The 115,343-nt window shown below is 50.4% G+C and carries 95 protein-coding genes and 10 pseudogenes; 34 read left to right on the forward strand and 71 right to left on the reverse strand.

The genetic code is table 11. The annotated features are described in order from the left end of the window. Positions 1-197: 197 nt before the first annotated feature. From KGP21_RS24035 to KGP21_RS24090, 12 genes and pseudogenes are all read right to left on the reverse strand, one after another. Complete coding sequence (locus KGP21_RS24035; RefSeq protein ID WP_223499792.1) at positions 198-614, reverse strand: hypothetical protein; 417 nt, start codon at positions 612-614, stop codon at positions 198-200. Between the two features lie 530 nt (positions 615-1,144). Beyond that, a pseudogene (locus KGP21_RS24040) lies at positions 1,145-1,986 on the reverse strand (ISKra4 family transposase); the annotation flags it as partial. 179 nt (positions 1,987-2,165) lie between these two features. Further along, positions 2,166-2,756, reverse strand: a complete 591-nt coding sequence (locus tag KGP21_RS24045) for a plasmid pRiA4b ORF-3 family protein (protein WP_223498389.1) — start codon at positions 2,754-2,756, stop codon at positions 2,166-2,168. A 96-nt stretch (positions 2,757-2,852) separates the two neighbouring features. Continuing rightward, positions 2,853-3,548 carry an IS6 family transposase gene (locus KGP21_RS24050; protein WP_223498400.1) on the reverse strand — a complete coding sequence of 232 codons (696 nt, stop codon included), beginning with the start codon at positions 3,546-3,548 and terminating at the stop codon, positions 2,853-2,855. 62 nt (positions 3,549-3,610) lie between these two features. Then, positions 3,611-3,796, reverse strand: a pseudogene (locus tag KGP21_RS24055) (hypothetical protein); the annotation flags it as partial. 28 nt (positions 3,797-3,824) lie between these two features. Further along, entirely contained in the window at positions 3,825-4,760 is a 936-nt protein-coding gene (locus KGP21_RS24060) for an Rpn family recombination-promoting nuclease/putative transposase (protein ID WP_223498417.1), read from the reverse strand. Then, complete coding sequence (locus KGP21_RS24065) at positions 4,757-5,122, reverse strand: helix-turn-helix domain-containing protein (RefSeq protein ID WP_371822070.1); 366 nt, start codon at positions 5,120-5,122, stop codon at positions 4,757-4,759. The genes KGP21_RS24060 and KGP21_RS24065 overlap by 4 nt, the downstream gene beginning before the upstream one ends. Positions 5,123-5,162: 40 nt before the next feature. Next, positions 5,163-5,858: an IS6 family transposase gene (locus KGP21_RS24070; protein ID WP_223498418.1), complete on the reverse strand. Its 696-nt coding sequence runs from the start codon at positions 5,856-5,858 to the stop codon at positions 5,163-5,165. A gap of 119 nt (positions 5,859-5,977) precedes the next feature. Then, complete coding sequence (locus KGP21_RS24075) at positions 5,978-6,247, reverse strand: PAAR domain-containing protein (protein ID WP_223498419.1); 270 nt, start codon at positions 6,245-6,247, stop codon at positions 5,978-5,980. Then, positions 6,244-7,398, reverse strand: coding sequence for a type VI immunity family protein (locus tag KGP21_RS24080; RefSeq protein ID WP_223498420.1), 1,155 nt, complete (start codon positions 7,396-7,398; stop codon positions 6,244-6,246). Before KGP21_RS24080 ends, KGP21_RS24075 begins: the two co-directional genes overlap by 4 nt. A 16-nt stretch (positions 7,399-7,414) precedes the next feature. Beyond that, positions 7,415-8,752 (reverse strand): VRR-NUC domain-containing protein, encoded by a 1,338-nt coding sequence (locus KGP21_RS24085; RefSeq protein WP_223498421.1) that lies wholly within the window; start codon positions 8,750-8,752, stop codon positions 7,415-7,417. Positions 8,753-8,756: 4 nt separating this feature from the next. After that, positions 8,757-10,922 (reverse strand): type VI secretion system Vgr family protein, encoded by a 2,166-nt coding sequence (locus KGP21_RS24090; RefSeq protein WP_223498422.1) that lies wholly within the window; start codon positions 10,920-10,922, stop codon positions 8,757-8,759. Between the two features lie 419 nt (positions 10,923-11,341). On the opposite strand from KGP21_RS24090, the pseudogene KGP21_RS24095 reads away from it, so the two are divergent. Further along, positions 11,342-11,931, forward strand: a pseudogene (locus tag KGP21_RS24095) (plasmid pRiA4b ORF-3 family protein). 179 nt (positions 11,932-12,110) lie between these two features. Next, a pseudogene (locus KGP21_RS24100) lies at positions 12,111-12,686 on the forward strand (ISKra4 family transposase); the annotation flags it as partial. A 54-nt stretch (positions 12,687-12,740) separates the two neighbouring features. Here the strand turns inward: KGP21_RS24100 and KGP21_RS24105 are convergent. The 11 genes from KGP21_RS24105 to KGP21_RS24155 form a co-directional block, all read right to left on the reverse strand. After that, a protein-coding gene (locus tag KGP21_RS24105) for an IS6 family transposase (protein ID WP_223498423.1) occupies positions 12,741-13,435 on the reverse strand; the annotation gives its coding sequence in 2 pieces (ribosomal slippage) (positions 12,741-12,790 and positions 12,790-13,435; 696 coding nt in all). Positions 13,436-13,525: 90 nt separating this feature from the next. Then, a complete protein-coding gene (locus KGP21_RS24110) occupies positions 13,526-13,801 on the reverse strand; it encodes a hypothetical protein (protein ID WP_223498424.1) in 276 nt (91 codons plus the stop codon). 75 nt (positions 13,802-13,876) lie between these two features. Continuing rightward, positions 13,877-14,830 (reverse strand): fimbrial protein, encoded by a 954-nt coding sequence (locus KGP21_RS24115; RefSeq protein ID WP_223498425.1) that lies wholly within the window; start codon positions 14,828-14,830, stop codon positions 13,877-13,879. Between the two features lie 158 nt (positions 14,831-14,988). After that, entirely contained in the window at positions 14,989-15,537 is a 549-nt protein-coding gene (locus tag KGP21_RS24120) for a fimbrial protein (RefSeq protein WP_223498426.1), read from the reverse strand. 9 nt (positions 15,538-15,546) lie between these two features. Further along, positions 15,547-16,035 (reverse strand): fimbrial protein, encoded by a 489-nt coding sequence (locus KGP21_RS24125; protein ID WP_223498427.1) that lies wholly within the window; start codon positions 16,033-16,035, stop codon positions 15,547-15,549. Positions 16,036-16,046: 11 nt separating this feature from the next. Continuing rightward, on the reverse strand, positions 16,047-16,595 hold the full coding sequence (locus KGP21_RS24130; RefSeq protein WP_223498428.1) for a fimbrial protein: 549 nt from the start codon (positions 16,593-16,595) through the stop codon (positions 16,047-16,049). Further along, a complete protein-coding gene (locus KGP21_RS24135; protein WP_223498429.1) occupies positions 16,588-17,208 on the reverse strand; it encodes a fimbrial protein in 621 nt (206 codons plus the stop codon). Before KGP21_RS24135 ends, KGP21_RS24130 begins: the two co-directional genes overlap by 8 nt. Positions 17,209-17,248: 40 nt before the next feature. Beyond that, positions 17,249-18,013 (reverse strand): fimbria/pilus periplasmic chaperone, encoded by a 765-nt coding sequence (locus KGP21_RS24140; protein ID WP_223498430.1) that lies wholly within the window; start codon positions 18,011-18,013, stop codon positions 17,249-17,251. A 58-nt stretch (positions 18,014-18,071) separates the two neighbouring features. Further along, positions 18,072-20,612: an outer membrane usher protein gene (locus tag KGP21_RS24145; protein WP_371822071.1), complete on the reverse strand. Its 2,541-nt coding sequence runs from the start codon at positions 20,610-20,612 to the stop codon at positions 18,072-18,074. 10 nt (positions 20,613-20,622) lie between these two features. Next, entirely contained in the window at positions 20,623-21,174 is a 552-nt protein-coding gene (locus KGP21_RS24150) for a fimbrial protein (RefSeq protein WP_223498431.1), read from the reverse strand. 69 nt (positions 21,175-21,243) lie between these two features. After that, positions 21,244-21,798, reverse strand: coding sequence for a fimbrial protein (locus KGP21_RS24155; protein ID WP_223498432.1), 555 nt, complete (start codon positions 21,796-21,798; stop codon positions 21,244-21,246). 413 nt (positions 21,799-22,211) lie between these two features. On the opposite strand from KGP21_RS24155, the pseudogene KGP21_RS24160 reads away from it, so the two are divergent. The 6 genes and pseudogenes from KGP21_RS24160 to KGP21_RS24185 all read left to right on the forward strand — a co-directional run. After that, positions 22,212-22,852 (forward strand): annotated as a pseudogene (locus tag KGP21_RS24160) (transposase); the annotation flags it as partial. Then, positions 22,851-23,102, forward strand: a pseudogene (locus KGP21_RS24165) (transposase); the annotation flags it as partial. The pseudogenes KGP21_RS24160 and KGP21_RS24165, both read left to right, overlap by 2 nt. Before the next feature lie 4 nt (positions 23,103-23,106). Then, positions 23,107-23,295, forward strand: a pseudogene (locus KGP21_RS24170) (IS3 family transposase); the annotation flags it as partial. A 76-nt stretch (positions 23,296-23,371) separates the two neighbouring features. Beyond that, positions 23,372-23,565: pseudogene (locus KGP21_RS24175) on the forward strand (hypothetical protein); the annotation flags it as partial. Positions 23,566-23,737: 172 nt separating this feature from the next. Then, positions 23,738-24,679: a hypothetical protein gene (locus KGP21_RS24180; protein WP_223498433.1), complete on the forward strand. Its 942-nt coding sequence runs from the start codon at positions 23,738-23,740 to the stop codon at positions 24,677-24,679. Between the two features lie 208 nt (positions 24,680-24,887). After that, a pseudogene (locus tag KGP21_RS24185) lies at positions 24,888-25,055 on the forward strand (IS3 family transposase); the annotation flags it as partial. A gap of 257 nt (positions 25,056-25,312) precedes the next feature. On the opposite strand, the gene KGP21_RS24190 reads toward KGP21_RS24185, so the two are convergent. The 3 genes from KGP21_RS24190 to KGP21_RS24200 all read right to left on the reverse strand — a co-directional run bounded on the left by KGP21_RS24190 (position 25,313) and on the right by KGP21_RS24200 (position 28,360). Continuing rightward, positions 25,313-25,486 carry a hypothetical protein gene (locus KGP21_RS24190; RefSeq protein WP_223536374.1) on the reverse strand — a complete coding sequence of 58 codons (174 nt, stop codon included), beginning with the start codon at positions 25,484-25,486 and terminating at the stop codon, positions 25,313-25,315. A 754-nt stretch (positions 25,487-26,240) separates the two neighbouring features. After that, complete coding sequence (locus tag KGP21_RS24195) at positions 26,241-26,450, reverse strand: DUF1471 domain-containing protein (protein WP_223498435.1); 210 nt, start codon at positions 26,448-26,450, stop codon at positions 26,241-26,243. A gap of 410 nt (positions 26,451-26,860) precedes the next feature. Continuing rightward, positions 26,861-28,360 (reverse strand): SmvA family efflux MFS transporter, encoded by a 1,500-nt coding sequence (locus tag KGP21_RS24200; RefSeq protein ID WP_223498436.1) that lies wholly within the window; start codon positions 28,358-28,360, stop codon positions 26,861-26,863. A gap of 131 nt (positions 28,361-28,491) precedes the next feature. Here KGP21_RS24200 and KGP21_RS24205 point away from each other — a divergent pair, with 131 nt between their 5' ends. Further along, positions 28,492-29,100, forward strand: a complete 609-nt coding sequence (locus tag KGP21_RS24205) for a TetR family transcriptional regulator (RefSeq protein WP_223498437.1) — start codon at positions 28,492-28,494, stop codon at positions 29,098-29,100. Positions 29,101-29,279: 179 nt separating this feature from the next. On the opposite strand, the gene KGP21_RS24210 is transcribed toward KGP21_RS24205, so the two are convergent. The 10 genes from KGP21_RS24210 to KGP21_RS24250 all read right to left on the reverse strand — a co-directional run bounded on the left by KGP21_RS24210 (position 29,280) and on the right by KGP21_RS24250 (position 39,075). Beyond that, the gene (locus KGP21_RS24210; protein ID WP_223174986.1) at positions 29,280-30,209 is read right to left on the reverse strand and encodes a carbapenem-hydrolyzing class A beta-lactamase SFC-2; all 930 of its coding nucleotides are present in this window, start codon (positions 30,207-30,209) and stop codon (positions 29,280-29,282) included. 2,173 nt (positions 30,210-32,382) lie between these two features. Next, complete coding sequence (locus KGP21_RS24215; RefSeq protein ID WP_024531319.1) at positions 32,383-33,276, reverse strand: alpha/beta hydrolase; 894 nt, start codon at positions 33,274-33,276, stop codon at positions 32,383-32,385. 517 nt (positions 33,277-33,793) lie between these two features. Further along, positions 33,794-33,925 (reverse strand): hypothetical protein, encoded by a 132-nt coding sequence (locus tag KGP21_RS29655; protein ID WP_256444949.1) that lies wholly within the window; start codon positions 33,923-33,925, stop codon positions 33,794-33,796. A gap of 246 nt (positions 33,926-34,171) precedes the next feature. Then, a complete protein-coding gene (locus tag KGP21_RS24220) occupies positions 34,172-34,480 on the reverse strand; it encodes a hypothetical protein (RefSeq protein ID WP_152529993.1) in 309 nt (102 codons plus the stop codon). Positions 34,481-34,900: 420 nt separating this feature from the next. Next, positions 34,901-35,497 (reverse strand): cytochrome b/b6 domain-containing protein, encoded by a 597-nt coding sequence (locus KGP21_RS24225; protein ID WP_223498438.1) that lies wholly within the window; start codon positions 35,495-35,497, stop codon positions 34,901-34,903. A 553-nt stretch (positions 35,498-36,050) separates the two neighbouring features. Then, a complete protein-coding gene (locus KGP21_RS24230; protein ID WP_223498439.1) occupies positions 36,051-36,596 on the reverse strand; it encodes an inovirus-type Gp2 protein in 546 nt (181 codons plus the stop codon). Positions 36,597-36,740: 144 nt separating this feature from the next. After that, complete coding sequence (locus tag KGP21_RS24235) at positions 36,741-37,319, reverse strand: inovirus-type Gp2 protein (RefSeq protein WP_223498440.1); 579 nt, start codon at positions 37,317-37,319, stop codon at positions 36,741-36,743. 169 nt (positions 37,320-37,488) lie between these two features. After that, on the reverse strand, positions 37,489-38,085 hold the full coding sequence (locus KGP21_RS24240) for a hypothetical protein (RefSeq protein WP_223498441.1): 597 nt from the start codon (positions 38,083-38,085) through the stop codon (positions 37,489-37,491). Between the two features lie 98 nt (positions 38,086-38,183). Then, a complete protein-coding gene (locus KGP21_RS24245; protein WP_223498442.1) occupies positions 38,184-38,390 on the reverse strand; it encodes an AlpA family transcriptional regulator in 207 nt (68 codons plus the stop codon). Positions 38,391-38,496: 106 nt separating this feature from the next. Continuing rightward, entirely contained in the window at positions 38,497-39,075 is a 579-nt protein-coding gene (locus KGP21_RS24250) for an inovirus-type Gp2 protein (protein ID WP_223498443.1), read from the reverse strand. 565 nt (positions 39,076-39,640) lie between these two features. Between KGP21_RS24250 and KGP21_RS24255 the strand changes: the two genes are divergently transcribed. From KGP21_RS24255 to KGP21_RS29600, 15 genes are all read left to right on the forward strand, one after another. Then, positions 39,641-40,597: a transcriptional regulator gene (locus KGP21_RS24255; RefSeq protein ID WP_223498444.1), complete on the forward strand. Its 957-nt coding sequence runs from the start codon at positions 39,641-39,643 to the stop codon at positions 40,595-40,597. A 108-nt stretch (positions 40,598-40,705) separates the two neighbouring features. Next, positions 40,706-41,581 carry a GTPase family protein gene (locus KGP21_RS24260; protein ID WP_223498445.1) on the forward strand — a complete coding sequence of 292 codons (876 nt, stop codon included), beginning with the start codon at positions 40,706-40,708 and terminating at the stop codon, positions 41,579-41,581. 202 nt (positions 41,582-41,783) lie between these two features. Continuing rightward, positions 41,784-42,488 (forward strand): transcriptional regulator, encoded by a 705-nt coding sequence (locus KGP21_RS24265; RefSeq protein ID WP_223498446.1) that lies wholly within the window; start codon positions 41,784-41,786, stop codon positions 42,486-42,488. Beyond that, positions 42,488-43,057 carry a hypothetical protein gene (locus KGP21_RS24270; protein WP_223499718.1) on the forward strand — a complete coding sequence of 190 codons (570 nt, stop codon included), beginning with the start codon at positions 42,488-42,490 and terminating at the stop codon, positions 43,055-43,057. Before KGP21_RS24265 ends, KGP21_RS24270 begins: the two co-directional genes overlap by 1 nt. Before the next feature lie 38 nt (positions 43,058-43,095). Then, positions 43,096-43,548: a YfjS/YafY family lipoprotein gene (locus tag KGP21_RS24275; protein WP_223498447.1), complete on the forward strand. Its 453-nt coding sequence runs from the start codon at positions 43,096-43,098 to the stop codon at positions 43,546-43,548. Beyond that, the gene (locus KGP21_RS24280; RefSeq protein WP_223498448.1) at positions 43,545-43,997 is read left to right on the forward strand and encodes an IrmA family protein; all 453 of its coding nucleotides are present in this window, start codon (positions 43,545-43,547) and stop codon (positions 43,995-43,997) included. Before KGP21_RS24275 ends, KGP21_RS24280 begins: the two co-directional genes overlap by 4 nt. Positions 43,998-44,142: 145 nt before the next feature. Then, complete coding sequence (locus KGP21_RS24285; protein WP_223498449.1) at positions 44,143-44,577, forward strand: antirestriction protein; 435 nt, start codon at positions 44,143-44,145, stop codon at positions 44,575-44,577. A gap of 17 nt (positions 44,578-44,594) precedes the next feature. Next, positions 44,595-45,083, forward strand: a complete 489-nt coding sequence (gene radC / locus KGP21_RS24290) for a DNA repair protein RadC (RefSeq protein WP_223498450.1) — start codon at positions 44,595-44,597, stop codon at positions 45,081-45,083. Further along, positions 45,077-45,397 carry a DUF5983 family protein gene (locus KGP21_RS24295; RefSeq protein ID WP_223498451.1) on the forward strand — a complete coding sequence of 107 codons (321 nt, stop codon included), beginning with the start codon at positions 45,077-45,079 and terminating at the stop codon, positions 45,395-45,397. The genes radC and KGP21_RS24295 overlap by 7 nt, the downstream gene beginning before the upstream one ends. 63 nt (positions 45,398-45,460) lie before the next feature. Further along, positions 45,461-45,943 (forward strand): hypothetical protein, encoded by a 483-nt coding sequence (locus tag KGP21_RS24300; protein WP_223498452.1) that lies wholly within the window; start codon positions 45,461-45,463, stop codon positions 45,941-45,943. Positions 45,944-45,955: 12 nt separating this feature from the next. Next, positions 45,956-46,291, forward strand: coding sequence for a TA system toxin CbtA family protein (locus tag KGP21_RS24305; RefSeq protein WP_223498453.1), 336 nt, complete (start codon positions 45,956-45,958; stop codon positions 46,289-46,291). A gap of 77 nt (positions 46,292-46,368) precedes the next feature. Then, the gene (locus KGP21_RS24310; protein ID WP_223498454.1) at positions 46,369-46,746 is read left to right on the forward strand and encodes a type IV toxin-antitoxin system YeeU family antitoxin; all 378 of its coding nucleotides are present in this window, start codon (positions 46,369-46,371) and stop codon (positions 46,744-46,746) included. A 78-nt stretch (positions 46,747-46,824) separates the two neighbouring features. Then, complete coding sequence (locus KGP21_RS24315) at positions 46,825-47,682, forward strand: DUF4942 domain-containing protein (RefSeq protein ID WP_223498455.1); 858 nt, start codon at positions 46,825-46,827, stop codon at positions 47,680-47,682. A gap of 116 nt (positions 47,683-47,798) precedes the next feature. After that, on the forward strand, positions 47,799-48,080 hold the full coding sequence (locus tag KGP21_RS24320) for a CopG family ribbon-helix-helix protein (protein ID WP_223498456.1): 282 nt from the start codon (positions 47,799-47,801) through the stop codon (positions 48,078-48,080). Positions 48,081-48,219: 139 nt separating this feature from the next. Continuing rightward, positions 48,220-48,354 (forward strand): type II toxin-antitoxin system RelE/ParE family toxin, encoded by a 135-nt coding sequence (locus KGP21_RS29600; RefSeq protein ID WP_245398320.1) that lies wholly within the window; start codon positions 48,220-48,222, stop codon positions 48,352-48,354. 291 nt (positions 48,355-48,645) lie between these two features. Here KGP21_RS29600 and KGP21_RS24330 read toward each other — a convergent pair whose 3' ends face one another. From KGP21_RS24330 to KGP21_RS24345, 4 genes are all read right to left on the reverse strand, one after another. Beyond that, a complete protein-coding gene (locus KGP21_RS24330) occupies positions 48,646-49,758 on the reverse strand; it encodes a M20 family metallopeptidase (RefSeq protein ID WP_223500374.1) in 1,113 nt (370 codons plus the stop codon). Between the two features lie 96 nt (positions 49,759-49,854). Further along, complete coding sequence (locus KGP21_RS24335) at positions 49,855-50,316, reverse strand: YjiG family protein (protein ID WP_115159346.1); 462 nt, start codon at positions 50,314-50,316, stop codon at positions 49,855-49,857. Positions 50,317-50,332: 16 nt separating this feature from the next. Further along, positions 50,333-51,067 carry a nucleoside recognition domain-containing protein gene (locus KGP21_RS24340; protein WP_155621780.1) on the reverse strand — a complete coding sequence of 245 codons (735 nt, stop codon included), beginning with the start codon at positions 51,065-51,067 and terminating at the stop codon, positions 50,333-50,335. 531 nt (positions 51,068-51,598) lie between these two features. Continuing rightward, positions 51,599-52,402, reverse strand: a complete 804-nt coding sequence (locus tag KGP21_RS24345; protein ID WP_223500375.1) for a histidine phosphatase family protein — start codon at positions 52,400-52,402, stop codon at positions 51,599-51,601. A gap of 420 nt (positions 52,403-52,822) precedes the next feature. On the opposite strand from KGP21_RS24345, the gene KGP21_RS24350 reads away from it, so the two are divergent. Next, on the forward strand, positions 52,823-54,214 hold the full coding sequence (locus tag KGP21_RS24350; protein ID WP_223536376.1) for a Xaa-Pro peptidase family protein: 1,392 nt from the start codon (positions 52,823-52,825) through the stop codon (positions 54,212-54,214). A 44-nt stretch (positions 54,215-54,258) separates the two neighbouring features. Here KGP21_RS24350 and KGP21_RS24355 read toward each other — a convergent pair whose 3' ends face one another. The 5 genes and pseudogenes from KGP21_RS24355 to KGP21_RS24375 all read right to left on the reverse strand — a co-directional run. Beyond that, positions 54,259-54,918, reverse strand: coding sequence for a 4'-phosphopantetheinyl transferase superfamily protein (locus KGP21_RS24355; RefSeq protein WP_223536378.1), 660 nt, complete (start codon positions 54,916-54,918; stop codon positions 54,259-54,261). Positions 54,919-54,987: 69 nt separating this feature from the next. Then, positions 54,988-74,349 (reverse strand): non-ribosomal peptide synthetase, encoded by a 19,362-nt coding sequence (locus tag KGP21_RS24360; protein ID WP_223536381.1) that lies wholly within the window; start codon positions 74,347-74,349, stop codon positions 54,988-54,990. A 169-nt stretch (positions 74,350-74,518) separates the two neighbouring features. Further along, positions 74,519-76,465 (reverse strand): macrolide ABC transporter ATP-binding protein/permease MacB, encoded by a 1,947-nt coding sequence (gene macB, locus KGP21_RS24365; protein WP_223500382.1) that lies wholly within the window; start codon positions 76,463-76,465, stop codon positions 74,519-74,521. Further along, positions 76,465-77,574 carry a macrolide transporter subunit MacA gene (gene macA, locus KGP21_RS24370; protein WP_223500384.1) on the reverse strand — a complete coding sequence of 370 codons (1,110 nt, stop codon included), beginning with the start codon at positions 77,572-77,574 and terminating at the stop codon, positions 76,465-76,467. Before macA ends, macB begins: the two co-directional genes overlap by 1 nt. Before the next feature lie 888 nt (positions 77,575-78,462). Then, a pseudogene (locus tag KGP21_RS24375) lies at positions 78,463-78,820 on the reverse strand (transposase); the annotation flags it as partial. 308 nt (positions 78,821-79,128) lie between these two features. Here KGP21_RS24375 and KGP21_RS24380 point away from each other — a divergent pair. Then, on the forward strand, positions 79,129-80,076 hold the full coding sequence (locus KGP21_RS24380; protein WP_021806789.1) for a LysR family transcriptional regulator: 948 nt from the start codon (positions 79,129-79,131) through the stop codon (positions 80,074-80,076). Positions 80,077-80,278: 202 nt separating this feature from the next. On the opposite strand, the gene KGP21_RS24385 is transcribed toward KGP21_RS24380, so the two are convergent. The 8 genes from KGP21_RS24385 to KGP21_RS24420 form a co-directional block, all read right to left on the reverse strand. Continuing rightward, positions 80,279-80,974 carry a LuxR C-terminal-related transcriptional regulator gene (locus KGP21_RS24385; RefSeq protein ID WP_037376175.1) on the reverse strand — a complete coding sequence of 232 codons (696 nt, stop codon included), beginning with the start codon at positions 80,972-80,974 and terminating at the stop codon, positions 80,279-80,281. Positions 80,975-81,132: 158 nt separating this feature from the next. Next, on the reverse strand, positions 81,133-82,311 hold the full coding sequence (locus KGP21_RS24390; protein ID WP_223500385.1) for a hypothetical protein: 1,179 nt from the start codon (positions 82,309-82,311) through the stop codon (positions 81,133-81,135). A 196-nt stretch (positions 82,312-82,507) separates the two neighbouring features. Beyond that, complete coding sequence (locus KGP21_RS24395; protein WP_223536383.1) at positions 82,508-83,029, reverse strand: hypothetical protein; 522 nt, start codon at positions 83,027-83,029, stop codon at positions 82,508-82,510. Between the two features lie 45 nt (positions 83,030-83,074). Next, entirely contained in the window at positions 83,075-83,737 is a 663-nt protein-coding gene (locus KGP21_RS24400; protein ID WP_223501559.1) for a fimbrial chaperone, read from the reverse strand. A gap of 28 nt (positions 83,738-83,765) precedes the next feature. Continuing rightward, positions 83,766-86,243: a PefC/AfrB family outer membrane usher protein gene (pefC, locus tag KGP21_RS24405; protein ID WP_021806794.1), complete on the reverse strand. Its 2,478-nt coding sequence runs from the start codon at positions 86,241-86,243 to the stop codon at positions 83,766-83,768. Between the two features lie 69 nt (positions 86,244-86,312). Beyond that, the gene (locus KGP21_RS24410; protein WP_037376178.1) at positions 86,313-86,834 is read right to left on the reverse strand and encodes a hypothetical protein; all 522 of its coding nucleotides are present in this window, start codon (positions 86,832-86,834) and stop codon (positions 86,313-86,315) included. Positions 86,835-87,252: 418 nt separating this feature from the next. After that, a complete protein-coding gene (locus KGP21_RS24415) occupies positions 87,253-87,558 on the reverse strand; it encodes a PapB/FocB family fimbrial expression transcriptional regulator (protein ID WP_051363739.1) in 306 nt (101 codons plus the stop codon). A 110-nt stretch (positions 87,559-87,668) separates the two neighbouring features. Next, positions 87,669-88,349 carry a hypothetical protein gene (locus KGP21_RS24420; RefSeq protein WP_152525728.1) on the reverse strand — a complete coding sequence of 227 codons (681 nt, stop codon included), beginning with the start codon at positions 88,347-88,349 and terminating at the stop codon, positions 87,669-87,671. 1,339 nt (positions 88,350-89,688) lie between these two features. Here KGP21_RS24420 and KGP21_RS24425 point away from each other — a divergent pair. Continuing rightward, entirely contained in the window at positions 89,689-90,354 is a 666-nt protein-coding gene (locus KGP21_RS24425) for a DUF3313 domain-containing protein (RefSeq protein ID WP_223536386.1), read from the forward strand. A 139-nt stretch (positions 90,355-90,493) separates the two neighbouring features. Further along, positions 90,494-90,781 carry a PapB/FocB family fimbrial expression transcriptional regulator gene (locus KGP21_RS24430; protein WP_051363740.1) on the forward strand — a complete coding sequence of 96 codons (288 nt, stop codon included), beginning with the start codon at positions 90,494-90,496 and terminating at the stop codon, positions 90,779-90,781. A gap of 440 nt (positions 90,782-91,221) precedes the next feature. Here KGP21_RS24430 and KGP21_RS24435 read toward each other — a convergent pair whose 3' ends face one another. From KGP21_RS24435 to KGP21_RS24470, 8 genes are all read right to left on the reverse strand, one after another. Then, positions 91,222-92,049: an adhesin gene (locus tag KGP21_RS24435; protein ID WP_223500388.1), complete on the reverse strand. Its 828-nt coding sequence runs from the start codon at positions 92,047-92,049 to the stop codon at positions 91,222-91,224. A gap of 79 nt (positions 92,050-92,128) precedes the next feature. Then, a complete protein-coding gene (locus tag KGP21_RS24440; RefSeq protein ID WP_094983130.1) occupies positions 92,129-92,659 on the reverse strand; it encodes a fimbrial protein in 531 nt (176 codons plus the stop codon). A 14-nt stretch (positions 92,660-92,673) separates the two neighbouring features. Then, positions 92,674-93,162: a fimbrial protein gene (locus KGP21_RS24445; protein ID WP_021806797.1), complete on the reverse strand. Its 489-nt coding sequence runs from the start codon at positions 93,160-93,162 to the stop codon at positions 92,674-92,676. 13 nt (positions 93,163-93,175) lie between these two features. Next, positions 93,176-93,712: a fimbrial protein gene (locus KGP21_RS24450; RefSeq protein WP_223500389.1), complete on the reverse strand. Its 537-nt coding sequence runs from the start codon at positions 93,710-93,712 to the stop codon at positions 93,176-93,178. 64 nt (positions 93,713-93,776) lie between these two features. Further along, entirely contained in the window at positions 93,777-94,526 is a 750-nt protein-coding gene (locus tag KGP21_RS24455; RefSeq protein WP_021179566.1) for a fimbria/pilus periplasmic chaperone, read from the reverse strand. Positions 94,527-94,534: 8 nt separating this feature from the next. Then, positions 94,535-97,111, reverse strand: a complete 2,577-nt coding sequence (locus KGP21_RS24460) for an outer membrane usher protein (RefSeq protein ID WP_371822647.1) — start codon at positions 97,109-97,111, stop codon at positions 94,535-94,537. Positions 97,112-97,233: 122 nt separating this feature from the next. Beyond that, positions 97,234-97,770 (reverse strand): fimbrial protein, encoded by a 537-nt coding sequence (locus KGP21_RS24465; RefSeq protein WP_223500390.1) that lies wholly within the window; start codon positions 97,768-97,770, stop codon positions 97,234-97,236. Positions 97,771-97,839: 69 nt separating this feature from the next. Continuing rightward, the gene (locus KGP21_RS24470) at positions 97,840-98,379 is read right to left on the reverse strand and encodes a fimbrial protein (RefSeq protein ID WP_021179563.1); all 540 of its coding nucleotides are present in this window, start codon (positions 98,377-98,379) and stop codon (positions 97,840-97,842) included. Between the two features lie 762 nt (positions 98,380-99,141). Here KGP21_RS24470 and KGP21_RS24475 point away from each other — a divergent pair. Further along, positions 99,142-99,462, forward strand: a complete 321-nt coding sequence (locus KGP21_RS24475) for a FaeA/PapI family transcriptional regulator (RefSeq protein ID WP_024529112.1) — start codon at positions 99,142-99,144, stop codon at positions 99,460-99,462. A gap of 115 nt (positions 99,463-99,577) precedes the next feature. Then, on the forward strand, positions 99,578-100,357 hold the full coding sequence (locus KGP21_RS24480) for a helix-turn-helix transcriptional regulator (RefSeq protein ID WP_021806799.1): 780 nt from the start codon (positions 99,578-99,580) through the stop codon (positions 100,355-100,357). Between the two features lie 32 nt (positions 100,358-100,389). Here KGP21_RS24480 and KGP21_RS24485 read toward each other — a convergent pair whose 3' ends face one another. The 9 genes from KGP21_RS24485 to KGP21_RS24525 all read right to left on the reverse strand — a co-directional run bounded on the left by KGP21_RS24485 (position 100,390) and on the right by KGP21_RS24525 (position 109,240). Next, positions 100,390-100,962, reverse strand: coding sequence for a type 1 glutamine amidotransferase family protein (locus KGP21_RS24485; RefSeq protein ID WP_098929790.1), 573 nt, complete (start codon positions 100,960-100,962; stop codon positions 100,390-100,392). 130 nt (positions 100,963-101,092) lie between these two features. Then, positions 101,093-101,518, reverse strand: coding sequence for an RbsD/FucU domain-containing protein (locus KGP21_RS24490; RefSeq protein ID WP_021806801.1), 426 nt, complete (start codon positions 101,516-101,518; stop codon positions 101,093-101,095). A 91-nt stretch (positions 101,519-101,609) separates the two neighbouring features. Next, on the reverse strand, positions 101,610-102,374 hold the full coding sequence (locus KGP21_RS24495) for an SDR family NAD(P)-dependent oxidoreductase (RefSeq protein WP_021806802.1): 765 nt from the start codon (positions 102,372-102,374) through the stop codon (positions 101,610-101,612). Positions 102,375-102,409: 35 nt separating this feature from the next. After that, entirely contained in the window at positions 102,410-103,717 is a 1,308-nt protein-coding gene (locus KGP21_RS24500) for an MFS transporter (protein WP_209529861.1), read from the reverse strand. A 123-nt stretch (positions 103,718-103,840) separates the two neighbouring features. Beyond that, the gene (locus KGP21_RS24505) at positions 103,841-104,887 is read right to left on the reverse strand and encodes a LacI family DNA-binding transcriptional regulator (protein ID WP_179248398.1); all 1,047 of its coding nucleotides are present in this window, start codon (positions 104,885-104,887) and stop codon (positions 103,841-103,843) included. 367 nt (positions 104,888-105,254) lie between these two features. After that, positions 105,255-105,509 carry a type II toxin-antitoxin system Phd/YefM family antitoxin gene (locus KGP21_RS24510; RefSeq protein ID WP_223500391.1) on the reverse strand — a complete coding sequence of 85 codons (255 nt, stop codon included), beginning with the start codon at positions 105,507-105,509 and terminating at the stop codon, positions 105,255-105,257. Continuing rightward, a complete protein-coding gene (locus KGP21_RS24515; RefSeq protein ID WP_223500393.1) occupies positions 105,502-106,278 on the reverse strand; it encodes a DUF3142 domain-containing protein in 777 nt (258 codons plus the stop codon). The genes KGP21_RS24510 and KGP21_RS24515 overlap by 8 nt, the downstream gene beginning before the upstream one ends. Then, positions 106,248-108,422, reverse strand: coding sequence for a hypothetical protein (locus KGP21_RS24520; protein WP_223500394.1), 2,175 nt, complete (start codon positions 108,420-108,422; stop codon positions 106,248-106,250). Before KGP21_RS24520 ends, KGP21_RS24515 begins: the two co-directional genes overlap by 31 nt. Before the next feature lie 218 nt (positions 108,423-108,640). Continuing rightward, positions 108,641-109,240, reverse strand: coding sequence for a LuxR C-terminal-related transcriptional regulator (locus KGP21_RS24525; protein ID WP_021806826.1), 600 nt, complete (start codon positions 109,238-109,240; stop codon positions 108,641-108,643). Between the two features lie 778 nt (positions 109,241-110,018). On the opposite strand from KGP21_RS24525, the gene KGP21_RS24530 reads away from it, so the two are divergent. After that, the gene (locus KGP21_RS24530) at positions 110,019-110,834 is read left to right on the forward strand and encodes a winged helix-turn-helix domain-containing protein (protein WP_021806827.1); all 816 of its coding nucleotides are present in this window, start codon (positions 110,019-110,021) and stop codon (positions 110,832-110,834) included. 4 nt (positions 110,835-110,838) lie between these two features. Beyond that, complete coding sequence (locus tag KGP21_RS24535; protein WP_037376198.1) at positions 110,839-111,315, forward strand: hypothetical protein; 477 nt, start codon at positions 110,839-110,841, stop codon at positions 111,313-111,315. An 18-nt stretch (positions 111,316-111,333) separates the two neighbouring features. On the opposite strand, the gene KGP21_RS24540 is transcribed toward KGP21_RS24535, so the two are convergent. After that, a complete protein-coding gene (locus tag KGP21_RS24540) occupies positions 111,334-112,230 on the reverse strand; it encodes a LysR family transcriptional regulator (protein ID WP_021806828.1) in 897 nt (298 codons plus the stop codon). Positions 112,231-112,502: 272 nt separating this feature from the next. Here KGP21_RS24540 and KGP21_RS24545 point away from each other — a divergent pair, with 272 nt between their 5' ends. After that, complete coding sequence (locus KGP21_RS24545) at positions 112,503-113,819, forward strand: M20 family metallo-hydrolase (protein WP_021806829.1); 1,317 nt, start codon at positions 112,503-112,505, stop codon at positions 113,817-113,819. After that, positions 113,816-115,267: a M20 family metallopeptidase gene (locus KGP21_RS24550; RefSeq protein ID WP_223500395.1), complete on the forward strand. Its 1,452-nt coding sequence runs from the start codon at positions 113,816-113,818 to the stop codon at positions 115,265-115,267. The genes KGP21_RS24545 and KGP21_RS24550 overlap by 4 nt, the downstream gene beginning before the upstream one ends. The last annotated feature ends 76 nt before the right edge of the window (positions 115,268-115,343 follow it).

Raw genomic sequence — 115,343 nt, forward strand, 5'->3', positions numbered from 1 at the left:
CTTCCAGTAGTGATAAGCCATCGCTGTTTATTCTTTTAGAATAAAAAACAATGTAGCTAAGACAAATTAAAGCCAACGCTGACATTTCATTTTTGAATATTTTTGCAATAGATTTGTTATCTATTTATATTCTCAATAAGGCATGTCATACATTTTCTGTCATGGTAATACCTTACCCGATTTACAGCTCACAGGTATTAACGGCCCTCATCCGACTGACTTTCTGGGGGAAGCCTGACATGTTCTGCTGCAGCCTCATGTATCCGCTTAAGCGCCACTGAGCGATCCGGACGAGTGAGGCCGGCGCGTGCATCAATGGAATAACCTGATGTATCGATATCAAATTGTTCAACCCCAATTTTTTTGAGGTACATGACCAATGTGTCCAGCTTTTTGAACACCCTGACCGGGCGAGCCTGTGACGCCAGGGTCTGCTCACTCAGACCGTACTTAACCTTTAATATCCAGCCGCCATCAGTCCCAACCACGTTTAAGGCACTGACGCTGCCGCTTTCAACCAGAAGGCGCAGCGCTGCATTTTTGAGAATTTTTTGTGTCATAACACCACGCTGTCTGTTTTTCTGCTTGGGTATCAGGGGCATGGCCATCGTCATGGCAGTAACACGCACATCACACGGATTCGTGTGGAAACCTAAAAATGGACGAACATGCACAGAGACCAACAGGTTACCGAATTTGAGCCTCTAAATAACACGTTTGAAATACAACACCATGGAAGTTCGCCCCTGTATATTTAACGCCCAATGAGTCTGTGATGCTTGCGAACGGCTTTGGACTGACATTGGCACTTATCTTGAAACGCATCATACATTGATCGGTTTAACAGATCAATCAGTCTTGATTGATTGATTTAATCTATAGGTTAAACAAATTGAAAATACACTATCGATCGTTTAATGCTATTGTATTTTTAAGAAACAACAGGTTCAGAAAAAAAATAACCAATTGAAAAATGGTGTTTTTTATTGAGCATGGCAACCTCGCGGCTGCAAATTGGATCAGCGGGAGCATTTGAACAGTGATAGCGTCAAAACCATAAATTCCGACGCGAAATCGACACATGCTTTGTCTTATACGCGTTATTGCGTCGTATTGCTTATATGTCATTAACGCAACAAAATTACTGCAGTTCCCTCAGGTTATCCGCGCCATCGGATAAAAAAATATCTGCTGGTTGGCCTGCATTCCCTGGGCGGAGAGGTGTGCCATTAGTCTGCGTTCCGGATGGCAGTCGTCATTCTGGACAAAACCAAAGCGGCGCGTGTCTGTCGGAGACCCGACTGAAAAGGATTTGCCGGCAATAATTTCAAAATTTCGCTTTTTGTCGTCCCGATCCCGAACATAACCCCCATCAATACCTACCACAAGCGGTTTACCTGGTCTGGGCAGGTTCCCCCAGTCGCGGGGGCAACCGGAAAGAAAGCCAGAATTCGCTTCTGCCTCTGCATCAAGGCGCTGCGCCACCTGACATAAGTTATTCCTCACCGTTGAGGCATTTAGGCTGTCTCCCACTGGCAGAATATCTTTCAGCAGACGGGTCGTCATTTCATACGAGATCATTGAGGCCCTGCGGGTTTCTATATATTTCAGGGCAGGATGAGTGTGATCGCCCGCCCAGTCACTGAGAAGGCTGACGGTCTTTGTTGTACTTTTTTCGCAGCGGCATCTGTACACCCGGAGCCCCGATACGGGAATAATGCCAAACAGTGTCCGGTACTGTATTTTCTGCCGGCCTTTGATTCTGCGCGCTGCAAGGCAGTGAGGACACTGGATATGCTGGTGAGTGTATTCGTCCGCCTGCTGCTGAACCATTGACTGCTGGACGGTATTCAGCAAGCTCTTCGACTCTGAAAGCGATAATCCGATATCATTTCGGGCATCTCCTGACTTCTGTAATGTCATCAGTTCTTCCGTTCGGCTCACGCCTGACTCATCGGTTATAACTATCTGGAGCGTCAATTTCATCGTTGCCTCCTGCGGTGGTGGGATTATCTCCTGGTTACTGGTTTTTCATCTGGTTGCGAAGTTTATAATATATTGAAATGCCGAGGCTTACGTGGTCGCAGGCGATCCTGAGTCTGACACCTCTGGTCCTGAGCGCGCCAATTTCCTGAATTAGAGAAGGACACCTTTATAGATATCCGTCAGCGGCGGCGATCCAACCAGATCACTTCAGGTTCCAGTGCTGGCGCCGCCAGGTCGAGTTTGCTCAATTGCCTGTTGATTTTATTGCGATTGAACCGAACAGCATCCAGGTCGTCAACAAAGATCCGGATTTCTCCGACCGTTGTTGCATCATCCGCATTAACGATGGCCTCCAGAAAAGCCAGCGTCTTATCCGCTTCATCCGCAGCCGTTGCTCCGGGCATGCCATGGCCGCTCATACAAAATGGTGTTTTCAGCGTTGAGTCTTCATGAATGGCCTCAACCCGAACGTCATGAAGCCAGTGCTCAAAGAAGTTGTATTCGTAGGTAAAGCGATCGCCGATATCAAAACTAAAATCATCAATCACGGTCTGGAACGGGTTATCCGGAAAGCCAATGCCACCGTCGTAAGAGATACCGTAATCTTTGCCGTAAATATGAAACTGATGGAGGTAATCATCACCCCAGCCCTGCACGATCTGGAAAATGGAGTGAAGTGCGGCCAGCGACGTATCAACAGCGATTCTTAGCCGACGCCAGACCATGGGACTTACGCCACGAACAGTAATTTTGATGACGTAGATCTTCATAGCCAGATAGCAGGTATTGTTATGAAATAATGTTGGATATTCTGGTTCTGTCGCATTAACGGGCACAGGCCAGCCAAAGTGGGTGTTGCCGATTATTTAGGCAGCCAACAGATAAAATTGTTCCGCAGGTGACAATACCTCACTTTCCGGATGCTGATATTGTCCTTTGCGTATCATGTGGATCAATTCGATGCCCGCCAAAAGCCCCTGTGCCCGTCGAAACGATTTGAATCCCAGCATCGGTCTTATCCGGCGTTTGATATTGCGGTGATCTTGCTCAACCAGATTGTTTAGGTACTTACTTTGCCTCACTGTAATCGTTTCCTCATCGGGTTTGTCGGCGTTGAGCGTGGCCAAAGCCGCTGTGTTGGCCCCACTTTTATCGATAGTGACCCCCTCGGGTTCGCCGTGATGACGTATGGCCTTGCGGAAGAAGCGCAATGCGGCGGCGGCATCACGTTTGGCAGTGAGCAGAAAGTCGATTGTCTGGCCTGATGTGTCAACAGCCCGGTACAGATACTTCCACTGCCCGTTCATTTTGATGTAAGTTTCATCCATTCGCCATCGACGACCCACCGAACGTTTATGCCGGCGGAATGCCTTGTCCAACAACGGCACCAGACGGATAACCCAGCGATGCAGTGTGGCATGGTCAACAGCAATGCCGCGTTCAGCCATCATTTCCTCGAGATTGCGCAAGCTAAGGGCATAAGCCAGATACCAACGAACACATTGCGCGATGATATCGATGGGATAATGCAAGCGTTTAAAGGCATTCCTGATCAGAGACATTAATAGGCAACATTACAAAAAAAACAGCATATTACCTGACGCCGCCTTAACGCGACAGAGCCCCTGGGGAAGCGTTTTTGCTTTTGGGCGGTGGCCAGCCAGCGGATCAGAAACAGGTTTTCGGCATAGGGCGTGCCGGCGATGCCGTCCTGGCGCGCCAGCCCCAACGCCACCAAGGCGCAGAACGCCAGATGGCTGAGCGCTGAGGTAGTGTTCTCTGTGGTAACGGATTCGGTTTTATCTAACAATGGCTACCCTGCCCGTTGACGCAAAGGATTAGTGGCGGATCTGCGCCAGGTCGTCAGCGGTCAGCCCGGTCATTTTCATGACGGTGTTGTGGTCGAGGCCGTTCTGCAACATGGTGCGGGCAATTTTGAGTGCCTCTTCCTGCCTGCCCTTCTCAATGCCCTTCTCTATACCGCGTTGTTCACCAAGCTGGATACCCTTCTCGATGCCTTTTTGTTCAAGCTGTTGTGCAATAGTCATGAGTTCATCCTCGTTTTGCGGAACCCGCAGTGCCAGTTCACGTATGAAAGCTTCGGCATCCGACGATTCACCGGCCTGGATAATATAGTGTACCAGTGAAATTACCTGTGGCGAAGAGAGATAGCCGGCCAGCAGTATGGTGGCCAGTTTATCCGTCAGTTCCGCCAGGTCACGCTGGCGAATATGTTTCTGCAGCAGGGTCAACGCGGCCATACTGCGGTGACCCATGATTTCCTCGTCGGGGATGACCGTTACATCAACAAGCGGGAAATCGCCGGTATACAGTTTCTCCGCCAGCGCCGGATCATCAAATTCCTGCAGCCAGTTGGTCGAATAAGGATATGGGCTGCGTTTGCCGGTATAGAAAAGTACCGGAATGACCAACGGCAGCGTTTTATGGCCGGCGTCGAGGTGGCGTTGCATGGCGGCGACGGCATATCGGATGAGGCGAAACGCCATGTGCTTATCAGGACTCGATTGGTGTTCGATAAGTACCATCACGTAACCGTCAGCGCCGGCGGTGGTTTTCAGGCTGTAGAGCACGTCGCTGAAATACTGGCGCAGATCATCTTCGACAAAGGAGCCTGACTCCAGTTTCAGCGTGCTGAGGTCGCAGATGGCCCGCAGCTCTGTCGGCAGATGGATGTCCATAAAGTCGCGGGCAATCTCGGGCTGCGTCAGGAATTGCCGGAATGTCGCATCATGGGGTGTGGGATTTTTTTTCATGGGGTTATCGTAGCACGTTCGGTCACCGGTTCACTATGGCTGAGCAGAGGCTTCACTCGCTCACCGGGCAGGATGGCGCCAGGATGTTGCAGTCGCCAGGCTTTTAATATCCGGTAGACGCTGGCCTTGCCAATGCCCAATTGCTCGGCAACTGCTTCGCGGGTTAATCCGGCCATCGTTAATTCAATGACCTGCTGCGTTTTCGCCTGGGCCGTCGGTTTTCTTCCTTTATATGCACCCTTGGCTTTTGCCCGGGCAATGCCTTCCCGCTGGCGTTCCTGGCGCAGGCGTGTCTCGAACTCGGCAAAGACGCCCAACATATCCAGGAAAGCTTTGCCGGAGGCGGAAGGGTTCTGTCGCATTAACGGGCACAGGCCAGCCAAAGTGGGTGTTGCCGATTATTTAGGCAGCCAACAGATAAAATTGTTCCGCAGGTGACAATACCTCACTTTCCGGATGCTGATATTGTCCTTTGCGTATCATGTGGATCAATTCGATGCCCGCCAAAAGCCCCTGTGCCCGTCGAAACGATTTGAATCCCAGCATCGGTCTTATCCGGCGTTTGATATTGCGGTGATCTTGCTCAACCAGATTGTTTAGGTACTTACTTTGCCTCACTGTAATCGTTTCCTCATCGGGTTTGTCGGCGTTGAGCGTGGCCAAAGCCGCTGTGTTGGCCCCACTTTTATCGATAGTGACCCCCTCGGGTTCGCCGTGATGACGTATGGCCTTGCGGAAGAAGCGCAATGCGGCGGCGGCATCACGTTTGGCAGTGAGCAGAAAGTCGATTGTCTGGCCTGATGTGTCAACAGCCCGGTACAGATACTTCCACTGCCCGTTCATTTTGATGTAAGTTTCATCCATTCGCCATCGACGACCCACCGAACGTTTATGCCGGCGGAATGCCTTGTCCAACAGCGGCACCAGACGGATAACCCAGCAATGCAGTGTGGCATGGTCAACAGCAATGCCGCGTTCAGCCATCATTTCCTCGAGATTGCGCAAGCTAAGGGCATAAGCCAGATACCAACGCACACATTGCGCGATGATATCGATGGGATAATGCAAGCGTTTAAAGGCATTTCTGATCAGAGACATTAATAGGCAACATTACAAAAAAACAGCATATTACCTGACGCCGCCTTAACGCGACAGAGCCCAAAAAGCAGGCTTAGCGTAGGATATTTAATGAGATGGTCACTCCCTCCTTCCCGGTACTATGCTGATGCCACCAACTTGCAGCCACCAGGGCAACCACAGGTCACTTTGTGTCCTTCAAGGGCAATCTCCACACCTGCAATATTGGCCAGCGAGCTGCCTTCACTGATCACGCCTGGTGCCTTACAAACCGGGCAGAAAACCGGGTCGCCCTTGCGGGCGAGCGCCTGAGTTTGATTGGCCAAGGGGGAGCCACTGAGCACTTTACCCCCGGTGGTAGTGGTATCCCCCACCAGGATAACCTTTTTCCCCTGTACGACCGTTCTCATGCCCGTGGAGCCTGGACATTACCATCATCTTCCGCTTCACTGGCCAGATCCCACCAAATGACCTCTCCCGCTTTTCCGGCCGGGGCCATTTCGCCTTGCTTAATAATGCGCATGGTGTGAGGGAATGAGGGAGTCGTCCAGTTGCCGGTCACCAGCGCCGGAGTGCCCGATTCTAATGGCGACAGTGATAATGGCCCCTGGTCATAACGGGAATACCAGGCAAGAGTCGATTGTTCATCGAATTGATTGACCCCGTAAGAATGCAGGGAGTGCCCTTCCTGTGGCTGGACACGTATCGGGCGGATCAACTGGTTGACGGCCAGATATTGCGGTGATAATCCTGCCGTCAACGGGGTCAAGTCCGGGTATTGTCCGGCGCGGATTAACAGCCCGCCGGGATAATGTTCAACGCCGATCTCTGGGTCATGGGAGAGCACCTGACGTACCCAGTCCTCACCGCCTAACCGCTTGATATAACGATTATCTAAAATGGTGATCCAGTTAACGCCACGACTGCTATCCGTGTACTGCATGGCGTCGGCAAAGACGTTTGCATTCACCTGTAGTGGGGGATAGCGTTTAGCCAGTTCATATTCAAGAGGACAGTAGTCATCAAAATCAAATGGCATGCTCAGACAATACCCACAGTCCCCGCTATCGGGTTCCAGTTGTTGGCACAGGTAAGTCAGCCAGTCATTAAAACGCGCCATACCCTGTGTTTCTTTAAGGTAAAACCAGGGCAAGACCAAACTCAGATAAGAGTTTTCGTTATCATCGTCATCACCCGAATCCAGATACCCCATAAGGCAGTTGGGGGCTTCAGACATATTTTTCGCATCGCTAATTTCCCAGCCACCGTAGTCATGAATGCCTTTATTGCGGATGCTGTCTTCCACCTTAGCGATATTTTCAGGACTGTATTTTTTCATTCCTTTAAAGGAATGCGTGTGAAAGCGTAAATGTGTACCGAATTCTGCACGGAAGCGGCTAAAACAGGCCAGTATCTTCTCCCGTTTTTCCAGGGTGTAACCCTGTTTAAAAAACAGGGTGATCGACAGACCCAACCGGCTAACAACAACATCGTTATTGTCGGTAAAGGTAAATTCAGGCACCCGCTGTTCCAGTAATGCCGTGTATTCAGTGTGTTGCATTGTGACTCCTGATAAATTATTGCGCGACGACCAAGGTACCGCCGCCCACCGCCGCCAGTGCGGCGAACAGCCCGGCAGCTGCGGCTCCCCCTGCGGCGACAGCCGCAGCGACAATCGCAACCAACGCCACCACGGCGGCGGCCACGGCGAGCGTCACGATAATGACAGCCCCAGTCACTGCGGCTTGGATAACCAGTTGTACCGTGCCATTGCCAATATCGGACAATATCTGTACCCATTCGATCTGTTTTAAATACTCCAGGGTTATCTCCGACCCTAACAGCACGGTTCGCCATAAGTCCTGGCACTGCGCAACGCTCCAGGTGATGATTTCACCGGTTTGCTTGCTCATCCAGGAGAACACATAGTGGGTTTGCTGAGTGAGGGGGTCGAGCACTTGCTGGCAGAACCAATCCCCTTTCTCGGAGACCCAGGCACCAAACTGGTGAAACATCTGACGAGTGCTCTTGCTGACATATTCCCAGCCCTCTTCTGCCAGGCTGGAAACCTCATTACCTAACATCACCCAGTCTTCCACCGACGGCATAAAATCCCAGGGGGACGTGCTCAATAACGGCAGATTTTTATGTAATGGCTGCGGAAGGGTTCCCGGCACCCCTTCAGGTGGTGGAACAGGGACAGGACGCGGCTGATCTCCCTGGTACGGCGGCAGTAAGGCATATTTTTCTGCACTGGGGCTGAAAGCGGCATTGTATTGTTTGTCGTACTGCTTTTGTTTCTCAGTACGGTTATCCTCAATACGCAGAACACCAAAACGGGCGTTTGTCGCTATCGCAATATAATCTCTCCGCTGATCTTTGGATAAGGTATCGCCTGGAAACTTCACCTCGATCAACATCTTCAAGTTATCGGCATGGAACTTATCATCAAAATAGGTGGCTTCGCGTCCAGGCCAACGCTTGTCGGTTTTTTTAACCAGAATGATGTCCGGGCGGCGTATTCGCTTTACATTACGTTTTATCCAATCTTCGCGTGAAGGCCGAGCAAACGGGTTGCGGGATTGTGGCAGATCGTCTTTATATTTCTCTATTGATTTTTTACTGGTAGCCAGCATGGGCAGAGGGACGGGTTTCGCCATCGCAAAGACGACCTCGGCTTTATAGGGCCAGCGATATTCCTCTTTTTCCTCTTCCTTCTGGATAAGACCGCTCATAATCAACTGGTTTAAAAAACGCACCAAACCGGCTTTGGTGACAATACGTAGTGGCAGGCGCATGGCAATTTCGGCTTTCTGTGCCAGGTAACAGGGGTCTTCATCGCCAGGAAATCTCCCGAGTTCCATCGTGCAGGTAATCGAGGTCACTGTCGGACAAATATTGCCTGGATTGCTCATCTTCTTACTCCTTGAATTCCATGACACGTTCTACCGGTGCATTGTCGCTGGCCTGGTAATAGGTTTCTTTCGCCGGTTTTTGGGTTTCCGGTAGGCCGAGTTCCAGATTGTCTTCTTTTTCGGAACGCACCATCAGAGTTCTGCCCAGTGCATCGGTTTTGCCTGAAACCACCTGACCGTTGGCCCCCTTGATGGTGTAGGGCGTATTAATCAGTGGCGCTCCCGTGCGTTCATGCAGCAACGTATAACGGGCAGAGTAATTAAACAGCGGAGTGGTGGGCATGACACCGGAAGCGTGTTCGGCCAGCGTAATACTCAGCCCTTCAATGCGGATATGGCCCATGGGATCAATCACAATGCGGCCCCCGGCATTGCCGATCTCAATCTGGCCGCTGGCAGAGTGGATCGAGATATGTTTGCCAACCTTCAGGGAGTCATTGTCTGCAATGTCAAGAAAGCGGCTTTTCTTCACGACCGTGGTCTGCTGGCCTTCGAGGGTGACGTTTTGATCTTTCGCCACCGTGAGCGTCTGATATCCGCCGATAGACTCGTCATCATCGACTTTGATCACCGAGGTGCGGTTATTATCGACCGTCAGTGTCATATCCCGGTTGATGGTAGTCGTCTGATCCCGCAGTACGTCGGTATTCATATCCTGTTGCGCATGAATATAAATTTCTTCACCGCCCCGAAGATCCTCAAACCGCAGCTCATTGAAGCCGTCGCCTTTATGGGTTTTTGAGCGTAGGGCCATCTGGGTTTTGGTCGCCGGTAAGTCACCGGGTGGCAGATTGTTAGCATGATAGGTACGGCCAATAATCACGGGCTGATCGGGATCACCATTGAGAAACTCCACAATGACCTCATGACCAACACGCGGAATAGCTAACATGCCCCAGCCTGCTCCCGCCCAAGGATGCGAAACCCGTACCCAGCAGGAGCTGGTATCATCCGTTCTGCCAGAGAGATCCCAGGGAAAGCGCACCTTGACCCGGCCGTACTCATCGCAATAAATTTCCTCAGACCCCGCTCCGGTGACGATCGCCACCTGTGCACCATCGATGCGCGGTTTTGGCAGCGAAAGGGGACGCCAGGTTTGCTTGTCGGGTATAAAGGTAAACTGGCATCCCAACGTGGTGCCCTGTTCCCCGGTGGCCTCTTCCAATGCTTGCGGCTGTCTGCCGGTGTGCGTAGCCCCGGTGATTTGCCACCGTGCGTTATGGGTTTCCAGCGGATGATTTTCCAATCTAAACCACACACCAGGTTGGAGCGCCGGGCTGTTGGCCGCGCCTTCTCCCTGATGCGCGTCGTTACGCAACGCCTGGACGCGCCAGCGGGCAAATTGATCGCCTGTTGGGCCAGTGCCTTTGAAGCGACCAGGATAGTCATAATGGCGATAATCGAAAGCCTGGTGTTCAAGGTCATTGGCAGACTCACGGGATTCTGCCTGCCAACTTGGATTTTTGAAGGTGTAATCTTTCAGCAAGACTTCAGACGAGCGCAGACTTTCTTTGCGACGAAAAGTACTGATACACAACTCGTCCGAATCTGCCCTTTTGGCTGGATGGTAAGGGAGTGTTGGCCCGGTATCCAGTGCGGCGCAATCATCGGCAAAGACCAACGTGTGTTGCTGATCTTTATGCTCAAAGAAATAGAAAATCCCTTCCTCAGCGGCAAGGCGATCGAGAAATTCTGCGTCACTTTCCTGGTACTGGACGCAGAATTCACGCCTGGCATGGGTATCACGCAAAGCAAAAGCATAGTGACTGATATGATGTTCTTTCAATAACGTTTCCAGGATCTCCTGAACATTCCGCTGTTGAAAGATGCGTGAATTTCTGACTAATCCCGCGCGCCAGAGTGCGGGGCGTATACTCAGGCGGTAATGTGTCTGATGGAGTCCAGTGTCTCCCTGTTCCACTTCAACCACGATGCCATTGACGATCCGCTGTACCTCGGTATCGCGCCAGATAGTCAGCGTGGCGGTTCTATCCAAAATAGCAGCGAACTCGATGCTGGGATTGGCACTGGCAGCCTCAAGTTCAAGGATAAATGGCGTAGAGAACTGTTCATGCAACGTAAAGCCTGATACCACGAAAGTTTCTGGTTCCAGACTGCCCACACTCAGCGTAAAGCGAAGCCCACTGGCTTCCTTGCTCAAGCTTGCCATCCGGCTTCCTTATTTATGGCGTGAATATGTTTCCGTTAAATAAAAAAATTTTGTATGTATACATAAAAAATGTTAATGCATATAAAAGAACAGCACAACTAATAAGTATTTTCCAGGTCAGTTACGAGTGGATAGAAGCTCTCCGATGAGCCTGGCTAGTTTGACAAAGTACTACTATTTGGCTTTATTGCCCCCTGATCTCAGACCAGTTAATTTAGAAAGGATCAAGAAGGATCCTCCCCCATCCTGCTAGACAAAGCTTTTGACATAGCTAGACACTCCACTGTGGCTTAGATCGCAACGAGCCGTTGCGATGCAATCTTGGAGAGCATGAAAAAGTGTGGGGCAGTCACCGAATGTATTGTCTGCTGGGGCTAGAATATCCAACATTATTTCATAACAATACCTGCTATCTGGCTATGAAGATCTACGTCATCAAAATTACTGTTCGTGGCGTAAGTCCCATGGTTGGCGTCGGCTAAGAATCGCTGCTGATACGTCATTGGCCGCGCTTCACTACATAATCCAGATCGTGCAGGGCTGGAGCGATGATCACCTTCATCAGTTTCATATTCATGGCAAAGATTACGGTATCTCCTACGAAGGGGGCGTTGGTTTTCCGGATAACCCGTTTCGGGTTGTGATTGATGATTTTGCTTTTGATGTTGGCGATCGTTTTACCTATGAATACAATTTCTTTGAGCACTGGCTTCACGACATTCGTGTCGAGACCATTCACGAAAATTCGACGCTGAAAACACCATTTTGTATGAGCGGCCATGGCATGTCCGGAGCAACGGCTGCGGATGAAGCGGATAAGACGCTGGCTTTTCTGGAGGCCATCGTTAATGCGGATGATGCAACAACGGTCGGAGAAATCCGGATCTTTGTTGACGACCTGGATGCTGTTCGGTTCAATCGCAATAAAATCAACAAGCAATTGAGCAAACTCGACCTGGCGGCGCCAGCACTGGAACCTGAAGTGATCTGGTTGGGTCGCCGCCGCTGACGGATATCTATAAAGGTATCCTTCTCTAATTCAGGAAACTGGCGCGCCCAGGACCAGAGGTGTCAGACTCAGGATCGCCTGCGACCACGTAAGCCTTGGCATTTCAATATATTATAAACTTCGCAACCATATGAAAAACCAGTACCCAGGAGATATTCCCACCACCGCAGGAGGCAACGATGAAATTGACGCTCCAGATAGTTATAACCGATGAGTCAGGCGTGAGTCGAACAGAAGAACTGATGACATTACAGAAGTCAGGATATGCCCAAAATGATATCGGATTATCGCTTTCAGAGTCGAAGAGCTTGCTGAACACCGTCCAGCAGTCAATGGTTCAGCAGCAGGCGGACGAATACACTCACCAGCATATCCCGTGTCCTCACTGCCTTGCAGCGCGCAGAATCAAAGGGCAGCAGAAAATGCAGTACCGGACACTGTTTGGCATTATTCCCGTATCGGGGCTCCGGGTGTACCGATGCCGCTGTGAAGAAAGTACAACAAAGACCGTCAGCCTTCTCAGTGACTGGGCGGGCGATCACACTCATCCTGCCCTGAAATATATAGAAACCCGCAGGGCCTCAATGATCTCGTATGAAATGACGACCCGTCTGCTGAAGGATGTTCTGCCGATGGGGGATAGCCTGAATGCCTCAACGGTGAGGAATCATTTATGCCAGGTGGCACAGCGTCTTGATGCTGAGGCAGAATCGCATTCTGGTTTTCTTTCAGGTTGTCCCCGCGACTGGGGTAACCGGCTCTGTCGCATTAACGGCCACAGGCCAGCCAAAGTGGGTGTTGCCGATTATTTAGGCAGCCAACAGATAAAATTGTTCCGCAGGTGACAATACCTCACTTCCGGATGCTGATATTGTCCTTTGCGTATCATGTGGATCAATTCGATGCCCGCCAAAAGCCCCTGTGCCCGTCGAAACGATTTGAATCCCAGCATCGGTCTTATCCGGCGTTTGATATTGCGGTGATCTTGCTCAACCAGATTGTTTAGGTACTTACTTTGCCTCACTGTAATCGTTTCCTCATCGGGTTTGTCGGCGTTGAGCGTGGCCAAAGCCGCTGTGTTGGCCCCACTTTTATCGATAGTGACCCCCTCAGATTCGCCATGATGACGTATGGCCTTGCGGAAGAAGCGCAATGCGGCGGCGGCATCACGTTTGGCAGTGAGCAGAAAGTCGATTGTCTGGCCTGATGTGTCAACAGCCCGGTACAGATACTTCCACTGCCCGTTCATTTTGATGTAAGTTTCATCCATTCGCCATCGACGACCCACCGAACGTTTATGCCGGCGGAATGCCTTGTCCAACAACGGCACCAGACGGATAACCCAGCGATGCAGTGTGGAATGGTCAACAGCAATGCCGCGTTCAGCCATCATTTCCTCGAGATTGCGCAAGCTAAGGGCATAAGCCAGATACCAACGCACACATTGCGCGATGATATCGATGGGATAATGCAAGCGTTTAAAGGCATTTCTGATCAGAGACATTAATAGGCAACATTACAAAAAAACAGCATATTACCTGACGCCGCCTTAACGCGACAGAGCCGCTCTTCCACCAAAGCTGGCTCCGGGATATCAGGTATCTCGATTATGTCTGCCGCGATACGAGCAGGATAGAGCAGGATAGAGCAGCGATTCAAGTTTATCGGGAGTCATGCTGTCAGGCAGCGGCCAGCTAATTCCCAGCTTTTTGAAGCGAACAAAGAGATCGCAGATGGTGCTTTTGGGGATCCCAAGCCGCCGACCAACGTCGAGTCTGGACAGGTGTTCATCAAAATGTAAGCGCAGTGCGTCGAAGAGCTGGGTCCGATATTTCATAGCGATAATGTCCATTATATAGATGATGGACATTATTTTCCCGGAACCGGAGGGATACCGACAGACGGTCTATATGAGCCGCTTACGCTCACAAAGACCTGTAATCAATCAGGGCAGTCCGATTTGCAGGACTGCCGTACCTGCAAAACTGCCTGTCGCGGGCAACGCTAATGGCTTTCTCACCAGATTGAAGGTGATTGCATCAGTACCTTCACCATTCACCATCTGGGCGGTGTACCTGCCGTTCACGCCGACAACACTGCTGCCCTTGACCAGGGAGACACCCAGGCCAGAGTTGCTGGTACCGATTAAACGGTTATCGAACGATGCAGTCCGTGGTGCCTGCAGGGTAATACCAATGCCCTGTGTCACCGTTTTATCCGAGCAGCTATAGGTAAGATTTTTGGTTACAGAGTAGCTACCGGGGGCCGTCGGATCGGTGGATATTTTAGAGTCAACCACATTACCAAAATCAACATCCAGAGAACCACCGCCATTGATGGTGCAGGTGTTGGGCCAAAACGTCACGCTATTTTGGGCTACTAGTTTTATATTAAGATCACTACGACTACCGTTATAATCATTGCTCTGATAAAGGCGTAATTCTGCAATAGTGCCGCCAGACGAAACATTCAGTGACTGAGGACTATTAACTGCGGTTATATATGGTGTTAAGTCGACTTTAGTCCATGGACCACCGTTAGCATCGGGTAGCGTCGCTAAAATTAAATCTGCAGGAATGGGCATATCTTTTATGCCGCTGGCCAACACCAACCCTCCTGTAAAGTTCCCCCCAAAAGGTAAAGATAAAGAATCATATCTAGTCTTAATGAAATCACGACGACTTGTATTACCAGACCCCTCAAACCTGCACTCTAGCTTAAGATCACCATAAGTGTATACTTGCCCCAAACTGGGAATAGGTATGACGGCTATCGTCGTATAGGCTGCTCCATGTACACCAAATGAAGCGCCACTATTTACTCTACATTCAGTTGCCCAAGACGACAGCGTGTGCAGACTCACAGCACTCAGTATCAGTAATCTAATAATCTTCTTCATGTTCCACCACACCCCCAATAATCGTCTTTATCAGGTGATAATTAATCTTCTTGACCAAGGCCGTTCGGCAAGGGCTCATTGTCACTCTTAACCCATACCCTGTTGGGCGAACAACCACGCTGCGGGATTGTCTCGCGGCTATCCCGATTCAATCAGCCCTACTCATACTCAAGCACAAAGGTCGCCGTCGCACTGAATGCCCCACGGGTTATCGTCTTGTTCGCCAGTGCAAACGGCTCTCCCTGCACATAGGCCTTAAAGCTCAGCGTCGTCGTCGTGCTCGTTGTCGACAGCAGGTTCTGAGGACCCTGCTCATTGAGGGGCAACTGCACCGCACTCGCCCCCGCCGTCTCTATCCCCACACCAATCCCGCTCACCCCCGTCACCGCCAGCAAACCCGGCAAATTCAGGTTCTCCATCCCGTTGAACGTCAGCTTGACCCAGCTCGATGCCGCCGTATCACAGTCCACCAGGTTCAGCGAGAACGTCTTGCCCAACGTCCGCGTGTTCGTGTACAGGTACTTGTCCACCACCGCACCAAAATCCACACTCAGGTTTTCATCACCCGCCTGGATTTTGCACGGTGCATACACCAGCGTCCCTCTGAATCCCATGACCGTCGCCTGAGCCGGTGCCATCCACAACGCACTCAACAACGGCAGCGCCCCCAGACCGACACACAGCAGACTGTGTTTTCTCTCTCTCACCGGCTTCTCCTAGTCATAACTCGCCAGCAGCGTCGCCGTGGCAGTGAACGGCCCGTCGGTAGGCTCCTGGCCCGCTCCGCCATTGACAACCGGCACGGCAGACAACACTGGCAGCGCCGCTGGGTTGATGACCGTACCTGCCGTGCTGTTTATCGCCAGGACACGCCCCCCCAACAGCAGGCGAATACCCAGCCCCGCCCTGCTTGTCTCCACAGCCGTCGCGTCAAAGGCCGCCGCTCTCCCCTGGAAGCTGAGCCTGACGTTGCCGGTGGTGTCAGCACAGGCAACGTTATACGAGATTGTCACACTGTAAGCCGTCCCATCAATCTTGTTGATGATGAGGTCATCGCCGAAATCCACATCGATAGGGTCATCGTTATTGATTTTACAGGGGAGGGACTCCACCAGGTTGCCGGTAATACTCACGTCAACCGCACCGGCCACGCCGGTGAAGAGGGTGCCCGCCAACCAGGTGGCGACGGCAAGCGGTCTTTTCATGCTATTGGCCCTCATTGAAAATCCACCTTCAAGGTCAACGTGGCCCTAAAGGCACCACCGGAGAGCGTAGTCCCGCTGTTCTTTACCGGCACCACGGTTAGTTTGGGCGTTGCCGCTGCAGACGTCAGGTTAAACCATTGGTTCGGACTGACCCTGGTGCCATTTTGGCGTAATTCCAGCCCCAGATTGGTGTTGCTAGTCATTAATACCCCGTTGTCAAAACCGGCTGACGTCCCGTACAACTGCATCCTCACCTGCTGGCCTGCCCCTGCCGCGACAGTGCAATCCAGGGTGTAGGGGATTTCCGTTTCATAGGTGTTCCCGGTTGAGATGCTGTTGCTGGCCGGAATTCGGGTGGTCAGCAGGTCATTGCCCAGATTGACGCTGATATCGGTATTATTGTTAATCTGACACGGCACACTCACGACCACACCCCGGATATTCACGTCCAGTGGGGCGGCCATGGCGGACGGCATCGCGACCGCAAGGACCAGCGCCCCCATCAGCAGGCTGCGCCGCGCTTCCTGCCCCTGTTTGTGTCCATGCCGTGCTCTACTCATAACTCAACCTGAAATTGACGTTGGCAAAATAGGCTCCCGATTGCAACGGGGCTCCGGTACGCTCAGGCGTGATGTAATACGTCAGCACGTCACTACCCGGGGTCAGAAACACCGGCTTCGCCAGTTGACCCAATAGCATGTCGCGCTGTGCACTGTCGCTGAGGCGCAGCCCCATCCCGTTGACCCCTTTCGCGCGCACCAGTTGCGGGTTGGCGCCATCCTGCTCACTGACAAAGGTCAGGGACATGGCGGGCTGGTTGGGACTCCAACTGACATTGCCCTGCGTATCCTGGTTGTTTGCAGCACCGCGAATGCAGTCACGCAAGCGCAGTTGGACCGCTACCGGAGTTCCCCGGTCACCGGCCTGTTGCAGGTCACCGGTCGCGATATTACCCATGTCCACCGTCTGGTCGGCCGACGGCATCTCCAGCCGACAGGCGCTTTCGGTCATAACACCGAACACATGCAGTACCCCGTGGTCCCCCTCAACCAATCCATCCGTGAGGCCGGCCTGCGCCACGGGAGCCAGTAGGGCAATCAGTACCAGTCCAGACAGGCCACACATCACGCCTCCCGTTGTGCGCGACAAGGCCTGGTTCTTCATTCTGTTCATTTTTTCTCCTTCCCTTCCCCTGCGACAGGCCACCCGATGGCTATTTCTTGTCTCGACGACTTTCATCAACCTTGCACTGAGTGCCATCACAGCGGAAGGTCAGCGTAGGCTGGCCGCCGTAGTCATTCACATACACCAGTGCCGGGCTGTTCCCCAGGTCTGAAGCCTTTCCCCCCAACGGTGCTGAGCCTTTTGGTGGCACCATCATGGCCTCAAACCCCTTGAGCAGGTCACCGCCTGCCTTGGCACTGGCACCAATCAGGGTGATGTAGTAGGGCGTCGGATTGTTCACCGTATAGGTGTCCCCGCTTTTACTCAGCGTCAATTTATTCTGGAACGGCGAGGTCTGTTGTTCAGCTGCCGCCTGCGCCAACGCTGCCGGGCGGTAGAACAGCTTGATGCGCGTTTGCAGCGCAATCTGCAATGTGTTCGGCTTGTTGCTCTTTGGCGGAATTTCACGCAGGTTCAAATAAAACAGCGTTTCCTTATCCTGTGGCAACAGACTCAGCCCCGGCATGGCCTGGATTTTTATCTGTCCCTTACCTTTCGGTTCAATGCGCTGTACCGGCGGCAACAGCGTCAGCGGTCCGCCCCCCTCCAGCTTGTTGCCATTCGCATCCTCAATCCAGCCCTGAGCCAGATAAGGGAGTGACGGATTTTGGTTGCTCACGTTCAGACTCACTGACTTTTCGCTCCCCGGAAACACCACGCGGGTCCTGTCCAGCGAAATCGCGGCATGGACCGACGGCATCAGCACCAGCATCAGCGCACCCGCAAGGGAGGCTCTTAGTAAATTGTGTTTCATTTTCATCTTGCTCATCAAAAATAGTAAGGGATACCCCCGGGACCCATGTATCCCGGGCTCAATCATTCAGTAATGCAGCCTCTTTTACGCAAGGTAGCATCAGATTCGTCGTCATACCTGTCGGTATCACCGCCGGCAGGGTCACGTGACATTGGACACTGCCGTTCCAATTCACCGCCATCTTCTCATTCGGACGTATCCCGCTGAGGTAAACGTGACCACTGTCGCTCACGATACCGGCGTCCTGTTTTTTCTGGTTCAGCACGCTAGCCCCAAACGGAGGGACGCTGCCATCAGCCAGCAGTATCACTGCCATGGCTTTCTCGCCGGAAATCACCTCAAACTTGCGATAGCCAATCGCCCCTTCCGTCAGGGTGCTTTGTACCACCGAGCGCGGCACCTCCGCATTGTCCGCCAACTTGTCAATATCAATACGCACGCTGTTGCGATAATAGCTGGTTACATCCGCGACCACGGCCTTGCCGAACCGGTTACTGTAGACCGGATTGCCATTGGCACCGACCGGTACACCGGCCACTCCGTCGGTGTCAATCAGCATGCGGGTTCCGCCCATCAGACCGCTGCGATGCAATGCCCCGCCTTCCCGTGTCAGCGTTGCCCCGCCATTGGCGGACAAGCCCACGGCACTGTATTGCCCCTCACGGTAGCTGGCAGAAGCATTAATATCCACCTGAGAGCCGCGACGCGCGTAATAACCGCTGAGGTCGGCCCCGGTTCTCGCCGTCCCCGCACTCACCTGGTACGTATCGCCGTTTTTCAGACGGTCGTAATAACCGACAGAATTACGCGTATCCCCTGAGGAATACGAGCCGTTATAACTGACACGGCCAGACCCACCGAACGGCAGGGACAGCGACATGTACATCCCGTCGTCGTCGGTTTTATTGAACCGGTTGCGGTAGGCCGTCAGCGACAGACTGACATTCCTGAACCGACCCACATCAAAGTTCCGTGATGCCGTCAGGTCATAGCGTTCCGTCGTCGATTTATCCCAATAGGACTGATGACTGTAGTTCAGGTACGTGCTCAACCCCAGAGACTCAAAGGACTGGTTGAAGGAAACGGTGTACATTTCCTTGTTGCGGCCCTGTCTAATGCCTGTGTCACGCGCCTGCAGGTACTCGCTCATCGACATGAACGTACTGTCTGAGAAGCGATAACCGGCAAAGGTCACCTGACTGCCGATCTCGACAAAGCGCTTGGAGTAACTCAGACGATAAGAGCCCCCTGTCTGATTGCCTTCCCCCGGCAGGCGCGCACGTGACTGCGTCACATCGGCAGACAGCGCCCCCAGCGCCAGGAGGTCACGCCCGATACCCAGTGACGCGGCCGCGTAATCCCCGCCGGCGAGCCCCCCGCCGTACAGTGACCACCCGTTACTGACGCCCCAGGAGAACTCGCCGCTGGCAAACGTCGGCCCATTGACACGGTGGTTCCAGTCGGAAGCCCGGCCCGCCGTGGTCTTGAAGCGCACCTGTCCAGGCCGTGTCAGGTAAGGAATGGTGGCTGTATCCACCTGGAAGCGCTGTACACTGCCATCCTGCTCCTCAACCCGCACATCCAGTCGCCCTGATACGGCACTGTCCAGGTCCTGGATACGGAATGGCCCGGCTGCCACCTGGACTTCCTTGATGATGCGGCCCTGCTGACTGATGACGACCTTGGCATTGCGACGTGCCACACCACTCACCTCCGGTGCGTACCCCCGCAGATTCGGCGGCAGCATGTTGTCATCAGAGACAAGGCTCGCGCCGGTAAAGCGGAAGCTGTCAAAAATGGACGAATTGAGATAATCCTCCCCCAAGGTCAGTTTTGCGCCCCACGCCGGCAAGGCGCGATAGGCGTAATAACGACTCCAGTCCAGGTTGACACCATTCCCCCCCGAACGGCTTTCACCCCGGCCCTGCGAACGACTGTCATAGCGTGCCTGCCAGTCGGCCCGTAAACGCCATACCCCCAGGTTGGCCCCGGTGGTCCCGTTACCGCTAACGCGGGTGCCGCTGCCACCCCCCCCGCGGGTCTGTTGCTGATTTTGCATGTTCACGTTGTAGTCGAGCAGTATCCCCGGGATCCCCTCTTCCCAGCGTGCTGGCGGGTCCCAGTCCGGGCTGCTGTACTCCAGGTAGGCGTGCGGCATACTCAGATACAGGGTGGAGGTGCCCAGGTCAGTACGCACTTCCATTCCCTTGAGACTTTCCACATTCAGGCACTGCTCCTGGTGCCACCACGTCAGTTCGGACAACGCCTTGTCGGTCAGCCCCATCTGGGCAACCAGTGCAGGAGTCAGGCAAACCTGACTGCCTTTGGGGTCATTCTCTGGTGCAATGAAATCCACGGACTGCTCGGGCCACACCTGGGTATTGAGACTCACCGCCAGACTGTAACTTCCGGGCAGGATAAAGCCTTTTTGCGCGAACTGGCTCAGGTCAATATTGCTGCGGTCCTTCAAATCCAGGATGTCGCTGTTGAACTGAATATCATCGGCATGGGCGAACACCACCGACCCCAGCAACAGGGTGGAGCCGAGCCCCGCTTGACAGAGCATGGCAGAAAGGGTACGGGGGAAAAAATGCACCATAGAGAAACTCTTAGTAATAATCCATTCTGAAACGTATTGCCGAGTGGTAGTCCCCAGCACGTAACGTTTCCCGATTGCCAACCAGATTCACGGTATAACGCAAGAGCATCTCGCTGGGGATGATAGCGGCCGGGGGCATCATCCGCCCCGGCTGGGCCTGGTTGCCCACCTCGTCGGCTATTGCCACCGCAACCCCCTTCGCCTCACCGGACACCGCAAAATGCCCCCGGTCACCTTCCCCGTCAAAGGTCACGGTAAAGCCCTGCCAGTCGGGTTTATGTGGGTCAAGCCGTGACAGCACACAATCCACCAGACGAATGGAAAAGGCCTTCTGAGGGCCTCGCCCGTCACGCACAATCTGGCTAACAGGAATTGTGTCCATTACCAGCGTCTGGTCACGATCCCCCACATCAATGGCGCAGGGGCGCTCGACGATAGCCCCTTTCATGCTGACACGCCCATGGCCGGCATCACGGGCGAAGGCCTCACTCGCGAAACCGACGGTCAAACTTATCAACAGGAAAGGCGCCACCCGATTCTGTCCCCACTGAATCCACGTCATCGGCTGACTCCAATTGGTGAAATAGCCCGTGGCGGCAGGCCACGGGACGGGTCAAACAAATATTGAGATTTACTGGTAGGCAAGTTGAAATTGGACGGGGACGCTAAAACTACCCGGCGTAATGACTGCAGTACCACCATTGCCTTTCAGGCTCGCCGTAAAGGTCAGAGCCGGAGATGCGCCGTCAGTAAACTGCTGCAAGGTGGTCGGCGTACCAACCGTTACTTTTTTTCCGTCGGCCTGCTTAAGGAGGATGTAAGCGCCAGCCGCATTACCACCGACCAGTGCCAGGCTATCTGCGTCATAGCTGGATGTGGTCCCCAGGAACTTAACCTGAACCTTGCTGGCACTGGCTGGGGTAGTGCCAGTTGTAACGATGCAGTTCTCCAGCTGAATGGTAAACGGCATCGGCTTTGATTCACCGGTGTTAGTGTTAGCGCTCAACGCAGCATTGGAAATAGCCCCTAGCTCAACAGTCTGGTCGATGGAGTCCGCTGCTATCGAGCAAGGCGCATCAACAATGGAGCCAGTGAACAGGATGTCACCTTGCCCCTGGTTGGCATGGGCGACAGAAACGGCAGACAGACTCAGTACAGCTGCCATCATGATTTTGTTCAGTTGCATTTTTTCACCATAACATTGATTAAAACAATAAAATTAAGAACATACCGAATTTAACATCCAACCAAAACTCTCACATTGAGTGGCCATAAGACGGAACGCGTAGGCATACTTGCTTGTGCATTATAGTATATATTTTAAATCAATCAAGACTGATTAATTTAAAGAAGTGTAAGTAATCCCGCAGCAAGCCTTTGCACAGATGAGTTACGTTAAAGTGCAGTTTAGTAATCAGCTATTTTTTAAGATGTTATATATAGTTACTGAACTCACTTACCGGAACTGCTTATGCTGGTTCCTATAGCAGCCAATCAGGATGACCTGCCCCCAGGATTAGATACAACGCTCACTTAGTAATGGAGTGACCCCGAACCCGTAGACAAATCTGGCCTATATTTTGAGCATAGGAGGAGTCTATAGGCACACCACGATTTACCCCTGAATTTAAGGAAGAAGCTGTCCGCCAGATCACTGAGCGGGACTATTCCGTTGTCGACGTTTCAGAACGCCTTGGCGTGTCAGCACACAGTCTTTATAAATGGCTGCGTTCCGTAAAACCTGATAACAGCGGACATCAGGCCCAGGATTTACTGGAGGCCAGAACGGAGATCCTCAAGCTGAAAGCGCAGCTTAAACGTACTGAGGAAGAACGAGATATTCTGAAAAAGGCAGCGCGGTACTTTGCAAGGGAGCCCGACTAAAGTACCGCTTCATCAACGATCACCGTGATGTCTGGTCGATCGCAGCTATGTGTCGAGTTCTAAAAGTTGCCCGTGCCGGATTTTACGTCTGGCTTCATTGCCCTGTCTCTGCTGGAGAAAAGGATAACCAGCGATTATTGGAATTAATCCGAAACTCTTATGCACTGAGCGGCGGTGTTTACGGTTATCGCAGGGTTCACTGCGATCTGCGTGAAGTCGGTGAGGCGTGTAGTAGAAACCGGGTAGCCAAGATCATGAAACAAAACAGGATACGTGCCGTAAATGGTTACAAGATAGCTCGTGGAACCAGAGGACGGCCGTCACTGATAGCCCCTAACCGTGTGCAGCGGGAGTTCATCCTCAGGTAAAACCATCAGGCATCGCCTGAATCGCGGTGGTTCACGTGAGGCGAATAATGCGCTGTGTACAATCGCCCTGGTACGCATGCGCAGCGATCCTCGAACAAAGGTCTATGTGCAACGTCGAACAGGAGAAGGACTGTCGACAAAAGAAATTTTACGTTGCCTTAAACGCTACATCGTACGAGAGCTTTATCCGCTTATTTTAACTGATTTGAGGCGAGCCCAACTGCGGCCGTTGACATAGGAGCGTCAATGCTGTGGCAGAATCGTTCTTCAGTTCGCTAAAAAAAGAACGTGTCAGAAAGCGAATATATAAAACCCGGGACATGGCCCGGGCGGATATCTTCGATTATATTGAAGTGTTCTACAACCGTACCCGGCGCCACAGTCATCTCGGTGGCGTAAGTCCGGAGGACTTCGAAAAGGCCTCGCCGTGAGGACAGAAACTGTCTACTGGAATATGGTCACTCCAACATTATCCACACCGATATCATCGCGTAATATACTCACTGTTATCTGGCTTACTCACTGAGTTTACGCAACCAGGGAAAGATGATGGTAGAGCGCGATATTGTTGTTGGTCATTCCATGCTGCTGCTCAAACCATCGACTTTTTGCTGACCACCAAATGCGGCGCTGCAGCTGCATTGCGGCGCTTCTTTTGCAAGGCTATTGACCATCGAGGCAAACTCGAGGTGGTTACTATCGATACAACTTTTCCAGCGTCATGTCACTAATGCGACGGAGCCTCTTCATTGACTACGAGGATATAGCCCGTTAACGCGCACAGTAATAATCACTCAAGACTGATTGTTGACTTCTCACGGAGAAATATGTAACTTCATGCATACTTTTCACCACAAATTTAACGATTGATTAATGACAGAGAACCAAGCAAGTGAAATAATAACCCGTTTTTTCATTAATTTTTTGGAAAAGAAACGTTTACAGTCTGCAAAATCAGCCTACACAACCATGCGTTCTGGCAAGTATTTTCAAGATGACCGAAAGAAAATTCATAGATATAGCGATCCTCTTTGGGCCGACTCCATCTCTGACTTTGTCAAAAAATACCAAAAAGATGCTGAAAGAATAAAGCATTATGAACAGCTCGATTTTCAGATGATATCGCGATACAACTTTGCAGACAGCTTCATGAAAACAAAGCAACTTAGTAAAGGGGAAAAATCATTCTTGGACTTTTTTATGCGGCAGGATTTTTATCTTGTACATGCGACTAAAATTAGAATTGAGGATAGCCATGAAAATATATGTTTAAAATCACGAACTCGACTTTTAAAGGATAATGTAAAATACTTAAGTAACTCTGAGTCTGATATTGATTCATTAAAAAATGAGGATTACGTTTTCTTTTCTTTAGAAGCTGGAGAGCCGATCTGGAAATCATGTAGTCGATTCGGAAATTTATATTACAAAATAAAATTCAATCACGAGTCTTTGAAATATGCATCAATGACGTTATTAGATCAATTACTCATGGAATGGGTAAATGTACACATTGAGGGTATCAGTAGTAATGGAAAACAAATACTACAGAGTGGAAGGCAAAGTCTTAGCATCTTCGATGTTATGTTCCATGGTAGAGACGCATCAATTTATGGCCTGGCCTATAATATAATCAGTGCGAGCAGACTTCTTTCTGATGAGGATAGAACATTGATTCTCACGACTAGTGACACTCAACAGCTTAACAACATCATAAACTCTTTCTTTCGGCCAGAGATAAGAGTTTCTGGTGCTGTTAATATATCGCGTGGAAAGTATACCACGGGTGAGTTCTCTAAAAAATATCGGTACTAATTCCGATTAGTACGGCGCTGCTGCATTTAGGCATGGTTAGGTAACATGCCATTTTTTGTGATGTTACCTACCCATACCTCTGATTCGAAACACCTTCTGTCGCCTGCATTATCCCATTGTATTATCACGCAATGTGTTCGCTAGTCTCTGGCTTACTCACTGAGTTTACGTAACTAGGAAGGGATGGCAGAAATACGGCTATAGACAGTTTTTTGGAACATTGAAATCTGAATGTTATTACCTGAATGAATATAAAAATGTGAACGACTTGAGGCGAGACATCATCGGATACATTGCTTATTATAACAAATTGAGGATAAAGGAAAAACTTGGAAGTCTTAGTCCGATAGAATACCGACTAAGGCAAGCTGCATAAGGTTGTCCAAGATCTGGGGCGCAGATCATTCATGATGGACATTGTCGCTATGAAATTATAGTCTCAATACCACCTTACTCCTTGATGCACTGCACTTACATCTTGATGTGCACATACCCATACCGCTACAGGATCAAGAGTGTGGTGATCTGATCCTGATTGCAGTCAGAAGTTCGATTTATTCAACAAAGCCGATTCACCCTCAAGACCAGTGCAACTTTGCCCAGCGCACCGTCCATTCCATTAGAGTCAAATATTCACTGGTAAGTGAAATTTACTTCAATGAGAGACTGAACACTGCCTGCAGTAACCGACTTTCCAGGAATAATTTTATAGTTTTCCTTGAGACCAATATTAACAGGTGCTCCATCTACATCACCCACATTAATATCTCTATTCGGCACTATAGGATTATTATTAACATCCAGCATCTGAACGCCCACCCTATAAGCAGGCGAGCCTGTAACTATATTATCAAATGCATTATTAACACTATTCCAAGTCACAATTCCAAGGAAATAACTAATACTCCTCATTCGGCTGGGGCGACAAATAAACAACCTAACATCTTGTGGCACAGAACCAAGTCTGCATTGAGGTTACGAGATGAAACATTACAACCATTTGTCGAAATGAATACATCAATGACAGAAAAAATCCCGCCAAGTAAATCGCTTTTCGTTGCCACCAGGTGTTCGAAGATATTTTTTCATGTATAAAATGGCAATTCGTGCACCATCTACCTTTTAGCGCTCTGCTTAGCATTCGACAAATTCCATTATTTTCCATACTCGTTTATTCCCATCATTAACAGATGACTTTATTACGAATAGTAGACGCGGCACTAAACAGGCAAACTACTCTTAGCTCTACCTAACACACGGCCTTGCACTTGCCACTCCGACCCACCTCTATCTTTTTATCACCACTCCTCTCATTCATAAATATGCTCTGAGGGGCTTCTACCACCGAACGCACCTTGGATCATGACCAGGTGTGCTGGTAAGTAATTCTAATTTCACATCAACACTTGGTAGCTAATATTTTAAAGCGCCAACCGATAACATATTACATGGGAACAATTCCTACCCATCAATTTCTTTAATTCCTCTCAGCACTATCCTTAAAAAAAGTCCAAGCCTTACAACCAGGACTTTATATCAACCCCGATCTTTGGTACTTCAATTACTTAACAAGTTTGGCAGTCATGTACACAAAGTTGCCGTTGAAAGCCCCAGTAATTTTGTAAGAGGCTCCTTCTTTTTTGGCCATGGCCGCGATTTTTGCTGTAGCTTCATCCAAAGTTGAAGCGGTTGCAGTAATACTTTGCGCATAGCTGCCAAAAGAAACCAGCGACAATGCTGATGCCATAAGAAGATTTTTAATTAATTTCATAACTTTTCCAAAGCAAGCGTTATAAGGATTCAAACTTTTTGAGACAGGTGCCCCATTAGGTTTGATTAAATTCCCACCCATTCCACCACACAACAAACAAACAGTCAAGGCTGATTATTTGTTGTGTGGTGAAAAAAACAGTCGAAATCAATAGGAATCATGCCATATGACTTTATGGCTCCCATCTTATAAAGCTTGTAAATCATATGGTAATGTTCGCTTCAGGTTTACTGGTGCTTTAACAAGCTGATAGCTGCTCGTGTGGAACCCAATGCCAGATTAATGCTCACGAAGACAGCCTGCTTCCACTTTTGCGCCGTTGAATATAAACCTCGAGCGCAGAAGCCGTTCAAAGGGGGGCCATCCATGGCCAGTTACGAGGGTGAACCTGTTGATGCTGACTCTCAGCCTTACGCCGTTTCAACAGCAGAAACCTTTCGGGGCATAATGCGCCAGATGATACCGGACAGCAGAAGCAACATAGCGCCTGCAGAACCAAGAACCAGGCTGTGTGAGCTAGAGAAAGCAACTTTCGCAGCCTTCATGAGTTGCTCACCAATATTATTATCCATATTTTGTGCAACCTGAACGGTTTCACTGATCGACGCTCGCGCTTGTGCTGCCAGTTCCACTGGTAACTCGCCAGGCAACATGATAGTGGCAGCATAAGTACCTGACAGCAGCAGACCAAAGACCGCCACCCCGAGCCCTGCTCCTAATTCATAGGCCATACCTTCCAGTGCACCGGCAGCCCCTGCCTTCTCCTTCGGTACAGAGGTCATGATAGCCGCCGTTGAAGCTAGCATTGAGGCTTCAACGCTGAATCCCAATAGCACCATGCCAGTCCACGCCAAATAGATTTGATGCGTAAAATCGGTAACGGCAAGAATGAAAAAACTCACGGCACTGAGGAAAATCCCCAAAGTAGCGACCACTCGAAGACCAAATGCAGTGACCAACCTGCCAGCAATCGGGCCGCAAACACCACTGGCGATCATCAGAGGCAACAGGAATAATCCAGCTTCAAGAGGCGTTTTACCGAGCACGAACTGTAATTCCTGCGTCAGTAATAGCTCGAAACCGACCAGAGCAATCATTGCTGTCAATGCCATGACAATGCCAACAGCAATCACACGCTGGGTGATCAACCGAACATCAATCATAGGTGCCGCAGCACGCAGTTGGTGGCGCACGAAGAAAATGAGCAGGCTGCTGCCCATGATCGCGATCATCAGGGTCACATACGCAGCGGATGTACCCCGAATGCCACTTTTAGCCGCGTAAACAAGCAATAGAATGGCCGAGATAAGCACCAACGCCTGCTTGATCTGCCATGTTTTTTCCGGCCGCAAAGGCTGTTTGGGCATCACAAACATAGTGGCAACCAGTACGATCGCCACAATTGGCAGATTGATCAAAAATACGGATCCCCAATAGAAATACTCCATCAACCATCCACCAACCAGTGGGCCCATTGCGGCTCCTGCGGTCCCAACCGCACTCCAAATCCCCAAGGCGAAATTTCGCTCCCGCTCCAGGGTAAAGGTATGGCGCAAAGCTGAGAGCGTGGCAGGCAGGATCATCGCGGCCCCAACCGCGAGGAAAGCACGAGCCGCAACCAGCGCAGCAACAGAAGACGCTAGTGCCGCAGCCAGCGAGGCGAGAGCAAAAAGGCTGGAACCGAGCAGTGCCAGGCGTTTAAAGCCGATACGATCGCCAAGTGCTCCCATTGGGAGTAGCAAACCAGCCATCACCAGTGAATAGATATCAATGATCCATAGCAGCTGATCCCCGGTTGCTGACAGAGCGACACCGAGGCGCGGCGCGGCCACATGCAGGACAGTCGCGTCGATAGATACTGGAAGGTACATTAAAATAATAACGTAAAGTATTAACCATTTCTGAGACATATTGTTACACCAAATAGAGCAAAAACTTGAACACGCGTTCATTTCAATTAGAATACAAATAAATTGAACAAACGTCCAACTAATTCTATGCTGTATTGCTAATAACATCGGTCAAAGAAAAGCGAAACCAAATGAGCTACCTCAAACGTGAAGAACGTCATGCTGCCATTTTGGAGGCGGCCATACGTGTAACTTTGGCGGAAGGGATTGTGGCTACCACCGTCAGGCGCATTGCAGCGGAAGCAGGAATAGCCGTCGGTCAGGTGAATCATCATTTTTCCTCCGCAACACACCTACGCGCTGAGGCTTTTTTGCAATTAACCCGGCAATCGTTATCTTCATTTGCCGCGATCAGTAAGAGTTACCCAGCCGTTGAACGGCTACAAAGGGTGTTAGGATATCCGTTGGATGAGGAAGGTATGCGGGAAACGCATCTGTGGAATGAGATGATGCTGCTGGCTGAGCGTGATCCGGTGATGGGTGAGGCTTATGCTACTGCAATATCAGATTGGCACCAGGCGACAGCCAACGTAATTGTTGAAGGCAGAAATGAGAAAATCTTTCGCTCTAGCGCCAACGCTGATGATATCGCCTGGCGTTTGATCGGGCTGGTGTGTGGATTGGACGGCTTACTGTCATTTGATAGCTCAGGTTTTCCCGAAGCAGAAGTTATGCGTCATTTGTCTTTCGCGATTGAGCTGGAGTTGCTGTGCCCCCCACCGCACAATTTGATGGTGTAATGATCTAGTGAGCCTCAAAGTAACGCCATGTTTATTGTTTAAATCGGCTCAGTTTATCAAGCAACGCTGATTAAAATTTCTAGTGACTGCAAACAAATGAGTTAAAGCCACTTGACTGCGGCTTTAACTCAGCTGAAACAGCACTTGCAGGTGCCGAAAGAAGACCCGGCACCTGATTTTTAGAAGCCGATAGACTTTCCTGTAGCCATACGTAATGCGTCAATATTAAAGCTTTCAAGAACAATGCGCGATGCATCTGCTATAACAGCATCGCTGTGTTTGGATTCTTTGTCTGGTTTTGATGTATAGACAGCCAGAACAATTGGCGCATGCCCTACAGGCCAGATCACTGCATAATCGTTGGCTGTACCATAGACACCACAAGTACCCGTTTTGTCTCCAACCACCCAGTTTGCAGGTACGCTTGCACGTATTCTTGCTCCTCCTGTTGTATTCCCTTTAAACCAATCCATCAGTTGGTGGCGCTCCATTAATCCAAGCACATTTCCAAATGCCAGCTTTTGCATACTTTCTGCAACAGCTTTGGGTGTTGATGTATCTCTATCATCACCAGGAATGGCGGAATTCAACTCCAGTTCCCATCGGTCCAGACGAAATACATTGTCGCCAATAGAACGCATAAACGACGTCATTCCTTCAGGGCCACCAATAAGCTTTTCGAGCAACAGGTTGGCGGCTCCATTATCACTGTACTGCAGAGTGGCAGCAGACAACTCGGCAACTGTCATGCCGGTCGTAATCTGTTTTTCAGTCACAGGAGAATGAGGCTCCATAACTCGATTGTCATAGCGAATTCGCTGGTTCAGTAAGCCCTCTTGCTGCTGGCTTTTCGATAATACTGCCGCAGCAAGGAAGCCTTTAAATGAACTACAGAGAGGAAAACGCTCGTTAGCTCTATAACCAAAAGTTTTATTTGAGCCAGTATCAATAGCATAAACCCCAATTCGCCCTCCAAAATCATTTTCCAACCTTTTCAATTTATCCACTGTTACTTGTGGGGGTTGGGACGCAGCCTCCGCCATATTAGTCAGAGTCAACAGGGGAAATATGGCAGAGAAAAATACAGACAGTCGACCGGTGCGTGACATAAAACCTTTCCATTTCATGAGTGTTGATTTTTTAACTAAAGTATATTTCGTTTCTAAACCGTATTTTTCAACGGCATAACAATGTTGCACATCACATCGAAGGGTATACTCATATATCAGCGAGATCAAGATTTTGAGATCTCCAAACTAGAATATGCCCTTCAGCTATGTTTGTTGTGTATCACAATGCTTATCCTGAATTTCAAAAACTCATAACTTGCCCTTTCTCCATAATTGCATTTAGCAATAGGAATATGCTTGTTTAACGTAAAAAAACAGGCAATAACTGCCTGCACTGGAAAAATAAAAACCAAAAGGGGTGTCTTGGTATCTTCGGCATACCAAGAGGGATATTTATACCTGAAAATGAGTATTTTTTTTACTGGAAGTGTAAAGATAAGTTATGGTTTTGTGATTTTTTACTTTGCCAAAGATTTATTTAGGAATAGCAGTTAAAGAAACACCCCTTAACAATTAAAAGTGCACTCATCGAAAACATTGAAGATAATCTTGGTATCTTAAATCAAAAAAAATCCCAAAGCCTTTAGAGGGTTTTGGGATACTTAACCTTTACCGATATAACCAGCCAACATTGATTTAGTTTTCAATAACCAGCGAGAAATCTTAGTTCAGATATGAACCTTGCATCTTTCCTTTGTTCTATTACATCAAGATAAGCCAATTGTACTAATGATTAGACAGTCAAATTGGTACTCGACATAACCTGTTCAGTACCAGGAGCTATCAGGCTTTTAGCATAAACACTACCACTCGGTATAGATAATGGAGAGAATGAACTGATAATAGTGGCCTTCATTTCAAGCTCCACAAGCTAACGTTAATCATTCATATCAAATCGATAATCACACACCCGCTGGCTTAAGTTATTTAAGTCCCCCTAAGGTAACGGAGTTAACGGAGCAGTTGGTATCTGTCTTAAAACAGCATCGACAGAATCGAACGGTCCGCCGTTAAAACATATTCTCGCTGCTGGGGCATGTGTATGTACTGCATTGACAAGTCGTTCGAAGAGCGGAAGGTATTCTTCAACAGTACGAACACCAGCACCAATCAGAACACAGTGACGACGCCTTTCCATGAGAAGGCTTAAGAGTGTAGCTTCAGCAGTCCGAGCACTATCGATTAGGCCCAGTTCGACCTCATAGCCAAGAGATTCAAGTCTTTCTTTATCCGCATCAAAAACTGCGAATAGTTTCTCAGCGGTAAGGCCCGGCCACTTGCTATAATCTACAACTCGCGGATTCCACCCCACAAGGAGTACGCTATATCTTTCTTCCACTATATATCCTTAGATTATCAAAATCACTGAAGAACTCCGTACGCACAATAGCTCACTTTAATTCCAACACTACCGCCAACATTAATAATACTAGAGCGCAGCATGGCAATCATGTATTTAGCTAACGCATCTCTAACGCCATAATCATTCAACAACTCACCACACAAAATGTCAATTATATAAATTGATTAAAAAAGAGCAATTTATATGCTTCAATTTTTCTTATGCATATATATATTACCTCATACCATACTCAATCAAAGGAAAACTTGATGTCCATGCATAAAATAGCATTACTTATTGCCGTTTTTTTACTCCCCATAAGTTCAGTGAACGCATCTTAAATAGGAAAGGCATCTAACCTGGATATTTCTGTACCTATTGCTGCATTGTCAACGCTAACCACATCCTTCACTCCACTTAGTGGTTTAAAAAAGGTAACCAGGGGTACGCAGATCGGAAATCTCGAAATTCTTACCACTGGTGCAGGTTACATTGGTACTATCACTATCAAGCCCGTCATCGGTAATAATTATCAACTGCTCGGGGCGACTACAGGAAGCCTTCTCCCCTTTAGAATAGGAACCTCAGGAGGAGCAGTGACTTCTGCACTTACCAGTGCCAATCATACAACAACCCTCACATCCCATACCAACAGAGAAACTATAATAAACGTATTTTCTGCAAATGCTGCCGGTAGCTTTGCAGCCGCAGATGTCTACACAGGCGCTTTCATCGTTTCGGTATTTAGCAGGCAATCCTTTTCTTATGATATTTTGAGGTTATAAAGGCTATTTCCATACCTATAATTTCCCTGCCTGTAAAGGGTGGTAACTTCCTGGTTATCACCCTTTACTTTATCAATACGTATTTTTATTCATGTAAGTGTTTTTGGATAAAATAAGCACCTTGCTCCAATGAAGCCATGCCCTCCTCCAGGATGGGAGCGAACAGTTGCCATACATGAGGCATACCATCGAATATTTGCAAAGTTGCATCGACACCTGCTTCGCGCATCCGTTCGACGACTGTCACCGAATCATCCCTTAGCATTTCCCAGCTCCCCACGTGAACCAGCGTTGGAGGTAAGCCAGCGAAATCCGCATAGAACGGAGTTACATGTGATGATTTGAGATCGCCCCCAATCCCAACATAGGATTGGAATAAGAATTCGAGCAGTTGAGGAGTCAAGAACGGATCATCCGTTACCTCTTGGTGGGAGATGCCTTCACATGCTAAATCCAGCCCTGGTGAGATCAGGAATAAGGCACCGGGCATAGGTAAGCCCTCAGCCTTCGCGCGAACCGCTGCAGCCAGCGCTAAATTGCCACCAGCAGAGTCACCGGCCAAGGCGATTTTTCGCGCTGGATAGCCTTGCTCTAATGCCCAGCAATATGCAGTAAAGATATCGTCATGCGCCGCCGGCGCAGCATTTTCAGGTGCCAGACGATAATCGGGTACCAAGACCGCACTGTGGCTTATCTGGGCCAGATAGCTGGTGATCACACGATGGGTGCTGCTTGAACCGATGACAAAACCGCCACCATGCGCATAAATGATCAGGTTATCGGTATATTTCCCATGGGGCCGTAGAAACTCTGCGCTAAAACCAGCCAAACTCAGACGCTCGATTGAAGCAACATCTGCGACAGGTATCTGCGCCATCGCTGTTTCCCACCAACTACGCAACTCGTCGGGTGTGGCGTTTTCCGGCGGAAGATTCTTTTCATTTTGTTCTAATATAGCGTTAAGTTGCAATTGGGACATTGTGGAGCTCCATTTCAGCAGGTTACCAAATCTCTCGTGTAATTTTCACTTTCATGGTTCAAGAATCGGTGATGATAAAACACATAGCCATTAATATTCAACCATGATTGAATGTTAATTTTTTGATAGGAAGGGGGGGAAAGGTATTCCTTGCCGATCAGAATGTTAACAACCTCAGTCGTATTAGCCGTAAAACACCCGTAAAAGTTGTTCTGACCGGCGGATCTTCTGGTCTTACACCAGGAAAAAGTCAATGCCATAGTCGTGACCGGTAATTTTCTTCAGGCTAAAGCCCACAAGAACTAAAATACTGGTAAGTCCGTTTGGAACCCTACCCATAAAGATGGAACCCAGAAAATCACAGGTTTCAAACTCCAGGCCCTCCGGGAACCAGGAGGTACGATGGTGCCTTCTCCTTCATCAGATAAAAATGAGCGGAAAAACACCTATCCCGTGTGGCAAAAGGTTTCCCGCTCGGGTAGATAAAACAACAGTGCTACATCGTGCTACCAGGCCATCAACTCTCCGGTGGTTCTGATTCATCTCGACGGGTGGCTACCACGCGGCCCAGGCCCAGCATCTGCTGCGCCTGGTTGATAACCTCGTCTTCTTTCAGGTTGTGCCGCTCACCAAACAGGTGCTCCGACACCAGTTAACCGAAATGCAACGATTCGATATTGCCTCTGTTAAAAATGGGGGATTACCGATAGGGTTGGACAGGATTTAAACCCTATTTTCAGCGTCGGTCATAAGCAATCCGTATTGCTTCGGCTACCGAAACTTCGATAAATAGAGAGCTCACTAGAAACCATCACAGCTTGTTCCAAAAAGTGTTGCGCCCCGCAACGGTGTATGTTTTTTAACCGACAAATACGAAACACAGTACGCCCCGCAATCACTGCCTGTAATCAGCCCGGATCTCCGCCATCACTTGTGCAATCTGTTCCACGGATGCTCGTTTACGCTCCTGCTGAACAACACGCTGAGCAGGCTCTGTACCAGTGTGACTCTGTGGTGAGTGCGGTTGTTGCGCACGCTTTGCCACACTTGCTGTCGAATTAAATTGCCCGTTTCTCGCTCGCTTCAACGTAGCTAGCAGGTAGGCAATCACATTTTTTATCTCACCGGTACCAACGCGCTCCGCCACGTCATCCAGAACTTGCTGCCCCAATGGCTCCGGCAATGCGCGCAATTGTGGTTCCACATTATCCCTGTCCGCCGCAACCAACGCTGACGGCCAACGCAGACGAGGCTCACTCTTGCTTGACGGCCCTACGTACGTATCTTTTACACACTGTGTAAAACTACGTACGTAACAGTTCGGATCCCGAACTCTGTCGGGATCCTTTGTTTCTCCACTGTGGAGTGAAATGGGTGTCAAGGGTAATGGGGCCGGTTGCCTATGGCAATCTCCATTAAACGGATTACACATGGCATTCTTACTGTTTACTTCAGCTTACGACTTGGTTCCCCCCGTAACACTGTCACCAATGAGGCTGAGGGCATGCGACCAACACCGGAGAATAGGTATTGGTCTGTGCTGATATGATTCCTGATGAGACTCAAGTTAATACAGCCTTCTCGGTGGCGTTTAAATACATCAAATGAACCACCATTCCGGGCATTAAAAGAGCTCGCGTGGCCGACGCTGCCAATACCACACGGCAAAGTGGAGTAACCCCATCCCACCATGCGCAATCAAATAAACCTCAATCAGTCCGGTTAATGTCTGATGCCAATCCTTGACGATGGAAGCTAACGGGGAGCCCATTTGCCACAGTACAAACCAGCTTGCTCCGGAAAGCACCACCAGACTGAGCGCGCCCAGACCTAATCCTTGTACACTGGTCGCCAATCCCTTGGGGTTGGCTTCGGGCAATTGGCGTTTCAACAAGGTATGGATATCCTGCTGGAGCTGGGCAATATCGCCCCACAGGTAAGGATAAAAATAACGTAAACCGCGTCGTCTCAAACAATACCCAATCAGTACGACACTGAGCGCAAGTAACGTAAGGCCAATACTGGTATGCATCAGGGTAAAGAAACGTGGTATCGTCGCGCTGGCCAGCTGCTCTGTTGCTGTCAATTCCATACCATTACTGTTGAGTATTTGACCCACGATCAAAAAGGCTATCAGTATATGCAGGCACCGCAAAGACAGCGGTTGATAAAGTGAAAGGAAATGCCAGAATGTCCGTCGCGATGTCGGTGCTTGTTGCATGATGCTCCCTTGTATTTTACCGGCTCTCGTGCCGTTGTTGTTAAATCATAGCCTGATTTAAAACAATGGGTACGGGTCTATGGCGTCAATTGCATCAAAATCGGGGGCGGGTATGGTCTGATCGTTACAACATTTCTGCTCAATTCGAAGAACGACTAGGCCTGTGTGTCAACACCGCCCCCCTTGTCAGGGGAAATACCCTGACCGCCCACGGCCCCCAGATACCCATTTTTCATTTAGCGTTACTTTCATTCCACTACAGCGTTGCAGGTCGCTACACCTCTCATCATAGATATTAACGACACGGTAGAGCAATGAGCGTGTAACGTGGATAAGCACAACTCACGCAGATAACCTTCCCCGCACGTCGTTATTCCCGGTAGGATAATCTCTCACCGTCAGACTTCGCCAAGAACGATTATCGAATTTATTCTTAAAAAAAGAACAAATGACAGTGTCCGCAATTGCCAGTACACCTCACCCTCTGTTGCATTACCGGGTCTGCGACCGTTGATCATGACAATTCAGATAAACCGATTACTGTTGGTCTGCGTTACACGTTGCTCCGGTAGAAGGCAACAGGCGCAGGAAGTTGCCTGGCGATACTTCTCAGTACTTCGTGTTGCGCAGTAAATTTGGCCGGTATTGTGCGACAGGCCAAAAAACACGGTTCTGATGGAAAGAAAACCTGCGGCTCCGTTGTAAACGGTGTATCACCGTGGGTAGCAGCCCATGCCTGGCGAATGAGAGCCAGGACCGTTTCCTCGCCTTCCTGCTGTTGCCTGCAACAGAACGTACTGAGATTGAGCATCAGCATGACCTGAATATCGCGTGAGGAACCCACCCCCCATAATATCCTGAGCATAGTGGGTGGTACTGCTTTGCCTTCTGATTGCCGTATCTCGATGTATTGATGGGTCATCTGCTGAAGCGCATGAATAAATTGCACGACAGCCTCTTCAGGAAGTCGCAATGCGTCAACTTCGGGTTGTCGCAAGCTAAACCGAAAAGCCGCCAGTCGTGGATAATGGTCAATGGCTGACTGTAGTTCACGATGGATCAACTGCACATCTGTCAGTTTTTCATTAAGTCGTTCCATGGGATATCTCTGGTCGGGGTCAAAAGAAGGGAGTGCTACGTAATTAAATCGTGAGCACGTCGATATGCCCCAGGCTTCCTGAAGCAGCTACGCTGACAGCGGATATCAGTGGCGTAGTCACGCCACTGCAGGCCTTTAGCATATTTAGCTGATCGCTGGCGGAAGCCGTGGACGACCCGTTAGCGGGCGTTCAGGCACCTCGTTACAGCCGTGAAGTAACAATCCCTCTTTCTGCTGAGTTTTAGTCAGATATTCCAGTACAAGCCGGATGTTAGTGATGCTGTCTGGATCGTTGTAGTGCACCGGGATATTGATATTGGCCCTGTAATGCTCTTTAAATTCACAGCGATGATGCCAGCCATCGCCATCGGTAATAACGCTCCAGAACTCACCCGCTTTCTCTGCCCAGGGGTAGGGAGTTTGGGTTCGATTACCATCCAGCCAGAAGACCACATGACCATGGAAGTGATGATCCTCAGTCCACTCGATGACCCAGAAGTATCCTACTACGGCTCGCAGGCTCATCATTTTGTCCATCAGCAAGTGGATATCCTTTTCCAGTTGACGGTGAGATTGTTGATAATATTTAGCTGTTCCGTTCTGATAGAACAGATCTATGCGGATAGCCCGCAGGCAGGCATACCGATTTATCATGCTGTCTGTATGCCAGTTCAGGACAGACGACAAAAACCAGTCTGGCGTCCAGGTTAGTTTAGTATTCATATGATTAACTCTTGATAGCTGGTTGATACCAGTAGGAGAGATGAAGCCAACCCCTTGAGGAGGTGCGATTGACAGGATGATCTGCAAGGAGTTACTGAGATGGTTGTAAAAAGGGAGTGACTATTAATTATATTAATTTTAACTCCCTGAGCAGAACAAGGCATGAAACTCAAGTCAGCGGATCGAGGGCAGTGCGGTAGGCAAAAGTGATGTACTCATCCACGATGCCGGTTAACGCGTAGTGCTCAGACTGCCGTTCGTTAATCCAGTGATTCACTTCTTCTTCAGTTTTAATCTTCAAATTTTCAGTCCAGTCAGCAAAACCATTCCCCAGCATCAAATCGTACCAGCACAGCCAGACAAGCTTCAGACGCAACTCTGTTCCGCTAAATTGCCTGAATAGGCTGATAAGCTCATTTGCCAGCGAGCGTTGTTTTAAACGCACGCATTCAGAAAGCAGAACCCCCTCCAGCATGGGGTGATGAGCCAGCAGGTGCTCCTGTGTACACAGACTGACACTCAGATCATCCTCCAGGGATAGTGGTGCTACCGCTGCTTTACCGTAAATGATTCGGTGCAGGCACTGCGGAACAATCGCAATAGCTGGCGCTTTCCCCGGGAACGTTAGACGGCCAACCGTCAGGGTATGATGGTGGTATATATTCTGGTGACACATGCCCGACCTGACTGTCAGCTTCGTAAAATCCGTCAGCCAGGTCTGGTAATATCTGTGGAGTTCTTCGTAACGGGATTTATTGTCTTTCATGGTGCATATTCCTTCATGACTGGAATGACAGGCAGCAGAAAACCTCCGGGGTAGCCGGATAATTATTTTCATGCTGCGGGTTTAGTTAGGGGAGAGGTTTATTTGCGGGACTGGTTAATGCGGTCCTGAAGCCAGGCTTCCACTTCACTTTTTAACCAGCGGGAACTACGACCCAGCTTAATTGGCTTCGGGAAGAGACCATCTTTAATCAGTTTATAAAACCACTTATCGGTGAGTCCGGTCAGGGTTGTGATAAATGCCATGTCGACAAACTGGTCTTCAAGCAGGGAGGGTTTGATTGTCATGGTTGAGTTCTCCGATTTAAAAGGTAAGTCGGAGTGGTTGTGAATGACTGTTACCCCTGCTCCGACATACCAACCGGTGAATCTGTAAAAAGTTAGTGAAGGTTGTTCAGCGTATGCGTGGTCTACCTCGCTTGCTTTTTACCGGTATCACGCTTTTACCCGCGATGATACCATTTTCCTTTTGCTCACATTTAGCCAGATAGCTAATGACATAACACAAATCATCGATCTCGTCCGTATCAAAATGTCGGATCACCTTGCCAATTTTGACTTCGTAAATATCTTTAGGGACGCAAAGGTGATGATATCCATCATTATCTGTTACTTTTTTCCAGATGCTGCCCATCGCTCGGGATATCGGATAATGACAGTTCTGAAACTGCCCATTCAGATAGCAAACAAAATGGACATGAAGTCCTTTTCTCTTCGTGTACTCTATCACCCAGTAATAGCCCACTATCGGAAGAGATTTTTCGAACTCTTTAATCAACATTAGGACCTCGTTATACATTGAGTGTCTGCAAGCATGACCAAAGCTTGCTGAACTCTTTTTATATGCAAAGTCGATCCTGAAAGGTAGTAGTTTTGAAAAACGTTGGAACATCGCCTCCATATGCGTATTGATATCAGTCAACAATAGACCATCCATTTCATACTTTGGGTTGGCGTTATAGGGTCTTTTCATTTTTCCTCCTTGGTATTGGTTCAAAGGAAGAGGTAGTCCTGTAATTTTTACTTGGATAAGTCGATAGGTTTATCCAGTACATGCTTATAATCTTTTACGTATACGGGATGCGATAGGTATATGTACTTCTTTTAATAATATTAATTAACCTTAATTCCATACCTTTGCCACTAACCGTTCTCGGTCGTTTCTGCCATCGCAAAAAAACCACTGACGTTCCCTGTTTCCCATCCGGTCAGCATGCCGACCACAGAGGCCGCTGGACACCCCACAACGGTAAGCGCAGGCTCAGCTCATTCCTTTCCCCTACCCGGAACAACAACGTCACAATCCCCCTTCCGATAACATAATCAGGGCGTAACCCTTACCCTGCCTGGTTTTTGACGATTGGCAACAGGATAAAAACAGCTAAAAATCATTAACTAATCAGTTGTTAATCACGATAAACAAAGATATCAATACCTATTTCTCATCAATCAATTAGCAATTAATCACTTAGTGACTATGCAGAGCACACCTTTTTATGTGTAAGATAAGGAATCTGAATACGAACACTGAGGGAAAAATGATGGCGGAAGAGAAGGCAAAAGTCAGAAGCAAGGACGGGCGGGTCTGTCGTTTTTACGCACAGCACCTAGCGAATAAGTACCCTGGTGAGTTTCCCACATACGATCCGGGCAATGCTGAGAATTGCCTGCGAAACGTGAATGCGTTCCTGGAAAAAAAATACACATTTGAGGTTTCACATAATCAAGAAGTCAATGAAATCGAAATTATGGCGGGCTACGCCATTCTGCCTGATGAGGCATTTTCATGGCTGAAAAACAACGAACAGGCAACCTTCTATCTCTGGGCAGTGATTTATCTTGACACTAACAATTATGCCCCTTTCCTTCATCCCGCTCCAAATCAAACTTTAGTAAGGAAGCCGACTTTGAATAATGGCAACACGAAGATAAACACCTATAAAGCTCTCGGACTGGGGGAGTCCCCGGCCACACATCAGGAACGACTTCGCACCCTCAGAGACTATTTCGATGGTGCTCATAGTCTGAATCAACAGGGAGGTAAAATGGCGCATCTGGAAATACTGAAACAACAGTGGTTAGATAATTGCCGCAGGCCTCAGCGCTTTACTTGGCTTAATGCCGATGATGAAGACATGTGCCGCTGGTTCTGGTCGAGAATAAAAGAAAAACAGGCTGAGACACCTGGGAAAATCCTACCTGTCACGCAGTTTTTTACCCCATCCTCCTCCCGTGACTATTATCTGTCCGCCCTCGCTGCCTGGGATTTATGGCAGGCTCCGGAAGACACTCGGGAACTGTTCAAGTCACGAATAAACCACTCATGGCATCAGCAAAAACAAAAAGAAAAATATCGGAAGGACGATAAAAAAGCCATCAACACCTACATCAGGAAAGAGGTCAAGGAGATGCTCGATAACATCGCCCAAGAATATAACCTGAGACTGAGTGACGTGCTGGAAATGCTTATTACGGAGAAATATAACGCCATGTGATTATCCCGCCCCTCGATTTAAAAAAATCTCAGACAGATATTACCTTTGTGAACCGTACCCAATACGTCATTGTATTGGGTGTTTTGTTTTTCTGTCTGAGGTCGTTTCATGAAAAAATCAGAAGGTTTTCAGGCCATCGAAAAGCCGCTGGCATCGCTCCCTTATGCCATTGGAAAACATATTCTTGACCATATTCAAAAGCTCACTCACTACGAACCGGTCATCGGCATCATGGGTAAAACAGGTGCGGGAAAATCGTCGCTCTGCAATGCGCTGTTCCAGGGGGAGGTCACGCCCGTCAGCGATGTCGACGCCTGCACACGTGAAATGCTGCGATTGCGTTTGAGCAGCAGTGACCACAGCCTGATACTTGTAGATCTACCCGGTGTAGGCGAGAGTAAGCAACGGGATAAAGAATATGAATCTCTATATCGCAATATTCTCCCTGAGCTGGATCTCATCCTGTGGGTTATAAAAGCTGATGATCGTGCTTTTTCAGTGGATGAACACTTCTACCGACGAGTGATGACGGGTTACCAACAGCGAATACTGTTTGTCGTTAACCAGGCCGACAAAATAGAGCCAAGCCATGAATGGTATGTCACCGGCAATGCGCCATCACCGCATCAGTTGGTGAATATTGAGGCAAGGTTGGAGTCCATTCGCCAGCTATTTTCACCGCATCATCCGGTGTGCGCCGTTTCCGCCAGGACAGAATGGAATTTGCCGTCAATGGTCGAAACCATGATGGGTTGCCTGCCGGACCGTGCTACCAGCCCACTGGCGATGCAACTGCAGGGGAAGTTATGCAGTGAATCGGTAAAAAAGCAGGCACGTGAGGGCTTTGGGAGTGCAGTGAGTGAGGTGTTTGGTACTGTGGAGTCGTCGTCTTTTCTGCCTGCTCCTGTTCGAACTGTTATTCGCACTGTGCGGGAAGCAGTGGTGACGCTCGCCCGTACCGTCTGGGACTGGATTTTCTTCTGACAAACCTCGCATGACGGACACTCCCTGTCCGATTGGCGCTCAATTAATAAGCGGATAATCCTCTGGTAACGCTTAAGGGCGCATCACAACTGTATTCGTTGTACTGAAAAAATACGCCTTCCTGTGTCCATACCCTGTCCTCCCCCTTCGTTACACTAATCACTTAATTTTCAGCCTATTAACAGGATGGAGAATACCTCTCATGTCCCAGACTGAGCGTCGCCATGAACGGCTGGCGGTCCGGTTGTCTCTCATTATCAGTCGTCTGGTAGCAGGCGAAACGCTGGATATGCGCCTTCTGGCAGCAGAGTTTGGCGTGTCGGTCCGTACCCTCCGCCGGGATTTTCGTGAGCGGCTGATGTATCTGGATCTGGAATATCGCGACGGTACTTGTCGCCTGCTCTCTGGCAGTCATCAACGTGAACTGGCGGTAATGACTTTTGCTCGCCAGTCGGGAGTGGAGGCTTTGTTTCCTGATATGGATAACCATATGGTTAGCTCACTGTTGAGTGGGCCTGGTGAGTCTCCATGCCTTATATGGTCAGAGTCGGTGCCATTGTCACCATCCCGGCCAGGTATCTTTACGAGGCTTGTCAGAGCTATATCAGAGCACCGTCGAGTGACGCTGCTAGCTGAGGGTTGTCGTTGCTCAGGGCTTGCGCCTTACCGCCTCGTACTCTGTAACGGGTACTGGTACCTGACAGGTGAGCATCAGCATCGCGTGGCGGTGTTTCCGTTAAACGATATCCATGCTGTTACCTTCCATCCGGCACTGTTTGTGCCGGAAATTCAGATTCGCAACGTACTCGCTGACCCGGGTTTTCTCAGGGCTCTGCCTCACTTTCGCGTTTTTCACTCACTGCTCGCCAGCACCGGCGACAGTCTTTTACCTCAAAAGGAATCATGATGATGAAATTACTGGCTACAACAGCATTTGCTCTAAGTCTCTGTACCGGCGCTGTCTTCTCGGCTGCCGCTGAAAACACCGTGGGTACAGTCAAAGCCTGGTCTTATATGCAAGCGGATGGCTGGAAATCTGACGATGGCATGGACAACAACACCCTGCATAACATGCTCTATCAGGCCACGGTGATCGATAACTATCCGTGGACAAAACAATTCCTGCTTCGCCAACGTGGCGGCGGTGCCTATTTTCTCGCCGACAAGAAAACGCATACTGTTCGCAAGCTGAATGTAAAACCTGCCAGCGGCTACTACTCGGATCTGACCTCCGTCTATCAGGGCGAGGATCAGGGGAAAGGGTGCTATTTCACCATCATCGACACTCAGTATCAGTTGGAACTGGCGAATGAACCGCACAACACTCAGGTGCTTGCCGCAATTCCAGAAAACTGCGTCAACAAAAAGCAACAGGCTGCTTTGGCTGCGAAGCGTTCTGCACCAGAGCAAAAACTGCAGCAATGGGTAACCCAACAGAGTCTGGCTGAACTGTGTCGCCGCACTGGCAATTGCTGACGCAACGGAAACAAGACTGAAAACAAGGAATGAGCACCATGAAGAAATTGTACCCGCATATGCTTGCTATTCTGGCGGTTATCGGTGCCATGAGTATCTCTGGCTGCGACAGTAAAGAAGATGCTGGAGTGAAAGCGATAGCCAGATTTAAGGACCTCACTCCACCACCATTCAGCAAGGTTGTATCGCATCAATCCGATATTGCTCAGGAGTGGGTGAAAAAGGATGCCTTTGGCACACCGCAATACACAGTGTTGAAAACCCGTCAGTCACCGGAGGACTGTAAGTCAGGTAATTATTACTACATTGCTGATATGCAGCAGAAAACGGTGCAGCCTCTGATGGCTGCCTTGTGCTTGGCAGATAATATCACCCTGACTTTCCGGATTGAGACCGACAGCTACACTGGCGAAAAATCGGTAGTGTATTCGCATGATGGCAAGGAAATGGGAAAACTCTATCTGCCGGAGAATCAGGAGAAAAATCCATGAATAAGAAGCTGAAAGGCATGACCTCAGTTACAGTCCTGACTCTGAGTTTGCTGGCACAGGCGCAGGCCAATGAACAACGCTATATCAGTATCCGCAACACGGATACGGTCTGGGTGCCAGGCAATGTTTGCGTCTACCAGTTCCGTCTGGATAACGGCGGCAGCGGCGAGGGCTTCGGCCCGCTGACCCTTTCCCTGCGTCTGAAAGACAAAAGTGGCAACACACTGGCGATGGGGAACATGGAGGTAGCCGCGTTTGGTGACAGTGATACCACGCGCTCTCAGGAAGCATCACTGGAAAACGAATGCGTGGAAAACGTCAGTTCAGTCGAAGTCATGAAGGCAACAGAAGAGCGTAACGGTTATCAGGTTGACCTGCCGCTGTCTATATTCGATCCACAATATTACCAGCCACTACCGGTATCGGTTGCCGGGAGTAAGGCATCATAACTGGCTTAGATTTTCATATGCCAGACCTCGGGTGAGCCGTCCCCGTAAGCGCCCACTGACTTTTATCACACACATCATGAACAGGCCCCGGTTTTCCGGCGAGGCCTGTTTTATTATTTATCGATAATAAATAAGGATATTTTTCATGAATACGCATTCTGCCCCGTCTACGGCAAGCTCGGTGATCGCCACTAGGGTACCAGGCGACCAGCGCTCTCGTTTCTGGCCGCAGCACTTCGGCAGCATACCGCAATGGCTCGTTCTGGAGCCCCGCGTTTTCGGCTGGCTGGACAGACTTTGTGTGAATTACCACGGTGGACTGTGGGATTTCTACATGCTCAGTAACGGCGGTGCTTTCCTGATGCCAGATACCGATAAGGAGTATGTGCTGTTCAATGCCCTCAACGGCAACGGGGCTACAGTGGGCCAGGAGGCTGCGGGTATTACCGCCTGCCTAATGGCCTACAGCTACCATGCTTGCCGGACCGAAAGCGAGGCCATGACCGATCACTTCTACCGGTTACGAGAATACGCGCTGCACCATCCTGAAAGCCGTGCCATCTTCGTCCTAATCGACTGAACTTCCGGAGGTTTATCATGCTCCCCCCCCAGATGCTCACATCCCCGCCGCACTTCACCGCCGATCAACAACAGGTTATCAGCCAGGCGTTAGCAATACTCGAAACCCAGTTGCAGCACCGGCCCTATACCTTTAGCTCACCAGAGGCGGTCAAGGCCTGGCTTCGACTCCATCTTCAATCCCAAAGTCGCGAATGCTTTATGGTGCTGTACCTGGACAATCGCCATAGGCTGAAGGCCAGTGAAACCGTCTCGGTCGGAACGTTCAATGCCACCATCGTCCATCCTCGTGAAATAGTGATCCGAGCATTACACCACCAGGCTGCCGCGGTGATACTGGCCCATAATCATCCGTCGGGAGATCCCACTCCCAGTGAGGCCGATCGTACGCTCACCGATAGGCTGATCAATGCGCTCGACATGGTTGATGTCCGCGTGCTGGATCACCTGATTGTGGGGGACGGAGATCTGATCTCACTGGCCGAACGAGGGTGGTTGCTATGTTAGTCACCACACCCATGATACTTCGTGGTCTGCAATGCAGTTCGGCCCATATCAGTGAGGACGACAATACACTGCTGTACAGGATCTCACACTGTCAGGATGAGTTCAGTGATGGTGAGTGGATCCACTTTTCGGGGACCGGATATTTGATACGCCTGGATGCCTGGAGCCATCCGGTGTTGCAACTCAAACGACTGGGGCTCTCCAAGACTTGCCGCCGTCTGGTCATCACGCTGATGAAACGCCATCAACTGACTTACCTGCATATTGATGCTCTGGGTGATGTGTTGCCTGACTTTGTCACCTTCGGCTGGTAATACAGCCCCACACTCAACGTCCTACTCTCGCTTTACTCCTCTATTTTCAAAGGAAATCCTCTGATGAATAAAAGCACATCGCCCGTGCCTGGCGTATTCCATTTTCTGCAACACAGCAACGTATCATCACACGACTGGCAAAGGATAGGCCAGGCCATCACCACCGCTTACCAGCAACTGTGTCAACGCCCTGATACGTTGGGGCTAGCCACAGCACCCGTTATCTGTGAATACACGGGTAAAAAACCATACCAACTCGACGACAGCCTGATGGGATTGGACCTGATCGGTTTTAACGGGGAAAGGGCCAGCCAACTGGCCGGTGATCCCTTTATGCTCTACCGACGTCAGACACCCCATGCCTTGATCCGCTGCGATACGCGAGGCTATCCCTACCACTGGCTGGTGATGGCTGCACTGTTGCTGGCCAATACGCAATGCCCCAACACCTGGACGATTGAATCTGACGTACCGTTAAAACAACGGCGGAAAGTCGCCCACTGGCTGAGCTATCACTGCAAGTTACCAGTTTCTCCGCTCTGTTAAGGAACCCCGTTTATGAAGACCATGAACAAACTCCCCCACACCCCGTCCAATGCCAGTCCCGCCTTTCTCGAATACCAGCAACTGCTTGCCTGGTTGCTGGCTCACTGTTACGGCCTGGAGCTCAATGACACGCCGTATCACGACGATCAGGCGATTACCCAACAGATTGAGTATGGCGTCACGGTACGCGAAACCGTCAACGAACTGGTGGAGAAATTTGACCTAGTACGTATTGACCGACCTGGATTCAGCCTTATGGCACAAGATCCGACTTTGAGCGCCGGTGACATGCTCTGCGCCCGCAGCGCACGGGGATTACGCAGCCCGGTGATTCGCCGCCTGGCTTGATTATTCCCCACTAACCCCACTTTCCCCCTACGCCAGCCTCGACCGCTGGCGTTTTACTTTTTCAAGGATATTCAGCGATGAAAGAACCCGTTCTCAATACCGATAATAACGCAGCCCCACTCACCGACGAAGACAACATACCGTCACCCGTCTGGGGCTTGCACTGTGCCATTACTCCCCGTCTGGGAGCAAGGCTGGTACAAAAAGGTAACCGCCTGCATTTTCTACCCGACCGCGCCGGCTTTGTCGGTATGTTCTCCCCTGATGCGCTTAAAACGCTGGATCGCGCCTTCCCAGTGCTGATTAAACTGTTGGAAGCCTGTCTGCGCTCGGGTGAGCTCGACCAGCGCCGCCAGCACTGCGTTACGGTGCAGCACGCTGGTTTTACCTGCGAAGCCGATACCTTGGGTAGCTTTGGCCACGTCTATCTGGCGGTCTATCAGACACCGACATAAAGCCGTAACGAACTCATCTTCCAATCTTTATACCTGCTTGCCATGACGCAGGCATTTTGTTTTTAAGGAACCCTAACAATGTCAACAGCATTGAATACCGTGATTGAACCCGATGTGTTAACCGACCACACAGAGATTATCTGCTCCACCAGTATTGAACGTATCGTCACCGGACGTAACGCCGCGCTGACGCAAATTGAAGCCCTTGTTCACCAGCTTGAGGATATCTCAACCATCACCAACAGCATTGGCGGTGGAGTAGCAAGGGACTGGGCAATGAAACAAGACTTCCGCTGCGGTTGCTGGCTGATGGAAAAAGCCGAAACGGCCATGCCCGTGATCACCCGTAATCTCGACCGTAGTATATGGCGAGTTCTGATGAAACGCTCCGGAATGCTTGCGATCATGGATGCGCAGGCGCGTGATCAATGGTACAGAAACCTGGAGGGCGACAATATTCCGGCTATTAGCGACGAGAGTATCTACAGCACATTCAATCAGTTGCACCGGGACAAGGGAGAGGTATTTGAGCGGGGAGTGATCAACGTGTTCAAGTCGCTCTCCTGGGACTACAAGTCGAATCACCCGTGTAAATTTGGCAAGAAAGTGATCGTCAACAGTTTGGTGAGTCACAACCAATGGGGATTTACGCTGAACCACAGTTATCGGCGGGATCAGTTGGCCGATCTGGAGAGGATGTTACATTTACTGGATGGCAAAGCGATCCCTGATAATCGTCAGGACGTCACCGCTCGGCTGTATGAACATATCCGCGCTACACCGCAGAAAGCTGAGGTTTATGAAGATGAGTATTTTACAATCAGATACTTCATGAAGGGCACAGCACACCTTACGTTCGGAAAGCCTGCGTTGATAGACAAGATGAACGATATCATCGCCAAACATTACCCAGGCGTACTGCCAGAACGGCTATAACCCTGCCAGCACAGTAGTAAGCAGAGTTGAGACAATAGGCAACGGTTTCCTAACCTCAACATTGTCTGTTGCTCTCTTATTAACTATGATTACATTTTAATCACAAAGAGAAACTTATGGGACAATCACCAACACGCGTTATCACTGCCCATGTTCCTGCTGAAATGGTAGAGAAGTTCGACGAACTGGCTGCAAATTATGATCGTTCCCGTGGCTGGATAGTCAAACAAGTCTTGGCTGCGAACATTGAGCAGGAAGAGAACCATCATCAAATGATCTTGCGGGGGCTGGCTGATGTGGATGAGAGCAGAGTGGTGGAACAAACAGATGTATTGAAATGGATAAATAGTCTGAACATTGACACGCCACTTCCTGTACCACAGTCAGGGCAAAAGTAATGCAGGTGGTTTGGTCAGATCATGCGTTGCAAGATTTAGAGCTGTTGCGCTTCTTGATTGCCAACGTAAATCCAGAAGCATCTGCGCAGGTGCTTCAATCGTTGGTGCTTGCCCCGTAAACCTGCTGACGCATTCACGTATGAGACCCGCACTGGCAAGATATGAACCACGGGAAGTACGTCGCTTGAACATCGGTAACTATGAAATTCACTACGAACTCAGAGTTAACGCGCTCTACATCTTACGTGTTTGGCATACGCGAGAAAATCGGTAAGATAGCACTCTGCATTAGACTCGCTACCAAACAGGTAAAGAAATAAAGAATCGAACACGATGCCTACGCGGTTTTTTTCACTTCACTTGACGTCTTCTATCACAGCAAAACCCCGATGTGGTTCCCAAAAAACACTCACAGGGACTGCGGGTACAATTGAGGGTACATAAATAATCAAATCAAAAAATAAATTTAAATATTAATAAGTTACATTGAAATATCGATTCCGAGTCCGGGCACCATGATTTAGAAGAACCCGCCTATGGCGGGTTTTTTGCTTTCTGACAGAGGTTACAGCGTTTCTATCACTCGGCGCAAAAGACGCACTCGGGGTTCGATGCTGGACAACTCCAGATATTCTGCCGAGCTATGGAAGCCAGCGCCAATTGGACCAAAACCATCCAGTGAGGGGATACCAAGCGCGGCGGTATGGTTGGCATCAGAACCACCACCGACGGCCTGCCAGCGAACGTCAATATTCTCCAACCTCCCCGCAGACTCCACCTTCGCCATCAGTTGTTCGGTTTTTTCTGAGGGTGACATGGCGGGCACATGAGCCTGTAATGTCACATTGAGGCGAACATCGGCAGTAAAGCAGTGAGGCGTCGTGGTTCGCATTAGCCGGTCAACACGCTCAAATTCGTCGTTCTGCCAGAAGCGGACATCAATTATCGCTTGCGCGTAGTCCGCAACTACATTGGCCGCAGAACCTCCACTCACCACTCCAACGTTCAGGGTCGTCCCCAGTTGCGCATTGGCTAACTGGTTAAGATGAAGTATCCAGTGGGCCATTTCATTGATTGCGGAACGCCCATTCTCAGGATCGTTACCAGCGTGGGTGGCGACACCGTGAAATTCCAGCTCGTAGCGAGCCATTCCCTTGCGGGCCTTGACCAGTGAGCCATCCGCACGGGCGGCCTCGCACACCAACACGCAGCGGCTGCGTTTCGCCAGTGCGCCAATCCATTCATGTGAATAAACCGAACCCGTCTCCTCATCAGGGTTCATGGCAATCGCGATAGAGAGACGCTCTTTCGCCTCTGCAGACAGTTCCCTCATTGCCCAAAGAATATTAAGGAGCCCGCTCTTCATATCCGCCACACCGGGGCCATAGGCGCGATCCTCCTTAATGCTCATAGGGCGCATCGCTACGGTACCTACTGGGAAAACCGTATCCAGGTGACCTACCAGTAGCACATCAAAGTGTGGACTATTGGGTTTGTTGGCAGCAAAAACGCCGGGCCCCACTTTATCGCCAAGATCGACAATTTCGCTGTGCCAGCCGAGCTGCTGATATTTCTCATGCATATTGGCAGCAACGGTGGCAACTCCTTCCAACGTATTGGTACCGCAGTCCACATTAACCAAGGAGGCCAATTCTGCCAGATAGTCGTCTAATTGCATGGTGTTTCCCCTGTTCTTTTGTGCAGGCTGTGCGTGCACTGAAATTAAATCGCAGGAGAGTACGATCTCGCACTCGCCCTTCAGGTCGCACTGCTACTAGATAAAAATGTGCATCAGCAGCATGGCTCCGAATGCATTCAGTACCGAGATGGCTATCATCAACGGGATCAGTTTGGCGTTGGTGCCAATGACCCCAAGGATACGTCCGGCATACTGGATCTGGGACCCCATCAGATAGATGGCCGGTGCCAGGATAGCCAGATGTTCTCCCGTCAGGATCCCGCTATCGAACAGGCTAACGGCTACGCCGATCCCACCGCCCATTGACATCCAGCCGCCAATCAGGACCGCTGCCGCCTCGCCCGGCAAGCCGAACAGCTGCATCAGGGGAGCAAAAATGAAAGCCAGTCCGTCCAGTGCGCCAGTGATGGTGAGCGCCTTGATCACCACAAAGGCCATCAGAACATTGGGCAACGTACTGGTTGTGGCAATGGCCCAACCTTTACGTGCCCCGGCAACAAAAACATCGGTGATCATGGGTTTGGATTCAGTCGTCATGCTCATGGTGATCTCCCTATGCCTTGTGGATTTCAGAAGATGCGTTATCTTGACGACGCATTTTCAGCAACAAACGTAAAATATTCGCGCCAACGATTTTCATAAAAAACATCACGAGGATGCAAAGGCCGATTGAGGCGGGAACAGCCAGGGTGCCGTCAGCGGCAACCAAAGTGAACAGAATGGCACCAGAGGAGAAAAAATTGGTGATCATGGCACCTGCAGAGAACTGAAACATGGTGAAAACGTCTTTTTCATTCTCTGTAATCTGTGCCTCATCAGCCAGTTTGCGCGTTAGTGAGGCGCCAACATCCGTGCTCTGCAGGCTGCCAATCAGTGCCAAACCGGTATTACCACGCAGCCCCAGCAACGGGCGCAACAGTGGGGTTAACAGTTTACGTGCTGCATTCAGCGCACCGTAGTGCTCCAGTACATTGATCATGCCAAGGGCAAACATGACAGCAGGTATCAAGCCGAAGGCGAAGAGAAAACCGTCCATGGCACCGTTACCGCCGGTACCACGAAAGGTACTGTTGGAGACGTTTAATGCCTCGTTGCTTTGAGTCACACCACTGACGACCCGTCCGAAAGACCCGTTCAATGTCGTGAAATCAAACACGCCATACCATTCTTTACCGCCGAGAAGCCCGGAAAAGAATACCATGGCAAAAAGTAGCGCCACGTAGGCTCCCCAGCGAACGGGAGCCGTTTCTGTTGCAGATGAGGTGATATTTTGTTGCTGTCCGCTCATGCTATTTCCTTATCAGAGTGTCACAGAATAACCCAGTGCTAGTTATAACAGCATCGGCTTATGAATGGTCTACTGTGCGTATTTTTTGTACATGAGTATCCTGATGGCGATCAATAAATCCGGTGCAAAGATAAATTTAACTTATAAAGCATGACGTTGTTGGCATTTTATTCTGTTCAAAATAACGATTTATTAATGAAGTTATGACAAAATATGTTCATGTATTACCAAGTGTGTTCACACCATAGTCTGATTTAGTATGCTCATAACATTGCCAACTGATGCATTATTCTGCCCAACAGGGTTGTGCTTTTTTGTCACTTGAATTTTAATATTTAATTAAATTAGCAGAATTATATTTACTTTGAGACACACGCCTCAAATTAGGTTGCCACTACGTGACAGAGCGTTTTCACTGCTAATCTAGGTACCGTCGTGTATATCCATAGACCCTGCCTTGATAAAAACAGGCGGCATGATTGTCTATGGATACAGAGCATTCTATTTAATTTCCTTTAGCTCATCGCCCAATCAGAGCTTTGCACCTTTTTCTACATAGCTCATATCACCCAGTTTACCCACGGTAAACTCACCGTTTTTATAAGTAATCTGCGTAACACTAGCATTAGAGAGTGGCGCAACAATGGGTGTAGAGCTCATATCCGCTACCATTGCCAGAATAGCGGCTCCATGTGAAACCAGGAGTATGTTACCGCCCCCTTGAGCTGCCGTTTCTTCAGCGATAGCTTTTAGCTCTGATTGCATACGTGCTTTGACGGTGGCAAACGTTTCAGCTTCACCGCTGGTATCGACCAGAGCAACACCGCCGAACATCTTGTCAAATGGCAACTTTCCATTGGCAAAATCACCGAATAGCACTTTTTCCGACTCATAGCCAAGCTTGGTGGCGATGGCTCCCCACATATTGGCATCGAGATCGCCTTCGTAAATACCAAAGCAGAACTCACGCAGTTTCTCACTTTCGACGATGTCCAACGGCTGCCCTTTTGCGGCTAAAATAATACGTGCAGTTTGACGAGCTCGCCCCAGATCGCTGGCATACACCTTTTTGAATTCAACCTCTTTCAGCCCCTTGCCAAGTTGTTCAGCAACCGTCACGCCTGCGGTAGTCAATGGGGTATCTGCCCACCCCTGAACCCGATGTACGGTATTAAACATGGTTTTCCCATGGCGGGTGACATAAATGGTGACTGTATTATCACCTGCTGTTTCAGCGTAAGCCAACAGCGGACTAAAAATAAGTGAAGACAATAGAGCAAGTAATAGTGAAAACCGTTTCATGGTTATTTCCTCAATGGTGTTGGTTTGTATCATTGTTAGCCTTCCGTAGATGTCCCCTATCTCCATCCATAACTCTTTCGTTAGTTATTCATATTTCATCATTGCCTTCTTTATCCGTTACCGGAATGCCCTCTGCTACCTGCTTGTTGTATCAACTGATTTTCAGGCAAAAAAAAACCTAAACCTCTGGTGGCGTGCTAGCTAATAGCCAACACCACCAGAGGTTTAGGTTTTGCCTGTTAAACAGTAACAATCCTAATTTACAGTCCAATACGCTATCAGTTTGATAAATGAATGCAAGAAATCAAATCGTTAAAAGTAGAAACTGTGATCAAATTAACGTTAAGCTGATTTTTAGCTGTTTAACACTGCGAGATAAGTCTCAACTCTATTTTCAATGTTATGGCCTGATCAACAGGCTGTACGAACTCCCACTCGGCAAAAGAGGATCAGATGAAAAACCAGCAAGTAAGCTTAAAAACCATCCCAGAGCCGCAAAAGGACTGTTCTGGCGTACCCGTTGCACTAACGGATGAAACCATCCAACAAAGAAAAGCCAACATCCTCAGCAGGATGAAGCAGCGTGGGCTTGATCAACTGGTGATTTACTGTGATGTCGAGCACGGTGGCAATTTTGAATATCTGGTCGGCTTTTTCACCCGTTTTGAAGAGGCCTTATTGATTATCAACGCCGATGGCGAAATGACGCTGGTGCTGGGAAACGAAAATCTCAATAAGGTCAGCAAAGCGCGAATTCAGGCCAAGGCGGTGCATCTTTCTCAATTTTCACTGCCGAATCAACCCGGTAGAAGCGATAAGTCGATTAAGGAACTGCTGGTTGAAGCCGGCATTCGGGAAAATGCCCGCACCGGCCTGGTTGGCTGGAAGATGTTTACCAGCGGGCCAGAGATCGACAAGAAAATCTATGATCTCCCCTCATTTATTGTCGATACCCTCCGCAACATTGTCGGTGATGAAGCCTGTTTATCCAATGAGACCGACTTGTTTATCGGCGAGCACGGGGTAAGAACGGTCAATAATGCCAACGAGGTGGCCCACTACGAATATGGGGCCGCATTAGCCTCCGATTGCATGCTGGATGCGATGAATAAGCTGGCCCCAGGCGTCACAGAACAGCAGTTAGGGGATTGCCTGGTGCGCTTTGGCCAGCGCCCGAGTATCGTGACCATTGCTGCCAGCGGCCCACGCTTTATCAAAGGTAACCTGTTCCCAACCGACAACACCGTGAAGTACGGTGATACGATTTCGCTAACCGTAGGCTACCGCGGCGGGGCCTCCAGCCGGGCGGGTTATGCGGTCAATGCCAATGGTGAGTTATCAACAGAGGCGAAAAACTATCTGGATGCGGTCGCCAAGCCCTACTTCTCTGCCTATGCCCACTGGCTCGAAGTGATTAGCGTTGGCATGCGTGGCGGCGAGCTGTTCGATCACGTGGAAGCAGTCTTACCGCGCTCAAAGTACGGTTGGTCGCTGTGCCCAGGGCACCTGACCGCTGAAGAAGAGTGGATGTCTTCGCCCATTTATCAAGGCTCACAGCAAAAGCTGTTGAGCGGCATGATCCTGCAGATTGATATTATCCCTTCAGTGCCCAACTTTGGTGGCGTTTCTGCCGAAAGCACCGTGCTACTGGCGGATGAACAGCTGAAATTGGAGCTCCAACGCCAGTATCCGCAGCTATGGCAGCGGATGCAGCAGCGTAGAAAATACCTGGTCGAAACGTTGGGGATAACGCTGTCAGCAGATATCTTGCCGATGTGCAGCACGGTTGCCTATTTGCGCCCTTATTTGCTGGACAAAGACAACGCCTTTGTCTGCCAGAGCTGAGCGTGCAGCCCGTATGGCTTTGGTAAAGAACGGCAACGACCCAATCAGGCCAACAAAGTGTCAAAGGCTAACGAAAACAGTGCGGTTTCATAGGATGTTGAGGCGCTGGATAAGACGTATTCCTCCCCAATGTCCTGTGAGTACAAGTACCAACGTTTTTCAGCCACGTAGACGGTTAAGCCATTGGCAAAAGGGTGAGGTAAGGTAAACGTGGTCGGAGATAAAGAAAAACCCCGGCCATCCGCTTTTATGATGGCCTCTTTCAACGACCACAGACGAAAGAAATCAACGTTTTCTCCCTGAGCGAGTTGTGTAAACTCCTCAGGAGTGAGCACATCCTGGTAGTCATGTATGTCAATCGGGACTCTCTTTTCCACATCAACGCCAATCTCCCCCTGCGTGGTATAGGCACATACGGCCCAGGACCCCGCATGGGAAAGATTAAATCCCCCTTTCATCCCCATCACAGCAGGTTTGCCATAGCGGTTATAGTGCAGTTTAGGAAAATGACTTCCCTGATACCCTTCATGTTTTTTTAATGCATAACGTAGCAGCATTCTCCCTAATAATGACCGCCGTTTGTCGTCATCAAATCTAAACCGATCGAATAGGATCCGTTGGTCTTTATCAAGATAATCCCGCTGCGAATAAAGCAGTTCGCTGCTTAGCTCGTCAATACGAGAGCAGTAGATATAATTGGTCATGTTGTTTAGCCCTTCACCGATAGCATGCTGGGCAGGTAATAAAACCCCTGCCCAGCGCCAAGAAAGCAATTAGCGGATGTGGCTAATCAACTCATCCTCCTTTTCCAGCAAGGTAAAGTGACAGGCTGCTATTTCAAACAGCTGTAGCTGGGCGATGTTTTCAACACCAGTATCAACGTTGTTAAACCGGTATTGTTGATACCCCTCATTATCTATCTCCTCTGTCGCCTTAAACAACACGATCTGCGTATGTTTTAATACGGCAGAGAGTGGCTGTATATTCAACAATTTATCACTGACGACAACCGATTCGACATTATGTCTTAAATAATGTGGGATTTGTAACCGCGCCATCATAGAGTCCAGGTTAAAGGATGACTCATTGCGCAGATAATGATCTTCACTTAACAACCAGGTATCCAGCAGATAGACAGTGATCGCCTTAACCCCACGCGCTTCTAAATAGGCCGCGATCTCCAGTGCAATCTTCCCGCCCAACGACCAGCCTAATAAAGTGACCGGTTGGCTGACATCAAGAATGCGATCGATATGCTCCAGATAATAACGTGCCAATTCATCAAGCCGCTCGATCTTCTGCTCATGATAGAAGTTGTATGAGTCAACCCCATAACAGCAGTAGCGCTCACTCAACCTATTGGCCAAGGATTGATAGACAGAACAGTTCCCCATCCCAGGGTGAACCATAAACATCTGCGGCTTTTGCGTTACCGTATTAAATGGCACGATCACCTCAAAGGACTTCCCTTGAGCCTGTGTAATTACTTGCGATAACTCGCCTAAGGTGCGTGCATTGATAATATCAAGCAGACGAATTTTCACCCTCAGCACCTGATTAATCCGGTTGTTCAGCCTCATCGCCAGGATGCTGTTGCCGCCCAGTGCAAAGAAGTTATCCTCCATGCTGATTGCCTCAAATGACACTTGCAACGTATCAGCAAGCAACTCGCACAATGTTTTTTCAACCTTGTTTTCCGGCGCCACGTAGGACACGGAATGGGTTATTTGCGGTTCAGGTAACAACCTTCTGTTCAATTTACCGTTTGAGGTCACCGGCAGCGCCGTCAAATGAACGAATACGCTAGGCACCATATAATCTGGCAGGGTTTCCCGCAGATGAGCGCATAGCTTTTCGGTGGAAATTTCCTGCACGGCAACATAATAGGCCACCAGATATTTATCGTTGCTACCACGCTCACTGGCGATCACCACCGCATGATTAACGTCCGGATAACTGGCCAGGCGCGTCTCGATTTCGCCCAGCTCAATACGGTAACCGCGCACTTTAACCTGGAAATCATTGCGGCCCAGATATTGGATATTGCCATCGGCTAAATAGCGAACCACGTCGCCAGTTTTATACATCCGGCCATTGTAACCCCGTAGCTTTTCCTCATTGCTCTGGAATGGATTGCTCAGGAAAGCTTTGTCCGTCAATAGCTTATTATTCATGTAACCTCTAGCGACACCGACGCCACCAATGAATAACTCGCCAATTGCCCCCGGTGGAATGGGTTGCAGTTGTGCATTCAGCACATAGGCGGAAGTATTGTCTATCGGCTTACCGATTAACACATCCTTGATGGAGCGTGCGTTACAGTCGTAGAACAGCACATCCACCGTCGCTTCCGTTGGACCATAGAGATTGTGGATCTGGCAATGCGGCAGTAAACGCTGGCATTTTCTGACTTCCCCCACGTTTAACGCCTCTCCGCTGCAAAACAGGTAGTTAAGGCTGCCCAGTTTTGCCTGCAACGCGTTCTGCCCCTCCAGGGTTTCAAGGAATGCCGATAGCATTGAAGGGACGAAATGGAGCGTCGTTACCTGCTGCTGTTCAATCAGTTCTGCCAGATAAACATTATCTTTGTAGGCCTCCTGCGAGGCAAAAACGGTACAGGCCCCGTACCAGTTAGCCCAGAACAACTCCCACACTGAAACATCGAAGGTGTAGTTGGTCTTTTGCAAGATACGATCCTGCGCCGTGATCGGATATTGTTTGTGCATCCAGACAATACGGTTGATCACACTGTGATGCTCTAGCATGACGCCTTTAGGATTGCCCGTGGTGCCGCTGGTATAGATGATGTAAGCCAAATCGCTAGACCGCACCGATGAAGGCTGGTTTTCACCTGGGTAGCGGGCAATATCAGCTGACGTTGCCCGATCGGCGACATCAATAACGGTTCTGCCGGTTGCTGCTAGTGCAGCGGCTTTCTCATCGCCAGGGTTTGCCGTCAAGATGATATCGATACCGGCGTTTTCCAGCATGTAGCTCACCCGGTCATCCGGTGCCAGCGGATCCAGTGGTACGTAAGCGCCCCCCGCCTTGAGAATGGCCAGTATCGCGACCTGCATATGCTCAGAGCGGTTTAGACACAGCGCCACCAGATCGCCAGTGCGGACAGCAAAGCGTTCTCTCAAGTAAACCGACAAGCGGTTAGCCCGTTCATTTAACTGCCGATAGGTCAGGCTCACGCCCTCAAACACCAGTGCGATATTCTCTGGGGTCCTCGCTACCTGCGCCTCGAACATTTCGTGGATCGTCATCTCCCGTGGGTAGTCGCATTCGGTGCGGTTCCCCTGGTAGATGATTTGCTCATATTGCGCCGTATCCAGGTACTGAAGCTCCGCAAGGGAACGCCCCTGACTGCACAGCGTTCCCAGTTGGCGCAGGATATGCCGATAGGTCGCAATGTAGTTCTGCATCGTTTGCCCGTCGAACAGGGCCGTCGCATAGTTGAAGACGCCACCTATCGCCTCTTCACTGTCGTCCATCATCACGGTCAAATCGAACTTCGCTGCCCGATACGCCCCTTCTTGCGCATCATACTGCTCAAACAGGCTTTCTCCTTCGGTGCGTCCCGCTGCGCCAAACGATTGGAGACTGAACATCACCTGGAAGATCGGGTGCCTTGAACTGTCCTTTTCCGTTTTCAGCACTTCCACCAGTTTTTCAAAAGGCAGGTCCTGATGGGTATGCGCTTCACTGACCTGCTGCCCCGTTTCGCCAATAAATTCTCTGACCGTTTGGCTGACGTCTATCTGCCGTCTCAGGACCAGCGTATTGACGAACAGCCCCATGGTGTCTTCCACCCCTGGGTAATGCCTGCCCGCTATCGGCGTACCCAGCACGATATCCTGCTGGTTACTGTAAACCCCCAGCAGCAGGTAATAGCCGCTCAGCAAGACCGTGTACAGGCTGACGTTCAACGAGGCGGCCAACGCCCGCAGTTCGGCACTGGTCGCCGCATCCAGCTGGAAGGTGATATCGTCGCCGCGGTAATCCAACTGCAGTGGACGCACATGGTCCGTCGGCAGGTTGAGCGGTTCATGGTCCGCCAGTTGCCCATGCCAGTAGGCCAGTTGCCTGTCCAGCGTGGCTCCTTGCAGGTGTTGGCGCTGCCACAACGCAAATTCCCGGTACTGCACCGGCGGTGCCGGGAGTTCATTGCTGGCCTCTCCGGTGAACACGCGGTAATAGTGCAGTAACTCTTTTAACAGCAGATCTACCGACCAGCCGTCAAACGCGATGTGGTGAATAACGATGCTGAAGTAGTGGGCTCCCGCCAGCGTATAACTGCTGGCCGCAATCGGGCACTCCTGCGCCAGGTCAAACACCCGGTGTTGATGCTCGTGCAGGTGTGCATGCAGCGCTTGCACGCTGTCGCATGTTTCGTGCGGTATGCTCAGTGAGAATGTCTCGGCTGGCAGGATTTGTTGATACCCCTGCCCGTCGTCGTCACACAGGATCAGGGTGCGCAGCACTTCGTGACGCTCAACCACCTTCATCAGGGCCTGGGCCACTTTCTGCGGATCGGTTCCGGCCTGCAGCTTGAGCGTCAGCGGGATGTTGTAGGCGTTGCTGCCTTCTTCATAACGGTCGATAAACCACAGGCGCTCCTGGGCAAACGACAGCCGCTGCTCCTCAGGCCGGGCGATCGACGGTGCCTGGATGACCTGGCAGCCCTGCGCGGTATTATCAATGAATGCCGCCAGCGCCCGGATGGATCTCAGGCGGAACAGGTCAGAGACATGCACGCTTTTTTCTAACGCGCGGGTCAAACGGCCCACCAGCTTGATCGCCAGAATGCTGTTGCCCCCCAGGCGATAGAAGTCGTCCAGCACGCTGAGGCTGTCCTGCGGGATGGCGAGCAGCTCGGCGAAGACCTCGGCCAGTTGCTGCTCGGTCGCCGTCTCTGGTGCCACCCGGTCTGCCTGCGCCTCAAACGTGGGGACCGGCAAGGCCGCGCGATCGACCTTGCCGTTGACGGTCATCGGTAGCGATAGCAGGTGAACAAAGGCCGACGGCACCATGTAGTCCGGCAGAACCTGTTGCAGATGGTCGCACAATGTCTCCCGTTCCAAGGGCTCCTGCGCGACGTAGTACGCCGTCAGATGGGTATGCCCCGCCGGGTTAGTGCTCGCCAGGACCAGCGCCTGCTGGATGGCAGGATGGTCGATCAGCCGGGCTTCGATCTCCCCCGGTTCAATACGGAAGCCACGGATTTTAACCTGGAAGTCATTGCGGCCCAGGTATTCGATGTTCCCGTCCGGCAGGTAACGACCCCGGTCCCCGGTTTTATAAAGGCGGGCGTTTTCACCACGGCTACGTTCGGCATCACTGCGGAACGGATTGGCAATAAACGCGTCCGCTGTCGCCTGCGGATTATTCAGATAGCCGCGCCCAACGCCAGCGCCACCGATATACAGCTCGCCAATCGCACCTTGTGGGACGGGGCGCAGGTGGCGATCCAGCAGATAAACGCAAACGTTGTTGATCGCCTTGCCGATATTGGTATTGGCATCGCCAGGTTGATAGAGCCGCGCCGTCGCCCAAACGGTGGTTTCGCTAGGCCCGTAACCGTTGATCAAACGGACTCCGGCCTCACAGTAGCGGTCAATCATCGCCCCGTCGATACACTCCCCGCCAACGACCAGCGTGGACAGTTCCAGCAGTTCATTTTGCGCCAGTAACGCCGGAGGAATAAAGGCGAACTCGATGGCGTGATCCCTGATATAGGCAGAAAGCGCGATAAAGTCGAGACGTTGCTGTTCTGGCAGAATATGCAGGCAATGGCCATTCAACAAGGCACAGAAGACATCCAGCGCATGGGCATCGAAAACATATTCCGAATACCACAGCGTGTTTAGCCTGGCAGCCTGCTCATAGCCCGTAGGCATACCTAGCAGGTCCGACTGCCCTTGCGCCAGGTTGATTAACGAGTGATGCTCAATCATCACCCCTTTTGGCCGGCCAGTGGTTCCGCTGGTATAGATGATATACGCCAAATCGTCTGGCTGCGTACGTGACGGTACATTGCTGTCGTCGAACTGCGCCAGCCTGTTGGCCAGTTGCGGGTTATCTATATCCAGCAGAGGGAAACCACAGCCAGCGATGCGTGAGCCATGATGCTGCTGCGTCAGGATCAGCACCGGTTTAACGTCGTCAACCAGCAGGCTCAAGCGCTCCAACGGTGCCTGAGGGCTAATCGGAACATAGGCCGCCCCGGCCTTGAGCACGGCCAGCATGGCAATGACCATATGGGTCGACTTATCAAAATAGAGGGCAATCGCGCTGTCAGGCTGTATCGCAAAGTTCGCCTGCAGATAAGCCGCCAACTGGTTCACCCGCTGATTTAACTCGCAATACGTCAACCGCGTATCCTGATATACCAATGCCAAAGCATCCGGCGTTCTGGCGGCCTGCTCTTCAAACATCTGACCGACCAGTTTATTTCGCTCCACGGCAACCTGTACCCGCGGCTGGTTTGCTACCAGCTGCGTATAGTTGTCCTGCGTCAGCAACGATAACGCCTGGGGAACAATGGCCGGGTCCGCGATCAACTGCTGTACGGTGAGTCGTATTCCTTGCAGCACGCCTTCAATCGCCGAACGGCTGAACAACTCGCCCGCATAGTTGATCTTGAACTCAATGCGCCCATCCTGTTCATACACCATGATGCCCAGCGGGTAATCCAGTTTTTCATCACTGTCCTCAAACTCGAGTTTGAACAGGCTCTCGCCGTTATCGGCTGGCACCGGATAGTTTTCAAACACGAAGAGCGAGTTGAACAGCCGTACCCCCGCCTTTTGCAGTGTGATCAGGCTGATATTGCTGTAGCTATTGATGTCATTTATATGGGCCTGCAGGCGTTTGACATTCTCGATGATCGCCTCATCGGTATGCGCCAGAACTACAGGCAACGTATTGATATATAAACCAACAGAGCGTTCAATCTCCTCCACCGGCAGGTTACGGCCAGACACCGTCATGCCCACAATCGTCACGTCCGCATGGCTATAAAGACTGAGCTGCTGGTGCCAGCAATACTGCATCAGCGCATTCAGCGTCACGCCATGCTGCCGCGAGAGCGCCTTCAGCCCGTGGTAAAGCTCACCAGCCAATGCGGTCGATACCGTCTGGGGATCTTGCAGGTGTTTATATTCACTTAAATTGACGTGTTTCATCTCCGGCTTTAGCAGACCGGTGAGATTCTCTTGCACCTCTAAGCCACCCAGATAGTTTTGCCAGAACTGCTCGGTTTCCTGGCTAACCGTCTGTAGCAATGCCTGAGCCTCCAGATAGCTTTGATCTTCGGCTTGCTCCGGCGCGCTTCCCTGTTGCAGAGCCAGATAATTTTGGTGCACGTCATTGAGCAAGATCGGCAGACTCCAGCCGTCCAGAATCGCGTGGTGGTTATTAAACAGACAAATGTAGTGATCGGCCGCGCACTTAACGAGATAGAGACGGAATAGCCCTTTAGCAGACAAATCGAAATGGGTCTGCTGATCCTGCTTGATGAGTTCAGCCACGGTGCTTGCTTGCGCACGTTCGTCCTGCTCACTGATATCGATAAACTGCCAACCAAAGGTGCCTTGCTTATCGACGATCTGCACAAACTCTTCCTGCCAGGAGAATCTTAGCCGCAGCGCCGGATATTTCGCCTGACTGCATTGCCACGCCCGTTTTAACAGCTCGACATCCAACGCATTGCGATAGTGCCAGACCATTTGCGTACGATAGGCGTTGTCGATATCGCCTTGCAGGACGTAATGATAAATAAATCCTTGTTGCAGGCTGTTAGCCGGATAAATCGCCGCCACCTCTTCATCCTGCTGCAGGCGCGCCAACAATTCACCGGAGACCACACCCTTAACATCAGACTCGGTGAGATAAGAGCGAGATGACCGCTTAAGCTCGTCGATCAACTGGATTAACCGTTGTTGATAAGTCGTGGCAAACAGTTCGAGCTGTTCCGGGCTGAGATCACCCTCGACCAGGAACTGTAATTGGCCATTGAGCACACCGCCGTTCAGCGCTAAGAAGTCCGTTGTGCGGTTATTCGCTGATAATGCCAGCCCCGTAGATTCCTGAACAAATGCCCACTCGCCATCCCGTTCATCACCATCGAACTGGCCAAGGTAGTTGAAGGTCACTGCAGGCAATGCCTGCGCATCATAGCCAACCAGCACGCCATAGCCTAAGCCATGGTGAGGAGGAGTTCGCAGCCTGTCTTTTATCAGCGGTAAATTGCGTACAAGGTCCCGATGCTCAACGCGCAGATTGACCGGATACATGCAGGTAAACCAACCGACGGTATTGTTGATATCCACATCGTCAAACATCGCCTCTCTGCCATGTCCTTCCAGCAGGACATACTGGTTGTCACCACCAACCACCTGCGACAACGCATCCGTCAGTACGGTCAGCAGAATATCGTTCATCTCGGTGTGATAAACATGATGAAGGTCTCGCAGCAGACAACCGGTGTGCTCTTGCGACAGGCTTATCATCGTACGATTGAGCGTCCCCACGCGATGAGAGTCCAAACGCTGGTGCCAGCCGTCCAACTCCGTGGTCAGGTTATCCCAGTAATGCTTCTCATCCCTATGGTTGTTCACGACAACGGCTGGGTAGTTTTGCAGTGAGTTGACCCATTGGCGGTAACTGGTGCCTTTCTGGCCCAGGATAGTTTGCGCATCAACCGTCACATCCAGGTTATCGCCTTGTGCAGCAAAGAACTGGTAAAGCGTGCGTAAGTCTTGGTTGATAATCCGCCAGCTGACCGCATCAATATTGAGATGGTGTACCGCCACATGGATACGCGCAGTCTCATCAGCGTAGCCTGCAATATAACCGATATGGAACAGTGGCCCTTCTGCCAGGCAAAAACGGTTCTGCCAGGCCGTCAACTGCGCATCGAGCTGATCGGCTGTGAAATCCTGTTGATTGATCGCATCAAATGGCAGCGTCTCTATCGCTTGACGATAGTGACCGACAGCGGCATCTTTCGGGTAAACGGCCCGCAAAATATCATGGTATTCAACCAGTTTAGCCACGCTCAAACGCAGTAACTCAACGTTTAACGTTGGCACTTTAACCATAAATGCCTGGTTCCAATGCCCAGCATCAGGCAACTTCCCTGACTCTACGGCCTGGAAGAACCAGCGCTGGATCGGCGCCAAGGGGAGCTCATCCGCCAGCATACCCGCCTCTGACTGGATAACCGGCAAACTGTCACCCTGACGTTGCAGCAGGTAAGTGCTCAATGCCTTGGGCGTTCTGTGGGCAAAGATGTCTTTCACCGTGAGATGGTGGCCAGATAACTTTTTGAGTTTGTTCGCCAGTTGGATACTGCTGATACTGTCCCCGCCTAAACGGAAGAAATCATCGGTGACCCCCACCGCATAATCCTTCAGCTGTAATACCTCCGCAAATACGCGGCAGATCAGCATTTCACTCTCGTTGGCTGGGGCCACGTAGTTCACCTCATCCGTTAATATCGGCAGAGGTAAGGCTTTGCGATCCAACTTATTGTTCATGTTCATGGGCAATGCCGTTAGATGAACAAACGCTGTGGGGATCATGTAGGCAGGTAAACGCTGTTGCAGATGCTCAGACAGCACATCTGCTGGCAATGCGTCTGGCGCAACATAATAGGCCACCAGGTACTTTTGCCCCGAGTCATGCTCCAGCGCCAGGACCACAACCTGTTCAATCTGTGGATATTGGGTCAGACAGCTTTCGATTTCGGCCAATTCGATCCTGAAGCCACGGATCTTCACCTGTGCATCATTACGCCCAATATAGTCAATCTTACCGTCGTTCAGGTAACGGACTAAATCCCCCGTTTTATACAGCCGATCGTGACGTCCTCGCGCTTTATCTTCTTCGCTTTGCAATGGATTGACGATAAACGCCTGATGAGTCGCCTCTGGGTTATTTAAATAGCCACGGCCTACGCAGTCTCCACTGATATAGAGCTCGCCCACGGCACCCGCAGGGAGCGGCCGTAGACAACTGTCCAGAATATAAGCGCCAGCATTGCCTATTGGCTGGCCAATGATGGTATTGCTATCGCCCGTTTGGTAAACGTTCCTGGTGACAAAGACCGTGGTTTCCGTTGGGCCATAGCAGTTAACTATTTTGACCCCCTGAGCGCTATAGCGTTCTATCACGCTGCTACTGGCTACCTCTCCACCCAGGATTAGCGTGGAAAGCGCCAATGTTTCATTGTTATTTAGCAGCGCAGGAGGCACAAAGCCGATATCAATGGCATGTTGTTTGATGTATGCAGCAAGCGCAGCGAAATTCAAACGTATCTCTTTAGACAAGACATGTAAGCAATGGCCGGTCAGCAGCGGGCTGAACACATCCAGGACATGCGCATCAAAGGTATAATTTGAATAGAAGAGGTAACTTTTTGTCGGCTCTCCGACCTGACAGATCTCCGTGCCAAAGATACTCCGCTGCGCCTCAACCAGATTGGCGACACAATGATGCTCAATCATCACTCCTTTAGGGGTTCCCGTCGTCCCGCTGGTATAGATGACATAAATCAGATTGTCAGGTCTGGTTCGGGTTGCCACATTAACCACCTGGTGGCTGGCAACCTGCGCTAACAACTCAGGATCGTCCACGCACAGCAGCGCCGTCTTTTGTGGATCAATCAGTGTGGCCAGCGTCTCTTGCGCTCCCAACTCCGTCAGCATAACGCGGGAGTGGATATTTTCTATCGTCCAGAGCATTCTCTCCGCGGGCATATCGGGGCTAAGCGGTACATAGGCAGCACCGGCCTTCAACACCGCCAGGATACTCACGATCATGCGCTCCGATCTTTCCAGGCAAAGCCCGATCAGATCGTCCGGTTGTAAAACAAACTGCGCTCTCAAGTAAGCCGCCAAGCGGTTAGCGCGTTCATTCAGTTGCCGATAGGTCAGGCTCACACCCTCAAATACCAGTGCGATATTCTCTGGGGTCCTCGCTACCTGCGCCTCGAACATTTCGTGGATCGTCATCTCCCGTGGGTAGTCGCATTCGGTGCGGTTCCCCTGGTAGATGATTTGCTCATATTGCGCCGTATCCAGGTACTGAAGCTCCGCAAGGGAACGCCCCTGACTGCACAGCGTTCCCAGTTGGCGCAGGATATGCCGATAGGTCGCAATGTAGTTCTGCATCGTTTGCCCGTCGAACAGGGCCGTCGCATAGTTGAAGACGCCACCTATCGCCTCTTCACTGTCGTCCATCATCACGGTCAAATCGAACTTCGCTGCCCGATACGCCCCTTCTTGCGCATCATACTGCTCAAACAGGCTTTCTCCTTCGGTGCGTCCCGCTGCGCCAAACGATTGGAGACTGAACATCACCTGGAAGATCGGGTGCCTTGAACTGTCCTTTTCCGTTTTCAGCACTTCCACCAGTTTTTCAAAAGGCAGGTCCTGATGGGTATGCGCTTCACTGACCTGCTGCCCCGTTTCGCCAATAAATTCTCTGACCGTTTGGCTGACGTCTATCTGCCGTCTCAGGACCAGCGTATTAACGAACAGCCCCATGGTATCTTCCACCCCAGGGTAATGCCTGCCCGCTATCGGCGTACCCAACACGATATCCTGCTGGTTACTGTAAACCCCCAGCAGCAGGTAATAGCCGCTCAGCAAGACCGTATACAGGCTGACGTTCAACGAGGCGGCCAACGCCCGCAGTTCAGCACTGGTCGCCGCATCCAGTTGGAAGGTGATATCGTCGCCGCGATAATCCAACTGCAGTGGACGCACATGGTCCGTCGGCAGGTTGAGCGGTTCATGGTCCGCCAGTTGCCCATGCCAGTAGGCCAGTTGCCTGTCCAGCGTGGCTCCTTGCAGGTGTTGGCGTTGCCACAGCGCAAATTCCCGGTACTGCACCGGCGGTGCCGGGAGTTCATTGCTGGCCTCTCCGGTGAACACGCGGTAATAGTGCAGTAACTCTTTTAACAGCAGATCCACCGACCAGCCGTCAAACGCGATGTGATGAATAACGATGCTGAAGTAGTGGGCTCCCGCCAGCGTATAACTGCTGGCCGCAATCGGGCACTCCTGCGCCAGGTCAAACACCCGGTGTTGATGCTCGTGCAGTCGTGCATGCAGCGCTTGCACGCTGTCGCATGTTTCGTGCGATATGCTCAGTGAGAATGTCTCGGCTGGCAGAATATGTTGATACCCCTGCCCGTCGTCATCGCACAGGATCAGGGTGCGCAGCACTTCGTGACGCTCAACCACCTTCATCAGGGCCTGGGCCACTTTCTGCGGATCGGTTCCGGCCTGCAGCTTGAGCGTAAGCGGGACGTTGTAGGCGTTGCTGCCTTCTTCATAACGGTCGATAAACCACAGGCGCTCCTGGGCAAACGACAGCCGCTGTTCCTCAGGCCGGGCGATCGACGGTGCCTGGATGACCTGGCAGCCTTGCGCTTCGCCGTCAATAAATGCCGCCAGTGCCCGGATGGATCTCAGGCGGAACAGGTCAGAGACATGCACGCTTTTTTCTAACGCGCGGGTCAAACGGCCCACCAGCTTGATCGCCAGAATGCTGTTGCCCCCCAGGCGATAGAAGTCGTCCAGCACGCTGAGGCTGTCCTGCGGGATGGCGAGCAGCTCGGCGAAGACCTCGGCCAGTTGCTGCTCGGTCGCCGTCTCTGGTGCCACCCGGTCTGCCTGCGCCTCAAACGTGGGGACAGGCAAGGCGGCGCGATCGACCTTGCCGTTGACGGTCATCGGTAGCGATAGCAGGTGAACCAAGACCGACGGTACCATGTAGTCCGGCAGAACCTGTTGCAGATGGGCGCGCAACACATCTTGCTCCAAGGGATCCTGTGCGACGTAGTACGCCGTCAGATAGGTATGCCCCGCCGGGTTAGTGCTCGCCAGGACCAGTGCCTGCTGGATGGCAGGATGGTCGATCAGCCGGGCTTCGATTTCCCCCAGCTCAATACGGAAGCCACGGATCTTAACCTGGAAGTCATTGCGGCCCAGGTATTCGATGTTACCGTCCGGCAGGTAACGGCCTTGATCCCCGGTTTTATAAAGGCGGGCGTTTTCACCACGGCTGCGTTCGGCGTCACTGCGGAACGGGTTGGCAATAAACGCGTCCGCTGTCGCCTGCGGGTTATTCAGATAGCCGCGCCCAACGCCAGCGCCGCCGATATACAGCTCACCAATCGCACCTTGGGGGACGGGGCGCAGCTGTTCGTCGAGTATATACAGCTGGGTATTACTGATTGGCCGGCCGATGGGAACAGTGTAATCAAACGTCTGCGACGCCGTGTTGGTCAAATAGGCCGTGGCGTAGGTTGTCGTTTCCGTCGGCCCGTAAACATGCACCAACTTGACCTGAGGGTAAAGCGTTCTAAAACGATTAACATGGTTAACGGACACCTGCTCACCGCCGAACAGCAGGTAGTTCAACTGCTGCAAACCAGGCAGTTCAGCATCCACCAACGTATTAAAGAAGGCGGTCGTGGCAAAGAAATTGCTGATCTGACGATCGACAATAAGCTGAGAGAGGCGGTCCAAGTCCAGGATATTTGGCTTATCGGCAATCACCAATGCGGCGCCATTTAACAACGCCCCAAAGATGTCATAAATGGAGGCATCAAACTGATAGCCTGAAATACCAAGAATGCGATCCTGTTCACCGATCTCAACATAATTGGCATTAATCACCAGCCGGTTCACACAGCGTTGCTCTATCAGCGTCCCTTTAGGATATCCCGTCGTGCCACTGGTATAAATGACGTACGCCAGATCGTGGGGGCCGGTATTGCAGCATGGGTTATCTGTCGCACAGCGCGCCAAACGCGCGGTGGTTTCTGGTGCGTCAAGAGGGATAAGCATGGCGCCGGGTGCCATCAGGTCAACCCTTTGCAAAGCCTGCCGTTGGCAAAGCACCGCTTTTACCTTGGCATCCGCGATAATATAGCCATTGCGCTCATCGGGGGAGTCCGGATCCATCGGCACATAGGCCGCGCCCGCTTTCAGTATGGCCAGAATGCCAATGACCAACTGCTCACTGCGCTCAAGATAGAGACCCACGAGATCGTTGGCGCGCAGCTGGCAACATTGCTGCAAATAATGCGCTAGCTGGTTCGCCTGTTGGTTTAACTGTGCGTACGTTAACACCACGTCGTTAAATTCTACGGCGACGCTGTCTGGTGAGGCGGCCACGCGTGCTTCAAATAGCGCGGCGAGAGTTTTATCATGCTCGTAGGGCCTGCGGGTATCATTCCACTGGTGGATCATCGTTTGATACTGCGCCGCCTGCAGATAAGGCAACTCGCTTTGAGACTGAGAGGCACCCTGAACAATATTTTCTACCAGCGTCCTCATGGTGTTCAGCAACTGTTCGATCAGCACATCGTCAAACAGTTCACCGGCATAATGCAGGCTCAACGCCAGGTGCTGCTGTTCCAGCACGGTCACCACCAACGGATAATCTTGTTTCTCGTTAGCACTGGCGAAACGTAGCCGTAAATCGCTATCGATGTCCCCACTGGGCATCGGGTAGTTTTCATAGACAAACAAAGAGTTAAACAGGCGTTTTCCTGCCGGTTGTAGCTGAGCCAGATTGACATGGCTGCGGGTATTTGCCTCGTTGATCGCGTCCTGCAGGTTTTGAATCGCCGTGAGGACCGACACAGAAGCCTGATGATCGACGATCAGCGGCAGTGTGTTGATCAATAATCCTACCGTTTGATCAATACCATCCACGGGCAGGTTACGGCCTGAAACCACCGTGCCAACGATGCTGGCCGCATTGCCAGAATAAATACTGAGTACTTTGTGCCAGCAATATTGCAATAGCGCATTAAGGGTTATCGCGTTCTCGGCGGTGAACGATTTCAGCTGTTGGTAACCAGGTTCATCAAACATCAGCTGCTGTGTTTTCGACGTTTTAATGTGCTTATATTCATTTAACTGAACGTGCTTCGCCTGCCCGCACAGCAAGATATTTAAATCTTCGGGTTCATCCTGTGCTGCCAGATAGTCCCGCCAGTACGGTAAATGCTCGCTTTTGTGCGACTGTATATAACGCTGAACCTGATGGAAACCGTGGTCACATGCCTGCGGTAATGTTTCACCACGCAATAACGCCAGATAGAATTTATGCACCGCTTCAATCAGTAGCGGGTTACTCCAGCCATCCATGATGGCGTGGTGGCAGCTGAAAATGCAGCGGTAACGTTCATCCGCATTTTTGACCACATAGACACGGAAGATCCCGCTGATCGACAAATCGTAAGGCCGAGCTCGATCCTGAGCAGATAAATCAGAGAAGAAGGCTTGCTGTTGGTGCTCGCTTTTTTCACTGAGATCAAAGAAATGCCAGTTCAGTGCAGCATGGGCATCAACAATCTGCACCAACTCTTCATCCCAATTAAACCGCAGACGGAGCGTTGGATAATGCTGCTGCGCCTGCAACCATGCCTGCTTCAGACAGGCGATATCCAGCGCATTGTCATAGTCCCAGAACATCTGGGTATGGTAGGCATCGTCGACTTCACCTTGCGATAGCGCGTGGTAAATAAAGCCTTCCTGCAAACTATTGGCCAGATAGACCGACTCCAGCTCGGTATCACGCTGCAGAGCATCAAGTGTTGCTTGAGGTATTACCCCGTCGATATCTCGTGCAGTCAGATAAGTGCGGCTTTCCGCCAGCAAGCGCTCAATAACGCCTGCAATCGCCCCCTGGTAACGGCTCGCCAGGTGTTGCAATACTTCGTCAGCCAGGTAACCGGAGAGGCGTATTCTCAGTTCCCCGCCAACCACGCCACAGTTGACGCTGAGCAGATGCGCTTCGCCATTCTCATGCGCAACGGTTTGTCCGCTGTTTGTCGGGCTGAAGCACCATCCCTCCTGCTGCACCTCATCAAAGCGCCCTAAATAGTTAAAGCTAACCGGTGGCAGCTTGTCGGCGTCATACCCCATCAACGGCGCAAATCCAACGCCCCGGCGCGGGATCCCGCCAACGGTCTCTTTGACGGTCACGATCCGTTGACGCCAGTCCCCCTCGCTGGTCAAGCGGACCGGGTACATAGTGGTCATCCAGCCTACCGTACGGTTGATATCAACGCTGGTATCGAGCGCTTCTCGGCCATGGCCTTCCAACGTCAGGTACTGGGTATGCAGCCCGGTAAACTCATTGAGGATCTCAACGAAGCTGGCTAACAGAAGATCGTTAACCTGGGTATTGAACACATGATGTACCCCACCCAGCAGATGCTGCGTTAAGGTTTTGTTTAACGATAACTCGCGTTGGCTCAACGATGGCGAGGTGAAAAGCGGCGCTATCCGTTGGCGATAGTCACCTAGGCCGCCAATAACAGTACGCCAATAAAGCGTTTCCTCATTGGCTCCCTGATGGTTGGCATAATCCTGTACCTGGGCAGCCCACTGACGATAACTGGTGGGTTTATCACCCAAAATCTCAACGGGATCGCTAATACCCGCCGCGTTTCCTTCCAGCGCGCGATAAATCCTTTCCAGATCCTGTTTGATGATATGCCAACTCACCGCATCCATAATCAGGTGATGGAAAGCAAAGTGCAGCTTCGCCCGTGGCGCATTTTCGCTTGTGATATAGCCAATATGGCACAGCTTGCCGCCAAAGATATCAAACTCACTTTGCCACCGATCAAATAGCGCGATTTGTTGCTCGGCACCCATGGGTTCATCAATAACCGACAGCGGTATTTCGCCGACTTCTGATTGATAGTGCTGGCTGTACCCCCCGTTACCGTCATGCGTAAAGACCAGTCTCAGGGCATCATGATAGGCAAATAACAGCGCCAGGCTCTTGTTAAGTATGCCAATATCCAGCTGGGGGACATCCAGGACAAAGGATTGGTTCCAGTGCTGATAAGCAGAAAAAGTGCCCAGTTTGATCCGATCGAAGAACCACTGCTGGATCGGCAGCAACTGTGCAGGGCCGCTCAACATCCCCGACTCGGAGAGATGTTTGATATGACATTCATCGCCGTCCATCACAATAGTCCGGGCGAGTAAACGAACGGTTTTGCAGTCGAAAATATCTTTTACGCTGGCCGTCCCTTTTAGCCTTTGACGGATCATTCTCACCATCTGAATGGCGCTGATACTGTCGCCGCCCAGCCTAAAGAAATCGTCATTTACTCCGACATGACCCGGCTCCTGACCTAATATCTCACCATAGATCTGGCATAGCGCCCTTTCCATCTCATCGGCAGGAGCGACATAGTCATCCTGCCCGCTCAGATCGGGCAGCGGTAATGCCTTACGGTTTAATTTACCGTTAACCGTCATCGGGAACGCCGTTAAGTGAACATAGGCCATCGGGATCATATAGTCAGGCAAAGCATCCGCCAGGTGCCCAATAATCTGCTCTTTGCCCACGGCAACATCCGCAACATAGTAGGCAACTAACGACAGCGCTCCCGTCGGGAGCTTATGTGCAATGACCGCCGATTGGATAATCTGCGGAATTTGCACCAGTTGCATTTCAATTTCGCTTAATTCAATTCTGAAACCGCGGATCTTCAGCTGGGAGTCTCGCCTGCCGACATACTCAATGTGACCGTCGGCCAAGCGGCGGACAAGATCGCCGGTTTTATACAGCCGTGCCGCTTCATTGCGCTGCTTTTGCTCGTCGCTCTGGAAGGGATTGGTGATAAAGGCGCGCTCGGTCTGCTGCGTATCATTCAGATAACCCCGAGCCAGGCCAACACCACTGATATAAAGCTCGCCGATCACACCGACGGGGACTGGTGTCAGGTGTTGATCTAAAACATGCACATCAAGATTCAGTAGCGGCAGACCGATATTGAGGTTGCTATCGCCATTTTCGTAATAGTGCAACGTCGCACAGACGCTGCTTTCCGTCGGGCCATAGGCATTGATAACCGTTGTTCCCTGCGCACGATAACGTTGCATGATCTCACGATTACAAGGTTCACCAGCAACAACCAGAGTAGAGAGCGCTAAAAGGGAGTGTTTATCCAATAATGCCGGGGGAATAGTGGCAATATCAATGCGAGCATCGGCAATATATTCCGCTAACGCGTCAAAATCCTTGCGCTTATTTTCCGGCAAAATATGTATCACATGGCCATTGGCAATCGCCGTAAAGAGCTCAGAGACATGGGCATCAAAAACATAGGCGGCATACCAAAGACATTGCTTTACCGACTCCTCGCCAGGTGCCAAACCAAACGCTTCGCCCTGAACCAGCGCCAGATTGATTAATCCCGCGTGTTCAATCATGACGCCTTTTGGCTTACCTGTCGTGCCGCTGGTATAAATAATATAGGCTAACTGGTCCAAATATATGGCGATATCAAGGTTCTCTGGCTGCTGCTTAGCAACCAGATCGCGCTGAAACTGCGGGTTATCAACGGCAATAATTGGCACCTGCGGCAGCTCTGCAATCTCATTGAGATAGTTCACGCTGGCGCTATCGCCCAAGATGGCTTTAGCTTGTGTGTCCTGCAGAATAAAACTTAATCTGTTCCCGGCCTCGCCAGGGTTAAGCGGAACATAGGCAGCCCCCGTTTTGAGTACGGCAAGAATACATACGGGCATTGCTGCCGACTTTTCAAGGCACAGGGCGACGAAATCGCCGCTCTTGATCCGCAGTTCACACCTCAGGTAATCAGCCAGACGGTTGGCCTGTTGATTAAGCTGTTGATAGGACAGCGTTTGATTGCCATAGACAACGGCGTTGCGGGCTGGGTAAGTCGCGGCCATACGCTCAAATTGTTCGACAATCGAATGTTGAGGGACTTTAGCGCCAGCGCATACGTGCTGGGTGTGGTGTGGCGGCTGCGCAATAAGCGTGATGGAATTTATTGGTGTGTCTACTTCACCCGCAAGCAGCCTATCAAGCATGTTAATAAACAGATCTTTATAGAGCTCAATAAAATTCTCAACCAATGCGACATCAAGGACGTTGCGATCAAACCTGACGCGATAGTTGATACCATTCGCTAACGTCTCCTGTTCAAACAGCAGTTGATTCACCAGGTCAATATGAAAGTCGTGATTGGCCGACTCATCGACGATGCCACTAAAATGGGTCTGATGATCACGCAGGAACGTTTGGGCAAAAGCAACATCCAGTACGCCGGTGGCATCACCGCAAGCCAGGATCTCATGGACAGGTAAATATTTGGCTTTTGTCTGTTTTAATGATTTGTAATAACGATGAACACTGGCAATAACGCTACGGATCGACGCATCATCCGCAAAGCGATAATCGATAGCCAAGGTATTGATATGTGCGCCATACAACAGCTCCTTACCTTCAGAGATCGCTACCGGGAAAGCGAGCGCAACGGCTTTTTGCCCTGACATTTTGTGCAACAGCAGGGCCATGACCATTTGCCCGAACAGGTAGGTGGTCAACTTATACTTGCGCAGTAACAGCTTTACACGTCGGCTGATATCTTCATCAAAACCAAACAGTAACTCGTCGATCTGACGCCGGGTTGTCGCGGTTGCAAGCTGGCGGCCCGTTTGTAAAAAGCGTAAATCAACGCCTTCAAGATCGCACAGACGCTCGCGCCAGAACTCACGCATTTGTTCGCCTTTTTCTTGCAGAAGCGTGGCGAAATTATGGCAAAGCTGCTGGTGCATAACCCCTTGATCCTGCAGCGATGGCAGCTGATAGTCGATGCCATTATAGCGTTTACGCCACTTGTCCCAGACCTCTTCGGTACTGATGCCATCGACAACAATATGGTGAAAAATAAACAAGGTACGGTAGCGTTCTGCCCCAAGAGAAATCAAATGTATCCGTACCAGCGGGCCATTTCTTAAGTCAAAGGGGGCAGAGACTAACGCATAAATTTCTTCATCAGTTAACGCGGTGTCGTGATAGGTGACTAAATTGAAAACGGGCTCTCTCGGTACCCAAAAGGCTCCATCAGGTCCGTCTTCAATGTTATGACGGGTAATAAAATGCTCGTTGAGCAGTTGTTCAAAACTATCGTTATACTTTTTTTTGTCTATTTCGCCGACAATAGTATTGTCGATCACAATATTGTAATCACTGCGCTCGGGATCTTGTAGCCACTCATAATAAAAAATTGTCTGATAAGGGGTGAGCGTTATTTCCATATTATTCGCCATAATTATTTTACTCCTTGAGATATTCTATTTATAAATATTTTGGCTGGTTTGAGTCATAGCACGGCCAACACCGTGAGTATCGACTCACAGCAATAGGTATCACCTGAACGTTATTGTGCCGAGGGTTCGGCAGTGCTCGCGGATCAGGGTGAAATTAGGGTTTGGCTGATTATTCCCGTGCCAATGCGTCAATGGGATCGAGCCGCGCAGCGCTGCGCGCAGGCAGATAACCGAACACGACACCAATACCGGTGGAACACAGGAACGCACTCAGCAGAGCCACCGGCGGGAAGTTGATCTGCCAGCCCGGCATCGCCAACTGCACCAGTAAGCCGATGGTGAACGACAGCGCGATCCCTAAAATCCCCCCCACCAGGCAGACCAGCACCGACTCAATCAGGAACTGTTGCAGGACGTCGCCGGAACGAGCGCCTACGGCCATGCGGATGCCGATTTCACGCGTTCTTTCGGTGACCGAGACCAGCATGATATTCATCACGCCAATCCCACCCACCACCAACGAAATCACCGCCACCAGGATCAGGAACAGTTGCAGCGTACGGGTGGTTTTCTCCGCCGTTTGCACCAGGCTATCCATGTTGTAGGTAAAGAAGTCTTTCTTGCCGTGGCGCAGCGTCAACAGACGCGTCAGTTGCTGTTCCGCCTCCTGGCTGTTATAGCCATCGCGGATACGCACGGTGATCGAATCGAAGTAGTCGTTGCCCATCAGGCGATTGGCCATCGTGGTATAAGGCACCCAGACGCGGAGCATCTTGCTGCTGCCAAACATGGTTTGCTTTTCCTTCGCCACCCCCACCACGGTCGCAGGCATATTGCCTATCAGGATCACCTCACCCAGCACGTTTTTTTGTTGCGGGAACAGACGGCGCTGGGTGTTGGTATCGATCACCACCGTCTGCGTCTGGGACTCTACCTGCCGGACATCAATTGCCGCCCCCTGAGAAAACTCCATACCGTACACCCGGAAAAACTGCTCGCTGACGCCCGCCACATTAGCCGCCACATCGATATTGCCAAAGCGCAGACGCATGCTGCTGCGAGTCATGGGAGAAAGCGCGCTGATATAAGGTTGTGCATGCAATGCGCTCAGATCGTCATATTTCAACGCCTGGCGGAGGGTTGGATCATCGTCACCAAAATCCTTACCGGGATAGACGTCCACGGTGTTGGTACCGATGGATTTGATCTCGGCCAATACCTGCTGTTGGACTGCATCGCCTATCACCAGGATCGAGATCACCGAGGCAATGCCGATGATGATCCCCAGCATGGTCAACAAGGTGCGCATCTTGTTGGCCGCCATCGCCCACCAGGCCATCGACAACGCCTCCCGGAAACGGTCGGCCATCTGCTGCCAGGACGGGGCTGGCGTGGCCAGTTCCAACGATTTGGCCTGTGCCTTGCCCTGCCCCTGTGGCCGAGAATCACCAATGATTTCGCCATCGTGGATTTCGATAATCCGCTCGGCCTGCTGCGCTACCGCCGGATCGTGGGTAACGATGATCACGGTATGCCCCTGCTCGCATAGCTGCTTGAGGATCGTCATTACCTCTTTACCCGAGTGGCTATCGAGCGCACCGGTTGGCTCATCCGCCAGGATCACCTGGCCACCGTTCATTAATGCCCGCGCAATGCTGACACGCTGCTGCTGCCCACCGGACAGCTGGCTTGGCCGATAGGCAATTCGTTCCCCTAACCCAAGGAGTTGCAGCAAGGCCGCCGCCCTGGCATGCCGTGCCGAGTTATTCATCCCAGCGTAAACGGCAGGCACCTCCACGTTATGCGCCGCACTCAGATGTGGCAGCAGATGATAACGCTGGAAGATAAAGCCGAAATGCTCGCGCCGCAGTTGGGCTAATGCATCGCCATTTAGCGTGGCCACGTCCTGCCCGGCCACGCGGTAAATGCCGCTGTTGGGTTTGTCCAGACAGCCGAGAATGTTCATCAGCGTCGATTTACCGGAGCCGGAAGCCCCGATGATCGCCACCATCTCACCGGCCTCTATCCGCAGGCTGACGCTTTTCAATACCTCCAGGGTCTGATCGCCGGATTGATAACTACGCCGGATATCACTCAGTTCCAACAGTGCGGCCATCAGCTGTCCTCCACGCCGCCGAGGCTGACAATCACCTCTTCACCGGCTGTCAATCCACTGACAATTTGCACATCCAGGTTGTTACGCATGCCGATCGTTACCTCCCGCAGCTGTTTCTGGCCCTGTTGCAGCACCGCCACTTGGTAACGGTTATCGGCGATCTGCTCCCCTAACGCTACCAGCGGAATAACCAGCGCATCGCTGGCGCCAGCCAGTTGGATATGCACCTGCGCGGTCATTTGCAGGCGCAGCAATCCCTGCGGATTTGGCACTTCGAAACGCGCGTAATAGAAAATAGCGTTATTGACCTTCTCTGGGGTAGGTTGGATGTCTTTCAGCACGCCCTCAAAGCGTTTGTTCGGATCGCCCAGCACGGTAAACCAGGCTTTCAGCCCCGGCTTGAGGTGGATGACGTCCGCCTCGGAAACCTGGGCCTTCACCAGCATGGTGCTCATATCTGCCAGCGTCAGAATATTGGGTGCCTGCTGCGCGGCAATCACCGTTTGGCCCTGAAAGGTGGTGATCTGCACCACATCACCGTCCATCGGCGCTTCAATGCGGGTATAGGCCAGATTGATCTTGGCGGTATCCAGGCTGGCCTGATTCTTGGCGATCTGCGCCCGGGTGTTTGCCACCTGCGCCTTTTTCACCGCCAGCTCGGTGGTCAATTTATCCAGATCCTGGCGCGATACCGCCTGCACCTTGGCCAGTTCGCGGTTACGCTGCAAGGTGACCTCTGCCAGTTGCTGCTCCGCCTGTGCCTGTTGCAGTTGGGCTTGCAGTTGCTGTAGCGTGGCCTCGCCTTCACGAATGCTGTTTCGTGCCTGTTGGGGATCGATCACGCCGAGCAGTTGGCCTTTTTGCACCTTATCGCCAATCTCGACCTTCAGGCTCTCTAGCTGTCCGCTGACCTGAGCTCCCACATCAACCTTGCGTACCGCATCCAGTTGGCCGGTCGCCAAAACGTTCTGTTGAAAATCACGCTGGGTAACCTTAACCGTTTTAAACTCCGCAGGTAGCGGTTGGCTGAAATGCCAATAAGCCACTATGGCAATCGCCACTAAAGCGCCTCCCCCTAGCAGCTTACGTTTTGTTCGTCCTTTTAACATATGGATATTTTTCCCTAACTATTTCGTCTATTCCTGCCAATTTCTAGCCGCAAAGCCGCCATCGAAATAAACCATCACGTGAATACATACCCCTCCAGCAAGGCCAATATGTGCAGCGAGCCTATTATTGATATTACTTATAACTTACCTCTGTTTTATAATGCTTAAGCTATAAATAAAACCATTTACCCCCCCTTCGGGAATGGCTTTTATCAAAACACAATGGCGCAGGACCGATAGCAAAGCCGCTGATCCCCCTATCGTGTGCCGAACCGGTAGTGGGCCGATACGTTTAAATTGACATGAGTGATAATAGAACTGATTGAAATTTTGAATGGCAACCATTATTGATTAATCTTTCTGATAGTTCAAATGGAATTTTCTCTCAAACAGGCAAATAATCCTGTATTCACAGTCGTATATTCTTAATATCTAAGTTATTACTTAAAACAAAACAAGAAGCATCTTACTTAAACATAAGACAATATGATTGGTTATCAATTGATGTATTCAGGATAATTATTAATAGGGTTATCTATTGGCACCATTGATGCCAACGCGATGCAGACCTCAACCAAGCATTTGAGTTGAGATGAAAGCCCCTTTACAGGGTGAATAAGAGTGAGCTGAATCCCGTTTTTCAAATTATCCGGCACCGACTCTTGCTTGAGAAACAAAAAAGGAGGTTTGGTGGGATGTTCAGTGGGAGCAAGCTAACGTTCCTGCGGCAACTCCAGACAAAGTCTGTCCCAATGACAGACTTATCTTCCTCGCCTATTACTCTCGCGATGCCAGAGATCACCGGCGTCACCGAACCTCATTACGACCTGCATTATCTCAAACCAGAGTACCAGTTCAGTGATACGTCAGGATAAACGAACATCAAACTGCCAGGCGCTGTTCCTCATAACGGCATATTGACAGCGACAAACAAGCCTGCCTGCACGGTGTTGTGATAAGCTCGTCGTGTTACACATCACTACTACAGCTTCCCGCTTCTGGTCTGTCGTCAGTGCTTTTTGCCTGAGAACCATCTGAAGCGCCTCCTTATCCAGCATGGCTTCGGCAAGTAGTTTCTTCAGACGAAGTTCTCTTATTCGATATTTTTCATACGCTTAACTTCCGACACATCCACACCGCCAAACTTTTTGCGCCATGTTTAGGAACTAACGTCGGAGATTTCATGCTTACGGCAGAGTCCACGGGCCGAAACCCCGGCTTCAGCCTCGCCGAGAATACTGATGATCTGTTCGTCGGAAGAACCAAATCAATAAATAAAACGGGCTCAATGCCTAGTAATGGCTTTTAATTCACTGAAATGCTCCATAGATTAAGTTTTTTCTCAGTATCAAATTTATAGGGAACACCTTATGCCTTCTTATAACTAAAATCATGCTGCCCAACCTTTTTTAGAAGCCAGACGCGATAAGTGTGATGAATAATCCCCATCACTTTAACCAGTATCACGAGATTAGCTAAGTAATTTATAACTTGCCAGTTAAGTGAAAATGGCTACATAATATTAAATTAAACCTTGCAGAATGGCAGAAAGTAATGAAAGAACTACAGTTTAAACTTAGAGATTTAAAAATAATTTCTGTCATCGCCGAAACTCGTAGTATTGGAGATGCAGCTACATTGCTAGGGATCGCTCAGGCAAATGTCAGCAAGCACCTCTCTGACTTCGAAGCCCGTATCGGTTTAAAAGTCTTTGAACGTACTACCCGATACCTAGCTCTTACTCAGTTTGGCGAAACCCTTGTTCCTTATATTAACGCGACCTTGGAAAAACATGAAGATCTAGCTAATTTTATTTCTGATTATAAGCATGAAAAACGTGGGCGAGTGACTATCTATGGGCCAACGGGGATTATTTCCTATCTTTCCAAAAGTGTTATTCATGAAATAAAGAACATTGATGACATTCACATTCATTTGAAGACATACAATCTCAATCGCCATGAGTTCTTCGAAGGTGCCGAGTTTCCAGCCGATTGCGATATATTGATCACAAACACGCTACCAAAAGATGAAAGTTTAGTTGCCAGTTATTTAACGAAATATGCCGTCACCGCATATGCAACACAGGAGTATTTAAACAGGCATCCAATAAACAGCCCCGAAGAGTTGGTGAATCACTCCTGTATTCTTATCGACTCAATGATGATTGATGATGCCAATATCTGGCGTTTTTATCATCATGAGTTTGATGAGCTTCGTGAGTTCAGAGCTACGGGGAATTATATCTGCGATAATTCACAAATAGCTCTTGAACTTGCACGAAATAATTTGGGAATAGTTTTGGCACCAAAAGGGAACCTTCAACAATATGTTCAACAAGGAATTTTACTTCCCTGTTTTAACCACAAGTATGAGTGGCGGCTGGATCTGATAGCTATCTTTCGTAAACGTGAGTTCCAGCCATGGCGTGTTCAATATGTACTAGATAGCGTACTCGAAACCCTTCGGCGGCAAATCGAGCAAGATGTAAACCGTGAGTAGTTAGTATGCTGCTGCAAATTAACGCAAGTTCTGGGGGAGAATAAACTGCTGAATTAGCTCAGAAATGGCATTATCTCCGCCAGGGCGGTGTAGATGGCTAGGGTCTTTTTACTTACAGTAACTGACGCGATTTGCATAGCACTCTTGTTGCCGAACATGCCCGATTTGCCGCTGTTACTTGCCACATCTACACCTAGTCCTGTTAGGAGCACTCATTATTCCTATTAACCGGGTAATCTGTAGTCGCCTTCTGATATGTCAGAGTATCAGTAATATTCTGTAACTGTATCGTGGCACTGACGTCGGGGTAACTGTCAGCTGCAGGTATCAACAGGTCCTGAATATTACGAGCGCCCAACTTGCTTAACCCGGAGCGCTTGTAATGACTGATGGTCTTGACGTTGAGCGCCAAAGTCTTGGCAATATCTTGCGCATTAAGTTCTTCCATCAAGCACTGCAGAACATTGCGCTCGCGCCCGCTCAGTCGTTCCCCACAGATAATCTCTCTGGTTGATAACACCTTCTCGCCGCGCATCACCTGCCCAATGAAACTCTGTAGCACCAGAAGTGTCTGGGTTAAATCAATTAGCCCGGCATGGCTATTCAAACAGTTGAGATAAAAACGCAGCAGCGGAATACTGGCCGAACCGGGATCCATCAGTACCTGGCAAGAGGGATGGTAGCGACGTATCGAGGTTGCCAGGCGCAGCAGGGCATCAATTCTGTAATTGCTGACTGACAAGATAACCAGGTCTACTTCACCATCCAGAGAACGCGACATATACAACCGGCACTGCTCAACGTCAGCAGCACCGAAAACCTGGGCTTGGGGTTTCAACAGCACCTCCAACGCTGTGCGGGTAAAACCGCATTCACACAGCAGAACAATATTTTCCATTTCTCGCTCACTTATTATGGGCTTCACATCACCCTCAGCCCTTATCAAGAACGCAGGCTCCATCGGTAATCGTGCATTAAAGGCTGGCTGCATCACCGTTCTACAGAGACGGTAAACTCGGACAGTATCCCGTAAAGCATGTTGATTTATGGTGTCTGTCAGTTGGCTGTAAGAGTTACAGAAAGATTCGTGCTCTGCAGTCCCGTCATGTCAGTTTTGGGATCCAGACTCAAAGTGTGTTCACCACTTGTTCCCCTAATAGTTACTGGTGTTCCAAGGGGGATGATATTCCCCAATTCATCCTTGATAGTGATCATGACATCCCCCAGTAACAGTGTATCGCCGGTTTTTGTTGGGCTATCGTAGGTTAAAGTCCAAATATCAGCCTGCCCGCTTCCCGATGTTTTCCAGGTGAGTGGCCGGACGACTGTATCCTGTCGAAGCAATACGGTGCCAAAGCTGATGACTGGGCTACCGTCATTGAGTGTTACGGTAAGTGGAGTCGCCTCTCTGTTGCAGGTAATTCTGAAGGGATACACCTGGGAGGGAGCTGAATAGTAGCTTCCAGACCCTAGATTGATCCCGACCGGGCTGGAGATACCATATCCAATCGCCAGCAGCGTATCCGTAAAAGTCATGCTATGCGATTGGTATTCATTTTTTGGTCCTTCAGGCAGATTCAGAGAAATAGAAAGTTGAGGAGTTGAAAATGCCGAACTGAAAGACAGTTTATTGTTTATCTGAAAACTCAACACGCCGTTCACCGGTGTCAGAATAGTGATGCAATGGGTGTATCCGCTACAGTTAAGAATATAATTTATCAAATTAGAATTGGTTGATTCAGGGGGCTGAACCCCGTACCCAGTGAAAGTATGCTCATCTCCATAAAGTGCTGAACCATAGACAGTTGCTGTTGCACTGGCATTGATGAACTGAACCTGAATCAGGTCATAAAGACTATTTTTCAGAACTTCTACATTTCTGATCAGTGCGTTATTTTCAAGCCCATGATTATCAATAGCGGTCATTTCCCGAGTGCTAGCCAATAACCGGAAATCAAAATGTGTTGGGTCTACCGTATTATACCATGATGATGTATATGTTGACATATTACTCTCAATTGAACACTGATAAGTCCAAGGGCTTGATGCAATTCCCATTGGGCTTATCCCCAATAAGAAGAGCACAACGCTAAAATGACAGTACGTATCTGTGGAGAGGCTTTTATTTCGTCCTATGTTCTGCTTGTTATTCGTGACACACCCATGAAAGCTATGAAAAATGTAGTACATCAAATAGTTTTTAACGCTGCCTGTCATCAGGCCAAATCTGAACATGTTATTTTCCTTTAACTTCCTTTTCTATTTTCGTCAATGATATATGAGTCGTAAAACACCTCAGGACCTTCACCCTGTGAGGTACGGATGACCCAATCAACACATCCGATACCTTTCGCTGAGGGTCACTGTTGTTCCTCATCAACTGACGATAATTTTCTCTACCAGGCTAACGGTGTCAGTTACCCCAATCTGATCACGGGTTGACCATGGTAAACCGGATGGCAGCAACCACGTTACCGGGTTTAGTACCGATATTGACGGTGGTAGCGGGTATCACTGTGCAGATACGCGTGTCCGTCCCTGAACAGAACTGCCGCATAACGTCGGTGACTCCGTCAATGCCGTAAAGTATCCCGTCAGGTTTATCCGCCGTAGATAAGTTCAAAAGCACTGGGCTTCCTGCATTACCTAGGTCACCGTCGTTAACCATGTTTATTGCTGTGGGGTTGGTAGTGTTCACCATCCCGGTCACTACTTCCGCATAGACAGATGATATTCGGGTATAGCTGCAGGTGATGTTCAGGTTAAATGGAGTTGTAACCTGGGTTCCCAGATGTAACACGCCGAGGGAGACCGTCTTGCTGTCTGCGCCATCTATATCTACCGTGCATGGTGGAGCCGTGAAGCTTGCGGTCACAGTAATAGTATCCGTGTTGCTTACGGCATTAGCCCCCGGTAACATGGTGGTACACAACAGCAGCGCTGCTGGCAACATGAAATATACTAGCCTGCGCTTCATGATATTATTCTCTGCTCTGTGTTACTGGACGTCATAATCCTGCCCACCCCCCCAGTCATTGATTGCCTGTACGGTCAGTTGCCCGTCACCACGCAGTCCGGTGTCCACCTCACTGAACGGCGGCAGTTGGGCCAGTGCCTGGCGCTTTGCTTTCGGTATCGTTACTTCTTTACCGTTCAGTTTCAGGCCCGTCACCGCAAACCAGTACGGTGTCGGGTTCTTCAACCAAACCTCATTATCCCGTCGCTGCTTGATCAGCTTCTTCTCGGCATCTTTACGCCCTTCAGTCAGGGCATTTGGCCGGTATATCAACTTCACTCGCGTATTCATGGCTATCGCAATGGTACTCCCATCCACCTGTTTCGGTTTCGGTGGCAATTCCTGGACATTCAGCCAGAACAGTGACTCTCGGTCTGCTGGAAGGGCTGGGTTGACATTCATCAAGCGGACCACCTGCTTTTTCCCTGCATCCACCTTAAACACCGGTGGAGAAGGCACCATAAAAACGTCCGCTCCGTTCTGGGTGGTGTTATCTATCCACACCTGCCCCCCCCAGGTGCCCTTTGCGTTGTTGGTTACCTCCAGTGAGATGTTCTTCTTGCTTTCTTCATAAATAAATCGGGTCCCGTTAAGGACAAATGCCGCCATCGCCGGGGTGACCGCAGCGGTAACCAGTACCACCATAAGGGTGATACTCAGTAATACACTTTTTCTATTCACAACGAGTTTCCTGAACTGTAATTGCCCCGCCCTTCAGACCGGTGGCGTCAAAACGACATGTTTTTCCGTCAGTCCGACCTACGGAGATAGTTTTCGGAGCAGATAAGAGGTTCATCAGCAACACACCATTGTTAGTGATGAAACCAGCGTCTACCCCCTGTTCCGTGGTGGCACTGCCACCAGTCATAATGTTCCCCTGCGCGTCACGTACACGCAGGATGTAACGCTGTACTTTCTGGTAATCAAATTCACGATAGATAATGGCTCGCTCTGTCGGCACCACGTTGTATGACGTGTTTAGCAGCTCAGCGCTGTCCGGTACGTTTTCTGGGTTAATACTGATAGTGGTCGGGCTATAGGCCGATAGGAACATCACCGTACTACCGTTACTATTGGTTGGCAGGGATGTGCCACCAAAGGTCACTCCAGGGGTATCTTTAATTTTCAGAACAGCCACGGTCTCCGTTGATTCTTTCGTCAGCAACAGACCGTTCTCGGCAGTAGCAATAGCCGACCCTGACAAATTGCCAGACAGAGTGGTGGTACTGCGGTTCTGTGACACGGCCAGGTTGGTCTGCATGCGCTCGAAGGCGTAGCTCGCAGAAGCACTTGCCGTGTTGTTATGCTTCTCGTCAGTTCCAGCGCTCACACTGTAGTTGAGGCGATTGTTCACCGTCGCCGAGGCGCTGGTGTTAAACGAGGCCCCATTGTAACGGTTGTAACCCATCGTATTACTGGCGTAATGTCGGATCCCCCTGAATGAGAACGGAATACTCACCCCCAGCGAAGCCGAATAGTCGTCCTGTGTGGACCAGGCATTGCGTGACCAGTTGGCATTTATGAAGAGCGAGATCCCATCCAGTACAGTGGTGCTTGCTGATAGACCTGTACCAAATGCATCCCGGTCACGATTCCAGTAGGTTTGCTGCCAGAAGGATCCGCTCAGCCAGACATTGTCGACCCGCTGGTTCACTCGGGCCTCGTAACGCGCTTTCTCTCGCCCATCAAAATAGACATAGCGGTACGGACTATCCTGATTGTCCGTAAGATAGATTTTACGTCGGTACTGCTCCCGCGGTTCCCAGTTGGCAAACTCGGTATATCCTGGACTTTGGTAGCGATATGTAAGCAATTGGATATCAGTATTGTTGCTGAAACTTTTCGCGTACTTCAGGGTGGTACTCACCCCCTGACGTTCTGAACCGTCATCGTACTTCGCTCGCGAGCTGTTCAGATTGGCAGACAGAGCCCCCCACTTCCCAAGAGGCTTGGTAAAGCCGAGGCCGGCCGCTTGATAACCGCCGTGCACAAGAGTGGCCATGTTGACCGTTCCTGCTGGCAGGCCCCAGTCGAAACTGGTCAGTGCAAAGGCGCCATTGCCGGAGGAGAACGCATCCTCAATCCGGTTGCTGTCATTACGCTGTCCCACGGCAACGTTATAATTGTAATCCCCTGAACGCAGCAGCGACGGCAGGGTTGCCACAGGGTATTCAGTGACCGTTTTCTGGCCACTATTATTCTCTACGGTCACTATCAGGTTACCGTTACTGATGGAGGTGATGTCATCCAGCCTCCATGGGCCCGGCGGCACGACTCGGGAATAAATGGTGTATCCGCCCTGGCTAACCGTGATACGTGAGGTATTTACTGCTACCCCAGTAATAAGCGGAGCATATCCGCGGGTTTGCCAGGCGCGCATGTTACTATTGGAACGAATGGCGGCCCCGTAAAAACTGAAGTCAGAGAACAGTTCTGTGCGAGTTTGCGAACGACCCAACATCAGATCCCCCTTAATCTGACTGATAGCCGTTGATAGGGTCAGGTCGCTCGAGTTGACCTGAGTGCCCCAGGTATTTCGCGTGGCGTTAATATTCCCGGATAATATCCAACGCCCGAGGTTCAGGCTGGTTTTCAGACTGCCGAAGGCATTAAGACTTTCATTAGTACTGTAATCCGTATTAACGCTCTGAATGTTCTTGTTAAAGTTGCCGCTGTAGGTGATACGCAGACCGTTGATGCCGTAGTCCCAGTGGGCGGCATCGTTCTTCTCCAGCAGCCAGGCCTGGGGAATGCCAAAATCAAGCGTCTGAGCACCAAGGTCAAAATCAACGTGAGTGTTTTCCTTACGACTCAGGACGTAGCAGCCACGGACCTTATCAAAAGTCTTCGCATAGGCTTCGGGCAGGAAGAAGATACTGGCGCTTTTCAGCCACTCAGGAGTAAGGCACAGATGATTGTTTTTTTCATCATCGCTGCCCACGCTCAAAGCCAAACGGCCGGTGCGGGAGCCATTCAACATCACGTCGACATAATACTGCCCTGCCGGATATCTGACCTCGCCCCTTAAGATGGAGGGGACTTCTGTCATACCTTGCATAAATGCTGTGTTGATTTCGTCGGCATATCCCAGAGAAGAGAAGATGCTCAACGCAGACAATGGCAGTGCAGGATATTGTAGTCTGGTGTTCACGTTAAGCTGCCTTCAGAGAAAAGAGAGAGCGGTTGGCCAGCAGTAGCTGCCAGCTGGCCAACAGGCTTGTTAGTTGTAAGCCACAACAAAAGCTGCAACAGATCTGTAGTCACCCGCAGTGTCACCACCGTGCAAGGTTGCTTCGAACATTGCGCCCGTCGTGATCAGTACGTCCCCAGAGAAATCAGCGGATAGATTGGAACTCTTGATACTTTGAGCTGGCGTGACACTCGCGTTAACAGTATCAATAGCAGCCCAAGCATTCACAGCTGCACCAGACTGGGCTTTCAGGCCGTTGGTATCAAATGCACCATTCCAGCCGATGGTTGCTGTGCTGGAAGCAGTCAGACTCTGGCAACCGACCTGGGTCATATCGGCCTTCAAAGCAAACGGGACGGCGGCGCCCGTGCCGTTTGTACTCACAGTACCCAGTTGGACCAAGTTGTTTACAGTACCGCCACCAACAATCGGCAAGATGTCACAGGTGGTGTCGGTGACTACCCCCAGGAACTGCACTTCGCCATTAGCAGCCACAGCTGCACCAGACGTAACTGCCAAAACAAGAGCAGAGATGGCCAATAATTTTCCCATGTTGTTTCCTTTACTAGTTAATAAATAATGATTAAAAGGTTTCGTGCACTACTTCGACTTAGAGACACCTAATGATATAAATCAGTTAATTCCACTTGAGATATAAAGTTAAATTTAATTACAAGGTGCCCTATGATTACTACGTGATAACACGAGGTGTTACTTTCGCCATTTTTGGCAATGGCGAAATCACAGCACCCCGGTATCAAAACTCTATTGACATTAAATACAAACCAAGGAGATAACAATATATTCTCATTAACACCAAGAACCACAGACAAAAGCGCTCAAGATATAATTATTCTAACCTTCAGGAAATTGAGGGGCACAGATTGGTAGAGCATCCGTAATCTTAACTAAGCCGTATCTTTATTCTCTCCTTTCACTCCATTTTTAGTTTCCCTATCAGCTTTACTATTCAGATACTCTTGCTCTCCTCCTGCGATTCGGCTTGAGTCATAGACTCAGGCGTATACATTAGGGCAATAGTCCGACTCACTGTTTGCATATGGTGGTATTTCACCGAGAAATAACTCTGCGAAACACTATGTTTCTCACAGGCCTCCTGGCGAGACAGGCCATTGACTAACACATCCTTAAGGGCGTTTCGCATATTTTTCCCCCGTAGGGTACAAACGGCTGCCAGCAGCAGAAAATATCTCTCCGCCACTTCCCCTGGGACTAACGTACTGGGTAACTGGCGGTTATTGTATAATGCACACATTTATCTGCCTTTAGTAATTATTAAACACAAATATTTTTATTAGCTGTCGACAAAGCAACTTGCACTATAACTTATTATGAAAAACCCTCCAGTTGATAAGTGATGATGTTTCAGGCATCACTGAAGGTCAACGAAGGTATTAGCTCCATTGCCGGATTCTTCAGCCTCAGCGCTTTCTCTATCACTTGGCGATGGTGGTAGATGACTTTATGGCTTCGTCCGAGCAACTTTCCAGCCTCTGCTGGCGTATATCCTTGGGACAGCAAGTCTATCGCAACAGCCCTAGCCTTTGGGGAGGTAACCACACCGGCAAGTCGCTGACGCAACCACTGATTAATCTCTGTAAGAACTACCTCTCGCGGAATTTCTGCAAGTGATGATCTCTGACACCCTGCCCATTCCGGCCCCGCAAATTCTTTGCCGACGTGTTCTGTAGCAGATATATTGGGAAAACCAGCCAACAAGGCATCATACTCCTTCAGAAATAGAAGCCCAAAATACTCCTGCATCATTCTGTCTGAAAATAAAAAATAGTGTTGCGTCGCCATTAATGACAATGCTGGCCAGTTCGCACGTAACTCACGAATAAGGTTGAAATGACGCCTCGGTGCGCCATCAATAATGAGTAAGTCCGGTCGAGTGGCAGATAGGGTTTCAAATAAAATGTCGATACTGCATGTTCTTTCAACATAAACATCACAGCCTGATTTTGGCTGACACAAGTATTCAAGCGCGACGCCAGTAACCGTATTCCTTGAGTACACAATAATATTTATAAATTTATTTCCCAACCCATAAAACAGGCTTATCTATACATGCTGATACAGGATACCCCCTGCTTTTGATGTGGGCAATAATAGCGCCCGACAAATAATCTCAAAAACAAAATTTTTTAATCCTGTTGATTAATTTCACTAATATATAGAAATATTGACAATTAAAAGCATTAGCTTGCTTTTAGATAATTATCATTGATCTTGGATTTACAATTTAATTATAAATATCCACAAACTCATATAGTTAAAAAAATCAATTACAATTAAATTGAAATATAAATTAATTGTAAAAACCAATCAATACATAGAGTTGTTTTATTGGTCAAAAAAACAGAAGATAAGTATCCACTTGGGAAAAGATGTCAATTAAATTGACTTTACCGGTAACATTAGACAGGTTGAATCGTGCGATATCTTTACAAAATTCAGAATCTTTCTTACTAATGATGAACCAGTGAAAAGTTTACGGCCATGATCAGAATGTCCGAACCAAAGTAAACGTAGGTGAGGATGTTTTTGTTCGCCTCATTGATTCCCGCCTGTATCATTTACTCCAGATAAGCACTGTTAATGGCAACAACGGATATCTCCTACCGCGCCTAGCCCATGACTAGTGCCTTGCGGCGTACATGGATACACCGGTTGAGAGGAAATAACACCTGGCGGTTTACCTCTTACCGGTGTGTAGCCATTAAGCAGAGTAGGCAAGAAAGCTCACCCTATAGATAGTATGATGTCCGTCTCTTTCTCTAGGTCAATCGGATTTTGGTTAACATCCCGTGTTCCGCCGAGAACACAGCTAGCAAAAAATCAAGTACCTTCAACATCGCCGTAGTGTGCCATTCTGTTGTCGCCAGGATAAAAACTTGCCACTCCTTCATTGCGCATAACGTGAACAAATATCGGTATTACACAGTTCAGTTGTGGGAAGGATATTTTTGTATTTATTTATATAAAAAACAATATATATAGCAAACCACTGTATTAAATCGATTTTTTAACTTAATCGAAATTTATTTCAATGCAGTGCATTGAAGTTTTATTTTAGATGTAATACTTTCAACTCATAAACAAAATGGAGGTATATTTTCTTAATAGACAATAATTAAAATTGGAAGAGGTGTTAAATGGCTGTCTGTTGTGAGATATCGAAAAATTCGTTGGGGATGGATGCTAATGTTAATGAACTTCACCTTACTCATGGTAAAAAGATGTGAGGTAGATAAAATCTTAACGAGAAAATAATAACCATGCTAATGAAACACATTTAGCATAAATCTTAAAACACTGTAAATGGCAGTGAACTGATTCTTTTTATGACCGTCGTATAACTATCAAGGTAGACATCCAAGTAATGAAAAATACACTTCAATTTGTTCTTTGCTTTCTTTTAGCTGTAGCATTATCTGGATGCGCGGGTAAATACACTGAACCAAATCGATATTCCGATTTTCTAAACGATTACAGTCATCTGCAACCAGAACGGTCAGCGTCTGGCGTTCCTGTTCTTCGTTGGACCTCATCGAGTTATAAAACGAGCGATTATGATTCTGTCTATATTGCCCCAGTTACTTTCTGGCCCGACATTCCTATTTTAGAACAGGCAAAAAAAGAAAAAATTCAGGCTATTCTGGATTATACCAATACCAAACTCCATCAAACGCTCAAGAGCAGCGTTCCCGTTGTTGATAGACCTGGCGCTCGGACCTTAACGCTTCGCCCAGCGATAACGGCTGTGGATTTGCAAAAGCAGGGGCTGAATGTGTGGGAGATCATGCCAGTCTCCGTACTGATAGCTGGAACGCAGTATCTTACTGGCTACCGGACACTGGATGTCACATTCTATTTCGAAATTGAAGTGAGTGATTCACTAACGCATATTCCGCTTATTACGGCTGTACGTCGGAGCCAATCAGCAACCATCAGCAACTCTCATAAACAACTGACCGTAGGAGAGGCGAAAGAAGCGATTGATGAACTGGTAAATGATCTATCTCTTTATGGAAAGAGTAATCAGTAAATATTTCTTTAACTTTGTCGTCTGAGGAACAGGAGTGACGCTCCCTGAGTCAAAAGATACTGCACTACTAGTTTTAGTACTCATAACTTAGTCGACAGTTAATAAAGATATTTATTCCACAACTATTAAAGGAAGACAAATGGACGCATTAAAAAACAACCGCCAATTACCCAGTACGCTGGTCCCAGGGAAAGTAGCCCAGGAATATTTCCTGCTTCTGGCAACTGTTTGTACTCTACGGAGTGAAAGTATGAGGAACGCTCTTGAGGATGTGTTAGTCAATGGCCTCCCTCGCCAAAAAGCCTGTGAGAAACATAGTGTGTCACAAAGTTATTTTTCGGTGAAATACCACCATATGCAAACAGTGAATCGAACCATTGCCCTGATGTACTCATCCGGATTACTGAATGCTAGTACTCAGCAGTAGGAATGAGAGTCGCCCAACTTAATCGTCAAAATATTATACTGCCATAAATAAAACATAACACCTTACAACAAACCATAAAAACAATACTCAAACAAACACTTACGGCTTGCCAAGCGGAGAAAGTTTTACATAAAAAACATCACAACCTATCGTTATCGCATAACTGGAGTAGCTCACTCGTTTAATCCACCAGAGGATATGATTGCGTATCGTCATATATAAGAGGAGTGTATTCTTTTTTGTATCCACTATCTGGATGACTAAAGCGGGGCAAAGGCACATATAATTATTTTTTACTCATTCATTAATACCTGTCAGCATCACTTGCTCATAAGAATCGCTGTTTATGGTAGCCATCGTCTGATACTGGCCTTTTTCCACTCGCTGGGCTCAGCATGGGGCCGGTTGAAGCAGCCGCATGCCGCGCCCGATATCAGTCACTAAGGCATAGTCAGTATTGCGGTGGCCGATCCGAAGAAATCACCGGCTTCCACGGCTCCCACCTTAGTCAGCGTAGAGACGAACTCCAGCGGCATCTTGGTCGACGCCAAAGCATGTATCCTGACCCCGGTTGAGCCACTCACTCCATCAATCGTCAAGCGGGTTTGCAGGCTACCGTCGCTTCTGAGATTGACCATACCGTTTCCGGCCGACCCTGCAAGGTAAACCATCACGTCCATTTCTTGCGTGCAACGGACATAACCAGTCTGCCGGGCTTGATGTCCTTCAATGTCCCTCAATTGAACCTGGCCGTGGATCAGTTCAACGCTGGTTTCAGTAAATTCACATTTACCCACCGGCGGCGGTACAATCCCGCATAGGCTGCTGGGCATCATGGTGCTGCCACCGGCACTGGAGGTTCCAGCTGTCGTTTTATAGTACATCCCTACACATTCCTGCGTCACCGCTGGGCCAACGTGATTCTGAGTTCCACTGCGTGGTAGCGAATACTTACGCTGAAAAGCCGCCCCTACGTCGCCTACCGTGCGCAAATTCTGGATACCGTCAAGGTATTCGCCACCATCTGAAACACCAGGACCGGCCTCTCCAGCATCACTGTGCCGGTGGCCAATAAATACCGTACATTGCCCCCACCCGTAACACGGATTTGGTGTGGCATCAACGGTATCCCAGTATTCAATAGTCCACCAATATTTGGCGTTCTCGGGTGTCCCCTCACTACGGGTAATATAAGAATAAATCGCGCTATTGGCGCTATATGTTGTCAGCAACGTGACAGCAAAAAGTATCGCTTTAATGGCTTGCATAACTACCCCTGTGATCATCCCTTATCTACCGCGGACTTATTAGTCGCGCCATCGATTTCAGGGTAAGCCGTATTACGGGCTACTCGTATTCCAATAAAAACGTCGCGCTGGCGGTAAAGTCGCCAGGGTTAATGGTTTTTTGGCTAATCGCATCGGGTTCACCCTGCACATAGGTCCGCAGGCTAATGGTATTATTGCCCGCGATCAGCCCTTGGTTATAGCGACCGGTATTGATCGCGACCTTATTTCCCTGCTGCGTTTCAATACCTATGCCAATACCGCTGGTCTGGCTCGCCCCGGATATCGCCAACAGACCGTTCAATCTGCTATTTTCCGTACCGGAAAAGGTCAGCTTCACCATATTTCCCAGGCTAAGATCGCAATCATCGAGATGTAATACCAACGGCACCCCTAGCGTACGGGTGTTGATATAAAGGTATTTCTCAACGATGGAACCAAAATCGATATTGATATTTTCATCCGTGACTCGCAATGTGCAAGGGTCAGCCACCAAAGCGCCTCTAAAGCGTACGTTATCAACCGCCAGTGATACGCTGGATAAACCGCAAAACCCTACAGTCAGGGATAGTAACAGTGCCGAAAATCGCATGATATATCTCCCTGTTATTGATAATCAGCCTGCAGCGTTGCCATTGCTTCAAACGCGCCTTCCGTTAGGGTTATGCCCACCTGCTGCACCGGTACGGCTTTAAGCTGGGGTTTACTGGTCGGCGTGATGGTTATTTCACTGCCAATAACAAAGGGTTGACCGTCTCGCAGGATTTTAATCCCCAGCCCGTTAATATTGGTTCGCACCGCGGCGTTATCAAAAGAAACGGGGTTCCCCGTAAGCTTCAATTTTAACGCCCAACCATGGGTATTTGGCTCACAAACCAGATCATAATTAATGTTCTGCATATAGTTAACGCCATCCACTTTTTTGACACCCACCTTCAGGCCAAAATCAACGATGATATTATTACCGCTATTAATGCTACAAGGCGGTGGTTCGAGCAGCGTTCCTCGAAACCTCATATCGCCCCCTGCGGCAAATGCGGTAGATAACAAGCCACTTATACCCGCGGTCAGTAGGGATAACAGTAGAATTCGCATGTCTTGTGCTCCCTTACTGGTAATCAATTAATAACGTGGCGGAGGCGGTAAACTCGCCCCCCGTCAAGGTGGCCCCGCTACGCTTGACCGGCACCGCATACAGCACCGGTTGATTGGGATAGGTGTAGTTAAACCAGGTATTGATATTTAACCGTTGCGTCCCATAGTACAAAGCGATACCCAAATCACCTTTATTGGTGCTCAATAATCCGGTCCCAAAGCCCGCCGTGCCGCCTTGAATCCTCATTTTGAGATCGTTGGATTTCTGGATGTCACAACTCAGGCTATAGGCAATAGTCTGCTTATAATTGACGCCATCAATCCGGGTGGTCATCACCTCATCGCCAAAGTCCACCCAAATGGTTTGATTATTATTAATCGTACAGGGCGGTGGCAGTATAACGGTTCCCCTGATATTCACCGGCATTGCGCTGACCGGAACAGTGGTCAGCAAGGCACTGAATAGCACCCCGGCAAGGCAATAGCCTGAGGCCCTCGATCTCATGCTCCCCCGGCGATGTTTGCCAGGAACAGGATAATATTGTTGCATACGTTCTCTCCTTGCAGACCTGACCCCGCGCCCTCTCCCTGTAACCTGGCACGACCGGTTTCAATTAACTCTTCTTCGCCGGTTCCACCTGACAGTCCGATCCGCCGCAACGGAACGTCAGCACTGGGCGGCCGCCATAATCGTTGACGTAGGTCAGCACTGGCGATCCCCCTAATACCGACGCGCTAATACCTAAAGGAGCACTACTTTTCGGCTCCAGCATCAGCGGCTCAAAACCCGTTGCGCTGACGCCCTTTCTGCTGCCCGCATCCACCAGCGTCACGTAGTACGGCGTCGGGTTGTTCACCACATACTTGTCGCCCTGCTTAGTCAACGTCAGTTGGTCCTGCCACGGCGTCGCCATCTCGGTGACCGTTTTCACCAGCGCTTTTGGCCGATAGAACAGTTTGATGCGCGTCTGCAACGCCAGTTGCAAGGTGTTAGCCTTGTCACTCTTCGGCGGGATTTCACGCAGGTTGAAGTAGAACAGCGTTTCCCGATCCTGTGGCAGTTGGCTCAACACCGGTAACGCCTGTACCTTCACCTGGCTCTTGGCACCCGGTTCGATGCGCTGTACCGGCGGCAGTACCGTTAACGGGCTGGTCACCTTGTTGCCCTTGGTATCCTCTATCCAGCCCTGAGCCAGATAGGGCAATTGCGGGTTGTCATTGTTGACGTTCAGGCTCACCGACTTATCGCCGCCAGGAAAGATGATCCGGGTACGATCTAGCGCGATCGCCGCCTGGGCCTGCGTGGTCAGCGCGCACAGTAAGGTTGCGGCGACCAGCGCCATCCCCGTATTGGTTTTCGTCATTTCGTATCTCATTGTATTGTCTCAGCCTTTTTCTGTATTGCGGCCAGGTCTGTGGTGTCTTTTTTCGCGGTTATCGCCCGGCAAGGCAGCAAGAGCTCAGCCATGCCGTTCGCTGGCAATACCGCCGGTAATGTCAGTTCACACTGCGCCTGTTCATCCCAGTGAACCGTCATCGTTTCACCGCGCTCAATACCACTCAGGTATACGCTGCCGGCGTCGCTGACGATCCCCACATCGCGTTTTTTCAGGTTCTGCACCGTTGCCCCAAACGGCGGCATCGTGCCATCTGCCAGACGGATCACCGCCATGGCCTTCTCACCCGCTATCACGTCAAACCGGCGATAGCCTATCGCGCCTTCCGTCAGCGTGGCCTGCACCACCGACTTCATCGCTTCGGCGTTATCCGGCAACTTATCCAAATCGATATTCACCCGGTTGCGGTAATAGCTGTTCATGTCAGCCACCACGGCTTTGCCGTAGCGGTTGGTGCGCACTGGGGCACCGTAGTTACGGATCGGGATATTGGCTACACCATCGGTGTCGACCAGCAAACGGGTGCCGCCCGGAATAGCGACCCTATGCATTGCTGCACCTTCTGCAGTTGCTGTTACCCCGCCCTGCAATGCCAACCCCACCGTGCTGTAGCTCCCGGATTGAGCACTGGCGGTGGCGTTAATCTGCGCCCAATCCGCCTCGTGACTATAGAAACCACTGGCCAATGGCCCTTTGCGAGTAAAGCCGGTGCTCACCTGATAGCTGCCACGATCCCCGACCCGGTCTGAGTAGCTGACCCGGTGGGTGTTGTCATTGCGATCCAGCGTGCCGCTGTAGCTCATCGAACCGCTGTTACCCCAAGGCAGCGACAGTGACAGGAACACCCCGTCGTCATTCTGCCCGTTGTACTGGTTACGGTAGCCAGTCATCGACAGGCTGAGGTTCTTGAAGCGGCCAATATCCATGTAGCGCATCAGCGACAGGCTGTAGCGATCGTTGGCGTCCCGATCCCAATAGGTCTGATGGTCATAGTTCAGGTTGGCCGTCAGCCCTATCTCGCGGAATTGCTGGCTGTAGGACACCGTGTACATCTCTTTGCCGCTCTGGCTGCGGGTTCCGAGGTTACGTACCTCCAGGAATTCCCCCATCGACATAAAGTTACGTTCCGAGAAACGATAGCCGGCAAAGGTCACCTGGCCACCAATCTGGTCAAAGTTCTTCGAATAGCGCAGACGATAGGATCCCCCGCTTAGCGTGTCCCCCTGCGGCAAACTCGCCCGCGACTGAGTCACGTCAAACGACAGTGCACCAAACGCCATCAGGTCGCGGCCAATCCCCACCGCCAACGCGTTGTACTCATCACCGGCCACCACGCCACCGCCGAACAGTGACCAACCATTGCTGACGCCCCAAGAGAATTCACCGCTACCGAATAGCGGCCCTTGCGTACGGTGCCGCCAGTCTGTTGGCCGCCCGCTCGCCAGCTTGTAGCGCACCATTCCCGGGCGGGTCAGATAAGGGATGCTGGCCGTGCTGATAGTGAACGCCTGGACGCTTCCATCCTGCTCTTCGATCCGCACGTCCATCAGTCCCGATACCGCGTTGCTCAGATCCTGAATACGGAACGGGCCAGCGGGCACCAGAGATTCATACAACACTCGCCCCTGCTGGCTGACCACCACACGGGCGTTGGTGCGTGCCACGCCACTCACCTCTGGCGCATAGCCGCGCAGGTTCGGTGGCAGCATCGCGTCGTCGCTTACCAGGCTTAGCCCGGTGTAGCGGAAGCTGTCGAAAATGTCGGAATTGAGGAAGTCTTCACCCACCGTCAATTTGGCACGGAGCCGCGCGATCGCCCGGTAGGCGGTATACTGTGTCCACTCAAAGTTGCGCTGGCTGGACTGCCCAGAGCCGGTTTGATGGTCAATTTGCGTCTGCCAACTGGCACGCAGCCGCCAGCTTCCCGCATTGGCGCCCACCACCCCGTTGCCGCTCAGGTTATAGCCTTTCTCGACACCGTCGTTTTGATCCTGACGTTGACTCTGAGCATTGAGGTTGTAATCCAGCAGCAGCCCGGGAATACCGTTATCCCAACGTGCGGGAGGATCCCAATCGGGAGAACTGTATTCCAGGTAAGCCTGCGGAACGCTGAGATAGAGTGTGTTGCTGCCCAGCTCGGGGCGCGCCGTCATCCCCTCGAGGCTACCGATCACCAAGCATTGCCCGTTGTGCCACCAGGCCAGATCGCGGGTAAATTCCTCTTTCAGCCCCATTTGTTCCACCAGAGCGGCAGACAAACAGGCTTCGGTCACGTTTGGATCTTTGTCCGTGGGATAAAATGGGATCGTCTGTTCAGGCAGTTCTTGCTGGTTGACGTTAATCAGCAGGCTGTATTCACCCGGCATCACGTAACCACTGCGGGAAAAACGTCCCAAATCGATATTGCCGCGCTCCTGAACGTCGAGCACGTCGGTATTGAATTCGATGGGTTTAGCGGCAGAAACCTGGCCATTCACCAGTGCCAGCGCAATCAACAGCGGCAACAAGCGGGTGCGCGGAACCTGTACTCCTACAAGTGGGGTGCTCATCATCCATTGACCTTTATGCGTTAAAACTTTCCCGGGCGTTATGGTTGTTATTAAAGGGAATGCCCTGCCGGAGAAGTAAATCTGTCTAGGCGTGCTGACTATCCGTTATCATGTCAGCCTGCAGCTCAGTGATATTCCAGCTGGTAGCGCACCTGAGCGCTATAGGTGCCCGTCTGCAACGGCTGGTTGTTGGCGACCATACGTGCGGTGTAATGCAGCAGCATTTCTTTGCCCTGCAACACCGGCGTCTGCGGCGGCAACGCCTTACCTGGAACGGCCTCATTCCCCAACGCATCGTTCACCACCAGCGCTACGCCGCGTGCCTGCCCCTCTACGCCGAAACGCCCATCTTCATTGCGACCGTCAAACGTGACGCGAAAGTGCTGCTTGCCCAGAATATTATTGTTGCTGTGCTTAAGCGTGCAGTTCACCAGCCGGATACTGAATGGCCGCGACAATGCCTGACTGTCATTAATAATCCGATCAAAGGGCAGCGTGCCCATATCAACGGTCTGGTCTCGGCTGGTGGTGTCAATATCGCAGGCGGTAGCCACTATCGCCCCGTTCATGCTGAGTTGGCTTCCTTCCCCCCAAACCGGCAGCGCCGTGACAGCTCCCACCAGTAAAAACAACGAGGTAGCCGCAAAACTATTCACCGACATCCCTGGCTCCCGTAATCAGCAAGGACAGCAAAAACTGCATGCGGAAACCGCATGCAGTAACATCCACTATTAGTTGTATGCCATGGTAAAGTTGGTGGTAGAGGTGAAGTCACCTTCTACGATATCGGTCAACGTAGTACCGGCATGCCCCTGTAGGAAGGCGGTGAAGCTCAGAGTGTTGTTACCCGCAATCAGGTTCTGCACGGTAGTTGCAGTACCCAGGGTGATCGGTTGGTTAGAACCATCAAACATCGCGATGCTTGCACCTTTTGCCGCGCCAGTGATGGCCAGCAGGGTGTTGGTGGTGCCAGTTGCGCCGCCATTTGGACCAGCGAAGGTGACCTGTACTTTGTTCTTGCTAGAGATATCGCAACCTTGCAGTTTGATATCAAAGTTCACCACGTTAGTAGATTTACCACCATTCACCAGCTCCACATTAGCCACCTGGCCAAAGCTCTTGGTCTGGTCAATACTTTCTGGAGCGATAGAGCAAGGTGCATCAATGATTTTACCTTCGAAATTTACCTTGCCCGAACCCGCATCAGCATTTGCCAGAGAGACCATACCCAGAGACAGAACCGTAGCCAGCGCAATGTTAGTCAGTTTCATGTTTTCTTTATCCTTAAAACGTTAATTTAACGAGAAATCCAGACATACCTACCCCGACACAATTAAAACGGTGCCTATCAGAACAACGCTGTTTTATTTGGCGGTAATGGATATACCCGGCAGCATCCTTTCATTTGGTATAAAAGAAGGCATCCCTTTCCTTCCCCTTTATTTGCGAAGGGGCATATCACCAGAAAAGACAAGGCTCTCCCGGCGCTTCATCCGATGAATAAAGCGAATTATTAAAATACAACTTTATGCGACAGCCCTGAATAGATAGAACTTCAACCATAAAGCAGCCACGCACCAATTTTTTCATTGATCCGGGCATTTATGATAAGACAATTCTCGCACCTTCTCCATCGGACAACCTCATCTCCTGTCGCCAAAAAATTATTGCAAATACCTATAATTTTTGAAAGTGTTGTTTTCCAAATGGAGCAATTTCGCCATAAAAACCTTATTTATATGCAAGAATATTCTTATTGCGACGACTACGGTCGCAAAAACGAATTACTTAGTATTTTATGCTGCAAAACGCGATATTTGCGAACTCATTGATCGTAAATTTGGTTTTCACGAAACAATAGTCCATGATAGCTTAGAATGGTAAACTGACGCCTCATAAGGAAGAAATGGGGGTTATGATTCTGACAGTATTCCCCTGTGATCACCTAGAAAAGTTAGCAACAAAAGACAGCAGCATAGGATTATTCCATTCCGAATAGCACCCATCAAGACGCATTAAAAGGAGGTAGTGACATGTCTTATCGCACCAATAAAGAAAGGGAAAAGCAGCTAAATAATGTTTTTATTGCCCTACAAACCCTTTGCAAGCGCGACATTCATCACACAGGCGTTCCCCCGCAGGTTCAATGGCCCAAGACACGGGAAATCGCAGAATACTCCGAGACAACAATATACCTTGCTCGTTACTATCTGCTGCGATTAGTTGAAAACAAAAAAGCTTATGTTACCTCTGGCGCTGTCAATAACAGTTTACGCTGGTATATTGCTGAACCCTCGCCATCACCTAAACATCATGAAAAAAGGGAAGCGCAGCCCGTTGCGGCGGAAGGCTAAATACGCCTCCCCCTTCTGACTTGTGTTTGATTTTTTTCTACTGACATTTATCTATCCCGTGTCTGCCATGGTGTTTCACGTAAGGCAGACACGCCGGTTGAAAGGAACTCATGCCATGAAACAACCTCTGTCCATCATGATAATCGATGCTGACCGTTATTTTACCTATGGTCTGGGCTTGGGGCTGCAAGCCTATTTTCAGGCCCATCAGCAGGACATCCGTCTGCTTGAGGAAACACAGGTTGGCAGCGATATCGACATCATTTTCCTGGGCGATCTGGTCACTAGCTACCCATGGCATTACCGCTTGCATCAGCGGAAAAATCATCCGATGGTATTCTTTATCACTGAGCAGGGGCGCAACAAAAACCAGCTCAAGCCAAGAGTGCATTGCGAACAATGCCATACCAGGGCGCTGTACCGCCACCAGCCGTTATCCTCATTATACGAGCGGTTGGATAGCGTGCTGTTTTCGCCCTTCGCATCGCTAATAGCATCAAGCCACGATTGCACATGTATGACTCCTTTGACGTCGCGGGAAGAGGAGGTGTTGCGCTGTATACACATGGGAATGAACGGGCAGGATACCGGCAACTATTTGCAAATCAGCAATAAAACCGCCAATGCCCATAAGCAGAACGCCATGCGCAAGCTCAATTTCAGATGCAATCAGGAGCTGTATCAATGGCTGCTGCAGGGGGGAGGACACTATCTGAACGAACGGTCGTCAATCAATCTGCCACGTTTGCCACTGCAACCAAAGGTGCCCGCAGAAACCACTCTCATCTCTCCGGCACAGTTAGTGGTACGGCAGAGAAAAGACCGCCCTTATGCGGCCTTGTCTGCGCACAAACAACCAGACCCCCTCGTCCAGAGAGAGCCGGTCTCAACGTGAGGGGGTTCTCGGAGGCTATTTATAACAGTGGACTAGCCTGGCTTGCGGTGCTCCGCAGCATGCATCGCAAGATAGGCATTGAGGTTTTCATCCCCCAGACCCAGAGTACGCAAGATTGCGGCCATAAAGCTGACCGGTGCGGTACCTGGTGCCGTGATAACGCGGCGATCGGCGATGGCATAAGGCACATCCTGATAGTGTTGCGCACCGCCATAGTTCAGGCTCAACAGGTTTTCTGCCGAATTGGAAGTATGGCGTACCTCATCAAGCACGCCCGCCTGCGCTAAAACGCGAGTGCCATCGCAAATCCCCGCGACGATAGCGTGACTTTGATAAGCCGCAGCAACCAAGGCGGTGATATCCGGTGCCTGTGCGGTTTGCCAGATAGTGCCCCCGCAGACAATCAGCAGATCGACTTCATCAGGCTGAATGGCTTCTATTGCCAGATGGGGGGTAACCAGCATGCCACCTGAAGAGATGACCTGGGCTGCGCCAGGAGTGGCAAAACGGCAGTCAAAACCGTAGTACCCACGCCCCGTCGAATTGATCAACGCGGTTTCCCAATCGGAAAAGTTTTCAGTCAGGAGGGTAATAGCACGTATCATCGGAGTGTCCTTGTCAGTATCAGGGGCAATTTTCAGGATTTTCCTACCCACAAAAACCAAGAGTAACCTGCACTGTTGACAGTTTCTGTCAGTAGCCAACAGAGGCCCCTCCCGCAAAGATAACCCGCATTCAATCAGCCAGAGAAACCGGTGCCACCGTCAGCAGCAGGTTGGCAAAGCGCCGCATCTCACCGCTAGCGATCACCAGTAATGTCTCCTGTGATTTTGCCGCATGATAGAAAGCCTCGCGGTTGAGGTAATCGATGGGACAACCGTCAGGCAGCAGTTGCTGATATTCGGTAGCGATGGTGTTAGTGAAGTCCTGCGGCCAGGCCATCATTGAGGCGTGTTCCACGTTAATGTGCTTGAGCACTTTATCTAATATCACGCTGCTGGCGATCATTCCTGGGGCCAGGTTCAGATAGACAATGGTGGCCTCTTTCGACGAGTTGGTGACGAACGAATAGTTACCATCGGCGATGAGGATCTGGGTTTTATGCCCGCACAGCGCCAGGGCGCACAACAGTTGCGGATGAATAATGTCGGCCTTGATCATAGTGCTTTCCAGTAGGGAAGACAGGTGGGCGCAGCATGTGCAGCGCCCCTATGTAATGAATCTGATGCGGTTTATCAGCGGCTGGGTAGGCTCACATACGGTAAATGCCGCCGTTAATATCAATTGTGGCGCCAGAGACGAAGCCGTCATATTCCGAGGCGAGGAATTTAATCACCCGAGCAACGTCCTCCGGGCTCCCCGCGCGGCCAAGGGGAATGCCGTGGATGGTTTCATCGGCAGATTCTTTACTGGTATGCAGGTTATGGAAGCGAGTGCCAAGAATAAGCCCCGGCGCTACGGCGTTGACCCTGATTCCATGTTCTCCCAGTTCCGCCGCCAGGGAGCGGGTCCAGGTTAATACCGCCCCTTTGGCCATGGAGTAAACCAGTGAACCAGAATGCCCGCCGGAACGACCAGCCAGTGAGGCCAGATTGACGATGCTGGCTCCGTCCTTGGCGCTTTTTAAGTAAGGTAGCGCGCTTTGCGTGACGTTCAGCATGGTCGTCATATTGACATCAATCACCGTCTGCCAGAATTGACGGTCGATCTCGCCTAACCATTTACGGGCGATAATGCCGCCCACGTTATTGATCAGTATGTCTATCCCCCCCAAAAACTCGGCGGCGGCAGAGACGCATCGCTGGGTATCTGCGGTATCGGTTAAATCTGCATAACCATAGGCGGCGCGTTGACCGCGCGAATGGGCTAAGTCAGCCAGTTCCTTTGGCCCCTCTTCACCGCTGAAATAGTGGATGTAGATGTCACACCCGGCGTTAATCAACTGCTCTGCGGTAGCTTTGCCAATCCCCTGCTCGGCCCCGGTAATAAACACTTTCTTACCCGTTAGATTTCCCATTTTATTGCCTCTCGATTATTTGTAGATAAAACCAGTTATGAGCGAATAACGCCTTCACGCTGTTTGGCGCAGTAAAAAATGCAGATCAATCCGGTAACCAATAAACACAGCGACAGGAAAACCAGCCCCGGAGTATTACTGTTAGTGACGTCCTTTAATAACCCGACCACGTAAGGCGCGACAAAACCTCCGATATTGCCGATACAGCTCACCACCGCAAGTCCGGCCGCTGCCGCCGCCCCGGTTGAAATATTGGCGGGCATGGAAAGGAATGAAGGAACCGAGGTATAGATACCTATCGCAGCAACACTCAGGAACATCAGCGCGACAAATACGTTGTAGTTAAAGAATACCACGGCACCTATCAGGCCAAAGGCGGCGACAATCATGCTGATGCCGGCAAACACGCCGATTTTTTTGCTTTTACTGGCCCACAGGCTCCACGGATAAACCAGCAAGGCGGCCAATCCGTAGGGAATAAAGGCAATCAGGCTCACGTGGAAAATATCATCCCCGGAGATAGCTGTGATGATGGAGGGCAGCCACATCCCGAAGCCGTAGATCCCACACACCATGCCAAAATTCAACATGGCGTATAACAGATACTTTTTATTTTTTATCCCCTGCACGAAATCAGACAGCTTGACCTTGGAACCCGATTTGCTGCGGGTGGCATTGTCCATTAGCCAGGCTTTCTCTTCCACATCGAGATAGCCCACATCCTTCGGTGAGTTCTTGATAATAAAAGGAATAAGCAGGCCAATAATCACCGGCGGAACACCTTCGAGGATAAACAGCCACTGCCAGGGTTCCAGGCCAAACCAGCCATGTTCGATGTTAAGGATCAGCCCGGAAATCGGTGAGCCAATAGCGTTCGACAACGGCTGTACGATGATAAACATGCCGAGGATCTTGGTACGGTACTTCTCCGGGAAAAATACCGTGAAGTAATAGACGACCGAGGGGAAAAATCCCGCCTCACAGACTCCCAGCATAAACCTACAGATATACAGCTCCATCGGCGTGCGGACAAACCCCATCAGCACGGCAAATATCCCCCAGGTGATAAGGATCCTGGCAAACCAGATACGTGGGCCGAACTTGATGGTTCCCGCATTACTGGGGATCTCAAACATAAAATAGCCGATAAAGAATATCCCAGAGGCAAAGCCAAAGGCCGAGGCGGTTAACCCCAGGCTATCTTCCAGAGCAATTGCCGCATAGGCCATATTATTACGATCCAAAAAAGCCAGAAAGTATAATAAGATCATTAATGGGACAATATTCAGCGTCATTTTCCTGATGGCACTGCGTTCAATTTCCTGAGGCGTTCTTTTTTGCATAATAGAATACTTCCAATGTTGTTAATCGGAATAATAATCTGCTACAGGCATGCCTGATGGATACAGGTATATTTACCTGATAATAAGTAATGCTATTTAATCGTTCTCGTTACGCTATTCGCGTTATGGCGTAATGGTTATTACCGACTGGCGGCTGACTAACGTCGGCGGGAAAATAAACTCTTCAGGGACTAATGTAGGATCCCCTACGCGTTGCAATAAGCGCTCGACCATCACCTGAGCCATCTCGGCAAGCGGTGGCATGACGGAGGTCAGCGCTGGCCACACCAGCCCCGAGAGCGGAATATTGTCGATACCCACTACCGATATCTCACCAGGCACCGCCACTCCAGCCTCCCGCAGCCCTGCCAGCAGGCCGATCCCCAGAGCATCGTTGATAGCCACTACGCCATCTGGGCGCGGAGAAAGAGCAAGTACCTGAGCGGCCAGGGTAAAACCCAGTTCGGCCATCTCGGTATCGCCATACTCTCCGCTAGCTTTGCCTTCTATTAGCCGTTGCTGAGCGGGCAGCCGATGATTACGCACCACGGTGAGAAATCCTTCAATCTTATGGCTGCGGCTCATGGTCAGGCTGGCCTCGGTGGCAAAGACGATATTGCGGCAACCGCGTTCGATCAGGTGTTGAGCCGCCAATCGCCCGGCCTCTACGTTGTCCATTGAGACGCTGTCGAATAACCGGGCATCAGCGGTAAAGCTCCCCGCCATGCGGTTATCGTAGTTGACGATCATCATTCCCATTTCGGCAGCCTGTGCAAAATGGGTCTTACGGATATCACTCGCCGCAACGATAATGCCGCGCACCCCATGGGCGAACATATCTTCGATAAAGGTGCGCTCTTCATCTTCTTGCCGATAGGTGTTGCCCAACAACACCCGATAGCGGTGTTCTTTAGCCGCCAGGTCAACCTCGCGAGCCAGGGCAGAAAAGCTGGGATTGACGATCGAGGGAACCAGCAGACCGATCATCCGGGCATGCCCGGTTTTCAACTGCTGCGCCACTCTGTTGGGCTGATAGTTCAATTCGCGCATCGCCTGTTCGATACGCAGTCGGGTTTCCGGGCGCATTTGATTGCTGCGCCCATTTAACACGTTGGAAACGCTGCTCACGGAAACACCGGCGAGATGCGCGACATCACGAATGTTGGCCATGTTTTCGCTCCCCCTCCGGTGCTAACGTTAATTGGTTAACTTACGCACGGAATGCCATTAAATAACTGTATAATCAACATATTAAATATGTGACCTGGCATTATCTGTATCGTTTTAGTGAAACGATGCAGATCAATTTATAGCGGAGATATCACTCAATCAAGCGACTTTACTGGCCGTGCCGCAGTTGCGTGATGCTTTTGTGAAAGCTATCAAGCCCAGCGCCATGGCATTACTAAACACGGGTAAAATCCCCGGCTGTTTAGTCAGTGTTTAGTGGTGGGGTTAAAGGCTGGTACGGGATTTGGATGGGTACGGCATGCAGCGCCTCACATATAATGGTCGATTGAAGTAGGCTACTAACCCATCATATATCGTTTATCAGTTCGTCAAATACCAACTCCCCATCATGTAACCGTCCTAGTTTGGCTTGATTAATAGAGTGCTCAAGCTTGGCGCACAGGTTTTGTAGCTTAAACTCTGCAAACGTATTGTAGTCCTCAACAGGCATGACCACTACGGAGGGTTTACCGTTTTGGGTGATACAAACTGGTTCACGCTGGGCTGTAGCCATCATTTGTTTAAACTGGGTTTTGGCCTGACTGGCCGTAAAGTTAATCATTGTTATCTCCTAAGGACGTTTTCCTAATGGTATTCAACAAAAAAACCACCTCACCGCGATAATAAGGCGATGTGGCCAGCCGCCGTTGCCACTCGGAGTTCCAGTCACCCTGCTGCACCAGACCGATTTTGAAGGGAATTTGCAGCTTAAGCAGCGCGGGGAGATAGCGTTCATATTCCGTGACCGTGCGCCGCCCCTGATAGGTTTGGATCACTAACTCATCGATTGGCAACGCATTCAACTGGCTGACGTTGCCGGTCTTTGCCCAATCGAGCAGGCCAGTCACTCCCAAAGCATATTCTTTGGGTAACCGACCGCGCAGCTTGTCGAGAAACTCCGAGTACTTATCCAGTTGATAGGTTGCCGCATCAAAGTCGATCTGTAGCCCTACCACCCGATTGCCTGCCGCAGCCCAACGGGCAGGCATGCGCACCGCCGAGGCCAATACCTCGTCAGACATATCCAGGGTTGCGACACGTACGGTGATCCAGATGGCGGGTGCCTGGAGCTTGCTCAACGGCAACCCCAACTTCAGAAAACGAGCGCCCTGGCGGCCGTTCACGATTTCACCCTGATGGAGATAGAGCAGATCGGCCTGCTGCAACGCAGGCTGCGGCCAAACGCCGGACCAAAGCCAGAATGCGCGGTAATCATGCGCATTCACATATCGGCCAGCTGCGTTATCCGCCGCTGCGGCGGTTGCAAAGATCGGCAACCACAGCAGCAGCAAAAAACGCATCACCAATAGTATTTGAGCTTTTGTTCCCATTGGTTACCTTTATACTGGCTCTTCAACAGGTTAAACCAGCGTTGGCGAGTTTTTTGCGAGATCTCCTGCCGATCGCAGCTGTTGTAGCCGGAAGGAGAGAAACACATCACCGCCCGGTACAGCGCATAGGTTTTATCTTCCGGTTCGGCCTTGGGATCGGCGATCACTTGCTGATAATATTTTAATCTGCCATGCGCTTTATCTTTACTCAGTTCGGCCCCAGCCAAGTCATCCAACTGTTCATTGCCCCCCATTTCCGCTTCGGTGCTGATATCGGCAAAGGTGGTACGCAAGAACTCAGCCACGCAGTTCATGGCATGTGGATCGCTCTTGTTCTTCGCCAACACGGCAACGTTAGCGTCTAAAGATGAACAGAAATAGCCAGGTTCGGTCCGGCTGCCATCCCAATCGAAAACGCTGAGTGCGACATCACCAAATACCTGCGGCTCAGGCTTCTGTTTGATGTGTTTTTTCAGTTGGCTGTCGTCAATAAACCCCTGATAGTCGCCCACCATCAAATCCTTGAACAACAGCGTATGCAGTGCGATGGTCTTTTCTTCATCGTTAGGCGCACCAGCGGCCTGCTGTTGCAACAACGCTTTATTGGCCAGGCTTTTGAGCACCACTGAGCGGTAACGCAGATTATTGATTGGGCTGTCTGGGGCAAAAATAGCCGCGGTTTTATTTTCCTGCACCAAGGCGGTGGCCAACATCAGTTGCAGATACTGTTGCTGATAAGGGGCAAGTTTCATACCAAGCAGATGACGCCAATGGGCTTCTGCACCCTGCCAGTTTTCCTGCATCACCAGGGCATCGCCGTAAAGGAGTTGCTGGCTGAACGCGATGAGATCGTTTGCTGCCAGCTGTGCCGCTGGCTGGATCGCCTTGGTGACCGCGGCATAATCCTTTTGCTGATAGAACAGCCAGGCATTATGCATATATTCCCAGAGCGGCAACTGATTGGCGGCAACAAACATCGGTTTGTACCCCTGCAGCATCTCATCGGTCACTTTCGGCATCGACGGGTTATCGAGATTGTATTTGCGCAGCCACTTCATGGTTTGGGTGAAGGTCAACAACGGGGCATCGGCACTGCTGACAAAAGGTGGCTCTGCACTGTCATACGGAATGTTGCGGCTCAGCAGAATTTGGTCCCCTTCATCAATCATCGCGCCAAGCGTATTGATATCGGTGGCGGCGGTGATCTCGCTTTCATACAGCTGTGCCAAACGCGGCCAGTCGGACAGATACCAATTCACCCGGCGCTGCAGTCCCTGCACGGAAGCCACATATTCGCCTTTGGGATAAGCGGCCAGATAGGCCTGCGCACGTTGCAATGCCAGGGCGCCCGCCTCTTTATCGGCCCGCTGCGGATCGAACATGCCGTACTGATCCGTGGCATTTTCAGTGATCTGGTTCAAGGCCACGCGGAACAGCATATAAGCGGCGGTTTCTGCTACCCATGGCTGATCTGACTCTTTAAGCCGTTGGAAACCGGTATCCGCATCGGTAAACTGCCCCTGATAAAATTGTTCCGCACTGGTGAGATAATCTCTGAACGCCGCCGCATGGGAACCTGCGGCATAGTTTGCCATCAACGGTAAAAATTGCTCCGGCTGCGCTTCACCCCGATAAATTTTGGCCCGGCGCAACGCCAGTAAATCGCGTTCGGCATGATCTAGCTGTTGGTCTGCCAGCAGGGTCTGGAAAAATTGGCTGAGTGACAGCGGATTATTAGAGATCCAGCGGCCTTCATATTCGGCTGAAAAACCGGTCAACCCCGACGGTTTAATGCCCAGGCTTAATGCTAGCGCATCAAGAGGATCGTCCTGTGGTGCCGTTTGGCCTGGTGCGGTGGGCTGATCGGTTGCAGGCGCGGTTTCCCCAGGGAACACGCCAAACGTGTATCCTCTGCTGCGGCTAATATCCTGCGGCAACGACGATAGTGCTACGGGTAGATTGCGCATTCCCGCTGCCAGCATCAGCAGATTGACGCGGGTGTCATTATCGGCGGCCAGGTAGGGCACACCACTCATTGCGCAATAATCGCTCCAGCGGCAGCCAGTTTCATCGGAAGAGGCCAGTGCGAACTGGCTGGTACCAGCGATGGTTGAGACCACCGCGGCTATTATAAGTTTTTTCATCGTTATTCTTACTTATCTCCAGTGGTCACTCTCATCCCGAGAGAATTTTGCCTGAGATAGTGTCGTAAGCATTGAGAAAAAACAATACGGCGCAAACAAGTCGGCATAATTAGGAATTATCGAACCCGATAATCACCTTGGTGCCATAGGGCTCAACAAAAGGCTCCGCTCTCCAACCGCTGGCTACGGAGGTTGCCATACCAGCGCCTGTATTTGGTTTATTGCAGGCTATTTCCCTGCCACAGGCCACCTTGCCGCAGCCAGTAATATAATTCGCCATTACGCTTGAAACCGAGCTTGCGCATCGCCGTGAGTTTATGGGTGCTGACGGTCTTGACGCTAAGCGAAAGTTTACTCGCGATCTCGTCAGGTGTTAATTCCTGTGAGATCCCTTGCAGAACGTCGCGCTCGCGCGGGGTCAAATGCAAATGCCGACACACACTTACCGTATTGTCTGTCAAAGACGACTGACTTGCCTGCTCAAACATCTCCTCGACCAAACGCACCACGGCATCAGGCCGTTCCTTGCGACCTAATCGTGCGGGCTCATGCTGACGTATTACATTCTCAGCGGCCGTATCATTTATGATAATCGTCCCAAGCCGTCGATTCACCGGATTTTCCCGGCGAGCATTGAACCGCGATGACCAGCCAAAGGGGTTGACACAAACCATCAGGTCGATCGTGATCCCAGACGCAACCGGCACAAAACTCCATGTACAGCCTTTAGCTAGAAAATAGTCCTGCAAAATATGTTGAATGCCCAGAGCAAAATAACGGTTGCTATCCTGAATAGTGATAACAATATGTGGTGTCATTTTAGTTCCTTATGAATCGGCAAGAAAACACGCGATAATATGGGTTTCGTTTATATGGCAAATAATCCTTGACGCTATTGCCCTCAAACAAGGGGTGCGGATACCTCCGCATGCCTAAAATAGGTTATTCCTATAATGACGTAGCTAATTACTGGCCAGCTAAAGTGAAGCTGGCAACCGCCTTGAATTAACCTTTGGTAACAGTGGCAAACGCACCATCACCCTGCAGATAGACACTGAAGTTCAGGGGATTATGCCTTTTGGCAGCTTTTGGATGGTGGTTGGCTCAGTCAGCTTAATGGGACCGCTAGCACCCTCAATGACGAGGCTAGCCCGCAATATCCAAGGGCCTGCGACGGCAGCTACGTTACCATTGAAGGATACCGTCACTTTACTCGTGGCATTTGGCTCGTTACCGATTTCACCGTTACGTACACTCTTTAAACGCTTTTGCCAGTGGTTTGGCGTTGCGATAAATCTTAATGAACAGATAACGAACAAGCAAAATAACCTACTTAATACATAAAAATTAGATTTAATGACTTAAAATTATCGATTTTAATATATTTAATGCTGTTTGGGGCAAAAAAAAACCGATAAGCGAGTAGGTAATACTGTCTTGAATTCAACTAGTTATTATTGCTGAAAAAATAGTTCAAATCAGGGTTGACTACGGTAGCGGGTTACCACTAAATTCCTACGCACAGTCAAGCCATTAAGACTATTCTTATTACTGGACGCAGTTCAACACTAACACCAAGGATGCTCGGTTATCGCCATGAAATATATAATAAACCTTAATATTATCTTTGATCCTGACAATAGAATATTGACGGTTAAAAATGACATTCAGCAATCTGTTGAATTATCAAAGCCAGCAACCCGATTACTCAGTGAGTTGATTAACAACAATAGGGTCAACCTTGCTCGCGATGATCTGCTAAAAAACGTCTGGGCGGACTATGGCTTTTCACCGTCGAATGCCAGCCTGAACAACCATATTAGTGAGTTACGCAAAGCTTTCACTAATCTCGGCGTGAGTAAGGATATCATTTCCACCGTTCCCCGCGTCGGTTTTAGAATGGATGCAGAAATCCATCCGATACAAAAATCGGAGCAGGGAATAACAGAAGAAGCACCGGTAACCGGGGTTCCTGTCACTGAGGAGTCCAATACCTCTTCAGAAACCCTACCACCGACAATGACCGAGGAAGGAGAGCATCAATCTATCTATTTATCGTTAAAAAAACACAAGATGATAATCTACATACTTGCTCTTTTACTGTTACTGACCACGGTAACGGGCACGACCATGCTGAGACACAGCAAAAAAGAGAGCGTGAACTTCGTGGTGACTCATGAAAAATGCAGTATCTATAACTTAAATGACGACAAGCCAAATAAAGAGTTTACGGCTAAAATCGTCCAGGAGATAGCAGCGGAAGGCATAGACTGTTCGCGGGAAGATCTGGATGTTTTTTATGCAGAAGCACACCCTAATAACGACCGTTTCAGAGTCCGGCTGCTCGCTGCCTGCAGTAAAATTGACGCAACCAGCTATAAAAATTGTCTAAATTACAAAACAGTAGAGTAATAACATGAAAAAAATCGTCGTAGCCCTGCTGTTGATTATTAGTTTATGTTCAACCCTTTTTTATATTTATCAGGTGCAGTCCCGCAAGCCGTTCCATTGTGATGCTCAGCTGTTCGCGCACCTCAGAATCAATGAAGCTGACGCAGTTGAGGTCAACACCCATGTCGACGTCATTTTTAGGTCGGCCTATGACGGGATTTTGAAATTTTCCGGCTCAATCAAGAATAAGGGCCATGACTATATCCTGAGAAGGACCGTCTACTTTACCGTCGCCCCGTCGGAGCTGGAAAACGTGAACGAAATCGTCTTTACCCGTACAGAGAGCCACCCTACGGATAATACGCCAGCAGACCTTTGGCAAAACAGAGTGTTACCGCAAACCCCTGGCATCGGGTTTTACTCAAAGATCAGGGATTTAGATAGAGATGCCATTATTATCAAAGGGTTTACTAATCCTCTGATCGTCTGCATTCGCCGCTAACGCCCCCCGGAGAAGCTGCTACCGGCAATGCTGCCTGAACAGGCGGGCCAGGTAGGCGCCCATCGGCGTGAGCGTCGTATCCTTGCGTTGGATCAGGTAAAAGGTCGCTTTTGGTAAGGCTTCGTCCAATTCCAACGCGACCAGATGGCGGCCCAGGATAGGATCGGAAATCACATCAACCGACAGAATGCTGACAAAGTCACTCTGCGCCACCAGGCTGGTACAGGCCATAAAGGTTTCGCAGGTGACGCTGATCGCCGGAGCCATCCCCATATCACCAAACAGTTCATGTAGCAGGCGGTAGTAGCTGCCATTAGGGGTTGGCATAGTCCAATCGCAATGTTGCAGCTCTTTGAGCGTGCGGGCGTTCTCACAAGGGTGCCCTTTGCGTACCACCACCTTGTATTCTCTTTCCATCAGCCGCTCAAAGCTCAACTCATTGTCCATGCTGCTGGGGTAGTAGGTATTAATGGTAAAATCCAACTCCCCCTGGCGTAGCTCCGGGATCATCGAGACCAGTTGCCCCTCCACGATGCGCACCTTCACATTGGGATATTCGCGGTGAAACTGGGTGATCACTTTCGGCATTACCGTGCGAGCAACGCTGCCACCAACGCCGATATTGACCGAGCCGCCCGCTAGCCCCAACCGCTGCTGAATATCTTCCTGCGCTACCCGCAGCTCTTCGAGGATCAGGCTGGCATGCTGAAAAAAGTTATCGCCGCAGTCGGTTAATACCACCCCTTTGCTGCGGCGGACAAACAGCTTGGCGCCGAGCACCTCTTCCAACTCCTGAATCGACTTGGTCAACGCAGGCTGGGAAAGGTTACAGGTACGGCTGGCGGCGCGGATACTGCCCTGGCGGCTGACTTCCACAAAGGCGCGTAACTGGTGCAATTTTATCGAGGCTGGCATAGGCGATTTGCGATAACCGTTGTTTATCAGTAGCAAGATATTGGCATCTTATTTAACCCGATACCATTGTGTACATTCGAAAAAAACAAAATAAATAACCCAATCATCATTTCGCTTATTTACACGCAGTATTGCGCTCAATAGGCGCCTTTCACGGCTTTTTAGCAACTAATTACATAAATATTCAATTTTAATTTAATTGCCTGATCCTCGTCAGTGCACCACATCTGCCTGAATTTTATTCAAGGCGTGATAACTAATGGAAAACTGCTATGAACACTCCGCTTTCAACGTTAGTGACCGAACTGTATCCGCAGCTGCAAGCCTGGCGCCGTGACTTCCACCACCATGCCGAATCTGGCTGGCTTGAATTCCGTACCGCTTCGCTGGTGGCGGAAGAGTTGGATCGATTAGGTTATCAGTTGCAACTCGGCCGCGAGGTGATTAACGCCGAAGCCCGCATGGGGCTACCCTCGTCACAAATCCTGGCGGCGCAAGAACAACGAGCCATCGAACAAGGTGCCCTGGCGAAGTGGCTCCCCTTCTTTTCCGGTGGTTTTACCGGCATTGTCGCCACGCTGGATACCGGCCGCCCTGGCCCCACCATCGCCTTTCGCGTCGATATGGACGCACTCGATCTCAATGAACTACTGCATCCCGACCATCTGCCGTTCCGTGAAGGTTTCGCCTCCTGCAATAGCGGCATGATGCACGCCTGCGGGCACGATGGGCATACCACCATCGGCCTGGGGTTGGCGCGGGTATTCAAGAGCCTGGAGCCACAACTGCATGGCCGCATCAAGCTGATATTCCAACCGGCCGAGGAAGGTACCCGCGGGGCCAAATCGATGGTGGCAGCTGGCGTGGTCGATGACGTCGATTTCTTTACCGCCGTGCATATCGGCACCGGCGTACCGGCCGGGGAACTGGTGTGCGGCAGCGACAGCTTTATGGCTACCACCAAGCTGGACGTCACTTTCCGTGGCGTGGCATCCCATGCCGGTGCCAAACCGGAGGATGGCCGCAATGCCCTGCTGGCAGCGGCGCAAGCCAGCATTGGGCTGTATGCCATCCCTCGTCACAGCGAAGGCAGCTCACGTATAAACGTTGGCGTGTTGCAAGCGGGCACCGGCCGTAACGTGATCGCAGACTCCGCCTTTATGAAGGTAGAGACTCGCGGCGCCACCAATGAGATCAACGAGTTTGTCTACCAGCAGGCGCTCAACGTCATCCAAGGAGCCGCCACCATGCAGGGGGTGGAATACGACATCGCCCTGATGGGCGCGGCGCAAAGCAGCCAGCCGACGCAACCTTGGGTGGATTACATCCACCGCCAGGCACTCAGCATCGGCGAGCTTGCTTCAGTAGTCGATCGCCGCGAGCAGGCTGCGGGCTCAGAGGATGCCACCTACATGATGGAACGGGTGAAATCTCACGGTGGGCAAGCATCCTATGTGATTTTCGGTTGCGAACTCAGCGCCGGGCATCACAACGAGAAATTCGATTTTGACGAGCAGGTACTCACCGTGGCGGTAAAAACGCTGGCTACCCTGGCACTGAACCTACCGACTTTTGGGAGCGCAGTATGAAACAGCCGGAACTGGTCTCTTTTATTCATCATTACATCGATAGCCATCAGGCCCACTTCAGTGCCTTAAGCGATGAGATCTGGGATCACCCAGAAACTCGCTTTACCGAAACCCACTCCGCCGAACTACTGGCAAACGCCTTGGAACAAGAGGGTTTTGCGGTTGAACGCGGCGTTGGCGGCATTGAAACGGCGTTTATCGCCAGCTTCGGTAGCGGCCATCCGGTGATCGCCTTATTGGGTGAATACGATGCATTGGCCGGTCTGAGCCAGCAGACGGGCTGTGCCACCCCGTCTCCGCTGGTGGAAAACGGCAATGGTCACGGCTGTGGGCATAACCTGCTCGGCACCGCAGCACTGGCCGGGGCCTTTGCGGTTAAAGCCTGGATGGAACAACAACAGTTAACCGGCACGATACGCTTTTACGGCTGTCCAGGAGAAGAAGGCGGCTCTGGTAAAACCTTTATGGTGCGTGAAGGGCTGTTCGCCGATGTGGATGCCGCCCTCACCTGGCACCCGGAAGGCTTCAGCGGCATGTTCAATACCAGCAGCCTGGCCAATATTCAGGCCGCGTTCCGCTTCAAGGGCGTCGCCGCTCACGCGGCCAACTCGCCGCATCTCGGCCGCAGCGCGCTGGATGCCGTGACGCTGATGAACACCGGAGCCAACTTCTTGCGTGAACATATCGTGCAGGAAGCCCGGCTGCATTATGCGGTCACCAATACCGGCGGCAGCTCCCCCAACGTGGTGCAGGCCGATGCCGAAGTGCTTTACCTGGTGCGAGCTCCACAACTCGATCAGGTGCAGGATATTTACCAGCGCCTGGTCAACGTTGCCAAAGGTGCAGCGCTGATGACCGACACACAGATGACGGTGCACTTTGAAAAAGCCTGCTCCAACTACATCCCCAATCGCCGCTTGGAAAAGGCGATGTATCAATACGTGTGCGATTTCGGCTTACCGGATTACAGCGACGAAGAGCGGCGGTTTGCCACGGAGATCCGCCAAACGCTCAGCAAGGACGACCTGCGCAATGCCAAACTGAATATTTCACGCACTGGTGGGGTCGCTGGGCAGGAATGGGTAAAGCAGTTGGGCGATAAGGTGTTGATGGACGAGGTCGCTCCCTACGTAGAGTCACAAGAAATCCTGTACGGCTCTACCGACGTCGGCGACGTTAGTTGGGTCACGCCAACGGCTCAGTGCTTCAGCCCCTGCTTTGCTCTGGGCACGCCGCTGCATACCTGGCAGTTGGTCGCCCAGGGCCGCACTTCAATAGCCCATAAGGGCATGTGTCTGGCAGGTAAAGTGATGGCCGCTACCGCCGTCGCCTTACTGAGCGATAACGCTTTGCTGAACGCCTGCCGCGAGGAGTTCCGCCAGCAACGTGCCGAACAGCCTTATCAATGCCCCATCCCTGCGGGGGTGAAACCTTCCCCATTGAAGTAAATCCCGACCGTTCTGGCTCCCGTTCCGAGCCAGGACTCCATAGCGACCCATAAAACTATAAAAATCTGATGACGGA

The organism is Serratia sp. JSRIV004 (assembly GCF_019968705.1).
GTDB lineage: Bacteria > Pseudomonadota > Gammaproteobacteria > Enterobacterales > Enterobacteriaceae > Chania > Chania fonticola_B.

Excerpts from the sequence above, each read along its gene's own strand:
- KGP21_RS24035 (WP_223499792.1), bottom strand. The coding sequence starts at position 614 with ATGACGATGGCCATGCCCCTGATACCCAAGCAGAAAAACAGACAGCGT.
- KGP21_RS24045 (WP_223498389.1), bottom strand. The coding sequence starts at position 2,756 with ATGAAGATCTACGTCATCAAAATTACTGTTCGTGGCGTAAGTCCCATG.
- KGP21_RS24050 (WP_223498400.1), bottom strand. The coding sequence starts at position 3,548 with ATGTCTCTGATCAGGAATGCCTTTAAACGCTTGCATTATCCCATCGAT.
- KGP21_RS24060 (WP_223498417.1), bottom strand. The coding sequence starts at position 4,760 with ATGAAAAAAAATCCCACACCCCATGATGCGACATTCCGGCAATTCCTG.
- KGP21_RS24065 (WP_371822070.1), bottom strand. The coding sequence starts at position 5,122 with ATGCGACAGAACCCTTCCGCCTCCGGCAAAGCTTTCCTGGATATGTTG.
- KGP21_RS24070 (WP_223498418.1), bottom strand. The coding sequence starts at position 5,858 with ATGTCTCTGATCAGAAATGCCTTTAAACGCTTGCATTATCCCATCGAT.
- KGP21_RS24075 (WP_223498419.1), bottom strand. The coding sequence starts at position 6,247 with ATGAGAACGGTCGTACAGGGGAAAAAGGTTATCCTGGTGGGGGATACC.
- KGP21_RS24080 (WP_223498420.1), bottom strand. The coding sequence starts at position 7,398 with ATGCAACACACTGAATACACGGCATTACTGGAACAGCGGGTGCCTGAA.
- KGP21_RS24085 (WP_223498421.1), bottom strand. The coding sequence starts at position 8,752 with ATGAGCAATCCAGGCAATATTTGTCCGACAGTGACCTCGATTACCTGC.
- KGP21_RS24090 (WP_223498422.1), bottom strand. The coding sequence starts at position 10,922 with ATGGCAAGCTTGAGCAAGGAAGCCAGTGGGCTTCGCTTTACGCTGAGT.
- KGP21_RS24110 (WP_223498424.1), bottom strand. The coding sequence starts at position 13,801 with ATGTCCATCATCTATATAATGGACATTATCGCTATGAAATATCGGACC.
- KGP21_RS24115 (WP_223498425.1), bottom strand. The coding sequence starts at position 14,830 with ATGAAGAAGATTATTAGATTACTGATACTGAGTGCTGTGAGTCTGCAC.
- KGP21_RS24125 (WP_223498427.1), bottom strand. The coding sequence starts at position 16,035 with ATGAAAAGACCGCTTGCCGTCGCCACCTGGTTGGCGGGCACCCTCTTC.
- KGP21_RS24130 (WP_223498428.1), bottom strand. The coding sequence starts at position 16,595 with ATGAGTAGAGCACGGCATGGACACAAACAGGGGCAGGAAGCGCGGCGC.
- KGP21_RS24135 (WP_223498429.1), bottom strand. The coding sequence starts at position 17,208 with ATGAACAGAATGAAGAACCAGGCCTTGTCGCGCACAACGGGAGGCGTG.
- KGP21_RS24140 (WP_223498430.1), bottom strand. The coding sequence starts at position 18,013 with ATGAAACACAATTTACTAAGAGCCTCCCTTGCGGGTGCGCTGATGCTG.
- KGP21_RS24145 (WP_371822071.1), bottom strand. The coding sequence starts at position 20,612 with ATGGTGCATTTTTTCCCCCGTACCCTTTCTGCCATGCTCTGTCAAGCG.
- KGP21_RS24150 (WP_223498431.1), bottom strand. The coding sequence starts at position 21,174 with ATGACGTGGATTCAGTGGGGACAGAATCGGGTGGCGCCTTTCCTGTTG.
- KGP21_RS24155 (WP_223498432.1), bottom strand. The coding sequence starts at position 21,798 with ATGCAACTGAACAAAATCATGATGGCAGCTGTACTGAGTCTGTCTGCC.
- KGP21_RS24180 (WP_223498433.1), top strand. The coding sequence starts at position 23,738 with ATGACAGAGAACCAAGCAAGTGAAATAATAACCCGTTTTTTCATTAAT.
- KGP21_RS24190 (WP_223536374.1), bottom strand. The coding sequence starts at position 25,486 with ATGCTGGATGTTAATAATAATCCTATAGTGCCGAATAGAGATATTAAT.
- KGP21_RS24195 (WP_223498435.1), bottom strand. The coding sequence starts at position 26,450 with ATGAAATTAATTAAAAATCTTCTTATGGCATCAGCATTGTCGCTGGTT.
- KGP21_RS24200 (WP_223498436.1), bottom strand. The coding sequence starts at position 28,360 with ATGTCTCAGAAATGGTTAATACTTTACGTTATTATTTTAATGTACCTT.
- KGP21_RS24205 (WP_223498437.1), top strand. The coding sequence starts at position 28,492 with ATGAGCTACCTCAAACGTGAAGAACGTCATGCTGCCATTTTGGAGGCG.
- KGP21_RS24210 (WP_223174986.1), bottom strand. The coding sequence starts at position 30,209 with ATGTCACGCACCGGTCGACTGTCTGTATTTTTCTCTGCCATATTTCCC.
- KGP21_RS24215 (WP_024531319.1), bottom strand. The coding sequence starts at position 33,276 with ATGTCCCAATTGCAACTTAACGCTATATTAGAACAAAATGAAAAGAAT.
- KGP21_RS24225 (WP_223498438.1), bottom strand. The coding sequence starts at position 35,497 with ATGCAACAAGCACCGACATCGCGACGGACATTCTGGCATTTCCTTTCA.
- KGP21_RS24230 (WP_223498439.1), bottom strand. The coding sequence starts at position 36,596 with ATGGAACGACTTAATGAAAAACTGACAGATGTGCAGTTGATCCATCGT.
- KGP21_RS24235 (WP_223498440.1), bottom strand. The coding sequence starts at position 37,319 with ATGAATACTAAACTAACCTGGACGCCAGACTGGTTTTTGTCGTCTGTC.
- KGP21_RS24240 (WP_223498441.1), bottom strand. The coding sequence starts at position 38,085 with ATGAAAGACAATAAATCCCGTTACGAAGAACTCCACAGATATTACCAG.
- KGP21_RS24245 (WP_223498442.1), bottom strand. The coding sequence starts at position 38,390 with ATGACAATCAAACCCTCCCTGCTTGAAGACCAGTTTGTCGACATGGCA.
- KGP21_RS24250 (WP_223498443.1), bottom strand. The coding sequence starts at position 39,075 with ATGAAAAGACCCTATAACGCCAACCCAAAGTATGAAATGGATGGTCTA.
- KGP21_RS24255 (WP_223498444.1), top strand. The coding sequence starts at position 39,641 with ATGATGGCGGAAGAGAAGGCAAAAGTCAGAAGCAAGGACGGGCGGGTC.
- KGP21_RS24260 (WP_223498445.1), top strand. The coding sequence starts at position 40,706 with ATGAAAAAATCAGAAGGTTTTCAGGCCATCGAAAAGCCGCTGGCATCG.
- KGP21_RS24265 (WP_223498446.1), top strand. The coding sequence starts at position 41,784 with ATGTCCCAGACTGAGCGTCGCCATGAACGGCTGGCGGTCCGGTTGTCT.
- KGP21_RS24270 (WP_223499718.1), top strand. The coding sequence starts at position 42,488 with ATGATGAAATTACTGGCTACAACAGCATTTGCTCTAAGTCTCTGTACC.
- KGP21_RS24275 (WP_223498447.1), top strand. The coding sequence starts at position 43,096 with ATGAAGAAATTGTACCCGCATATGCTTGCTATTCTGGCGGTTATCGGT.
- KGP21_RS24280 (WP_223498448.1), top strand. The coding sequence starts at position 43,545 with ATGAATAAGAAGCTGAAAGGCATGACCTCAGTTACAGTCCTGACTCTG.
- KGP21_RS24285 (WP_223498449.1), top strand. The coding sequence starts at position 44,143 with ATGAATACGCATTCTGCCCCGTCTACGGCAAGCTCGGTGATCGCCACT.
- radC (WP_223498450.1), top strand. The coding sequence starts at position 44,595 with ATGCTCCCCCCCCAGATGCTCACATCCCCGCCGCACTTCACCGCCGAT.
- KGP21_RS24295 (WP_223498451.1), top strand. The coding sequence starts at position 45,077 with ATGTTAGTCACCACACCCATGATACTTCGTGGTCTGCAATGCAGTTCG.
- KGP21_RS24300 (WP_223498452.1), top strand. The coding sequence starts at position 45,461 with ATGAATAAAAGCACATCGCCCGTGCCTGGCGTATTCCATTTTCTGCAA.
- KGP21_RS24305 (WP_223498453.1), top strand. The coding sequence starts at position 45,956 with ATGAAGACCATGAACAAACTCCCCCACACCCCGTCCAATGCCAGTCCC.
- KGP21_RS24310 (WP_223498454.1), top strand. The coding sequence starts at position 46,369 with ATGAAAGAACCCGTTCTCAATACCGATAATAACGCAGCCCCACTCACC.
- KGP21_RS24315 (WP_223498455.1), top strand. The coding sequence starts at position 46,825 with ATGTCAACAGCATTGAATACCGTGATTGAACCCGATGTGTTAACCGAC.
- KGP21_RS24320 (WP_223498456.1), top strand. The coding sequence starts at position 47,799 with ATGGGACAATCACCAACACGCGTTATCACTGCCCATGTTCCTGCTGAA.
- KGP21_RS29600 (WP_245398320.1), top strand. The coding sequence starts at position 48,220 with ATGAGACCCGCACTGGCAAGATATGAACCACGGGAAGTACGTCGCTTG.
- KGP21_RS24330 (WP_223500374.1), bottom strand. The coding sequence starts at position 49,758 with ATGCAATTAGACGACTATCTGGCAGAATTGGCCTCCTTGGTTAATGTG.
- KGP21_RS24335 (WP_115159346.1), bottom strand. The coding sequence starts at position 50,316 with ATGACGACTGAATCCAAACCCATGATCACCGATGTTTTTGTTGCCGGG.
- KGP21_RS24340 (WP_155621780.1), bottom strand. The coding sequence starts at position 51,067 with ATGAGCGGACAGCAACAAAATATCACCTCATCTGCAACAGAAACGGCT.
- KGP21_RS24345 (WP_223500375.1), bottom strand. The coding sequence starts at position 52,402 with ATGATACAAACCAACACCATTGAGGAAATAACCATGAAACGGTTTTCA.
- KGP21_RS24350 (WP_223536376.1), top strand. The coding sequence starts at position 52,823 with ATGAAAAACCAGCAAGTAAGCTTAAAAACCATCCCAGAGCCGCAAAAG.
- KGP21_RS24355 (WP_223536378.1), bottom strand. The coding sequence starts at position 54,918 with ATGACCAATTATATCTACTGCTCTCGTATTGACGAGCTAAGCAGCGAA.
- KGP21_RS24360 (WP_223536381.1), bottom strand. The coding sequence starts at position 74,349 with ATGGCGAATAATATGGAAATAACGCTCACCCCTTATCAGACAATTTTT.
- macB (WP_223500382.1), bottom strand. The coding sequence starts at position 76,465 with ATGGCCGCACTGTTGGAACTGAGTGATATCCGGCGTAGTTATCAATCC.
- macA (WP_223500384.1), bottom strand. The coding sequence starts at position 77,574 with ATGTTAAAAGGACGAACAAAACGTAAGCTGCTAGGGGGAGGCGCTTTA.
- KGP21_RS24380 (WP_021806789.1), top strand. The coding sequence starts at position 79,129 with ATGAAAGAACTACAGTTTAAACTTAGAGATTTAAAAATAATTTCTGTC.
- KGP21_RS24385 (WP_037376175.1), bottom strand. The coding sequence starts at position 80,974 with ATGGAAAATATTGTTCTGCTGTGTGAATGCGGTTTTACCCGCACAGCG.
- KGP21_RS24390 (WP_223500385.1), bottom strand. The coding sequence starts at position 82,311 with ATGTTCAGATTTGGCCTGATGACAGGCAGCGTTAAAAACTATTTGATG.
- KGP21_RS24395 (WP_223536383.1), bottom strand. The coding sequence starts at position 83,029 with ATGTTGCCAGCAGCGCTGCTGTTGTGTACCACCATGTTACCGGGGGCT.
- KGP21_RS24400 (WP_223501559.1), bottom strand. The coding sequence starts at position 83,737 with ATGGTGGTACTGGTTACCGCTGCGGTCACCCCGGCGATGGCGGCATTT.
- KGP21_RS24410 (WP_037376178.1), bottom strand. The coding sequence starts at position 86,834 with ATGGGAAAATTATTGGCCATCTCTGCTCTTGTTTTGGCAGTTACGTCT.
- KGP21_RS24415 (WP_051363739.1), bottom strand. The coding sequence starts at position 87,558 with ATGTGTGCATTATACAATAACCGCCAGTTACCCAGTACGTTAGTCCCA.
- KGP21_RS24425 (WP_223536386.1), top strand. The coding sequence starts at position 89,689 with ATGAAAAATACACTTCAATTTGTTCTTTGCTTTCTTTTAGCTGTAGCA.
- KGP21_RS24430 (WP_051363740.1), top strand. The coding sequence starts at position 90,494 with ATGGACGCATTAAAAAACAACCGCCAATTACCCAGTACGCTGGTCCCA.
- KGP21_RS24435 (WP_223500388.1), bottom strand. The coding sequence starts at position 92,049 with ATGCAAGCCATTAAAGCGATACTTTTTGCTGTCACGTTGCTGACAACA.
- KGP21_RS24440 (WP_094983130.1), bottom strand. The coding sequence starts at position 92,659 with ATGCGATTTTCGGCACTGTTACTATCCCTGACTGTAGGGTTTTGCGGT.
- KGP21_RS24445 (WP_021806797.1), bottom strand. The coding sequence starts at position 93,162 with ATGCGAATTCTACTGTTATCCCTACTGACCGCGGGTATAAGTGGCTTG.
- KGP21_RS24450 (WP_223500389.1), bottom strand. The coding sequence starts at position 93,712 with ATGCAACAATATTATCCTGTTCCTGGCAAACATCGCCGGGGGAGCATG.
- KGP21_RS24455 (WP_021179566.1), bottom strand. The coding sequence starts at position 94,526 with ATGACGAAAACCAATACGGGGATGGCGCTGGTCGCCGCAACCTTACTG.
- KGP21_RS24460 (WP_371822647.1), bottom strand. The coding sequence starts at position 97,111 with ATGATGAGCACCCCACTTGTAGGAGTACAGGTTCCGCGCACCCGCTTG.
- KGP21_RS24465 (WP_223500390.1), bottom strand. The coding sequence starts at position 97,770 with ATGTCGGTGAATAGTTTTGCGGCTACCTCGTTGTTTTTACTGGTGGGA.
- KGP21_RS24470 (WP_021179563.1), bottom strand. The coding sequence starts at position 98,379 with ATGAAACTGACTAACATTGCGCTGGCTACGGTTCTGTCTCTGGGTATG.
- KGP21_RS24475 (WP_024529112.1), top strand. The coding sequence starts at position 99,142 with ATGTCTTATCGCACCAATAAAGAAAGGGAAAAGCAGCTAAATAATGTT.
- KGP21_RS24480 (WP_021806799.1), top strand. The coding sequence starts at position 99,578 with ATGAAACAACCTCTGTCCATCATGATAATCGATGCTGACCGTTATTTT.
- KGP21_RS24485 (WP_098929790.1), bottom strand. The coding sequence starts at position 100,962 with ATGATACGTGCTATTACCCTCCTGACTGAAAACTTTTCCGATTGGGAA.
- KGP21_RS24490 (WP_021806801.1), bottom strand. The coding sequence starts at position 101,518 with ATGATCAAGGCCGACATTATTCATCCGCAACTGTTGTGCGCCCTGGCG.
- KGP21_RS24495 (WP_021806802.1), bottom strand. The coding sequence starts at position 102,374 with ATGGGAAATCTAACGGGTAAGAAAGTGTTTATTACCGGGGCCGAGCAG.
- KGP21_RS24500 (WP_209529861.1), bottom strand. The coding sequence starts at position 103,717 with ATGCAAAAAAGAACGCCTCAGGAAATTGAACGCAGTGCCATCAGGAAA.
- KGP21_RS24505 (WP_179248398.1), bottom strand. The coding sequence starts at position 104,887 with ATGGCCAACATTCGTGATGTCGCGCATCTCGCCGGTGTTTCCGTGAGC.
- KGP21_RS24510 (WP_223500391.1), bottom strand. The coding sequence starts at position 105,509 with ATGATTAACTTTACGGCCAGTCAGGCCAAAACCCAGTTTAAACAAATG.
- KGP21_RS24515 (WP_223500393.1), bottom strand. The coding sequence starts at position 106,278 with ATGGGAACAAAAGCTCAAATACTATTGGTGATGCGTTTTTTGCTGCTG.
- KGP21_RS24520 (WP_223500394.1), bottom strand. The coding sequence starts at position 108,422 with ATGAAAAAACTTATAATAGCCGCGGTGGTCTCAACCATCGCTGGTACC.
- KGP21_RS24525 (WP_021806826.1), bottom strand. The coding sequence starts at position 109,240 with ATGACACCACATATTGTTATCACTATTCAGGATAGCAACCGTTATTTT.
- KGP21_RS24530 (WP_021806827.1), top strand. The coding sequence starts at position 110,019 with ATGAAATATATAATAAACCTTAATATTATCTTTGATCCTGACAATAGA.
- KGP21_RS24535 (WP_037376198.1), top strand. The coding sequence starts at position 110,839 with ATGAAAAAAATCGTCGTAGCCCTGCTGTTGATTATTAGTTTATGTTCA.
- KGP21_RS24540 (WP_021806828.1), bottom strand. The coding sequence starts at position 112,230 with ATGCCAGCCTCGATAAAATTGCACCAGTTACGCGCCTTTGTGGAAGTC.
- KGP21_RS24545 (WP_021806829.1), top strand. The coding sequence starts at position 112,503 with ATGAACACTCCGCTTTCAACGTTAGTGACCGAACTGTATCCGCAGCTG.
- KGP21_RS24550 (WP_223500395.1), top strand. The coding sequence starts at position 113,816 with ATGAAACAGCCGGAACTGGTCTCTTTTATTCATCATTACATCGATAGC.